The organism is Ferranicluibacter rubi, from assembly GCF_011603255.1.
Classification (GTDB): Bacteria; Pseudomonadota; Alphaproteobacteria; order Rhizobiales; family Rhizobiaceae; genus Ferranicluibacter; species Ferranicluibacter rubi.
Genome location: NZ_JAANCM010000001.1, coordinates 677,315 through 790,603, shown reverse-complemented (window position 1 = coordinate 790,603; position 113,289 = coordinate 677,315). Strand labels below are relative to the sequence as shown.

General features: G+C 64.3%; 100 protein-coding genes, 1 tRNA gene and 1 pseudogene (1 of these 102 running past the window's edge). 65 read left to right on the top strand and 37 right to left on the bottom strand.

Annotated features, from left to right (window positions below):
* A protein-coding gene (locus G8E10_RS03765) for a sulfate transporter family protein (RefSeq protein ID WP_110730892.1) crosses the window boundary here: on the bottom strand, positions 1-724 show its 5' portion. Its footprint begins 38 nt before the window's first position; the window shows 724 of its 762 coding nt (coding positions 1-724); its start codon is at positions 722-724; its stop codon lies beyond the left edge, outside the window.
* Between the two features lie 196 nt (positions 725-920).
* On the opposite strand from G8E10_RS03765, the gene G8E10_RS03760 reads away from it, so the two are divergent.
* Genes G8E10_RS03760 through G8E10_RS03750 form a run of 3 tightly spaced genes read left to right on the top strand, consistent with a single transcriptional unit; the run spans position 921 to position 3,894 of the window.
* Entirely contained in the window at positions 921-2,276 is a 1,356-nt protein-coding gene (locus tag G8E10_RS03760) for an amidase (protein ID WP_425530814.1), read from the top strand.
* The gene (locus G8E10_RS03755; RefSeq protein ID WP_167126990.1) at positions 2,273-3,184 is read left to right on the top strand and encodes an ROK family protein; all 912 of its coding nucleotides are present in this window, start codon (positions 2,273-2,275) and stop codon (positions 3,182-3,184) included. The genes G8E10_RS03760 and G8E10_RS03755 overlap by 4 nt, the downstream gene beginning before the upstream one ends.
* A complete protein-coding gene (locus G8E10_RS03750; RefSeq protein ID WP_167126987.1) occupies positions 3,181-3,894 on the top strand; it encodes a copper homeostasis protein CutC in 714 nt (237 codons plus the stop codon). The genes G8E10_RS03755 and G8E10_RS03750 overlap by 4 nt, the downstream gene beginning before the upstream one ends.
* Positions 3,895-3,919: 25 nt before the next feature.
* On the opposite strand, the gene nagA is transcribed toward G8E10_RS03750, so the two are convergent.
* The 4 genes from nagA to G8E10_RS03730 are packed head-to-tail and all read right to left on the bottom strand — an operon-like array spanning position 3,920 to position 7,829.
* Entirely contained in the window at positions 3,920-5,095 is a 1,176-nt protein-coding gene (nagA, locus tag G8E10_RS03745; protein ID WP_167126984.1) for an N-acetylglucosamine-6-phosphate deacetylase, read from the bottom strand.
* The gene (locus G8E10_RS03740; RefSeq protein ID WP_110800649.1) at positions 5,092-6,123 is read right to left on the bottom strand and encodes an SIS domain-containing protein; all 1,032 of its coding nucleotides are present in this window, start codon (positions 6,121-6,123) and stop codon (positions 5,092-5,094) included. Before G8E10_RS03740 ends, nagA begins: the two co-directional genes overlap by 4 nt.
* A gap of 45 nt (positions 6,124-6,168) precedes the next feature.
* Complete coding sequence (locus G8E10_RS03735) at positions 6,169-6,933, bottom strand: GntR family transcriptional regulator (RefSeq protein ID WP_110733262.1); 765 nt, start codon at positions 6,931-6,933, stop codon at positions 6,169-6,171.
* On the bottom strand, positions 6,930-7,829 hold the full coding sequence (locus G8E10_RS03730) for a glucosamine kinase nucleotide-binding domain-containing protein (RefSeq protein ID WP_167126981.1): 900 nt from the start codon (positions 7,827-7,829) through the stop codon (positions 6,930-6,932). The genes G8E10_RS03735 and G8E10_RS03730 overlap by 4 nt, the downstream gene beginning before the upstream one ends.
* A 210-nt stretch (positions 7,830-8,039) precedes the next feature.
* Here G8E10_RS03730 and G8E10_RS03725 point away from each other — a divergent pair, with 210 nt between their 5' ends.
* The 3 genes from G8E10_RS03725 to cysK all read left to right on the top strand — a co-directional run bounded on the left by G8E10_RS03725 (position 8,040) and on the right by cysK (position 10,733).
* Entirely contained in the window at positions 8,040-8,927 is an 888-nt protein-coding gene (locus G8E10_RS03725; protein ID WP_167127146.1) for an N-acetylmuramic acid 6-phosphate etherase, read from the top strand.
* A gap of 65 nt (positions 8,928-8,992) precedes the next feature.
* Complete coding sequence (locus G8E10_RS03720; protein ID WP_167126978.1) at positions 8,993-9,613, top strand: LysE family transporter; 621 nt, start codon at positions 8,993-8,995, stop codon at positions 9,611-9,613.
* Positions 9,614-9,767: 154 nt separating this feature from the next.
* Positions 9,768-10,733, top strand: coding sequence for a cysteine synthase A (gene cysK, locus G8E10_RS03715; RefSeq protein WP_167126975.1), 966 nt, complete (start codon positions 9,768-9,770; stop codon positions 10,731-10,733).
* Here the strand turns inward: cysK and G8E10_RS03710 are convergent.
* The 7 genes from G8E10_RS03710 to G8E10_RS03680 all read right to left on the bottom strand — a co-directional run bounded on the left by G8E10_RS03710 (position 10,730) and on the right by G8E10_RS03680 (position 17,971).
* Positions 10,730-12,133 carry an FGGY-family carbohydrate kinase gene (locus G8E10_RS03710; protein WP_167126972.1) on the bottom strand — a complete coding sequence of 468 codons (1,404 nt, stop codon included), beginning with the start codon at positions 12,131-12,133 and terminating at the stop codon, positions 10,730-10,732. The genes cysK and G8E10_RS03710 overlap by 4 nt on opposite strands.
* On the bottom strand, positions 12,130-12,471 hold the full coding sequence (gene rhaM, locus G8E10_RS03705) for an L-rhamnose mutarotase (protein WP_167126969.1): 342 nt from the start codon (positions 12,469-12,471) through the stop codon (positions 12,130-12,132). The genes G8E10_RS03710 and rhaM overlap by 4 nt, the downstream gene beginning before the upstream one ends.
* Positions 12,471-13,499 (bottom strand): ABC transporter permease, encoded by a 1,029-nt coding sequence (locus G8E10_RS03700; protein WP_167126966.1) that lies wholly within the window; start codon positions 13,497-13,499, stop codon positions 12,471-12,473. Before G8E10_RS03700 ends, rhaM begins: the two co-directional genes overlap by 1 nt.
* Positions 13,496-14,518 (bottom strand): ABC transporter permease, encoded by a 1,023-nt coding sequence (locus G8E10_RS03695; RefSeq protein WP_167126962.1) that lies wholly within the window; start codon positions 14,516-14,518, stop codon positions 13,496-13,498. Before G8E10_RS03695 ends, G8E10_RS03700 begins: the two co-directional genes overlap by 4 nt.
* Positions 14,519-14,528: 10 nt before the next feature.
* Entirely contained in the window at positions 14,529-16,058 is a 1,530-nt protein-coding gene (locus G8E10_RS03690; RefSeq protein ID WP_281517378.1) for a sugar ABC transporter ATP-binding protein, read from the bottom strand.
* 66 nt (positions 16,059-16,124) lie between these two features.
* On the bottom strand, positions 16,125-17,120 hold the full coding sequence (gene rhaS / locus G8E10_RS03685; RefSeq protein ID WP_167126956.1) for a rhamnose ABC transporter substrate-binding protein: 996 nt from the start codon (positions 17,118-17,120) through the stop codon (positions 16,125-16,127).
* A 38-nt stretch (positions 17,121-17,158) separates the two neighbouring features.
* On the bottom strand, positions 17,159-17,971 hold the full coding sequence (locus G8E10_RS03680) for a DeoR/GlpR family DNA-binding transcription regulator (RefSeq protein ID WP_110733254.1): 813 nt from the start codon (positions 17,969-17,971) through the stop codon (positions 17,159-17,161).
* Between the two features lie 200 nt (positions 17,972-18,171).
* Between G8E10_RS03680 and G8E10_RS03675 the strand changes: the two genes are divergently transcribed.
* Together G8E10_RS03675 and rhaI are read left to right on the top strand one after the other, a co-directional pair.
* Positions 18,172-20,271 carry a bifunctional rhamnulose-1-phosphate aldolase/short-chain dehydrogenase gene (locus G8E10_RS03675; protein WP_132664370.1) on the top strand — a complete coding sequence of 700 codons (2,100 nt, stop codon included), beginning with the start codon at positions 18,172-18,174 and terminating at the stop codon, positions 20,269-20,271.
* A gap of 25 nt (positions 20,272-20,296) precedes the next feature.
* Positions 20,297-21,589: an L-rhamnose catabolism isomerase gene (gene rhaI, locus G8E10_RS03670; protein ID WP_167126953.1), complete on the top strand. Its 1,293-nt coding sequence runs from the start codon at positions 20,297-20,299 to the stop codon at positions 21,587-21,589.
* Positions 21,590-21,602: 13 nt separating this feature from the next.
* Here rhaI and G8E10_RS03665 read toward each other — a convergent pair whose 3' ends face one another.
* Positions 21,603-21,773 carry a hypothetical protein gene (locus G8E10_RS03665; protein ID WP_165910795.1) on the bottom strand — a complete coding sequence of 57 codons (171 nt, stop codon included), beginning with the start codon at positions 21,771-21,773 and terminating at the stop codon, positions 21,603-21,605.
* Positions 21,774-21,970: 197 nt separating this feature from the next.
* Between G8E10_RS03665 and G8E10_RS03660 the strand changes: the two genes are divergently transcribed.
* Positions 21,971-22,732 carry an EAL domain-containing protein gene (locus G8E10_RS03660; protein ID WP_110800568.1) on the top strand — a complete coding sequence of 254 codons (762 nt, stop codon included), beginning with the start codon at positions 21,971-21,973 and terminating at the stop codon, positions 22,730-22,732.
* Positions 22,733-22,829: 97 nt separating this feature from the next.
* Here the strand turns inward: G8E10_RS03660 and G8E10_RS03655 are convergent, their stop codons facing one another.
* Entirely contained in the window at positions 22,830-23,072 is a 243-nt protein-coding gene (locus G8E10_RS03655) for a DUF6894 family protein (protein WP_167126948.1), read from the bottom strand.
* Between the two features lie 296 nt (positions 23,073-23,368).
* Between G8E10_RS03655 and G8E10_RS03650 the strand changes: the two genes are divergently transcribed.
* Entirely contained in the window at positions 23,369-24,295 is a 927-nt protein-coding gene (locus G8E10_RS03650) for a GGDEF domain-containing protein (RefSeq protein ID WP_167127143.1), read from the top strand.
* A 56-nt stretch (positions 24,296-24,351) separates the two neighbouring features.
* Here the strand turns inward: G8E10_RS03650 and G8E10_RS03645 are convergent, their stop codons facing one another.
* On the bottom strand, positions 24,352-25,182 hold the full coding sequence (locus G8E10_RS03645) for a class I SAM-dependent methyltransferase (RefSeq protein WP_167126945.1): 831 nt from the start codon (positions 25,180-25,182) through the stop codon (positions 24,352-24,354).
* Between the two features lie 104 nt (positions 25,183-25,286).
* On the opposite strand from G8E10_RS03645, the gene G8E10_RS03640 reads away from it, so the two are divergent.
* Genes G8E10_RS03640 through G8E10_RS03630 form a run of 3 tightly spaced genes read left to right on the top strand, consistent with a single transcriptional unit; the run spans position 25,287 to position 28,267 of the window.
* On the top strand, positions 25,287-26,411 hold the full coding sequence (locus G8E10_RS03640; RefSeq protein ID WP_167126942.1) for an ABC transporter substrate-binding protein: 1,125 nt from the start codon (positions 25,287-25,289) through the stop codon (positions 26,409-26,411).
* Positions 26,412-26,414: 3 nt separating this feature from the next.
* On the top strand, positions 26,415-27,521 hold the full coding sequence (locus G8E10_RS03635) for a FecCD family ABC transporter permease (RefSeq protein WP_281517377.1): 1,107 nt from the start codon (positions 26,415-26,417) through the stop codon (positions 27,519-27,521).
* On the top strand, positions 27,515-28,267 hold the full coding sequence (locus G8E10_RS03630; RefSeq protein WP_167126938.1) for an ABC transporter ATP-binding protein: 753 nt from the start codon (positions 27,515-27,517) through the stop codon (positions 28,265-28,267). Before G8E10_RS03635 ends, G8E10_RS03630 begins: the two co-directional genes overlap by 7 nt.
* A 56-nt stretch (positions 28,268-28,323) precedes the next feature.
* Here G8E10_RS03630 and G8E10_RS03625 read toward each other — a convergent pair whose 3' ends face one another.
* Positions 28,324-28,554, bottom strand: coding sequence for a hypothetical protein (locus G8E10_RS03625; RefSeq protein ID WP_092931249.1), 231 nt, complete (start codon positions 28,552-28,554; stop codon positions 28,324-28,326).
* A 194-nt stretch (positions 28,555-28,748) separates the two neighbouring features.
* On the opposite strand from G8E10_RS03625, the gene G8E10_RS03620 reads away from it, so the two are divergent.
* Positions 28,749-29,675, top strand: a complete 927-nt coding sequence (locus G8E10_RS03620; protein ID WP_110800563.1) for a manganese catalase family protein — start codon at positions 28,749-28,751, stop codon at positions 29,673-29,675.
* A gap of 123 nt (positions 29,676-29,798) precedes the next feature.
* Here G8E10_RS03620 and G8E10_RS03615 read toward each other — a convergent pair.
* A tRNA-Ser gene (locus G8E10_RS03615) sits at positions 29,799-29,888 on the bottom strand.
* 391 nt (positions 29,889-30,279) lie between these two features.
* Between G8E10_RS03615 and G8E10_RS03610 the strand changes: the two genes are divergently transcribed.
* From G8E10_RS03610 to G8E10_RS03590, 5 genes are all read left to right on the top strand, one after another.
* Entirely contained in the window at positions 30,280-30,591 is a 312-nt protein-coding gene (locus G8E10_RS03610; protein WP_167126935.1) for a hypothetical protein, read from the top strand.
* Between the two features lie 117 nt (positions 30,592-30,708).
* Positions 30,709-31,365 (top strand): peptide-methionine (S)-S-oxide reductase MsrA, encoded by a 657-nt coding sequence (msrA, locus tag G8E10_RS03605; RefSeq protein WP_167126932.1) that lies wholly within the window; start codon positions 30,709-30,711, stop codon positions 31,363-31,365.
* Positions 31,366-31,517: 152 nt separating this feature from the next.
* Entirely contained in the window at positions 31,518-32,417 is a 900-nt protein-coding gene (locus G8E10_RS03600; protein WP_167126929.1) for a helix-turn-helix domain-containing protein, read from the top strand.
* A 231-nt stretch (positions 32,418-32,648) separates the two neighbouring features.
* A complete protein-coding gene (locus tag G8E10_RS03595; protein WP_167126926.1) occupies positions 32,649-34,862 on the top strand; it encodes a TonB-dependent siderophore receptor in 2,214 nt (737 codons plus the stop codon).
* Between the two features lie 270 nt (positions 34,863-35,132).
* The gene (locus tag G8E10_RS03590; RefSeq protein WP_110800517.1) at positions 35,133-36,125 is read left to right on the top strand and encodes a BMP family lipoprotein; all 993 of its coding nucleotides are present in this window, start codon (positions 35,133-35,135) and stop codon (positions 36,123-36,125) included.
* 68 nt (positions 36,126-36,193) lie between these two features.
* Here the strand turns inward: G8E10_RS03590 and G8E10_RS03585 are convergent, their stop codons facing one another.
* A complete protein-coding gene (locus G8E10_RS03585; protein WP_110727851.1) occupies positions 36,194-36,403 on the bottom strand; it encodes a SlyX family protein in 210 nt (69 codons plus the stop codon).
* A gap of 233 nt (positions 36,404-36,636) precedes the next feature.
* Here G8E10_RS03585 and G8E10_RS03580 point away from each other — a divergent pair, with 233 nt between their 5' ends.
* The 6 genes from G8E10_RS03580 (at position 36,637) to deoA (ending at position 42,880) form a co-directional block, all read left to right on the top strand.
* On the top strand, positions 36,637-38,184 hold the full coding sequence (locus G8E10_RS03580) for an ABC transporter ATP-binding protein (RefSeq protein WP_167126923.1): 1,548 nt from the start codon (positions 36,637-36,639) through the stop codon (positions 38,182-38,184).
* Complete coding sequence (locus G8E10_RS03575; RefSeq protein WP_167126920.1) at positions 38,181-39,314, top strand: ABC transporter permease subunit; 1,134 nt, start codon at positions 38,181-38,183, stop codon at positions 39,312-39,314. The genes G8E10_RS03580 and G8E10_RS03575 overlap by 4 nt, the downstream gene beginning before the upstream one ends.
* 3 nt (positions 39,315-39,317) lie before the next feature.
* On the top strand, positions 39,318-40,289 hold the full coding sequence (locus G8E10_RS03570) for an ABC transporter permease (protein WP_167126917.1): 972 nt from the start codon (positions 39,318-39,320) through the stop codon (positions 40,287-40,289).
* A 4-nt stretch (positions 40,290-40,293) separates the two neighbouring features.
* On the top strand, positions 40,294-40,686 hold the full coding sequence (locus G8E10_RS03565; protein WP_167126914.1) for a cytidine deaminase: 393 nt from the start codon (positions 40,294-40,296) through the stop codon (positions 40,684-40,686).
* Positions 40,687-40,785: 99 nt separating this feature from the next.
* Positions 40,786-41,562, top strand: coding sequence for a deoxyribose-phosphate aldolase (gene deoC / locus G8E10_RS03560; RefSeq protein ID WP_167126911.1), 777 nt, complete (start codon positions 40,786-40,788; stop codon positions 41,560-41,562).
* A 4-nt stretch (positions 41,563-41,566) separates the two neighbouring features.
* The gene (deoA, locus tag G8E10_RS03555) at positions 41,567-42,880 is read left to right on the top strand and encodes a thymidine phosphorylase (protein ID WP_167126907.1); all 1,314 of its coding nucleotides are present in this window, start codon (positions 41,567-41,569) and stop codon (positions 42,878-42,880) included.
* A gap of 2 nt (positions 42,881-42,882) precedes the next feature.
* Here the strand turns inward: deoA and G8E10_RS03550 are convergent, their stop codons facing one another.
* From G8E10_RS03550 to G8E10_RS03520, 7 genes are all read right to left on the bottom strand, one after another.
* Entirely contained in the window at positions 42,883-43,413 is a 531-nt protein-coding gene (locus tag G8E10_RS03550; RefSeq protein WP_167126904.1) for a TIGR02281 family clan AA aspartic protease, read from the bottom strand.
* A gap of 212 nt (positions 43,414-43,625) precedes the next feature.
* On the bottom strand, positions 43,626-44,255 hold the full coding sequence (gene upp, locus G8E10_RS03545; protein WP_110727850.1) for a uracil phosphoribosyltransferase: 630 nt from the start codon (positions 44,253-44,255) through the stop codon (positions 43,626-43,628).
* 115 nt (positions 44,256-44,370) lie between these two features.
* Positions 44,371-45,339 (bottom strand): adenosine deaminase, encoded by a 969-nt coding sequence (locus G8E10_RS03540; protein ID WP_167126901.1) that lies wholly within the window; start codon positions 45,337-45,339, stop codon positions 44,371-44,373.
* Positions 45,336-46,553: a phosphopentomutase gene (locus G8E10_RS03535; RefSeq protein ID WP_343289686.1), complete on the bottom strand. Its 1,218-nt coding sequence runs from the start codon at positions 46,551-46,553 to the stop codon at positions 45,336-45,338. Before G8E10_RS03535 ends, G8E10_RS03540 begins: the two co-directional genes overlap by 4 nt.
* A 114-nt stretch (positions 46,554-46,667) precedes the next feature.
* Positions 46,668-47,264, bottom strand: coding sequence for a TadE/TadG family type IV pilus assembly protein (locus tag G8E10_RS03530; protein WP_167126895.1), 597 nt, complete (start codon positions 47,262-47,264; stop codon positions 46,668-46,670).
* 1 nt (position 47,265) lies between these two features.
* A complete protein-coding gene (locus tag G8E10_RS03525; protein WP_167126892.1) occupies positions 47,266-47,868 on the bottom strand; it encodes a TadE/TadG family type IV pilus assembly protein in 603 nt (200 codons plus the stop codon).
* 79 nt (positions 47,869-47,947) lie between these two features.
* The gene (locus G8E10_RS03520) at positions 47,948-48,319 is read right to left on the bottom strand and encodes a pilus assembly protein N-terminal domain-containing protein (RefSeq protein ID WP_167126889.1); all 372 of its coding nucleotides are present in this window, start codon (positions 48,317-48,319) and stop codon (positions 47,948-47,950) included.
* Between the two features lie 304 nt (positions 48,320-48,623).
* On the opposite strand from G8E10_RS03520, the gene G8E10_RS03515 reads away from it, so the two are divergent.
* From G8E10_RS03515 to G8E10_RS03475, 9 genes are all read left to right on the top strand, one after another.
* A complete protein-coding gene (locus G8E10_RS03515) occupies positions 48,624-48,803 on the top strand; it encodes a Flp family type IVb pilin (protein WP_167126886.1) in 180 nt (59 codons plus the stop codon).
* A gap of 178 nt (positions 48,804-48,981) precedes the next feature.
* Positions 48,982-49,494 carry an A24 family peptidase gene (locus tag G8E10_RS03510; RefSeq protein WP_167126882.1) on the top strand — a complete coding sequence of 171 codons (513 nt, stop codon included), beginning with the start codon at positions 48,982-48,984 and terminating at the stop codon, positions 49,492-49,494.
* A gap of 134 nt (positions 49,495-49,628) precedes the next feature.
* Positions 49,629-50,441 carry a Flp pilus assembly protein CpaB gene (gene cpaB / locus G8E10_RS03505; protein WP_132445384.1) on the top strand — a complete coding sequence of 271 codons (813 nt, stop codon included), beginning with the start codon at positions 49,629-49,631 and terminating at the stop codon, positions 50,439-50,441.
* Between the two features lie 23 nt (positions 50,442-50,464).
* The gene (locus G8E10_RS03500; RefSeq protein WP_167126879.1) at positions 50,465-52,012 is read left to right on the top strand and encodes a type II and III secretion system protein family protein; all 1,548 of its coding nucleotides are present in this window, start codon (positions 50,465-50,467) and stop codon (positions 52,010-52,012) included.
* A gap of 57 nt (positions 52,013-52,069) precedes the next feature.
* Positions 52,070-52,789: a CpaD family pilus assembly protein gene (locus G8E10_RS03495; RefSeq protein ID WP_167127140.1), complete on the top strand. Its 720-nt coding sequence runs from the start codon at positions 52,070-52,072 to the stop codon at positions 52,787-52,789.
* 27 nt (positions 52,790-52,816) lie between these two features.
* Positions 52,817-54,106, top strand: a complete 1,290-nt coding sequence (locus G8E10_RS03490) for a CpaE/TadZ family protein (RefSeq protein ID WP_167126876.1) — start codon at positions 52,817-52,819, stop codon at positions 54,104-54,106.
* Positions 54,107-54,151: 45 nt separating this feature from the next.
* The gene (locus G8E10_RS03485; RefSeq protein WP_167126873.1) at positions 54,152-55,612 is read left to right on the top strand and encodes a TadA family conjugal transfer-associated ATPase; all 1,461 of its coding nucleotides are present in this window, start codon (positions 54,152-54,154) and stop codon (positions 55,610-55,612) included.
* A gap of 4 nt (positions 55,613-55,616) precedes the next feature.
* Positions 55,617-56,627 carry a type II secretion system F family protein gene (locus G8E10_RS03480; protein WP_110800502.1) on the top strand — a complete coding sequence of 337 codons (1,011 nt, stop codon included), beginning with the start codon at positions 55,617-55,619 and terminating at the stop codon, positions 56,625-56,627.
* A 12-nt stretch (positions 56,628-56,639) separates the two neighbouring features.
* The gene (locus G8E10_RS03475) at positions 56,640-57,608 is read left to right on the top strand and encodes a type II secretion system F family protein (RefSeq protein WP_110800501.1); all 969 of its coding nucleotides are present in this window, start codon (positions 56,640-56,642) and stop codon (positions 57,606-57,608) included.
* A gap of 81 nt (positions 57,609-57,689) precedes the next feature.
* Here G8E10_RS03475 and G8E10_RS03470 read toward each other — a convergent pair whose 3' ends face one another.
* Positions 57,690-58,556 (bottom strand): tetratricopeptide repeat protein, encoded by an 867-nt coding sequence (locus G8E10_RS03470; protein ID WP_167126869.1) that lies wholly within the window; start codon positions 58,554-58,556, stop codon positions 57,690-57,692.
* Positions 58,557-58,737: 181 nt separating this feature from the next.
* Here G8E10_RS03470 and G8E10_RS03465 point away from each other — a divergent pair, with 181 nt between their 5' ends.
* Positions 58,738-60,156, top strand: a complete 1,419-nt coding sequence (locus G8E10_RS03465) for a leucyl aminopeptidase family protein (protein WP_167126866.1) — start codon at positions 58,738-58,740, stop codon at positions 60,154-60,156.
* Positions 60,157-60,228: 72 nt separating this feature from the next.
* Here G8E10_RS03465 and dnaA read toward each other — a convergent pair whose 3' ends face one another.
* The 3 genes from dnaA to mutM all read right to left on the bottom strand — a co-directional run bounded on the left by dnaA (position 60,229) and on the right by mutM (position 64,131).
* On the bottom strand, positions 60,229-61,680 hold the full coding sequence (gene dnaA / locus G8E10_RS03460; RefSeq protein WP_245507161.1) for a chromosomal replication initiator protein DnaA: 1,452 nt from the start codon (positions 61,678-61,680) through the stop codon (positions 60,229-60,231).
* Between the two features lie 1,086 nt (positions 61,681-62,766).
* Positions 62,767-63,033 (bottom strand): 30S ribosomal protein S20, encoded by a 267-nt coding sequence (gene rpsT / locus G8E10_RS03455; protein WP_092931296.1) that lies wholly within the window; start codon positions 63,031-63,033, stop codon positions 62,767-62,769.
* 201 nt (positions 63,034-63,234) lie between these two features.
* Positions 63,235-64,131 (bottom strand): bifunctional DNA-formamidopyrimidine glycosylase/DNA-(apurinic or apyrimidinic site) lyase, encoded by an 897-nt coding sequence (mutM, locus tag G8E10_RS03450; protein ID WP_167126863.1) that lies wholly within the window; start codon positions 64,129-64,131, stop codon positions 63,235-63,237.
* Positions 64,132-64,351: 220 nt separating this feature from the next.
* Between mutM and ubiE the strand changes: the two genes are divergently transcribed.
* From ubiE to coaBC, 7 genes are all read left to right on the top strand, one after another.
* Positions 64,352-65,128 (top strand): bifunctional demethylmenaquinone methyltransferase/2-methoxy-6-polyprenyl-1,4-benzoquinol methylase UbiE, encoded by a 777-nt coding sequence (gene ubiE / locus G8E10_RS03445; RefSeq protein WP_110727654.1) that lies wholly within the window; start codon positions 64,352-64,354, stop codon positions 65,126-65,128.
* A 55-nt stretch (positions 65,129-65,183) separates the two neighbouring features.
* Complete coding sequence (ubiB, locus tag G8E10_RS03440) at positions 65,184-66,758, top strand: 2-polyprenylphenol 6-hydroxylase (protein ID WP_167126860.1); 1,575 nt, start codon at positions 65,184-65,186, stop codon at positions 66,756-66,758.
* A gap of 152 nt (positions 66,759-66,910) precedes the next feature.
* Positions 66,911-68,191: an efflux RND transporter periplasmic adaptor subunit gene (locus G8E10_RS03435; RefSeq protein ID WP_167126857.1), complete on the top strand. Its 1,281-nt coding sequence runs from the start codon at positions 66,911-66,913 to the stop codon at positions 68,189-68,191.
* 11 nt (positions 68,192-68,202) lie between these two features.
* Positions 68,203-70,149: a MacB family efflux pump subunit gene (locus G8E10_RS03430; protein ID WP_167126853.1), complete on the top strand. Its 1,947-nt coding sequence runs from the start codon at positions 68,203-68,205 to the stop codon at positions 70,147-70,149.
* Between the two features lie 101 nt (positions 70,150-70,250).
* Positions 70,251-70,811: a biliverdin-producing heme oxygenase gene (locus G8E10_RS03425; RefSeq protein ID WP_167126850.1), complete on the top strand. Its 561-nt coding sequence runs from the start codon at positions 70,251-70,253 to the stop codon at positions 70,809-70,811.
* A 37-nt stretch (positions 70,812-70,848) separates the two neighbouring features.
* Positions 70,849-73,383 (top strand): HWE histidine kinase domain-containing protein, encoded by a 2,535-nt coding sequence (locus tag G8E10_RS03420; RefSeq protein WP_167127137.1) that lies wholly within the window; start codon positions 70,849-70,851, stop codon positions 73,381-73,383.
* Positions 73,384-73,483: 100 nt separating this feature from the next.
* A complete protein-coding gene (coaBC, locus tag G8E10_RS03415; protein ID WP_167126846.1) occupies positions 73,484-74,743 on the top strand; it encodes a bifunctional phosphopantothenoylcysteine decarboxylase/phosphopantothenate--cysteine ligase CoaBC in 1,260 nt (419 codons plus the stop codon).
* Here the strand turns inward: coaBC and G8E10_RS03410 are convergent.
* Entirely contained in the window at positions 74,740-75,546 is an 807-nt protein-coding gene (locus tag G8E10_RS03410; protein ID WP_110727648.1) for a class II glutamine amidotransferase, read from the bottom strand. The two genes, coaBC and G8E10_RS03410, sit on opposite strands and share 4 nt — an antisense overlap.
* Before the next feature lie 265 nt (positions 75,547-75,811).
* On the opposite strand from G8E10_RS03410, the gene G8E10_RS03405 reads away from it, so the two are divergent.
* The 9 genes from G8E10_RS03405 to otsA all read left to right on the top strand — a co-directional run bounded on the left by G8E10_RS03405 (position 75,812) and on the right by otsA (position 86,880).
* Positions 75,812-76,729, top strand: coding sequence for a MurR/RpiR family transcriptional regulator (locus tag G8E10_RS03405; RefSeq protein WP_132712156.1), 918 nt, complete (start codon positions 75,812-75,814; stop codon positions 76,727-76,729).
* Positions 76,730-76,834: 105 nt separating this feature from the next.
* Entirely contained in the window at positions 76,835-78,763 is a 1,929-nt protein-coding gene (locus G8E10_RS03400; RefSeq protein ID WP_343289692.1) for a bifunctional 5-dehydro-2-deoxygluconokinase/5-dehydro-2-deoxyphosphogluconate aldolase, read from the top strand.
* Between the two features lie 105 nt (positions 78,764-78,868).
* The gene (gene iolD / locus G8E10_RS03395; protein WP_167126840.1) at positions 78,869-80,755 is read left to right on the top strand and encodes a 3D-(3,5/4)-trihydroxycyclohexane-1,2-dione acylhydrolase (decyclizing); all 1,887 of its coding nucleotides are present in this window, start codon (positions 78,869-78,871) and stop codon (positions 80,753-80,755) included.
* A gap of 38 nt (positions 80,756-80,793) precedes the next feature.
* A complete protein-coding gene (gene iolE, locus G8E10_RS03390; RefSeq protein WP_167126837.1) occupies positions 80,794-81,696 on the top strand; it encodes a myo-inosose-2 dehydratase in 903 nt (300 codons plus the stop codon).
* Between the two features lie 133 nt (positions 81,697-81,829).
* Complete coding sequence (iolB, locus tag G8E10_RS03385; RefSeq protein ID WP_167126834.1) at positions 81,830-82,630, top strand: 5-deoxy-glucuronate isomerase; 801 nt, start codon at positions 81,830-81,832, stop codon at positions 82,628-82,630.
* A gap of 555 nt (positions 82,631-83,185) precedes the next feature.
* Positions 83,186-83,590: a GFA family protein gene (locus tag G8E10_RS03380; protein WP_167126831.1), complete on the top strand. Its 405-nt coding sequence runs from the start codon at positions 83,186-83,188 to the stop codon at positions 83,588-83,590.
* 306 nt (positions 83,591-83,896) lie between these two features.
* Positions 83,897-84,520, top strand: coding sequence for an HAD-IA family hydrolase (locus G8E10_RS03375; RefSeq protein ID WP_245507357.1), 624 nt, complete (start codon positions 83,897-83,899; stop codon positions 84,518-84,520).
* Positions 84,521-84,578: 58 nt separating this feature from the next.
* A complete protein-coding gene (gene otsB / locus G8E10_RS03370) occupies positions 84,579-85,412 on the top strand; it encodes a trehalose-phosphatase (RefSeq protein ID WP_132445438.1) in 834 nt (277 codons plus the stop codon).
* Positions 85,413-85,506: 94 nt separating this feature from the next.
* Positions 85,507-86,880: an alpha,alpha-trehalose-phosphate synthase (UDP-forming) gene (gene otsA, locus G8E10_RS03365; RefSeq protein ID WP_132445441.1), complete on the top strand. Its 1,374-nt coding sequence runs from the start codon at positions 85,507-85,509 to the stop codon at positions 86,878-86,880.
* 138 nt (positions 86,881-87,018) lie between these two features.
* Here the strand turns inward: otsA and G8E10_RS03360 are convergent, their stop codons facing one another.
* Positions 87,019-88,602 (bottom strand): peptide chain release factor 3, encoded by a 1,584-nt coding sequence (locus G8E10_RS03360; RefSeq protein ID WP_167126828.1) that lies wholly within the window; start codon positions 88,600-88,602, stop codon positions 87,019-87,021.
* A 92-nt stretch (positions 88,603-88,694) separates the two neighbouring features.
* Between G8E10_RS03360 and dut the strand changes: the two genes are divergently transcribed.
* The 4 genes from dut to G8E10_RS03340 all read left to right on the top strand — a co-directional run bounded on the left by dut (position 88,695) and on the right by G8E10_RS03340 (position 94,517).
* On the top strand, positions 88,695-89,171 hold the full coding sequence (gene dut, locus G8E10_RS03355) for a dUTP diphosphatase (protein WP_167126825.1): 477 nt from the start codon (positions 88,695-88,697) through the stop codon (positions 89,169-89,171).
* A 211-nt stretch (positions 89,172-89,382) separates the two neighbouring features.
* Positions 89,383-90,642 (top strand): efflux RND transporter periplasmic adaptor subunit, encoded by a 1,260-nt coding sequence (locus tag G8E10_RS03350; protein WP_132711908.1) that lies wholly within the window; start codon positions 89,383-89,385, stop codon positions 90,640-90,642.
* 9 nt (positions 90,643-90,651) lie between these two features.
* A complete protein-coding gene (locus G8E10_RS03345) occupies positions 90,652-93,834 on the top strand; it encodes an efflux RND transporter permease subunit (RefSeq protein WP_167126822.1) in 3,183 nt (1,060 codons plus the stop codon).
* A 56-nt stretch (positions 93,835-93,890) separates the two neighbouring features.
* Complete coding sequence (locus tag G8E10_RS03340) at positions 93,891-94,517, top strand: TetR family transcriptional regulator (RefSeq protein WP_167126819.1); 627 nt, start codon at positions 93,891-93,893, stop codon at positions 94,515-94,517.
* Positions 94,518-94,586: 69 nt separating this feature from the next.
* Here the strand turns inward: G8E10_RS03340 and G8E10_RS03335 are convergent, their stop codons facing one another.
* From G8E10_RS03335 to polA, 3 genes are all read right to left on the bottom strand, one after another.
* Positions 94,587-94,886, bottom strand: coding sequence for a type II toxin-antitoxin system RelE/ParE family toxin (locus G8E10_RS03335; protein WP_167126816.1), 300 nt, complete (start codon positions 94,884-94,886; stop codon positions 94,587-94,589).
* Entirely contained in the window at positions 94,883-95,173 is a 291-nt protein-coding gene (locus G8E10_RS03330; protein ID WP_167126813.1) for a type II toxin-antitoxin system ParD family antitoxin, read from the bottom strand. Before G8E10_RS03330 ends, G8E10_RS03335 begins: the two co-directional genes overlap by 4 nt.
* 317 nt (positions 95,174-95,490) lie before the next feature.
* On the bottom strand, positions 95,491-98,502 hold the full coding sequence (gene polA, locus G8E10_RS03325; protein ID WP_167126810.1) for a DNA polymerase I: 3,012 nt from the start codon (positions 98,500-98,502) through the stop codon (positions 95,491-95,493).
* A 202-nt stretch (positions 98,503-98,704) separates the two neighbouring features.
* Here polA and G8E10_RS03320 point away from each other — a divergent pair, with 202 nt between their 5' ends.
* From G8E10_RS03320 to G8E10_RS03305, 4 genes and pseudogenes are all read left to right on the top strand, one after another.
* On the top strand, positions 98,705-98,992 hold the full coding sequence (locus tag G8E10_RS03320) for a hypothetical protein (RefSeq protein WP_146236038.1): 288 nt from the start codon (positions 98,705-98,707) through the stop codon (positions 98,990-98,992).
* A 280-nt stretch (positions 98,993-99,272) separates the two neighbouring features.
* A pseudogene (locus tag G8E10_RS03315) lies at positions 99,273-99,695 on the top strand (MarR family winged helix-turn-helix transcriptional regulator); the annotation flags it as partial.
* Between the two features lie 167 nt (positions 99,696-99,862).
* Positions 99,863-101,257 carry a dipeptidase gene (locus G8E10_RS03310; protein WP_167126804.1) on the top strand — a complete coding sequence of 465 codons (1,395 nt, stop codon included), beginning with the start codon at positions 99,863-99,865 and terminating at the stop codon, positions 101,255-101,257.
* Positions 101,258-101,395: 138 nt separating this feature from the next.
* A complete protein-coding gene (locus G8E10_RS03305; protein WP_167126800.1) occupies positions 101,396-102,340 on the top strand; it encodes a lysylphosphatidylglycerol synthase domain-containing protein in 945 nt (314 codons plus the stop codon).
* A gap of 72 nt (positions 102,341-102,412) precedes the next feature.
* Here the strand turns inward: G8E10_RS03305 and G8E10_RS03300 are convergent, their stop codons facing one another.
* Complete coding sequence (locus tag G8E10_RS03300) at positions 102,413-102,919, bottom strand: hypothetical protein (protein ID WP_167126797.1); 507 nt, start codon at positions 102,917-102,919, stop codon at positions 102,413-102,415.
* A gap of 224 nt (positions 102,920-103,143) precedes the next feature.
* On the opposite strand from G8E10_RS03300, the gene G8E10_RS03295 reads away from it, so the two are divergent.
* The 4 genes from G8E10_RS03295 to queC all read left to right on the top strand — a co-directional run bounded on the left by G8E10_RS03295 (position 103,144) and on the right by queC (position 107,345).
* Positions 103,144-103,680, top strand: a complete 537-nt coding sequence (locus tag G8E10_RS03295; RefSeq protein ID WP_167126794.1) for a cupin domain-containing protein — start codon at positions 103,144-103,146, stop codon at positions 103,678-103,680.
* Positions 103,681-103,797: 117 nt separating this feature from the next.
* Complete coding sequence (gene gshB / locus G8E10_RS03290) at positions 103,798-104,757, top strand: glutathione synthase (RefSeq protein WP_132439705.1); 960 nt, start codon at positions 103,798-103,800, stop codon at positions 104,755-104,757.
* A 139-nt stretch (positions 104,758-104,896) separates the two neighbouring features.
* Positions 104,897-106,429, top strand: coding sequence for a YifB family Mg chelatase-like AAA ATPase (locus tag G8E10_RS03285; RefSeq protein ID WP_167126791.1), 1,533 nt, complete (start codon positions 104,897-104,899; stop codon positions 106,427-106,429).
* A gap of 199 nt (positions 106,430-106,628) precedes the next feature.
* Positions 106,629-107,345 (top strand): 7-cyano-7-deazaguanine synthase QueC, encoded by a 717-nt coding sequence (queC, locus tag G8E10_RS03280; RefSeq protein ID WP_167126788.1) that lies wholly within the window; start codon positions 106,629-106,631, stop codon positions 107,343-107,345.
* A gap of 167 nt (positions 107,346-107,512) precedes the next feature.
* On the opposite strand, the gene G8E10_RS03275 is transcribed toward queC, so the two are convergent.
* Together G8E10_RS03275 and G8E10_RS03270 are read right to left on the bottom strand one after the other, a co-directional pair.
* The gene (locus G8E10_RS03275) at positions 107,513-107,782 is read right to left on the bottom strand and encodes a hypothetical protein (protein ID WP_110727608.1); all 270 of its coding nucleotides are present in this window, start codon (positions 107,780-107,782) and stop codon (positions 107,513-107,515) included.
* Between the two features lie 92 nt (positions 107,783-107,874).
* Positions 107,875-108,138, bottom strand: a complete 264-nt coding sequence (locus G8E10_RS03270) for a hypothetical protein (protein WP_110800466.1) — start codon at positions 108,136-108,138, stop codon at positions 107,875-107,877.
* A 701-nt stretch (positions 108,139-108,839) separates the two neighbouring features.
* Between G8E10_RS03270 and G8E10_RS03265 the strand changes: the two genes are divergently transcribed.
* Both G8E10_RS03265 and dnaK read left to right on the top strand, forming a co-directional pair.
* Positions 108,840-111,113: a transglycosylase domain-containing protein gene (locus tag G8E10_RS03265; RefSeq protein ID WP_167126785.1), complete on the top strand. Its 2,274-nt coding sequence runs from the start codon at positions 108,840-108,842 to the stop codon at positions 111,111-111,113.
* Between the two features lie 232 nt (positions 111,114-111,345).
* Positions 111,346-113,265, top strand: a complete 1,920-nt coding sequence (gene dnaK, locus G8E10_RS03260; RefSeq protein ID WP_110727603.1) for a molecular chaperone DnaK — start codon at positions 111,346-111,348, stop codon at positions 113,263-113,265.
* The last annotated feature ends 24 nt before the right edge of the window (positions 113,266-113,289 follow it).

Sequence of the window (113,289 nt, the reverse complement as noted above, 5' to 3'; positions counted from 1 at the left end):
GGCGGATACGGGGGTAGCCGAACTCGGGGTCGCGCGCGGACAATGCCTTGTGCAGATGCACCATCAGCCCGGCCGCAAAGAGCGGGGTCAAAAGGTTGACGATCGGGACCGCCAGAAACGCGGCAAGCAGCAGGCCCGCCATGAAGATCGTTGCGCGATGCTTGGAGCGGAAAGCCCGGGCCTCTTCCGGCGACCGGAACCGCATGGCGGCGAATTCGAAGAATTCCCGGCCGAGCAGGTAACCGTTGACGAGGAAGAAGGCGATAAGATTGATGCCAGGCACCAGCAGCAGGAACAGTGCGATCAGGTTGCCGACAAGCACGATGCCGAGGAACTTCAGCGTGCCGCGGATCGCCTCGCCCAGGGGCAATGCGCGTCCGGCCGGCTCGTCCGGATAATCCCGCTTCTCGATGACCTCGGCGACGTCGTCGAGGAAAAGCCCGGCGATCAGCGCCGTGACGGGTGCCAGCAGCAGGGCAAGGCCGAGCGCAAGCCCGATACTGGCGAGGATGATGAGGATGAAGGTGAACCACCCCGCCCATTCCGGCGTGCCCGGCAGCATCTCGGTGACGAGAGGGGCGACGAAGTAGACGAAGCTTTCGCGCAAGGCCAGCCAGAGCAGCACGAGCGCAAGGATCGTCAGGCCGAGCGTCTTCCAGAACGCAGCGCGCGTCTCCGGCGCGAAGAGGTTGGCAAACGACAGGCGGGCGGCGTGAAAGATCATCCGGCGGCTCCAGGGCATGTGCGTGTTGCAGTGCGAAAGATCATGTAGAGCGCCTGCCCGATCCCCGCAAGAAGGCGTTGGCAAAGCGACGCGATCGCCCGTTTCCGCAGTGCAGAAATAGCCGGGGCCGATTTTGGTTTGTGCGAGAATGCAGTAGGAGAGAACGGCAACCTCGCCGGAGCGCATCATGAACGATATCAGGACGGACCTTTCCGTCGCCAGCCTCGCCGTCCTTCTCCAGAATGGTGCTCTCGACCCGGTCGATTTAGTGGAAACGGTGCTTGCCAAAATCAAGGCCGCCGACCCGGCGATCTTCACGGAGGTTCTGGAAAAGCGTGCCTTGCAGGAAGCGGCGGCTGCCGGTGCGCGCCTGAAGACCGGCCGGTCGCTCGGCCTTCTCGATGGCATTCCCGTTGCCTGGAAGGACCTATTCAACAGCCGAGGTGCGGTGACGCGGGCAGGCTCGGTCGTTCTCGATGAGGGCCCGGCGGAAAAAGACGCGACCGTCGTCGCAGCGCTCGCAGCCGCCGGCATGGTGGCGGTCGGCCGGACGAATATGAGTGAGTTCGCGTTTTCCGGCCTCGGTATCAATCCGCATTATGGCACGCCGGCCAATGCAGCCTCCACCGACGTGCAGCGCATTCCCGGCGGCTCCTCGTCCGGCTCGGCCGTTGCCGTGGCGGCGGGCCTCGTGCCGGTCGCGATCGGCACCGACACGGGCGGTTCCATTCGCATCCCCGCTGCCGTAAACGGCATCGTCGGCTACAAGGCGACGCGTGGTCGTTATGCCATGGATGGCGTCTTTCCCCTGGCCACGAGCCTCGATTCGCTCGGCCCCCTCTGCCGGACGGTGCAGGATGCCGTCTGGGTGGATGCCGCGATGCGGGGCGTCGGCATCCCCGAGGCTGGTCGCGGAGAGATCGACGGGCTGACGCTCGTCGTGCCGCAGACCGTGATGTTCGATGGGGCAGAACCTGCCGTCGTTGCGGCCTTCGAGGCGGCGCTCGCGCGCCTTGCCAATGCCGGTGCCCGTATCGAGCGCCGCGCGGTGCCGCTCTTTGCCGAGGTCTTCGACCTGTTCGCCCGCCATGGCGCGCTCGTGACCGCTGAGGCCTTCGCGCTCCATCGCGAGCGACTTGCGGGTCCCGATGCAGAAAGAATGGACCCGCGCGTCGTGGTCCGCACGCGGATGGGCGAGAAGATCGCCATGGCCGACTATATCGCGCTGGCCGCCGCCCGCAGCAGGATGATCGCCGCCTTTTCCGCCATGCTCGGCCCGCGCGAACTGCTGGCCCATCCGACGCTCCCCCATGTCGCGCCACCGATCGCACCGCTTCTGACCGATGACGCGTTGTTCGTGGACACCAACTTCCGCACGCTGCGCAACACGCTGGTCGGCAATTTCCTCGACGGCTGCGGCATCTCCATTCCCTGCGGAACGGGCGACGCCGGCATGCCGGTCGGTTTCCTTCTCTCGGCGCCGCAGGGCGAAGATCGCCGGCTGCTATCGGCCGCGCTGGCTGCCGAACATATCATCCGGGGTGAGGCATGATCGTCTGTTTCGATATCGGCGGCTCCGCCATCAAGGGTGCCGTCGCCACCTCGCCTGAGGATATTCGCCCGCTGACACGCCGGCCGACGCCGCTCAATGACTTCGATGCCTTCGTCGCGACGCTGGAGGCCGCCTTCGAGGAGGCCGGCATCCGGCCCGAGCGGATCGCCCTGTCGATTGCCGGCGTGGTCGATCCCGACACGCAAGCCATTACCGTCGCCAACATTCCTTGCCTGCACCAACGCCCGCTCGCCCGCGATCTCGGTGACCGCCTGCAGATGCCGGTGCTCATCGCCAATGATGCGGACTGCTTCGCGCTCGCCGAAGCGGGTCTCGGTGCCGGACGCGGACACCGCATCGTTTTCGGCGTCATCCTCGGCACGGGTGTGGGTGGTGGGCTGGTTGCCAACGGGCGACTGATCAACGGCGACGGCGGCTTTGCCGGCGAGTGGGGGCATGGTCCCGCCGTCGCCGCCACGGCCGGAAATCCGCCCGTCGCCATTCCCGCCTTTCCTTGCGGCTGCGGCCAGAGCGGCTGCGTCGATACGATCGGTGCCGCGCGGGGCATGGAGCGCCTTCACCAGCTGCTGCATACGGAGACGCTGACGAGCCAAGAGATTACCGCGCGCTGGCAGGCAGGCGATGCCGGTGCCGCCCGCACCATCGAGGTTCTGGTCGATCTCGTATCATCGCCTCTGGCGCTCGCGATCAACATCACCGGCGCCACTATCGTGCCCGTCGGTGGCGGCCTGTCGGGCGTCACGCCGCTGATTGCGGCCATCGATCAGGCGGTCCGCGCCCGCATTCTGCGCAAATTCGATCGGCCGCTGATCGTGCCCGGGGAATGCCGCATCGAGCCCGGCCTGATCGGTGCCGCCCTTCTCGCTCTCACGGGAGATGACCAATGAGCCCTGTCCTGCTTGAAGTCTGCGTCGATGATGCAGCCGGCCTTCTGGCCGCGGTCGAGGGAGGCGCCGATCGGATCGAGCTTTGCTCCGCTCTGTCGCTCGGCGGCCTGACGCCGACCGCGGGTCTCATGCAGCTTGCCGGCCGCATGTCCGTGCCGGTCTATGCGATGATCCGACCGCGCGCCGGCGATTTCGTCTTCGAGGAGACCGAGATCGCCATGATGGAGACGGAAATCGACGCGGCGCGTCAGGCGGGTCTCGCCGGCGTCGTGCTCGGCGCAAGCCTCGCCGATCGCAGTCTCGATGCGGCGTGTCTTGCCCGTCTCGTGCATCGCGCAAGTGACATGGGCCGGACGCTCCACCGCGCCTTCGACCTCGTGCCGGATCAGGCGGCAGCGCTCGAAACCGCCATTGATCTCGGCTTCGAGCGGATCCTGACTTCGGGCGGCGAGAGGAAGGCCGCTCAAGGTATCGCTGCCATCACGGATCTCGTGCGCAGGGCTGGCAGCCGCCTCACGATCATGCCGGGTTCCGGCGTGACACTCGAAACCGTGAGGCCGCTGCTCGCCATCGGCGTCTCGGAGGTTCACGCGTCCTGCTCGGCCTCGGTTCCCACCGCCGATAACCGTCTCGTCGAGCTGGGTTTTGCGCCGGAGACGGCACGACGCACCGACGCCGGTATCGTCAGGGCGCTGAAGGCAGCGCTCTGATCGAGATCGGCGGTCGCGCCTGCTTTTAGGCCGAAAACACGGCATGGCCGCCGATATAGGTCGCGACCATGTCGAGATCTTCCGTCAGGAGAACGAAATCCGCATCCAGCCCCGGCAGCAGCCGGCCCTTGGTGGCCGACAGGCCGATGGCGTCGGCCGGATAGGCCGATGCCATCCGGATCGCCTCGCCGAGCGGCAGATCGAGCGTCTGGTGGACGAAGCGCACGGACGACAGCATGTCGATATCGGCGCCGGCCAGCGTTCCGTCGGCGAGCGTCAGCCGGCCGTCGCGGCGGAAGATCTCGCGCCCGTTGAGGAGAAACCCCGTCTGGTCCGAGCCGATGGTCGACATGGCGTCGGTGACGAGAAAGATCCGGCCGGGTCCGACTTTTGCGCGCAGCGCAATGCTCATGGACACCGGATCCACGTGAAACCCGTCGGCGATGATGCCGGCGTGCAGCGTGCCGAGATCGAGGGCCGCGCCGACGCAGCCGGGCTCGCGATGCCCGAGCGGGCTCATGGCGTTGAAAAGATGGGTGACGGTGCGGGCGCCGGCCAGCGCATAGGTCGCCACCGTCTCGTAGTCGGCCGCGGTATGGCCGAGGCTGACGGTAATGCCGGCCTTGCTCATCGCCGCCACCTGCTCCAGCGTCGCATTCTCCGGCGCGACCGTGACCATGACCGCATCGAACAGCGAGGCGCAGGCGAGGATCACGTCGAGATCGTCGGCCTCCATCGGCCGGATCAGATCGGGATCATGGACGCCCTTGCGCGCCACCGACAGATGCGGGCCTTCCAGATGCAGGCCGATGAAGCCGGGAATGCCCTCTGCCCGCGCTTCCCGCGCCGCGGTGATCGCGAGGGTGCGGACATCCGGCGTGTCGGTGATGAGCGTCGGCAGGAGGGCGGTCGTGCCGAAGCGCGCATGTGCCGCGCAGATCGTGCGGATCGCCTCCGCGCTCGGCGCATCGTTCAGCAGCGCGCCGCCGCCGCCATTGACCTGCAGGTCGATGAAACCGGGCACGAGCAGGTGTCCGTCGGCAGACACCGTCTCGATCCCCTCAGGCAGAGCCTCCAGCGCGACGATGCCGGTGACGACGCCGCTGCCGACCAGAAGTGCCTGTCCGGCGTGCCAGTCCTGCCCGTCGAAGATCCGGGCACCGATGACGGCGAAAGCCGTGTCGTCGCGCTGTGCGTTCATCGCGTTTCCGTCACTTTCTTCAGCGCTGCCGGCTGATCCGGGTTGAAGCCCTTGGCGCGCGACCATGCCTCCACGAAGCCGTAGAAGGGCAGGATCAGGCAGAGCGCGTCGGTCAGCGGATGGCCGGTCGCGACAAAGGGCAGCGGTGCTGCGCGTCCATGGGCGTCTGCCGTCAGGAATGCACGGGCGCCCTTGCCTGCGAGGTCGTCGAGAATGCCGGTGACGGACGCTTCGGCCGCATCGCGCGCGGCAAGGCCGAGAACGGGAAAACGCTTTTCGACCAGCGCCACCGGCCCATGCAGCACCTCGGCTGCGGAATAGGCCTCGGCGTGCAGGCCGGATGTCTCCTTGAACTTCAGCGCCGCTTCGCTGGCAATGGCGAGCGCCGGGCCGCGACCGAGCACGTAGAGCGAGTCGGATGTTCCGATGCCGTCGAACAGCGCGCTCCAGTCGAGCGTCACAGCGCGGGCGAGATGCATGGGCAGGTCGCGCACCGCGCGCTCGAGCGCCGCGTCCTGCGTCCAGGCCGCGAGCACGGCGAGGCCGGCGATGATCGAGTTCACGTAGGATTTCGTCGCGGCAACGGCGATTTCCGGGCCAGCCATGATGTGCACCGGATGCGTGCTTGCCTCGGCGATCGGCGATGGCAGCGTGTTGGTCAGCGCGATGGTGACGGCGCCGGCCTTGGTCGCGGCCTCCGCCATGGCAACGATATCCGGGCTCTTGCCGGACTGCGAGATGGCGATGGAGCCAGCCCCCGCCAGCGCCATCTTCGCGCCGTAGATCGAGGCGAGCGACGGACCGAGCGAGGCGACAGGGCGACCGGTGGTCAGCTCGATTGCATATTTGAGGAACAAAGCCGCGTGGTCGGAGGAGCCACGGGCGATGGTCACGAGAAAGGCGGGGTCGTGTGCCGCAAGCGCGGCCCCTGCGGCATCGAGCGCTGTGCGAGAACCTTCGAGAAGCCGGGCGGCAGCTTCCGGGATCTCGTTGATCTCGCGGCGCATATGAGTCTGTTCGGTCGTCATGTCGTGCGTGTCCTTCAAGGCCGTCTCTTGCGTGTCGGGCCGTCTTCAGGTGTCGGAAAGGCTGAGTTCAGCCACGAAATCATAGGCATCGCCGCGATAGAGCGAGCGGGTGAACTCCACCACGCGACCGGATGCGAGATAGGAGATGCGCTCGATCGACAGGCTCGCCGCTCCACTGCGGACGCCCAGCATGGTGGCGTCCGTATCCTTCAGTTCGCAGGCCGAGATCCGCTGCACCGCGCGCACAGGGCGCGCGCGCGTCTTGTCGAGTTCTGCGTAAAGCGACGTCGTGACCCGCATCGGATCCGGCAGGAATTCGGCCGAGATGCTGGCCCGCTCGATGGCCAGCGGCATGTCGTCGGCGATCCGCAGGCGACCGAGGCGGGCAACGAGCGCGTCGGCCGGCAGGCCGAGCGTCATCATCTCGTCCGGCGAGGCGGCAAAGAGGCCCCGCTCGATCCACTGGGCCCGCGTGGTCAGCCCGCGGCGCGCCATGTCCTCGGTAAAGGAGGTGAGGCGGGAGAGGGATTGCTGCACGCGCGCCAGGGGCTTCACGACGAAGGTGCCCGAGCCGTGACGGCGCACGAGGAGCCCGTCGCGCACGAGATCGTCCACCGCCTTGCGCACGGTCACCCGGCTGATATTGGCATATTCGGCAAGGTCGCGCTCCGGCGGCAGCGCATCGCCATGGTTGAGCCGGCCCGACTGGATCGCCTCTTCCAGCGACTGGCGCAGCTTGAGGTACAAGGGCCCGGCCCCCGCACCCTGCAGGCCTTCGAGCGGCAGCAGATGCGCCAGATGATCGCTCATTGCGCTGCCTCCATTTGTGCCGGAGACGGATCGGATGCGAAGCGCTGGACCGCGAGCGCAACGGCTCCGGTGAGCGCATCGGCCGTCGGGTCGAGAATCTCGATGCCCGGCCGCTCAGTGAGCCACGGCCTGTAGAGTGGCGCGAGGCCGCCGACGAGGCAGAGGGTCCGCACATCGCGGGCGACGATGGCGTCGAGCGTCTGGTCGATGTGTCGTGCGGCCGTGCGGACGAGGTCGACCGCGACCGGATCGCCGACGGCTGCGGCCGAAAAGACGCTCGGTGCGTAGCGGCCATAATCGGCGGGATGCGCGGTATGGGCAAAGGCGATGATGGCCGCGGGCGCGTGGCCGAACTCTGCAAGCACCGTCTCTGTCAGCGGAGAGGCAGGCCGAATGCCGTCATGGGCAAGCAGCGCCTCCTGAAGAAGGCCTTGCCCAAGCCTCGCACCGCTGCCAAGATCACCCACCTTGAAGCCGTGACCACCGAGCATGGAGACCGTGCCCTGTTGCCGAATGCTGTAGACGGTGCCCGTCCCGAGGCTTGCCACCGCGCCATCGCGGTCGCCCAGCGCGCCCTGAAGCGCGATCAGCACGTCGGATACGATCTCGGCCTTGGCAAAGGGCAGGCGTGCGGCAATGAAGGAGACGGCATCCGCCACATTGTTGCCGGCGAGACCGAGAACGGCGGTGGCCGAGGAGAGCCCGGACACGGGAAGTCCCGCCTCTTGAAAGGCAGCCTCCGTCGCCAGCCGGATATGGACGAGCGCGGTTTCCGGATCGGTCAGGATGTTGGCAGCGCCGCTGATGCCACGGCCGAGAATACGGCCTTCCGCACCGGCCACCGCCGCCCGGCACCGCGTACCCCCACCATCGATTCCGACACGAAAATGATCCATGGATAACCTCCGGTGTGATAATACCAAAAAAGGACCATTTACCAAGGTGAAAATCAACAAAATTTAGAAAATTGATTTTACGATGAAATTACAGGACCGTAAGTCCAGGCCATCCCCGTATTTGTAACGGATCTCTCGGCGCCGTCTTGATTTTCTCCGTTCTATTGGTATTCATTTGGACTTGTTTTCAAGGAGGTTCGCGTGGCGGACATGACGGAAGAGCGCCATGCAGAGGCACAGGACATCGACGTCAGGGATGCGGTCTCGGTCTTGAAGCTTCTGGCGGAAAGCCAACAGGCGGCGGCGCGGGCGGTCGATGGCGCGCTGGAGCCACTCGCGGCTGCGGCCGGTCTCGCCACGCAGGCGCTGCAAAGCGGTGGCCGGCTGATCTATGCCGGCGCCGGCAGTTCGGGGCTGATGGCGATGGTCGATGCGCTCGAACTGCCCGGCACCTATGGTTTGGCGCCCCATGCGGTCGTCTTTCTTCTCGCCGGCGGCGCGGCGAGCCTTGCCGACCTCGCGGGCGGCTACGAGGACGATCACGATCTCGGTGTCCGCGATGTCGAGCAGGCAGGCGTCGGAGCCGGGGATTGTCTGGTCATCGTCTCCGCCAGCGGTTCCACGCCGTATGCGCTCGGCTGTGCGGCTGCAGCGCGGGCCACAGGCGCCAGCGTGGTGGCGATCGCCAACAATGCCGGCGCGCGGCTGTTTGAGGCGGCGGATGTCGCCGTTCTCCTGGAAACCCCGCCCGAGGTGATCTCCGGATCGACCCGCATGGGCGCGGGAACGGCGCAGAAGATCGCGCTCAACATGCTCTCCACCATGGTCGGCATCGGGCTCGGCCATGTCCATGACGGGCACATGGTCAATCTGCGGCCCGACAACAGGAAGCTGCGCCAGCGCGCCGCCGGCATGGTTGCCGATATCGCCGGAATCGACAGGGCCACGGCGGAGCGGCATCTCGAAGCGGCTGACGGCTCGGTCAAGATCGCCGTTCTCCTGGCATCGGGCGTCCGCCGCGATGTCGCGCAGCAGCGGCTGGATGCGGCAGGACAGAGCCTGCGGCGTGCCCTTGCCCTTGGCGACGGACGGGGCTAGCGTCCGAGCGTCCCGGAGTATCTTCGGGGCCTTTCTCGATCCGTCTTTTTTGAAGGTTTTCAACCGTGACCCTCGCCAGTCTCCTTGCCTATGCCGCCGCCCTTTTCGTCGCTGCCGCCATTCCCGGTCCGGGAATGACCGCCATCGTCGCGCGCGCCCTCGGCTCCGGTTTTCGCGATACGTTCCTGATGGGTCTCGGCCTCGTGCTGGGAGATCTCGTCTACCTCACGGGCGTCGTCCTTGGGCTCGCCTATGTCGCCCAAACCTTCACCACGGCCTTTCTCGTCATCAAGATCCTCGGCGCGCTCTATCTCGGCTTCATCGCCTGGAAGCTTTGGACATCGGGCCTGATGGCGCAGGACGTCGAGGAGAACAAGGTTCGCACCTCGCCCGGTCTTGCGTTTCTCTCAGGGCTTCTGGTCACGCTTGGCAATCCGAAGACGATGCTGTTCTACGTCGCGCTCGTGCCCACGCTGATCGATCTCGGTGCCATCGGCCCGCGCGATTACGTGTTTCTGGTGCTGACCACATTCACAGTCCTGCTCTCGGTGCTCATCCCCTACATCATGCTCGCATCGCGGGCGCGCCAGTTCCTGCGCCGGCCGAAGGCACTGAGAGTCCTCAACCGTGCGGCGGCGAGCATGCTGGGCGCAACGGCTGCCTATATCGCGCTCCGCACCGCATGATCCTTCTCCGAAAGGCGCGTTTCGCGCAGATCTTTGCTCTCGGAAACAGGAACGGCTGAAAGGCGGTTCTCGTGGAGATCGCCGCTGCATTGTAAAGTCCGCCGGCCTTCTGCAACAGCGAAGGACCGAGAAAACAGGATTTGCGGAGATACGCATGGCAGGTGAGCATAGGCCCGGGCGCGGGCGCATCTACGGTTCGATCACCGAGACCATCGGCGACACGCCCATCGTCCGCCTCGACAGGCTGGCGAAAGCTCACGGCATCGAGGTGCATCTCCTGGCCAAGCTCGAATTCTTCAACCCGATCAGCTCGGTGAAGGACCGCATCGGCGTCGCGATGGTCGAGGCGCTGGAGGCGGAGGGCCGGATCTCGCCCGAGCGCAGCACGCTGATCGAGCCGACATCCGGCAATACCGGTATTGCGCTCGCCTTCGTCGCCGCCGCCAAGGGTTATCGGCTGATCCTGACGATGCCGGAGACCATGTCCGTCGAGCGGCGCAAGATGCTGACGCTTCTGGGGGCGGAACTGGTGCTGACCGAGGGTGGCCAAGGCATGCGCGGGGCCATCGCCCGGGCGCGCGAGCTTCTGGAGACCATCCCCGGCGCCGTCATGCCGCAGCAGTTCGAGAACGCCGCCAACCCGGACATTCACCGCCGCACGACGGCCGAAGAGATCTGGAACGATACGGAAGGCGCCATCGACATTCTGGTTGCCGGCATCGGCACCGGTGGAACCATCACCGGTGCGGGGCAGGTGCTGAAGGAAAGAAAGCCGACACTGCGGATCGTGGCGGTCGAGCCGGAGGAGTCGCCGGTGCTCTCGGGCGGTGCGCCCGGCTCCCACAAGATCCAGGGCATCGGCGCGGGGTTCGCCCCCGCCATCCTCGATACCGGCATCTATGACGAGGTCATCACGGTCTCCTCAGGCAAGGCGGTCGAGCGCTCGCGGGAGGTCGCGCGGCTGGAGGGCGTGCCGGTCGGCATCTCCTCGGGTGCCGCCCTCGAAGCCGCCATTCAGGTCGGCCAGCGCGCCGAAAATGCCGGCAAGACCATCGTCGTCATCATCCCGTCCTTTGCCGAGCGATATCTCTCGACCGTGCTCTTCGAAGGCCTCGGCTAACAGCGGGCGGCGATCCGTTCTAGCCAGAGCCTCTGATAGGTCTCGATCTCGGCCGGCGTGCCGAGCGGCGTCACGACCGCGGGGTCTTCAGATGCCTTCGGAGCGGTACCGCCGGCCAGCAACGCGGCACCGAGGCTCGTTCCCGTCGAGCCCTCCAGCGCAAGCACGCTCCGGCCGGAAAAGGCGGACAGTGCCGAGAGATAAAGCCCGTTCTTCGCAAACGGTCCTTCGACCAATATGGGACCCCCGGCGTTCAGGAGCCGGAGGCTCTCCCGCGTCATCAACGCGAGATAGAGGCAGATCGCCGCATGACGCTCGGCGCCTGAAGCGCCGTCTGCCGAAACCCACGCGGCCGTCATGCCGGGGAAGGGCCCACAGCCGGGGACGACCGATGGCAGGAGCATCATGCCGCGCGCGATGACGGCCTGGATGAGCGCTGCATCGCTGGCCTTGGCCTGCACAGGCTCCATATCGGATGTCAGCATCTCATATTCCCGCCCGCCCATGAAGCGGGCAGAGGGAACCGCACGGCCATAGGCGTCGACATTGGCGAGGGTATCCCGCGCGGGATCGAGCCGTCCGAGATCACCGCCGACGCCGAAGGAAACGACCCAGGTGCCGGTGGAAACCACCGAAAACGGAGATTCGCGCCCGATCAGATGGGGCAGCAGCGATGCATTGCTGTCATGTATACCGCAATGGACCGGGATCTCTTGGTCCGCATCCAGCCCGATCTCTTTGGCGAGCGGCGCAAGCAGTGGCCCCAGCGCCTCGAACGCAGAGTGCACCGGCGCCATCAGCCCGGAAAGATCAAGCGCTTCGACCAGCGTGGAAAACCGCCCAAGCGCCGGATTCCAGAGATCCGTATGGCAGCCGAGCGACGTCACCTCCGTCGCAAAGCGCGCACTGAGCCGGCCCGACCAGTATTGCGCATAGGTAACGATGGTGCGCACCCGGGCGAATTCGTTGGGAAACGCCGTCTTCTGATAATGAAGCTGGGCCCCGAGATTGAGCCCCATCGACAGCCTCGGGGAAAAGGTCTCGGCGAAGTCCGGGCGGATGCGATCGTAGTCGGCCTGGATCTCCTGCGGATAGTCATGCTCATAGTCGAGCACCGGCAGCGCCAGCTCCCCCTGCTCATCGAGAAGGGCTGCCGCTGCCCCATGGGTGGTGACCGAGATCGCATCAAACCCCGGCGTTTCCGCCACGGCTTTGAGCGAGGCGATGAGGAAGGCCCAGAGCGCATCCGTGTCGTAATGCGGATAGGGACCATGGCTCACCACGCGGTTGGTCATCCTGTGGGAGACGAGTTCCCGGCCGCTGGCGGTATCGTAGACCACGAGCTTCGCATTGGTCTTGCCGACGTCGAAGACGGCGACTTTGCCAGCGCCTTGCGTCATGGCTGCGCCGGCAGATGGAACACGGGGATCAGATCGCGCGACACCGGTGCGTTGTCGGGATGGGTCTCCATGATATCGGCCATATGCGCCCACCAGCGTTTCATGACGGGATGCTCCGGTAGGGCTGCCATGCCGTGATCGCGCGGGCGCGACAGTACGCCGAACAGCGTCAGCGTCTCCGGATCGAGAAAGATCGAGTAGTCGTGGACGCCGGCCTTTACCAACAGCGCGCTCAGCTCCGGCCAGATCGCGTCGTGACGGCGGCGATACTCGTCTTCTTGCCCGGCATGCAGCTTCATGACGAAGGCGTGGCGTTCGAGCGTCCTGTCGGAGGTCATCAGGATCTCGCCTTGATGCGGCGCGCCAGGATCGGCAGCGCGATGGTGATGATGAGGAGCAGGCCGATGAAGATCGACATGACGATGCCGGGAACGTTCAGAAGTCCAAGCCCGAAGGTGACGAGGCCCATGACGAAGGCCGCGATGACGACGCCGCCGATCGTGCCGGAGCCGCCGAGAATGGAGACCCCGCCGAGCACCACCATGGTCACGACCTCCAGCTCCCAGCCTTGCGCGATCGAGGGCCGGGTGGAACCAAGACGCGAGGTGAGGCAGACGGCGGCGATGCCGCTCATCAGCCCCGTCAGCAGAAACAGGATGAATTTGATCCGCTCGACCGGAATGCCGGAAAAGCGTGCGGCAAACTCGTTATTGCCGATCACCTGAACCTGACGCCCGAAATTCGTCGCATGCAGCAGGAGTGCGAAAAGCCCGGCCAGCACGAGAAACAGCACGAATTCGAACGAGAACACCCAGACGACATAGCCCTGCCCGAAGAAGGCGAAGTCGGCGGGATAGCCGCCATAGGCCTTGTCGCCGAGCACGATATAGGAGAGGCCGCGAAACAGGCTCATCGTGCCGATGGTGACGACGATGGAGGGTAGCTTCATGCCCGAGACGAGCACGCCATTGACGGTGCCGCAGGCCAGACCGACGCAGAGGCCGATGCCCACCAGCCCGGCCGCACCCACGCCCGCCTGGGCTGCCGCACCCATGGCGGTGGAGGCCAGCGCGATGATGGCAGCAACCGACAGGTCGATCTCGCCGGCGATCACCAGCAGCGCCATGGCAAAGGCGATCATCGCCTTTTCGGTGAAGTTGAAGGTGGCGTCGGAGAGGTTCCAGGCATCGAGGAAATAGGGCGAGGCCAGCGAATTGAACACGAAGATGGCCACCGCGACACCGAGCAGCAGCACCTCCCAGCTGGCGAGCAGCCGGCGAAGCGGCGTGCCGAGCCGGTCGGGAATGGCGCGGCGCGTGGGCTGCGACGGTTCGGGCTTAGGAGATGTCGAGAGGATCGCGCTCATGCCAGGGCCTCCTTGCCGATCTTGTCCGTCTTATCAGCGCCGCCGTCTTCGGCCGCCCGGTTGCGCAGGATGATCCGCCCGCGATTGCGCTCGCGCCGCGCATTGAACACGACGGCGAGAATGATCACCGAGCCGGAGATCGCCATCTGCGTGAAGGGCGAGATGCCGATGACGGGCAGCGCGTTCTTGATGACGCCGAGGAACAGCGCGCCGAGCACGGTGCCGATGACGGTGCCGACACCGCCGGCAATCGAGATGCCGCCGATGACGCAGGCCGCGACGCTGTCGAGTTCGAAGCCGATGGCGATATCGACATAGGCCACCGCATAGCGCGACACCCAGAGATAGCCGCTGAGACCGGCAAGCGCGCCGGAGAGCGTGAAGGCGAGAAAGCGCGTATAGCCGACATCGATGCCGGCATAGACGGCGGCAACGGGATTGCCGCCCGCCGCATAGGCCGAGCGGCCAAAAGGCGTATAGCGTGCCATGAGAGCGACGAGCACGACGACGAGCACCGCGACCCAGGAGAGAACCGGGAGCCCGGCGATGCCAAGCCGGGGCACGTTAAGGAACTCCGGCGTCATCTGGTGCGCGTTGACCCAGGCGCCGCCCGAGAGAACGAAGGCCATGCCGCGATAGATGGTGAGCGTGCCCAGCGTCACCACGATCGGCGGCATTTCGAGCCGCCAGACGAGAAACCCGTTGATGGCGCCCAGCGCTGCCCCGATGCCGATGGCAAGCAGGATGAGGAGGACGAGCGGCAGGCCCGGAACGGCCGCGTTCAGCATCGCCACCGCCATGCCGCTGAAGGCGAGGTTGGCGGCGACCGAGAGATCGATCGACTTCGTCAGGATGACCGTCATCTGCGCCAGCGCCAGGATGATCAGAATCGCCGTATCGTTGAAGATGACGGCGAGGTTGCGCGGGTTCCCGAAGCCGGTCGCGCGTGTCGAGAACGCGACGACCATCAGGGCGATGATGAGGAAGAGCAGGGTTTCGCGCTTTTTCAGAAAGGTCATGGGCTACTCCTCACGCGTTGCCGGTGGCGGCGCGCACCAGCATTTCCGGCGTCAGCCCGGCGCGCGGGTGGATGCCCGCCGACAGGCCTTCCTTCATCACCATCACCCGGTCCGACATGCCGAGAATCTCCGGCAGTTCCGACGAGATCATCACGATCGACAGGCCCTCGGCGGCAAGCTCGCTGATGAAGGCGTGGACGGCGGCCTTGGAGCCGATGTCGATCCCCTTGGTCGGCTCGTCGAGAAGGATCACCTTCGGCTGCGTCGCGAGCCATTTGCCGATGACCACCTTCTGCTGGTTGCCGCCCGACAGCGTGCCGACGGGCACGGAAAGGGCGGCGGCGCGCAGGTCCAGCCGCTCGGCATATTTGCGGGCCAGCGCGAACTCGTCGGCAAGCCGCAGGAAACCCGCGCGCGACGTCCGCCGGAGCGATGGCAGCGTCATGTTCTGGAAGATCGGCATCGGCAGGGCCAGCCCATGGCGGCCGCGCTCCTCCGGCACATAGACGATACCGGCGCGGATCGCATCGCGCGGCGAGCGGATCGTCACCGGCCGGCCCTCGACCTGCACGGTGCCGCTGGCTGGCACCGTGATGCCGAACAGCGACTGGCAAAGCTCGGAGCGCCCGGCGCCGATCAGGCCGTAGATGCCGAGGATTTCGCCGCGCCGCAGCGTAAACGAGATATCGTGGAATTCGGTCGGGTGGCTGTAGCCGGAAACCTCGAGCACCGGCGCACCCGGCGTCACCGCGATCTTCGGGAAGGCGTCGGCCACCGTGCGCCCGACCATCAGGCGGACGATATCGTCCTGCGGGGTGGCCGCCAGCGCGCCGTGCCCGACGGCCTTGCCGTCGCGGAAGACCACGTAGTTCTCGGCGATCTCGTAGACCTCGTCGAACTTGTGGCTGATGAAGAGGATGGCTTTGCCCTGGCGCTTGAGGTCGCGCACGATGCGGAAGAGATCGTCGATCTCTTTCCGGGAGAGCGCCGCCGTCGGCTCGTCCATGATGACGATGCGTGCCTCGATGGAAAGCGCTCGCGAGATGGCGACCAGATGGCGCTGCGCGATCGACAGGTCCTTCAGGCGGATGGTCGGATCGATCGTGCTTTCGAGCGAGCGCAAGAGGTCGCCGGCGCGCCGGTTCATGGTCGCCCAGTCGATGGTGCGAAAGCGCGTACGCGGTGCATGACCGAGAAAGATGTTTTCGGCGACCGTCAGCTCGTCGAACAGCACGGTTTCCTGGTGGATGGCGGTCACGCCGGCATCGATGGCCGCCTGTGCATCGGCAAAGACGATCGGCGAGCCGTCGATCCGGATCTCGCCCTCGCTCGGGCGATAGATGCCGGTGAGGATCTTCACGAGCGTCGATTTGCCGGCACCGTTCTCGCCGATCAGCGCGGTCACCGTCCCTGGATAGAGCGCGATATCGACGCCGTCGAGCGCCTTGACGCCCGGAAAGATCTGCGAAATGCCGCGCATTTCCAGAATGGCGGGCGCGGGCGTACGATCCTCGGCGACGGGGTGTTGAAGGGCCATCATGTCCATGTCCGGTCGGAAAGAGAGGACCGGCGGCGCGGGTGGGCGCCGCCGGATCATCTTAAAAAATCAGAAGACCTTGGAGAACTGGTCGATGTTTTCGGCATTGTAGACGAAGGGATCGGCCATGGCGGCTTCGCCGTTGCCCCCGACCTTGATCTTGCCCATGCGGCCGGCTTCGATTTCCGAGCCCGGCGCACCGTCCGTGTCGCCCTTGACGAGGCGGTAGGCGATCTGGGCGGCGGAGTAGCCGAGATCGATCGGGTTCCAGATCGCGAATTCCTTCGTCGCGCCCGACTTGATCGCGCCGGCCATCTCGGAGGGAAGGCCGAGACCGGTCACGTAGACCTGGCCGATCTTGCCGGCATCCTTGACGGCCTGCGACGCCGCAAGCACGCCGACCGTGGTCGGGGCGACGATGACCTTGACGTTCGGGTTGGAGGTCATGAGGCCCTGGGCTTCGCGGTAGCTCTTGTCCGAAAGGTCGTCGCCATAGACGGTCGTGACGAGGTTGAGACCGGGGAAGTCCTTCAGCTGCTTCTTCATTTCCTCGATCCAGATGTTCTGGTTCGTTGAGGTCGTCGTGGCCGAGAGGATGGCAAAATCGCCTTTGCCGCCGTCGAGGTGATCCTTGACGAGCTGAAGGCACATCTTGCCGATAAGATCGTTCGAAGACGGGTTGAGCTGCAGGATGCGGCCTTCGGGTGCGACGCCCGAATCCCACGAGATAACCTTGATGCCGCGCTGTGCGGCCCTCTTCAGCGCAGGCACCACGGCGTCGGGATCGTTTGCCGAGATGGCGATGGCGTTGACGCCCTGGGCGATCAGCGCGTTGATCACCTCAATCTGGCCTTCGGCCGTCGTCGAGGTCGGGCCGGTATAGATGATCTCGACATCGCCGAGTTCCTTGGCCGCTTCCTGCGCGCCCTTGTTGGCGGCCTCGAAGAAGCCGTTGCCGAGCGATTTCACGACGAGGCCGATCTTGACCTCGGCGGCATGTGCGGCCGAGCCGAATGCGGCCATGGCGAACACCACCCCGATGGCAAGCTTTTGTGCGAGTTTCATGCTGTCTTCCTCCCAGTTGACGATAAGTGCCCGGCCGCTCATGCGACCGATGCGGTATGATCCTTCGTATCCGACGCCGACACGGGAACCGTGACCAGCTTGACCCCCGCGGCCTCCACCATGCGCACGGCCTCCTCAGACACGGCGCTGTCGGTAATGATGGTGGAAACGTTTTCGAGCGGGCAGAGAATGAGGCTCGATCGCCGGGCGAACTTGCCCGAATCGATCATGACGACGAGTTCGTCGGCCTGGCGCATCAGGCGCTGCTCGCTCTGGATCACCAGAGCGTCGGACTCCATGATGCCGAGCGCGCTGGCCCCTTGCGCGCCGACGAACATGCGGCGGGCGGAAAAATTGCGGATGGCGTCGTTTTCGAACGGCGACAGGATCAGGCTCTGGTCGCGATAGATCGTGCCGCCGGGCACCGTCACCGTGCATTTGGAATGCTTGACGAGATGCTCGGCGATCGCAAACGAATTGGTCATGACCTGCAGTCGTCGGGCCGCCATGAAGTGCACCATCTGGAAGGTCGTCGTTCCCCCATTGATGATGACGGCGTCGCCTTCCTCGCAGAGATCGACGGCCATGCGGGCGATTGCGCGCTTTTTATCGGAGTTGATCGATTCGGAAACCCGGAAGGGGCGTGCGGCCAGATTGCCGATTTGCGGCGGATGCACGGCTTCGGCCCCGCCTCGAACCCTGCGAAGCTTCCCCTGAACATGCAGAGAGGCGATGTCACGGCGGATCGTCGCCTCCGACGCATCCGTCAGTTCCGCGATATCCTGCACCGTCACCACAGGCTTTTCCTGGACGGCGCTCAAGATGATGCGGTGGCGTTCGCGTTCGTGCATGGGTGTCTCCTCGACAGCGAGTTATGCGAATTAAGCGGGGACTGTCAATCAATAACGATCATAAATTTCTATATTGCGCTGCAACATGAACATTTATGATCGAATATGATTGACATGAGCGGTTGGACTGCGCGATATCGTCGGCAATACGGGGCCGACCTGCGTTCGACGCAGGGGTTCCGATACCATGGGAGGATGACATGTCGGAACAGAGCCACCGTCTCGAAAGCCGTTGGGATGATGCGATCGCGAACGCTCTCGATGAGCCGGGCAAGCTTCTTTACCGCTCGAACCTTTTGGGCGCCGACAAGCGCATCACCAATTACGGCGGCGGCAACACGTCGGCCAAGGTGACAGAGACCGATCCGCTGACCGGCGCGCCCGTGCGCGTCCTCTGGGTCAAGGGCTCCGGCGGCGATGTCGGCACCATCAAGCTCGACGGTTTCGCCACGCTCTATCTCGACAAGCTGGAAGCGCTGAAGGGTCTCTACAAGGGTGTCGAGGACGAGGACCGCATGGTCGGCTTCCTGCCGCATTGCACCTTCGCGCTCAACCCGCGCGCCGCCTCCATCGACACGCCGCTGCACGGCTTCGTGCCGTTCACCCATGTCGATCATATGCATCCCGATGCGATCATCGCCATCGCCGCGTCGAAGAACTCGCGCGAACTGACCAAAGAGGTCTTCGGCGACGAGATCGGCTGGCTCCCCTGGCGCCGTCCCGGCTTCCAGCTCGGTCTCGATCTCGGGGCCTTCGTCGCGGCCAACCCGAATGCCAAGGGCGTCGTGCTCGAAAGCCACGGTCTCTTCACCTGGGCGGATGACGCCAAGGCCTGCTACGAGCTGACGCTCGACATCATCAACCGTGCGATCGACTGGTTTGCAACGAAGACAGAAGGCAAAACCGTCTTCGGCGGTGCCGTCGCGACCAGCCTGGAGGAGGCGCAACGCCGTGCGATCGCCGCAAGGCTGATGCCGGAAATCCGCGGCCGCATCGGCCGGGAGGAACGCAAGCTCGGTCATTTCGACGATCAGACCGCCGTGCTGGAATTCGTCAATTCCGCCGACCTCCAGCGCCTTGGCGCGCTCGGCACCTCCTGCCCGGATCATTTCCTGCGCACCAAGATCCGCCCGCTGATCCTCGATTTCGACCCTACGGCGGATGGCAGCATCGATTCGGTCGTCGCCGGTCTCGATGCGGCGCTCGACGCCTACCGTGCCGATTACGCCCGCTATTACGAGACCTGCCGCCACGACAATTCGCCCGCCATGCGCGATCCCAATCCGGTGATCTTCCTCATTCCCGGCGTCGGCATGCTCTCCTTTGCCCGCGACAAGGCGACGGCCCGCATTGCCGGTGAGTTCTACGTCAACGCCATCAACGTCATGCGCGGCGCCTCCACCGTGTCGGACTATCAGGGACTGCCCGAACAGGAGGCCTTCGATATCGAATACTGGCTGCTCGAGGAGGCCAAGCTCCAGCGCATGCCGAAGCCGAAGAGCCTTGCCGGTCGTGTCGCCCTCGTCACCGGCGGTGCCGGCGGCATCGGCCGCGCCACGGCAACCCGCCTGATCGCCGAAGGCGCCTGCGTCGTGCTCGCCGATATCGACCAGACCGCGCTCGACGGCGCGCAGGCCGATTTCGCCAAGCGCTACGGTGCGGACGCCGTGCGCAGCGTCAAGCTCGACGTCACCGATGAGAAGCAGGTGGCCGAGGCCTTCACGCAGGGTCTGGTCGAGTTCGGCGGCATCGATATCCTCGTCTCCAATGCCGGCATCGCATCCTCCGCACCGGTCGAGGAGACGGACCTCGCCATGTGGAACCGCAACATCGAGATCCTCGCAACCGGCTACTTCCTCGTCTCACGCGAGGCCTTCCGCCTGTTTCGTCGCCAGAAGCTCGGCGGCAACGTCGTCTTCGTCGCGTCAAAGAACGGTCTTGCCTCGTCCCCGAACGCATCCGCTTATTGCACCGCCAAGGCGGCCGAGATTCATCTCGCCCGATGCCTGGCGCTCGAGGGCGCGGAAGGCGGCATTCGCGTCAACACGGTCAATCCCGATGCGGTGCTGCGCGGATCGAAGATATGGGATGGCGAGTGGCGCGAGCAGCGCGCGGCCTCCTCCAAGATCGAGGTCAGCGATCTGGAAGAACACTACCGCAAGCGCTCCATGCTGAAGGTGAACATCCTGCCCGAGGACGTCGCCGAAGCCATCTACTTCCTCGCCTCCGACCTGTCGGCCAAGTCCACCGGCAACATCATCAATGTCGATGGCGGCAACGCGCAGAGCTTTCCGCGCTAGGCTGTGTAAGAGGGAGGAGACCATCATGACCGATCACCGCATCGCGCCCGATCTTATCGCCGCGCACAACCAAAGCCGGGCCGCGTCGCAGGCGGCGGATTATCACGCCCTCGGCGAGCACCTGTCACGCCGGGGCATCGACATCGAAACCGTGACGCGGAAGGTGTCTGCCTTCCACGTCGCCGTTCCCTCCTGGGGGGTCGGCACGGGCGGCACGCGCTTTGCCCGGTTTCCGGGCATCGGCGAGCCGCGCCGCATCTTCGACAAGCTGGCCGACTGCGCCGTCATCAATGAGCTGACGCGCGCCACGCCAGGTGTTTCCCTGCACATCCCCTGGGACAAGGCCGACCCGGCCGAACTGCTCGCGGCGGCGAAAGCTTACGGCCTGCATTTCGACGCCATGAACTCCAACACCTTCTCGGACGCGGAGGGGCAGTCGCTCTCCTACAAATTCGGCTCGCTCAGCCATGCGGATGCGGGAACGCGGGCGCAGGCGGTGGAGCATAATCTCGAATGCATCGAGATCGGTCGCGCCATCGGCTCGAAGGCGCTGACGGTCTGGGTCGGCGACGGCTCGAATTTCCCCGGCCAGAGCCACTTCACCCGCAGCTTCGAGCGCTACCTCGCCTCGATGGGCGATATCTACGCAGCCCTGCCGGATGACTGGCGCCTGTTCTCCGAACACAAGATGTACGAGCCGGCCTTCTATTCCACGGTGGTGCAGGATTGGGGGACGAGCTACCTGATCGCCTCGACGCTCGGCCCCAAGGCCCAGTGCCTCGTCGATCTCGGCCACCACGCGCCCAACGTCAACATCGAGATGATCGTTGCCCGGCTCACCCAGTTCGGCAAGCTCGGCGGCTTCCACTTCAACGATTCGAAATATGGCGACGACGATCTCGATGCGGGCTCGGTCGATCCCTACCGGCTCTTCCTCGTCTTCAACGAACTGGTGGATGCCGAGCATCACGGCATCACGGGCTTCGACCCGGCCCACATGATCGACCAGTCGCACAATGTGACCGATCCGATCGAAAGCCTGATCTCCAGCGCCAACGAGATCCGCCGCGCCTACGCGCAGGCGCTGCTCGTCGATCGCGATGCTCTGGACGGGTATCAGGATGAAAACGATGCGCTGATGGCGTCCGACACGCTGAAGCGCGCGTTCCGCACCGATGTCGAAGCGATCCTTGCCGAAGCCCGTCGTCGCGAGGGTGGCGCCATCGATCCGATCGCCGCCTATCGCAAGAGCGGCTATCGCACCAAGGTGGGCACTGAGCGCCCGGCAGCCCGCGCCGGTGGTGGCGGCATCGTCTGAGGGATCAGTCGCGTTACGGCGTCTGCTGCCCAGTCTCAGTCCCGGGCCCAGCCGGCGGCTGGTCGCGCACCTCGCCCGGGCTGGATACGAACAGATAGACGCCGGCGAGCACCGCGCCGGCGAGCAGAAGTGTGATGACGAAGGTGGCCATCCTCTTGAAGGCCGGTGCCTGCCGCTCTGCCATGGTCTCGTCTTCTCCTGTGTGTCGGAGGCCAAACCCGCGGAGGGCGGACGGAGTTCCCCGGGTACGGCATGTTTCCACGGCAAAGCTGGGTCTGTAAACGGACCGATCGACGAATATGCGCCCTTTGCGGGTACATCTTAAGGTCGCGTTCACCCGGGTAGCGTCTTATCCAACTTACATAGAGTTGGAGAAGATCAATGCCAGAAGCCTGCCAGGGATGTCGCGACGGTGCCGACTTCCACATCCCGTTTTCCATGGCGTTCCAGCCGATCGTCGATGTCGTCTCGAAGACCACATTTGCGCACGAGGCGCTGGTCCGCGGTATCGCGGGCGAGGGCGCCGGCTCGGTCCTCTCGGCCGTCGATGCGCAGAACCGCTATGCCTTCGATCAGCAATGCCGGGTCAAGGCCATCGAGCTTGCCTCGCGGCTGTATGGTGCGCAGAGCGATGTCGGCCTGTCGATCAACTTCCTGCCGAATGCCGTCTACGAGCCCCGCGCCTGCATCCGTCTGACGCTGGCGGCCGCCGCCCGCACCAAATTCTCGCCGAAGAACATCATCTTCGAATTCACCGAAGGCGAGATCCTCGACACGGCGCATCTTCTCAACATTCTCAAGACCTATCGCGAAATGGGCTTCCGCACGGCGATCGACGATTTCGGCGCCGGCCATGCGGGACTAGCACTGCTGGCGAAGTTCCAGCCCGATATCGCCAAGCTCGACATGGATCTCATTCGCAATATCGATACGGACAAGGTGCGCCAAACGATCGTCCGCCACACCGTCTCCATGCTGCACGATCTGGGCGTCATCCCGCTGTGCGAAGGCATCGAGACCGCAGGCGAGGCGCGGGCCTTGGAAGATCTCGGCGTTCGCCTGATGCAGGGCTATTTCTTCGCGCGCCCGAGCTTCGAGGCTCTGGCCCATCCGGCGCTCGGACAGATGGCCGCCACGCACTGAACGTCGAAAGGCCCGTCGTTACCCGATAATGCGCTTGTATTCGGCCGCGGCTGTTTCGGCTGGTTCAATCGTCTTTGCCGGATCAGGTTCCCGTGCGTTACGGCAGGATATCTTCCATCGCCTCGTCATATGTCACGGATGCGATGGTCTCCCCGGCCTCGTTCCGGATCTGGATCGAGGTCAGTTCGAGCCTGCTTTCGGTCTGCAGATGTTCGGCTGCGATCTCCCGGATCGCCCGCTCGGCTTCTCGCCTTGCATCCTGGAGCGACGCGAGTTCGGCGCCATCCAGATCGTCCAGGACCGCATTCCGCTCGACGATCTGAAAATAATACCTTGGCATGCCAACGCGGGCTCCCGACGTCTCATCGGCCTGTCGCCGATACGCCCGCAACCGGGGATGCCGCCGAAAGTTCCCGGCGAAAACCGTGTCGGCCCGCTGAAACGATCGATTCAGGCGAGACAGCTGCGCCCTGTCCGTTGTCGCCGCTTTCCCTCGACATCGCTGTCCGTTCTCGTCGGATCGCGGCGCGCGCTTGATCTTTTGTTCACGAGCGCCTTGTACTGACCATCATCTCCCTTTGGTGAGGATCGGAAGCCTTGGTCGATAAAGAAGCACTGCTGCATCTGGCGCAGCTCATGGAAGGCACCGATGTCATGGTTGCCGTCTACGATCAGGACGACCGGTTGCGCTTTGCCAATGGCGCCTTTCGTTCAGCCTGGCATATCGAGGACGGCGAGCGTCCCCTTTGGTCCGACCTGATGCGCCGGAATTTCGCAGCACGGCGCGGCACGGTCATCTCGGCCGACGATTTCGAAACATGGCTGCGCTCGGTGCTCGGGCGTCGGGGAAAGACCGGCTTTCGGGCCTTCGAAACGGATCTTCACGACGGCCGGTGGCTCTGGATGACGGAGACCATGCAGGCCGATGGCTGGATGCTGTGCGTGGCATCCGACATCACGTCGCTGCGGCCGGACGAACGCGAACTGCGCCAGGCCCGCGACATGGCGATCAAGGCGTCGGAGACCGACGACCTCACCGGCATCGCCAGCCGGCGCTTCGTCATGTCGAAGCTCGAGGCGCTCGTGAAGACGGTGCCGGCCGATCTTCCGATATCAGCCGGGCAAACCACGGCGGTCGGATGCGTCGCCGTTCTCGACATCGACAATTTCAAATATATCAACGACCGGTTCGGCCACAGCGTCGGCGATGCCGTGCTCATGGATTTCGCCGCGACGATCCAGCGTCTCGTGCGCAAGACGGACGTTCTCGGGCGCGTCGGCGGCGAAGAGTTCGTTCTCGTTCTGCCGAACACGACGACGTGGGAAGCGGAAGCGATCATCGGCCGCATGCTGGCGGAGGTACGTCAGTCCCGCCCGGTGCGCGAGCAGGTGAGCTTCCGCTATACGTTCTCGGCTGGTCTTGCCAGCGCTCGGGCGGGTGACGACCCGGCCGATCTCTATCGGCGCGCCGACCTCGCCCTCTATGCCGCCAAGATGCGCGGCCGCGACCAGATCGGCATCGATGTCGATGGCCCTCGGGCCAATGGATCGGCCGGCGGCTGACGCCCATTGACGGAAACAGTGCTGCGGTTTCCGATGAAAATGCCTCAGGACGAGGTTCAGTCCGACGGGTTCGCATTGACAGGTTTCTCCGCCACGATTGCATAGCGATGCTGGAGACCCCGTACGAGCGCCTTGAGCCGGCCGAGATGTGCTGCTTGCGCCCTGTGAATCCGGCGAAGATCGCGGTCGATCGAGATCACCGAAAATCCTGAATCCGCCAGAAGGTGCCCGACGGCATCGGCCCGGGCGCCGTTCGAAAAGTGCACCCGCGACAGGATGCTCCGGTGCGTGTCCGCAAGGCCTGCCGGCGCATGGGCCGGCTGCGGCGAAATCCAGCCGGCCTTCTGCGAGAGCGTATCGATGCGCTTGATCACCCGCTCCCAAAAGCCCGTATGGACGAAATCGCCGTCGATGACGAGCAGCCGGCCGCCGGGTTTCAGGACCCGGTGCCACTCCCTGAAGCAGGCTTGCGGATCGACCAGCGTCCAGACGAGATGCCGCGTCACGACGACATCGTAACTTTCGTCGGGTGCGAGCGTCCGTTCGGCGTCGCCGAGAAGAAAGCGGATGCTGCGTCCGCGCGCCGTCGCCTTGGCACGGGCGAGGGCCAGCATGTCGTCGGACCAGTCGATGCCGGTCACGCGGTAGCCGAGATCGTCCATCAGATGCGAGACCACGCCGGTTCCGCTGGCAAGGTCGAGGGCTGCGCGCCCGTACCCACGCCCGAGATGCTTCTCGATCAGCTCATGCCACGCCTGCCGCTCGTCCTCAGAGAAGATCTCGTGCCCCGGCGACTGGTCGAAGGTCGCAGCGCGGGCGGACCAGTAGTCCCGGATCTCGTCTCTCAACGTGTAATTCACGGCCTGCGCCGCCGGATCGTTCCGCATGCTCACATCCTGCTTCAAACGTAAAACGTTTCTAAAAGATAAAACTTGACGAAGAAAGTCCACAAATCATATGTGCCCGGCAGGTTCCACTGGAGTTTCCTCTCATGCGTCTTTCCGGCAGGTCGGCTATCGCAGCCCTCGGCCTCTTCATGGCGTCCGTTCTTCCCGCCCTTGCCGTCGAGGTGACGGACGTGACGGGCCGCAAGGTCGATGTCAACGTGCCCGCGCGTCACGTCATTCTCGGCGAAGGCCGCCAGATCTATTTCCTCGCCGCGCTCGACAAGGAAAACCCGTTCCAGCACGTCGTCGGCTGGCGCGATGACCTGCCGAAGGCCGATCCGGAATCCTATGCCGCCTATCTCGAAAAATATCCCGAGATCGCCAAGCTCGCCACCTTCGGCGGCATGAAGGACGGCACCTTTGATATCGAGCAGGCCGTGGCGCTCAAGCCCGACGTCATCGTCATGAACCTCGATGCGAAGACCGCGACGGAAGAGGCGGGCTATATCGAAAAGCTCGCCAAGCTCGGCATTCCCCTCGTCTATGTCGATTTCCGCGAGAAACCGATGGAGAACACCGAGCCGAGCATGCGCATCATGGGCACGCTGATGGGCAAGGAAAAGGTCGCGGAAGACTTCATCGCGTTTCGCGCCGAAGCGATCCGGAAGGTGACCGATACGCTCGAGAAGAACGCTCCGAAAAAGCCGCTGGTCTTCGTCGAGCGCGCCGGCGGATACTCGGACGATTGCTGCATGTCCTTCGGAAACGAGAATTTCGGCCGCATGGTTGAGATTGCTGGCGGTACCAATATGGCGAGGGACATTATCCCCGGAACGTTCGGCTCTGTTAACCCCGAGCAGATCATCGCCTCCAATCCGGATCAGGTGATCATCACCGGCGGCATGTGGGAAGCCTATGTGCCCGGCGGCAACTGGGTGGGCGTCGGATACGGTGCCGACCTCCAGGAAGCGCATCGCAAGCTCGAGAACCTGACGAAGCGCCCCGCCTTCACCGGTATCAAGGCGGTGAACGACGGCGAGATCCACGCGATCTGGCACCAGTTCTACAACAATCCCTACCAGTTCGTCGCCATCCAGCAGATTGCCAAATGGCTGCATCCGGATCTCTTCAAGGATCTCGATCCCGAGGCGACCTTCAAGCAACTGCACGAGCGCTTCCTGCCGCTCGCCTACAAGCCGGGATACTTCGTCTCGCTCAAGGACGAATAGGCGATGACCGCTGCGGCAACCACGGACACGGCAGCGCGGCGTGAGAGAGATCGTGCAGGCCCGGTTGCCGAGCGCTCGGGGCGTGATCAATATCGCGCCCTTGCCTTCCGGCGCATCCTCATCCTGGCGGCTCTCACGATTGCCCTTGCCGCCAGCGTGGCCATCGACATGGCGCTGGGGCCGGCGAACTATACTCTGTCGCAGGTTCTCTCGGCCCTGTTTTCCCCGGAAACGGCCAGCAACCAGCTGCGCGTCGTCATCTGGGACATCCGCATGCCAATCGCGCTGATGGCGGTGACGGTCGGGGCGTCGCTCTCCGTCGCGGGCGCGCAGATGCAGACGATCCTGTCGAACCCGCTCGCAAGCCCCTTCACGCTCGGCATTTCCGCGGCCGCCAGCTTTGGTGCGGCCCTCGGCCTCGTCGGCGGCGTCGCCCTCTTTCCGGGGGCGACCCAGTACATGGTGCCGATCAACGCCTTCGTCATGGCGGTCGTTGCGGCCCTGTTCATCCATTTCGCCTCGACGATGCGCGGCGTGACGGTCGAGACCATCGTGCTGCTCGGCATCGCGCTGGTCTTCACGTTTAATGCGGCCCTGTCGCTGCTCGAATATCTCGGCTCCGAACAGGCGCTGGCAGCCGTCGTGTTCTGGACGATGGGCAGCCTCACCAAGGCGACCTGGGACAAGGTGGGGGTGACGGCCGCCATCCTCGTCGTGACGCTGCCGCTCTTCATGCGCCAGGCCTGGGCGCTGACCGCCCTGCGGCTCGGCGACGACAAGGCGGCGAGCATGGGCATCAACGTGCGCCGCCTGCGGCTTCACACCATGCTGATCGTCAGCCTGCTGGCGGCCGTGCCCGTGTCCTTCGTCGGTACCATCGGCTTCGTCGGTCTCGTCGGCCCGCACATCGCCCGCATGGTGGTGGGCGAGGATCAGCGCTTCTTCCTGCCCGGCGCCGTCATCTGCGGCGCGCTGCTCCTGTCGGCCACCTCGGTGGTCAGCAAGGTGCTGATCCCCGGCGCGATCCTGCCCATCGGCGTGATCACTGCGCTCGTGGGCGTGCCCTTCTTCTTCGTCCTGATTTTCTCGAACAGGAGGCGGGCATGGTAAGCCTTTCCCTGAGGGATGTCGGTGCCAGCTATGGCCGCACCACGGTCCTCTCCAAGGTCGGCATCGATCCTCTCAGCCCCGGCTCCGTCACGGCCGTCATCGGCCCGAATGCCGCGGGAAAATCGACCCTGTTCAAGCGGATCGCCGGCCTGCTCGCCGGTCCGGGAACCGTGGAGTTATCGAATAAGACCCGTGGCGACCGCGCGATCTGCTACATGCCGCAGGACACCGGCTCGAATGTCGTTCTCACGGTCTACGAGTCGCTTCTGCTGTCCGCCAAGCAGGGTGGCGGCTGGCGGGTGCATGACGACGAACTGTTCGAGATCGATTCGATCCTCGCCTCCCTGCGCATCGAGAACCTCGCCTTCCGCGGCCTTGACGCCCTGTCGGGCGGGCAGCGGCAGCTCGTCTCGCTCGGCCAGGCTCTGGTGCGCAAGCCCGACGTCCTGCTGATGGACGAGCCGACCTCCGCCCTCGACCTTCACCGCCAGATCGACGTTCTCGACTTCGTTGGAAACCTTGCAACCCGCACCGGCATGATCGTCCTCATCGCGCTGCACGATCTCAACCACGCCCTGCGTTACTGCAGCAACACGATCGTCATCGCCAACGGCGAAATGGTCGCAAGCGGCACCACCGCCAGCGTCATCACCACCGCCATGCTGCGCGACATCTACCGTATCGACGCCCGCATAGAGCCCTGCTCCCGCGGCCGCCCCATGGTCATCGTCGACGGCGCACTCTGAGGGATAAGGCGCGGCAGAGGGCGCGATCGTGATCGCGCCGGAAGCTTCGCCTCCCGTCAGGCCGAGAAGCTGACCCGCACGCCGCGCTGCCGGAAGTAGGCCTGCATCATCTTGCGGCCCGAGCGGTTGTTCTGCGCGAGCTTGGCGGGATCGAACACGGCTTCTGCCGCACCCTCCCGGGCAAGCGCCGCCTTGAGGCTCGCAATATGGTCGTCGATGTCGGCATTGTCCGACTGGAGCGATGCGTAGATCTTCTCGGTTACCTCGGCCACGGTCTGTTCGCTCACTGTGTCTGTCCCTTCTTTTACGAAACCGGTCGGATATCACGATTTGGAGAATCGCCAAACTGCAGACTGCGGATGCAATCCGCAGGCCCCGGACGGCATAAAGGCCGACATTCGGAAGAAGATCCCCCGCAGGACGGAACGGAGAAGCACGCGCTCAGTTGCGGAGGTGTCATTCCCAATGAAAGGTGACCGAGATGTTCATGCGCGTCGATCAACTACAGGCGGAACTGCCTGCGCCCAAGCGGGCGGATCCGAATGCCGCGGCCGCCCTGCAGGAGTTGCTGGGTGGGAAATACGGCGAGATGTCGACGCTCGGGAACTATATGTTCCAGAGCTTCAACTTCCGTTCCAAGGAAAAGCTGCGCCCCTTCTACAGCCTCGTCGCCAGCATCACGGCCGAAGAGCTCGGCCATGTCGAGCTCGTCAGCAACGGCGTCGCCATGCTCGCCAACGGTCCGGACAAGAAGGATGGTGACACGGGCGATGGCGGCGATATTTCCGGCGCGCCATGGGAGGACATGAAGGATATCCGGCTCGCGGCCGCCTTCCTGTCGGGCGGCGGCGGAGCCATGCCGGTCAACAGCAATGGCGCTTCGTGGAACAACGACTTCATCACGACCACCGGCAACGTGGTGGTCGATCTCCTCCACAATTTCCATCTGGAATGCGGCGCGCGTCTCCACAAGCTGCGTGTTTATGAAACCCTGACCGATCCGACCGGCCGCGAAGTCTGCGGCTATCTTCTCGTGCGCGGTTCCGTCCACGCGCATGCCTATGCCCTGGCGCTGGAAAAGATCACCGGCGTGAAGATTAAGGACTTCCTGCCGACACCGAACATTCCGCTCAGCAAGATCCCGGAATGCCAGAAATACCTGGACGAAGGCTCCCACCGCCGCCTCTACACGTTCAGCCCGAAGGACTACAAGGAAATGGCGGGCATCTGGGGCAATGGCGAAATGGCCCTTCCGGCCGACCCGCCAGGCGAACTCGAAGTCGTCGACGGCATGCCGGAAGGCGGCAAGATCCACCAGCTCGTCGGCGTACCCTCGGCCTTCACCCCGGACTACGCCCCGGAAGAAATGTTCGAAATCGCCCAGAAACTCTACAAGAAGTCGCGCTAGGCCCTTATTGCCTTACGTTTGAAGCTGCAGGCTGCGGTCCTCTTGGGGGTCGCGGCCTGTTTGAGTTTGCTACGGCGTGCTGTTTGCGCGCGTTGGGGCAGAAACAGGATGAAATGAAGGGAATGGCGGACAGGGCGGGATTCGAACCCGCGGTACGCTCTCACGCACACACACTTTCCAGGCGTGCGCCTTAAACCACTCGGCCACCTGTCCTTGATATCGTCACCGCTGGTTTGGGCGGCGAGATTGTTGCGCGGACGGCGAAGGATCGCGACCGGGTGCAACGGTTCGCCAAAAATCCTATGATCGGAAAATCCTGCGAACGGCGCGATATATACCGATGATCTCAAAACGATCAACCGAAATCTGACAGATTTTTGAACGGGCGACAGGCATTTTCCCGCAGGCAGATGGTGCTTGGGTCAGGGTACCATTGCGGTTGGGCGGCGAGAACCTATCTTATGATGGAAGCAAGAGGCAAAGTGTGATGAGGAAACCGGTCCCGGCCGGTCAGGTCGGGCTGCCGGCAGCAACGGTTGCCGGCTTGCAGCGCTCTTGGCATTCGCAGAGCAATATGGGTAGCCGCAGGCAGGGGAGACGAATGATGGCAATTCTCTTCAGGCTCGCGAGCGTTCTCGCCCTCATTGCTGCGCTTCTTGCGGGAACCGTGGATGCCGTGCGCTCGGTGTCCGAAACGGCTGTGGTCATGACGCCGCTCGGGATTGCGGTGGCGTCGATCAGCACGTCCGGGCTTGAGATGATCGAGGCCCTGGAGCGGCCGGGCGGCAGCTTTGCCGCGATGCAGCCGATCGTTCGCTGGTTTCTGCAGCAACCGGCTTTCGCGGTCTTTCTGATCGTGGCGCTGTTGTTCTGGATGGCCGGGTATCGCCCAGCGCGCAGGCGTCAGCTGGCCTGATGCCGTTCTGAAGGCCGGCAGAGTAGAGCAAGACCCGCGTGGAGATTCGCCGCTTTTGCTCCAACGATATAAATTTCGACGATACGAACAACCCATTCTGAAATGGAGACGGATCTTATGTTTCTGACCGAGCTTTTCAGCAAGAAAACCACCATGCCCGAGCCGCAAAATGCGCTTCCCGGGCGCGACGCACCCCTGCCCACGTCGGCACATCACGCCGTCAACCGGCAGCCGCTGAAGGGGCCATATCCCGATGGCATGAAGACCGTGCTGCTCGGCATGGGCTGCTTCTGGGGCGCCGAGCGCCTGATGTGGCAGCTGCCGGGCGTCTATGTCACGGCGGTCGGCTATGCCGGCGGCTACACGAAAAACCCGACCTACCAGGAAACGACGACGGGACTGACCGGCCATACCGAGGTCGTTCTCGTGGTCTATGACCCGAAGGTCGTCGGGTTCGGCGAGATCCTCAAGGTTTTCTTCGAGGAGCATGATCCGACGCAGGGCATGCGCCAGGGCAACGATGTCGGCACGACCTACAGATCCGCCATCTATGTCGGAGACGAGGCGCAGCTTGCCGAAGCGAAGACCGCGCGCGATGCCTATCAGGCCCAGCTGAAGAAGGCGGGCCACCGTGAGCCGATCACCACCGAGATCGCGATGGCCGGCACGTTCTACTTCGCAGAAGCAGAGCATCAGCAGTATCTGGCCAAGAACCCCAATGGCTATTGCAGCCTGCGGGGAACGGGCGTGAGCTGCCCCGTGCCTGCCCTCTGATCCGGCAGTCCGAGGCTCGCGTCTCAAGACCCTGCTGCAAAGGGATGGCAGCACATGCCTGCCATCCCCCGGCATTGCTTCCGTGACCGTTTCGGATTAATACATGACACTCTCTTTCATGTTTTAACCGCCGGGACGCCGCGACAGCGCCGATGACCTTCCAGCCCAGGATGAACAACAGGATTTCCGGTTTCGACGTGATCGGAACCTGGAACCGACGTGTCTATAACGGCGTGGTCGCCGACCTCTGGGATGTGCAATGCGCCCGGTTGGCCGGCGGCGTCTATGTGGCCGACGCGCCCCGGCTTTTCGTGGTGCTCGAAACGCTCGGCGATCCCGCGCGGCGTCTCTCCATGGCGTCGATATCGACGGGCACGTCTTCCGCACGGGAACACGGCCTGCCCGGTTCGCCCTGCCGGCGCCTGTCCTACATTCCCGCCGGCATGGAGCTTCGCGCCGAGCTTCAGGGCATCAGCGCGATCCGCCATCTCGATCTGCATTTCGACGCGGCCGCGCTCGGCCAGCGCGTGGGCGGCGAGCTCGATCCCCTTGTTCTCGAACAGCCGCGGCTGATGTTTGCCGATCCGCGCCTCATCGCCGTGGCCGATCTTCTGGCGGCAGAATGCGCAGATCCCGATCCGCTGCACGATCTCTATGGCGACGGCCTTGCGCTCGGTCTCTTCATCGCCCTGATGCGCGTTCCCCCACCCAGTCGGCGTTTGCGCGGCGCGCTGGCGCCCTGGCAGCTGCGACGGGCCACCGAGTTCATCGAGGCTCATTGCCTGCGCGGTATCCGGCTGGAGGAGCTGGCCGGGCTCACCGGCCTTTCCCAGTCGCATTTCAGCCACGCCTTCAAGGCCTCGACCGGCATGCCGCCGCACCAGTGGCAGATGAAGACGCGCATCGAGCATGCGAAATCCCTGCTGGCAGCCGGCAAGGCGAGCCTCAGCGAGGTCGCAGCCGTCACAGGTTTTGCCGATCAGGCACATTTCACCCGGGCGTTCCGCAAGATGTCGGGCACCACGCCGGGCCGGTGGCTGCGCAGCCGCTGAAGGACTGGATATCCGAGCACGCGTGGCGAATTTGCCGCAGTCTCACTGTAGATGCTGCGCCTGAGAACATCGCCTCGGAATCGTTCAAAATCCGCAGGACGGATCAATCCGATCCCGCTTACTTGAGCTATGCGAAACATGAGAAATTGCCTCATCTTCATGGGGCGACAATGCCGGATAAGGAACAGGTGTCGGGGCCGTTCTGCCGGGTGGCCGAGATGGGGTGACGACATGACGGGGACAATCAACAAAAGCCGCAAGGCGGTCTGGCTCGCGGGAGCCGCAGCCATCGCCTGTGTGGCCGGCACATCCGCGGCACTGGCTCAGGAGCCGCAGGCTCAAACCCCGCAGGTACAGGGCCAGCAGCCGACGCAACTGGAAGCCATCGTCGTGCGCGGCGGGCAGGCGGCAGAGGGATCGGCAACCGGCCCGGTCGAGGGTTACGTCGCCCGCGACACGACGGCGGGGTCGAAATCGGCGCTGCCGGTGACAGCCGTTCCGCAGTCGGTCTCCGTCATCGGCCGCAAGGAGCTGGATGACCGCGGCGTCGTCACCAAGATCGACGAAGCGCTGCGCTACACCGCCGGCGTCACCACCGAGCCCTTCGGCTCCGATCCGGATACGGACTGGTTCTACATCCGCGGCTTCGACGCGACGCAGACCGGCGTCTTTCTCGATGGTCTCAATCTCTATTCCTTCGGCTTCGGCGGCTTCCAGACGGATGCTTACATGCTGGAGCGTGTCGATGTGCTGAAGGGCCCGGCATCGGTGCTCTATGGCGGCGCGACCCCCGGCGGCATCGTCGATCTCATCCGCAAGCGCCCGCAGGACGAAGCCGTTCGCGAGGTCGAGGTCGGCATCAACAATTTCGGCAATGCCTTCCTCGGCTTCGACGTCAATCAGAAGGTCAGCGATGCCGTGACCTACCGCGTCACCGGCAAGGTGGCCGGCGGCGAGCAGGAGAGCGACTACGCCAACGATCTGCGCGGCTTCCTCATGCCGCAGATCCGCTACCAGCCGGACGATGCGACCAGCCTGACCGTCTATGCGACGCTCTCCGGCCTCAACCAGCGCCACACCGGCAATGGCTTCCTGCCCTACGAAGGCACTGTGGTGAATGCGCCCTTCGGCAAGATCGACCGCGACGCGTTCTTCTCGGAGCCCGATCTCGACACCGGCCGCTACGACCAGCAGATGATCGGCTACGAGGCCGAGCACACGTTCGACAACGGGCTGAAGCTCTCGCAGAACCTGCGCTACAGCCACCTCGACAAGCACGAAGTGCTGTTCTACCCGTTCGGCTACGTCAACACGACGGACCCGGCGGCGCCGAACTATTACGATCTCTACCGCGTCGGCTTCGAGCACACGAGCAAGGTGGACAGCTTTGCCGTCGACAACCGCGCCGAGATCAAGCTCGACACCGGCCCGGTCGAGCACAACCTGCTCGCTGGCATCGATTACAAGCACTACCGTCTCGATCAGGTCCAGGCCGTTCCCGCATGGCCGGCGGCGGCCACGCCGATCGATCCCGTCGATCCGATCTACGGCCTGCCGCAGCCGGGCCTGAGCGGCGTCTATCTCGATCAGGTGCTGACCCTGCAGCAGGTCGGCCTCTATGCGCAGGACCAGATGCGCTTCGGCGACGGCTTCCTCGTCACGCTCAACGGCCGCTACGACTATGTGGATACGCAGTCCGACGCGCGGATCGGCACGAGCTACCGCAACAATGACAGCGCGCTCAGCGGTCGCGCCGGCCTCGCCTACGAATTCGACAACGGCATGACGCCCTATGCCAGTGCCGCCACCTTCTTCAACCCGCTGATCGGCACCTCCTATCTCGGCGGCGCTCTCAAGCCGGAGGAAGGTCACCAGTTCGAAGCCGGGCTGAAATACGTGCCCACCGCCATCGACGGCCTCTTCACGGTGTCGGTGTTCCAGATCGTCAAGGAAAACGTGGCGCTGACCCGGCCGGACTTCCTGCAGGAACAGCTGGGCGAGGTGACCTCCACCGGCATCGAGCTGGAGGCCAAGGTCAATCTCGACGCGCACTGGTCGCTGCTTGGCTCTTATTCCTATACGGATCTCGAGATCACCGAGGATCTCAATCCGGCCCTCGTCGGTAACCGTCCATACCTCGTGCCGAAGAGCCAGGCGGCCGTCTGGGTGGATTATGCGCTGACCGAAGGCGCGCTGGAAGGCATGAGCATCGGCGGAGGCCTGCGCTATCAGGGCACGTCGTTTGCGGACAACGAGAACACCCGCGAAGTGCCGGATGCGCTGCTCGCCGACGCCGCCATTCGCTATGAGAAGGAAGGCTGGGGTGCAGCCCTCAACGTCGCCAACCTCTTCGACAAGGACTACGTGAAGAGCTGCCAGGGCGTTTCCACCTGCGGCTATGGCGCCGGGCGCACGATCACGCTGAAGCTCAGCAAGTCGTTCTGATCCTCGCCTGCGAAGGCTCGCATCACCCGTGAACAAGGCGAACCGCGGCGGATCCAGACAGGGATCGCCGCGGTTCTTGTCGTTTGCGGATAGGAGGATGAAAGTTTTACCAGTTGAAAAATTTCGGGTGTATTTTCCTAATGCCCGTGCAAGGATACACCTCAATCAGGCCCGCCACAAAGCGCGGCCGGTTCCGCAGACATGCTTCCGACACAAGAAGAAGCGTGCGGGAGGACCCAGAAAACACATGGTAACAAACAGGGCTGCACAATGAAGAAAACCCTCCTCGGTCTCCTTGCCTTCTCGATGATGTCAGCCACGGCGCTGGCCGCCGACATCAAGCCCGCGGTCATTTACGACCTCGGCGGTAAGTTCGACAAATCCTTCAACGAATCCGCCTTCAACGGCGCCGAGAAGTTCAAGGCCGAAACCGGCATCGCCTATCGCGAGTTCGAAATCGCCAATGACGCGCAGCGCGAGCAGGCACTTCGCCGCTTTGCCGGCGACGGAAACAGCCCCATCGTCATGGCCGGCTTCTCCTGGGCCGCCGCGCTCGAAAAGGTCGCCGCCGAATATCCCGACACCAAGTTCTCCGTCATCGACATGGTCGTGGACAAGCCGAACGTGAAGTCCGTGGTCTTCAAGGAGCAGGAAGGGTCCTATCTCGTCGGCATTCTCGCCGGCCTCGCTTCCAAGTCGAAGACCGTCTCCTTCGTCGGCGGCATGGATATTCCGCTGATCCACAAGTTCGCCTGCGGCTACATCGGCGGTGCCAAGTCCACCGGCGCTGACGTCAAGGTTCTCGAAGCCTATACCGGGACGACGCCGGAAGCCTGGAACGATCCGGTCAAGGGCGGCGAAATCGCAAAGTCGCAGTTCGACCAGGGCTCTGACGTCGTCTACCACGCCGCTGGCGGCACCGGTGTCGGCGTTCTCCAGGCGGCAGCGGATGCCGGCAAGCTCGGCATCGGCGTCGACTCGAACCAGAACGCCATGCAGCCCGGCAAGATCCTGACCTCCATGATCAAGCGCGTCGATGTCGCCGTGTATGACAGCTTCATGAGCGTCAAGAACGACACGTTCAAGGCCGGCATCTCCAATCTCGGCCTGAAGGAAGACGGCGTCGGCTATGCCGTCGACGACAACAACAAGGCGCTGATCACGCCCGAGATGCAGGCCGCCGTCGACAAGGCGAAGGCCGACATCATCGCCGGCACGCTTCAGGTCCATGATTATATGACGGACGAAACCTGCGCCTACTGAGGCGATCCGCGATACGGGAAAGCGTTGTCGGCCCATGTGGCCGGCGACGCATGCCCCTCGACGGCGTGTCAGTAATGCGGCGGCCGCGTATTGGCCGGGGCCTCCAGCGAGGTCTCTTCCAGCGTCAGGAACCGTTCGGTCAGCCGGTCCAGTTTCGTGCGAACCTGGTCCACGATCTTCCACTGTTCGGCAAGCTGCTGCGACAGGTCCTCGATCACGCGGGCCTGATGCGCGATCGTTTCCTCGATGGCCGTCATCCGTGTCTCGTCGCTCGTCATGATCGTCATTCTCTCTTTGTCGCTGGCGGATCGTCTTCTCTCGTTATAGAGGGTTCGCCCGGCGGCAGGTCAAACGCGAAACAGCCGATCCGCTGATTTAGCGCTTCCGATCGCCGTGATCGATGTTAGCCTTAGGCTTCCCGCTTTCCTTAAAGCGGGCGGTCGGACAATCAAGCAAGCACCCGGCGGCACGGCCTGCCGACAACGGGTGCCGGGAACGGGATGCGGCTGCCATGAGCGATATCGCGATTGAGCTTCGGGGCATCGACAAGAGCTTCGGCCCTGTCCACGCCAACAAAAATATCAACCTCGTCGTCAAAAAGGGAACGATCCACGGGATCATCGGCGAAAACGGCGCCGGGAAATCGACCCTGATGTCGATCCTCTATGGCTTCTACCAGGCCGATCGCGGCGATATCCTCGTCGATGGCAAGGTGCTGACGATCAAGGACCCGAATGCGGCGATCGCAAGCGGCATCGGCATGGTGCACCAGCATTTCATGCTGGTCGAAAACTTCACCGTGCTCGAAAACGTCATGCTCGGTGCCGAGGACAGCCCGGTGCTGAATGCCTCGATCTCCAAGGCCCGTATCGAGCTGAAGCGGCTGGAGAAGGAATATGCGCTGGAGGTCAATCCCGATGCCATCATCGAGGAACTGCCGGTCGGCCTGCAGCAGCGCGTGGAAATCCTCAAAGCCCTCTACCGCAAGGCCGATATTCTCATTCTCGACGAGCCCACGGGCGTTCTGACGCCGCCGGAAGCCGATCACCTGTTTCGCATTCTCGAGCAGCTGAAGAACGAGGGCAAGACGATCATCCTGATCACCCACAAGCTGCGCGAGATCATGGCCGTCACAGACGAGGTCTCCGTCATGCGCCGCGGCGAGATGGTCGCCACGCGCGAGACGGACAGGACCTCGGTCGAGGAACTGGCCGAGCTCATGGTCGGACGGCGCGTTCTGCTGCGGGTGGAAAAGGGCGAGGCCCGCCCCGGCGACGTCAAGCTTTCGGTGCGCAACCTCACGGTTCGCGACGGCCGCGGCGTCACCATGGTCGATGACGTCTCCTTCGACATCCGGGCCGGCGAGATCGTCGGCATTGCCGGCGTCGCGGGCAATGGCCAGTCCGAGCTTCTCGAAGCCATCGCCGGCATCCGCCGCGCGACCGGCGGAACGGTCGAGCTTAACGGCTCCACGGTCGATGTCACCGGCCTTGCCGACCCGGCGGAGCTGCGCACGCGCGGCCTCGCCCACGTTCCGGAAGACCGCCATCATGTCGGCCTCGTGCTGAAGTTCGAGGAGAGCGAAAACGCCATCCTCGGCTATCACCGCGATCCCGCCTACAAGAAAGGTGCCCTGCTCGATATCGCCGCCATGCGGGCGGATGCGGAAGCGAATATCGCCAGATACGATATCCGACCGCCGAACCCGCGCCTGAAGACGGCGAATTTTTCCGGCGGCAACCAGCAGAAGATCGTGCTGGCGCGCGAGATGGAGCGCAATCCCGATGTGCTGATCATCGGCCAGCCCACCCGCGGCGTCGATGTCGGCGCCATCGAATTCATTCACAAGCGGATCATCGAGATGCGCGATCAGGGAAAGGCCGTCCTTCTGGTCTCGGTCGAGCTCGACGAGATCCGCGCTCTGTCGGACCGGATCCTCGTGATGTTCGCCGGGCGCGTCGTCGGCGAGCGGACCTCCGACGCTGACGAGGGCGACCTCGGTCTGTTGATGGCCGGTGTCGAAAACCGCGTCGAAAACCGCATGGAGGCCGCCCGGTGAGCAATCCTTACGCCAAACTGCCCGGCTGGGCCGAATACGGTCTCATCCCGCTCGTCAATCTCGTCGTCGCCTTCCTCGTGGCCGGCCTCGTGGTGCTGCTCGTCGGCGAGAGCCCGCTGGAGGCCGCCTACCACCTGATCAACGGCGCCTTCGGCCGCGGCGAATATATCGGCTTCACGCTCTATTACGCCACGACCTTCATCTTCACCGGCCTTGCGGTCGCGGTCGCCTCGCATGCCGGCCTCTTCAACATCGGCGGCGAGGGGCAGGCCTATGTCGGCGGCATCGGCGTCGCGCTCGTCTGCCTCTGGCTCGACCGCGTCATGCCCTGGTACGTCGTCTTCCCCTTGGCGATCCTCGGCTCGGCGGCCTTCGGCGCGCTGTGGGCGTTCCTGCCCGGCTGGCTGCAGGCCAAGCGCGGCAGCCACATCGTCATCACCACCATCATGTTCAACTTCATCGCCTCGAGCCTGATGGTCTACCTGCTGACGCGCGTCCTCAAGCCGCTCGGCTCCATGGCGCCGCAGACGCGGACCTTCGAGGCGGGCGGGCAGCTGCCGAAGCTCGACTGGCTGCTTGGCATCTTCGGGCTCGATATCGGCAATGCGCCGTTCAACATTTCCTTCCTGCTGGCGCTGCTCGCGGCCTTCGGCTGCTGGCTTCTGATCTGGCGCACGCGGCTCGGCTACGAGATGCGCGTCATGGGCCACAGCCCGTCGGCCGCCCGCTATGCCGGCATCAAGGATGCGCGCATCACCGTCATCGCCATGATGATCTCGGGCGGGCTCTGCGGCATGATGGCGCTGAACCCGATCATGGGCGAGCAGTTCCGCATGCAGCTCGATTTCGTCCAAGGCGCCGGCTTCGTCGGTATCGCGGTCGCCCTCATGGGCCGCTCGCACCCGGCCGGCATCATTCCCGCCGCCATCCTTTTCGGCATGCTCTACCAGGGCGGTGCCGAGATCGCCTTCGAGATGCCCACCATCTCGCGCGACATGATCGTCATCATCCAGGGCCTCGTCATCCTCTTTGCCGGCGCGCTCGAAAACATGTTCCGCCCGGCGATCGGGCGCATCTTCGCCTCTGTCGCAAGCAGCAGATCGGCATCGTCAGCCGCCAAGGGAGCCTGATCCATGGATGTCTTTCACATGCTGGTGACGGTGCTGGAATCGACCATCCGCGTCTCCGTGCCCCTCATCTTCGCAGCCCTCGGCGGTCTCTTCACCGAACGCGCCGGCGTCTTCGACATAGGGCTCGAGGGCAAGATGCTGGGTGCCGCCTTTGCCGCCGGTGCGGTCGCCGCGGTGACCGGCAATGTCTGGGCCGGTCTCCTCGCCGCCATCCTCATCTCGGTCCTCCTGTCGTTGGTTCACGGCTATGCCTCCATCACCCAGCGCGGCAGCCAGATCGTCTCGGGCGTGGCGATCAACTTCATCGTCTTCGGCTCCACCGTCATTCTGGGCGAAGCCTGGTTCCGCCAGGGCGGCCGTACGCCGGCGCTTGCCGGAGACGCCCGGTTCTCGACCATCACCTTCCCCTTCGCCGAGGAGATCCGCTCGGTTCCCGTCATCGGGCCGATCTATGCGGATCTCATCTCCGGCCACTTCTTCCTCACCTACCTCGCCTTCGCCATGGTGCCGATCACCTGGTGGATCCTTTACCGCACCCGCTTCGGCCTGCGCCTGCGGGCCGTCGGCGAGAATCCGGGCGCGGTGGATACGGCCGGCATTTCTGTCGTCTGGATGCGCTACCGCGCCGTCATCTGCTGCGGTATTCTCGCCGGTCTCGGCGGCGCCTACCTGTCGCTCGCCATGACCGCCGGCTTCGTCAAGGGTATGACGGCCGGCAAGGGCTATATCGCGCTCGCAGCGCTGATCTTTGCCAAATGGAAGCCACTCAACGTCATGCTGGCCTGCCTGCTGTTCGGCTTCCTCGATGCGCTGGCCATTCGCCTGCAGGGCAATCCGCTGCCGCTGATCGGACAGATCCCGGTGCAGCTCATGCAGGCGCTGCCCTATATTCTCACCGTCATCCTTCTCGCCGGCTTCATCGGCAAGGCCGTGCCGCCCAAGGCCGGTGGGGTGCCCTATGTCAAGGAGCGCTGATCCCATGGCGACCGATCTCTTCGAAGCCGCCCGCAAGGCTATGGCGCTTGCGCATGCACCCTATTCCAAGTTCCCCGTCGGCGCGGCCATCCGCGCCGAGGACGGCACGATCTATGCCGGCGCCAATATCGAGAACCTCTCCTTTCCCGAGGGCTGGTGTGCCGAAACCACGGCGATCAGCCACATGATCATGGGCGGCGCCCGGAAGATCCTGGAAGTCGCCGTCATCGCCGAAAAGCTGCCGCTCTGCCCGCCCTGCGGCGGCTGCCGCCAGCGACTGTCGGAGTTTGCCGAAGCCGGCACGCCGATCTATCTCTGCGACGAGACCGGGGTGCGGGAGACGGTGACCCTTTCGGACCTCCTGCCGCATTCCTTCGCCACAGACACGATCGGCTGATCGTGCTCTCCCAAGGCCACGAATGACCGCGATTGGCTTTGCCAAACGGCGCCAAAACCTCTACCGCATCAGGACCGAACCCGCCCAAGGGAGGCACCTATGACACTGGAAGCCAGCAACCGGCAGCTCGCCTCTCTCGCGCTGTCCCTGCTCGACCTGACCGATCTGAGCGACGACTGCACGCCTGAGGCCATCGAGGCGCTTTGCGCACGGGCGCGCACGCCGCATGGGCCCGTTGCCGCCATCTGCATCTGGCCGCGCTTCGTGCGCCAAGCCCGCGGCATTCTCGGGGCGTCGAGCCCGGTGCGCATCGCAACCGTCGTCAATTTTCCCTCGGGCGAGCTGACAGTGGATGACGTCGTCGCCGAAACCACCACCGCGATTGCCGATGGCGCCGACGAGATCGACCTCGTCATTCCCTATCGCGCTTTGATGGCAGGCGACGAGCAGGCGGTGCGCGAGATGATCCGCGCCGTGCGCACGGCCTGCGGGGAAACCGTGGTTCTCAAGACCATTCTGGAAACCGGCGAGCTGAAGGAGCGCGGGCTGATCCGTAACGCCTCCCACCTCGCCATCCAGGAAGGCGCTGACTTCATCAAGACCTCCACCGGCAAGGTCGCCGTCAATGCGACGCTGGAAGCGGCCGACATCATGCTGACCGCCATCCGCGAAAGCGGTCGCCGCGTTGGCTTCAAGCCGGCCGGCGGCGTCAAGACCGTGGCCGACGCGCGGCTCTACCTGACGCTCGCCGCCACCATTCACGGTCCCGACTGGCTGATGCCCTCGACCTTCCGCTTCGGTGCTTCGGGCCTGCTCGGCGATATCCTCTCGATCATCGAGGGGCGCGAGTCCCTTGCCGCACCAGCGGCGTATTAAGGCGATGATCCCGCAGGAAATCATCCGCCGCAAGCGTGATCGCGTCGCTCTTGAGCCGAGCGAGATCGCGGACTTCGTCGCCGGCATGGCCGACGGCTCCATTGGCGACGCCCAGGTGGCGGCCTTCGCCATGGCGACATGGTTTTCCGGTATGACCAGCGCCGAGACGGTGGCGCTGACCGTCGCCATGCGCGACAGCGGCACGGTGCTCGACTATCACGCGCTCGGGCGGCCGGTGGCCGACAAGCACTCGACCGGCGGTGTGGGGGACAATGTCTCGCTCATGCTCGCGCCGATCCTGGCCGCCTGCGGCCTCGTCGTTCCCATGATTTCCGGCCGCGGCCTTGGGCATACCGGCGGCACGCTCGACAAGCTCGAATCCATTCCCGGCTATCATATCGCGCCATCCGCGGAGACCCTGGGTCGTGTCGTGGAAAGCGTCGGTTGCGCCATCATCGGGCAAACGGCGGATCTCGCACCTGCCGACCGCCGGCTTTATGCAATCCGCGACATCACCGCGACCGTGGATTCTGTGCCGCTGATCACGGCCTCCATCCTGTCGAAGAAGCTCGCGGCCGGCCTCGGCTCCCTCGTGCTCGACGTCAAGGTCGGCAGCGGCGCCTTCATGGCCTCCCTGTCGGAAGCCGAGATCCTCGCCCGCTCGCTGGTGGACGTCGCCAACGGGGCAGGGCTGCGCACCACGGCTCTCATCACCGACATGAGCGAACCGCTGGCCGATGCCGTGGGCAACGCGCTGGAAATCCTCAATTGCCTCGCCTTCCTGCGCGGCGAAAAGCAGGGCACGCGGCTGGAGCAGGTCGTCATGGCGCTGGCGTCCGAAATGCTGCTCGTTGCCGGCGTCACCTCGGGCCCGGTCGAAAGCCAGGATGCGGCGCGACGGGCATTGGAAAGCGGGACGGCCCTCGACATCTTCGGCCGTATGGTCTCGGCACTGGGCGGACCTGTAGATTTCGTGGAGCGCCCGGAAGCCTATCTGACAGCGGCGCCGGTTATCCGGCCGATCACCGCCGATCGCGCGGGCGTTCTGAGCACCTGCGATGCCCGTGCCATAGGGCTGGCGGTCATCGCGCTCGGCGGTGGACGCACCCGCGCCGACCAGTCGATCGATCACAGCGCCGGCTTCTCCGACATCCTGCCGCTCGGCACCCGTGTGGAGGCCGGACAGGCCCTTGCCCGCGTTCACGCTGCCGATGATGCGGCCGCCGAAGACGCCGCGTCGGCGTTCATGGCAGCCTATTCCATCGAGGACGGCGCTCCCGCATCCCGTCCGATCATCCTGTCGCGTCTGACGGCCTGAGCTTAGCGCTTCAGCCTCAAGGCCCCGTCCTCCACGGCAAACGACGAGAGCCGATTGAGGAAGCTCATGCCGACCAGCGTGTCGGACAGGGCTGCATCCGGCAGCACCATGGCCTGCACATTGTCGACGGCGATGCTGCCGACCTTGATCCGCTTCAAGGTCACCGATGCCGCCTTCGCCAGGCCGTTCGCTGTGGAAACGGAAATGGAATAGTCGAGCGTCGAAAGCGAAAGGCCGATCCGCCGCGCGGTGCTTTCGTTGAGCGCGACCACGGTCGCGCCCGTATCGATCAAGCCGCGAACGCTGCGGCCGTTCACTTCGAGGTTCGCGCTGAAATGTCCACCCGGTCCGGCCGGCAGCACCACCTCGCGCGCGCCGACGGCAGCCGGCACCGCCGGGGCGGCGGCGGCGGGCTTGGCCGGCAAGGTTGCCACGGGCGTGGGCGTCCGGTCGAGATACCGGCCGGTCAGGTTCGGAAGGGTGTAGGCGCAGAGACCGGCAAGGCCTGCAATCATCAGCACGCGGCTCATCATGCCCGCAACTCCGCAGCGAAAGGACGTTCGTCCTACTGCATAATTCGTTAAACCGAAATCGGTTTAACGATAAATTATGCAGCAACTTAAAAGTGTTAGAACACCGCGTGTCATGAATGACGCGCGGTGTTCTAACTATCGTGCAGGGTCTTTAAGAAGACGCAAAGACGGCGCGGCCTGCCCCGTCCCTTGCGCTTAAGGGTTAACGAACCTTACTTCGTCCCGTACATCCGGTCGCCGGCATCCCCAAGACCGGGCATGATATAGCCCTTCTCGTTGAGGTGGCTGTCGATCGATGCGGTGAAGATCGGCACGTCCGGGTGTACGGCGTGGAAATTGGCGATGCCTTCGGGGGCTGCGAGAAGGCAGAGGAACCGCAGGTTGACGGCGCCGCGCTCCTTCAGCTTGTCGATGGCGGCGATCGAGGAATTGCCGGTCGCGAGCATCGGATCGACGACGATCACCAGTCGCTCCGCCATATTCTCGGGCGCCTTGAAATAATACTCGACCGCTTCCAGCGTTTCATGGTCGCGGTAGACGCCGACATGCGAGACGCGCGCGGAGGGCACCAGTTCCAGCATGCCTTCGAGAAGGCCGTTGCCGGCCCGCAGGATCGAGGCGAACACCAGCTTCTTGCCTTCGAGCACCGGCGCCTGGATCTGCTGCATCGGCGTCTCGATGGTTTCCATCGTCAGCTCCAGATCGCGCGTCACTTCGTAACAGAGCAGCGTCGAAATCTCGCGCAGCAGCCGGCGGAAGCCCGCGGTAGAGGTTTCCTTCTTGCGCATGATCGTCAGCTTGTGCTGGACGAGCGGGTGGTCGATGACGGTAACGCTGGTCATGCTGTAAGCCTCTTGCCGCGACGGATGGAACCCATCCCTTTTCCACGGAAAGACCCGCCGCCGCAAGTCCGCCGCCGCGCCGTCCCCAACCCATCACACGATGTCGCGCAGCAGGTCAGAGGCGCGAGAGCAGCGTCGCGCGCGTGTCCTCGTCCACGAAGGCCGCCTCGATGGCGGTGCGGGTCATGGCATTGATCTCGGCATCGGCGAACCCCATGACCTCGGAGGCCATATCGTATTCCTGGGAAAGCGATGTGTGGAAGAACGGCGGATCGTCCGCATTCAGCGTGACGCGGCATCCGGCATCGCGCAGCGCCCGGAGGGGATGGGCATGAAAGCCGGTGAAGACGCCGAGCGCGATGTTGGATCCGGGGCAGGTCTCCAGCACGACGCCTTCCGCCGCGATCCGACGGACGAGATCGGCATCCTCGATAGCGCGCACGCCATGGCTGATGCGCGACGGCCTGACGATATCGAGCGCATCCCGCACGCTGTCGGCGCCCGCCATCTCCCCGGCATGGATGGTGAGGCCGAGCCCGGCATCCCGGGCGATGTCGTAGGCGCGTGCAAAGTCGGCAACCCGGTACATCCGCTCCTCGCCGGCTAGATTGAAGCCGGTGACGAGCGGATGGTCCCGCCGGGCAGCGTAGAGCGCGGTGCGCTCGGCGGCCTCACGCCCAAGATGGCGGATGATGGTAATGATCATCCGGCCCTCGATGCCGGTTTTCGCACGGGCCGCCGCAATACCGGCGGCGAGCCCGCGCAGATAGGCATCGGCGCCGATGCCGATCGTGTTGCCGTGGTCCGGCGATACGATGATCTCGCTGTAGATCGTGCCGGCGGCGCTCAGCTCCGTCAGATAGGTTTCCGCGAGCACGGCATAATCTTCCTCCGTGCGAAACAGCGATGCGACGCGGTCGTAGCAGACGATGAATTCGCTGAAGTCGGTCCAGACATAGGACCCGTCCTCGATGAGGCCGGAGACATCGACGCCATACTTTTCCGCTTGCGTAAGCGCAAGCGACGGCGGCGCTGCCCCTTCGATATGGCAGTGCAGTTCCGCTTTCTTGAGGTGCAGCGTCACAGAAAACTCCTTCCATGGGGGCCGGGCTCGATACCGAGATGCTGTGCCACCGTCTCGCCGATCCCGGCAAACCCGGGGATGATCCCGATCGGCCGGCTGGCAATGCCGGGGCCGAAGAGCAGCACGGGCACCCGCTCGCGCGTATGGTCGGTGCCCCGCCAGGTCGGGTCGCAGCCATGATCGCCCGTCAGGATGACGATATCGCCCGGCTGGAGCATAGCGTCGAGTTCGGGCAGCCTGCGGTCGAAGGCTTCCAGCGCCGCCGCGTAGCCCGCGACATCCCGGCGATGGCCGTAGAGCATGTCGAAATCGACGAAATTGGTGAAGACGAGGTCGCCATCCCCGGCCTCCTGGATCGCCTTCAGGCTGGCATCGAACAGCGCTTCGTTACCATTGGCCTTGATGGTGCGGCCGATGCCCTGATGGGCGAAGATATCGGCGATCTTGCCGATGGCGTGCACCGTGCGGCCCGCCTCGGTCAACCGGTCGAGCAGCGTCGGCTCTGGCGGTAGCACCGAATAGTCGCGCCGGTTTCCGGTCCGCACGAAGTCCTGCGCCGTCCGCCCGATGAAGGGACGGGCGATGACCCGCCCGATATTATAATCGTCGAGCAGGCGGCGAACGGTCTGACAGAGGTCCAGCAGGCGCTCGAGGCCAAAACGCTCCTCATGTGCGGCGATCTGGAAGACGGAATCCGAGGAGGTGTAACAGATTGGCTTTCCCGTCCGCAGATGCTCCTCGCCGAGCCGCGCGATGATGTCGGTGCCGGAGGCGTGGCAATTGCCGAGGATACCGGGAACACCGCCCTCTTCGCAGATCCGGGCGACCAGCGCCTCCGGAAAGGCGTCGCCGGTATCGGGAAAGTACCCCCAGTCGAACCGCACCGGCGTTCCCGCGATCTCCCAGTGCCCGGACGGCGTATCCTTGCCGCGCGACACCTCTTCGGCCGCGCCATAGACGCCGTCGATGGTCTCGGGAAGGGTGACGCCGGCAGGCAGGCTGCCGCTCGAAAGCCGGGCAGCTTGGAAGAGCCCCCGCGCGGCCATGTTCGGAAGCGCCAGCGGCCCGGCGCGAAGACCCTGCCGGTCGGCCGCACCGGCTGCACAGAACTCGGCGATGTGGCCGAGCGTGTCGGCACCCTCGTCGCCGAAGGCGGCGGCATCCGGCGCACCGCCGATGCCGAGGGAGTCCAGAACGAAGAGAAAAGCCCGCACGTTCCGCAATCTCCTGAAAGATATCCCCAAACCGGGTCCGATCGTTTGCGGCAAGAGATACGCTTCGCCTCCCGTTTTTGCAAACCGGGCGCGCAGCATACGGGGCGGCGGCGCTTACCTGCAGAGCGAGCAGCTGATCCCGAGGCCGACGCGCTGGCGATAATAGTAGTTTTCCGAAAGGTTCATGATCGACAGCGAATTGTCCTTGATGCCCGGCGGCGTGAACAGCATGAGTTCATAGGGAACGGTGAATTCCGAGCGGACGACGAAGGTATTGAGGACGGTGAGGTCCGAGGGAACGGAAACGGTTGCGTTGACGGCATAGGGCGTACCGCCCTTTTCGTCGCGCGACCACGCGACGACCCCGACTCCCGGCGCGGTGACGCGAATGCCAGAGACCTTCAGCGTGTATTTGCTGATGGAGAACGGCGCCATGATGCTCAGCGCCACGTTCTTCATGCCGTCGAGTTCCGTGGGCGTGACCTCCGTCTTCTGACTGAGGATGTCGGCCACGGTGCCGGTTGCCTGAGAGACTTTCTGCGACATGTTGAAGCCGACGGACAGCTCGAACGCGCCGAGATAGATCATCAGGAGGATCGGTGCGATGAGAGCGAACTCGATGCCGCTCGTTCCCTGCCGATCGCGCGCCAGGTGGCGAAACAGCAAAACGAGAGGTGAACGCGGGCTGGTGTTGCGATCGGCACCGGTCATCTCAGAATTTCTCGTTCATGAAGGCGGCCGTCGTCGCCATCAGGTAATCGTTCGGCATTGAACTGCCGGCCGGGCGCAGATTGGTGATGTAGGGGCGCACGAGATCCGTGACGACGGTCCAGCGGTAATAGGCGCGGATCAGGTTGATCGATCCGGGACCTCCGGGCGCATATTTGAAGCCCGTGACGTCAAGATCGGTGCCCTTGCGCGGAATGGCGATCGGAATATCGCTGAAGCTCGTATAGCTGCGAACGTCGATCAGCAGCTTGGCAGGCGTTCCCACTTCGCTGGCAGAGCAGCTCAGCATGGCCGTCAGCTCATTGCAGAAGGCTGTCCGGAACTCGCTCTGGTTCATCGTCGCCGGCAGCAGGCCGGTGCGGATCTTGCGGGCCATGGTCTGGGTGGCATTGGCGAGGATCTGTTCGCCGGTAAACGCGACGAAGGTTTCGATCGAAGCGAAGATGACCATGAGAAAGGGAATGACGAGAATGGCGAATTCGATCGCGGCAGCGCCCTTGCGATCGCGCGCAAAGCGGCCGGCAAGCGTCTGGCGTGCCGGTGCCTTCACGCCATCCTGTCCGTCGTCTCGTCTCGTGAGCGCCATCGTACCTGCCATGTTCCCGGGAATGGCAGCTTATCGAGAAAGCGTTTCGACTTCGTAACGTCGCGATGGCGACGAGCGACTACTTCTTCGTATGCTCTTCGCAGCTTGGCGTGCAGGTGAGGACCGCGCGGGCCGTCGAGCGATAGACCCGCAGGGTGTTGCCTTCGTCCGTCGAGACGAGGATGCGCTGATCGACGATCGGATTGTCGTTCTCATCGAGAATGACGATGTTGGTCGTGCCCACGGCCTTGCCGGTGAGAACGATGGTCTGCGCGTCGGCAACGGTGGCATCGGCGATCTCGGCGCTGCCGATGATCACCCGGCTGACGCTGCGGTCGAGTTTGAGAACCCGGGCATGGTTGAGATAGACGTTCATCAGCGCGGCATCCTGCGCGATCGCAAAACTCGGCATCATGGCACCCGCAGCGAGGCACAGGGTCGCACCGAGCATCGTTCCGATGTGCCTATGTGCAAAGGAAGAGACGTGGGAAAGCGAGGGAAAGGCCATGACGTTGCAGGATCCGGTGATGCCGATGAGGCAGCATCCGTGGTTTTGGTAAATGAAGGATTAAGGCCAAAGACGGAAGGTCCCTGGATGGGCGGCATCCCCGTCATTTGTCCAAATTCGTTCATTTTTTGGTAACGCTCTTCCTTAAGTCGATCGAAATGCGTGCTGGGTAAGTTCATTGCAACCGGCCGGCAGAGACATGTCGGAGGCAGTGCTGAACACGAAACATTGAAGCAGGAGAAATGACATGACCGCAGTTTTCGCGCGTTTTCTCAAGGACGAGTCCGGCGCTACCGCCATCGAATACGGCCTGATCGCATCGCTGATCGCTCTGGCGATCGTTGCCGGTGCAACGACCCTCGGTACGCAGATCGGCAACACGTTTACCAACATTGCAGGCCGTCTGAAGACGAGCGGTGGCGGCTGATTTATCTCGCGATCTGCATCAGCTTCCTTCAAAAGACCGCTCTTCTACAGAAGAGCGGTCTTCGGTCTCAAGTACACTGACATCCTTGCATTAAATAGAAATTCGCGCCTCTGAACGGGCTATTACGCCTTTCGTTAACGCCCGTCCGCTACTAATCGCCATCTTGAGGAGTCTTTTGATGGTTCAGGCTGCGATTTTCGTTGTTTTCCCCTTGTGCCTGGCTTTTGCCGCCTGTTCCGACTTTCTCTCGATGACGATTCCCAATCGGGTCTCCGCAATCCTCCTCGGTGCCTTCGTCGTGATCGCGCCGCTAGCCGATCTCGACATGACGCAGATCGGTCTCCATCTTGCTGCTGGCCTTGCCGTCTTCACGGTCTGCTTCACGCTCTTTGCCCTCAACGTCATGGGCGGTGGGGATGCGAAGCTGCTGACCGCCAGCGCCGTCTGGTTCGGCTGGAACATGAGCCTTCTCACCTTCCTCGTGGCTGTTTCCTTCCTCGGTGGCGTGCTTGTTCTCGCAATCCTCGTGTTGCGGACCCAGGAGAACTTTATCCTCGCCCACCGCATTCCGGTCCCCGCACAACTCTTTCATGGCTCAAAGGTGCCCTACGGCGTCGCCATCGGCTGCGGTGCCTTCCTGACCTTTCAGGAATCCCCCCTGATGCAGCTCGCTCTGGCGCACATGCGCTGAAGCGCACTCGAGATCGCAGCTTAACCTCCTGTTAAGCATAGTCGGTTCGTTTTCGTTAACCTTAATTATACCTTTACGCCGTAGCCTTTTCCCAAGTGATCCCAGCGTGATCAAGGAAGGGTTCGGTCCATCAGATGAAGCCGGCGCGCGTTTTTATTTTGGCGGTTGCGGTCGTCTCGGCCGGCCTTGCCGGCCTGTTGGCGATGAGCATCACCGGTCCGACCGTCGTCGAGACGGCAGAGCCGGTCATCGAGCGCGAGCCGACCGTCAACGTCCTCGTCATGGCCAAGAGCCTGCCGGTCGGCGCGCGCCTCAGTGCCGATGCCATCCGGTGGATGGCCTGGCCGAAGGCCGGGATCGTCGATGGCTTCATCACGGATGAGGCCCGCCCGGATGCGGCCACGCAGCTGCAGGGCTCCGTCGTCCGCCTGCCGCTTCTCAATGGCGAGCCGGTTCGTGCCGAAAAGATTGCCGACGCTTCCGGCCAGATCCTTTCCTCCATTCTTCCGGCCGGCAAACGCGCGGTGTCGACCGAAATCACCGTCGCCACCGGTGCCGGCGGTTTCATCCTGCCGAACGACCGCGTCGATGTGATCATGGTCCGCAAGGGCGAGGGCAAGACGTTCAACACGGAAACCGTGCTCAGCAATGTCCGTATCCTCGCGGTCGATCAGCAGATCGAGGAGAAGGACGATGGCTCCAAGACCGTTCTCGCGACCACCGCGACGCTCGAACTGACGCCCGACCAGGCCAAGGTCCTCGCCGTCGCCCAGCAGATGGCCGATCGCCTGTCTCTCGCTCTCCGCTCGATTGCCGACGCGCAGGAACCCGACACGATCGCTGCCGATTACCTCCTCTCCGGCGGCAGCCGTCCGGCCGTCCAGCTGATCAAATCCGGCTCCATCGTCTCCTCCGACGGCGAGACCAAGACGGGAGCGATGCAATGATCGCGAGCCGAGGAAAGATCCCCATGACGTTGGGCAAAACGCTGCGCGCGCCGCTGGCCGGCGCTCTTGCCGTGGCGCTGGCTGTCACGGCCGTCCCGGTCCTACCGGGCTTTACGGGTGTCGCACAGGCCGCCGACAGCGCGCTCGTGCGCATCGTCGACAGCGGTCCCGGCGTCAAGAAGACCATCAAGCTCGGCCTCAACAAGGCCGTCGTCATCGACCTGCCGACCGATGCCCATGACATCCTCGTCGCCGATCCTTCGCTTGCCGATGCCGTCACGCGCACATCCCGCCGCATCTATCTCTTCGGTAAGTCCGTCGGTCAGACCAACATCTTCATCTTCGGCGCCGGTGGCGAGGAAATCGTCAGCCTCGATCTCGAAATCGAGCGCGACGTCTCGACCCTCCAGTCCAATCTTCGCCGCTACCTGCCGGACTCCGATATCAACGTCGAGATCGTCTCGGACAACATCGTGCTCACCGGCTCGGTCCGCACGCCGCTTGACTCCACGCGCGTCGTGGAACTGGCGCAGGCCTTCCTTCAGGGCGGCGAGGCGACGACCCGCAACATCACCGCGCAGGGCACGAACGGCGATGCCGACATCTACGCCGAAGACCGTCAGAAGTCGAAGATCGTCAATCTCCTGACCATCGACGGCGAAGACCAGGTGATGTTGAAGGTCACGGTTGCCGAGGTGTCGCGCCAGATCCTCAAGCAGCTTGGCTTCTCGGGATCGGTCAGCGGCAGAAACGCTGCGATCACGTTCCAGAACCCGGCCAATCTGGGCAATGCGCTCAATCCCGGATCCTCCCTGATCACCGGCAGCATTGCCAACGGCGCCATCGGGCTTGCCAGTTACATCAACGCGATGGAGCAGGCCGGCGTCATGCGAACGCTGGCTGAACCGAGCCTGACGGCCATCTCCGGAAAGAGCGCCAAGTTCTTCGTCGGTGGAGATTACCGTCTTCCGGCAGGTCAGGAAGTGACTGAGGAAGAGGACAAGACGACGGGAGAGAAGAAACCCGTGCTAGAACGAAAGGTCGAAACCGTTGAATACGGCGTCGAGCTGAATTTCAAGCCCGTCGTACTCGGTCCCGGGCGAATTGCGCTCGACATCGAAACCAATGTATCGGAGCCGACCTTCGAAGGCAGTGTCGTCAGTGGCACCTATCAGGGAATTCCCGGCCAGAACTACATGTCGATCCGCAAGCGCAAGGCTTCGACCAGTGTCGAACTCCCCTCCGGCGGCTCGATCGTGATCGGCGGCCTTGTTCAGGACAACATTCGCCAGGCCATTTCCGGTGTCCCCGGCTTTGCCAAGATCCCCGTTTTCGGAACGCTGTTCCGGTCCCGCGATTTCCAGCGCAGTGAAACCGAACTGGTCATCATCGCGACGCCCTACCTCGTGCGTCCCGTCGCCCGCAACCAAATCTCCCGGCCGGACGACAACTTCAACCCGTCCGCCGATCTTCCCGGCTTCTTCCTCGGCGAAGTCAATCGCATCTACGGCAACCGTGGCGCCCAGCCGGTCGGGCAGTATCACGGCAATGTCGGCTTCATTTACAAATAGGCGGGGACGGACATGACATCAGTGAGTGCTCTCCCCCAGCTCGAAAGGCGTTCGGCCATGCCGTTTCCATCCCGCATCGGCCCATCCCGCATCGGCCCATCCCGCATTGCCCGCATCGCTCTCCTCAGCCTCGGCATTGCGGCGAGCCTTGCGGCCTGCGCCAAGCGCGACGACCTGTCGACGGGGGGCATTCCCGACGATTATCGCACCCGGCATCCGATCATCGTCGGCGAAAGCGAGCGGGCGATCGACATCCCCATCGCCTCCAGCGACCGCCGGCTTCCCGTCGGCACACGCGAGGTCATCAAGGGCTTTGCCCAGACCTATCGTGGCTCGGCCAACGGCGTCGTCCAGATCATGCTGCCGAGTGGCTCCCGCAATGGCGCGGCGGTCGAGGCGGTGCGCCGCGATATTCGCGCGATCCTGGTCCAGACCGGCGTGCCGGCAAACCGGCTTCTCGAAACGCGCTATGATGCGGCCGGCAGCGGCGATGCGGCGCCTGTGCGCCTGAGCTTCACCGCGATCACGGCCTCGACCGGCCCTTGCGGCTCCTGGCCGGAGGATCTCGTCAGCAACACGACGGAGAACCGCAACTGGAGCAATTTCGGCTGCGCCAGCCAGTCGAACCTTGCAGCCCAGATCGCCAATCCCACGGATCTGCTGGGGCCCCAGGCCCAATCGCCGATCGATGCGGCGCGACGCGGCCAGGTCATCGACGACTACAGGGGGCTCAGTTCGGCTCCGCCGGACACCACGATTTCCATCACGAACAACTGACGCAGCTGACGCGTCGCGGGGCACCACATGAGCGCCATTGATTACAAGATCGAGAGCCTGAGCGGCGAGGCGCCGGTACAGGCCGACGTCGTCCTGCCGCAGGACATCGAGCACCTGCGTCCGCTGCCCCGCATCTCCATCCACGCCTTCTGCGAGACCGAGGCCGTGCAGCGCAGTCTGGAGCGCTGCGGGCAGGACCGGCGCATGGCGAAGGTCGGCTTCCGCATCAACAGCGGCAATGTGGCGACGGCCGCAAACATGTTTGCCACCATGCCGACACCGAACCTTATCATTCTCGAAACGTCCTCCGAGCCCGGCGTCCTCATGCAGGAACTCGCCCCGCTCGCGCAGGTCTGTGATCCCACCACCAAGGTCATCCTCATCGGCCGCTACAACGATATCGGCCTTTATCGCGAGCTGATCCGCAACGGCATCTCCGAATATATGGTGGCGCCCGTCGCCATGTCCGACCTGATGGGCGCGATCTCCTCGATCTTCGTCGATCCCGAGGCCGAGCCGCTCGGTCGCAACATCGCCTTCATCGGTGCCAAGGGCGGCGTGGGCTCCTCCACGCTGGCGCACAATTGCGCCTGGGGCATTTCCCATCTCTTTGCGACCGAGACGGTGCTTGCCGATCTCGATCTGCCCTATGGCACCGCCAACATCAATTTCGACCAGGACCCGCCCCAGGGCGTGGCCGAGGCCGTCTTCTCGCCGGAACGCCTCGACGAGGTCTTCCTCGACCGGCTTCTGACGAAGTGCTCCGAGCATCTCTCGCTGCTGGCCGCCCCCTCCATGCTCGACCGCGCTTATGATTTCGACGGAAACGCCTTTCAGGCGCTGGCCGAAATCCTCCAGCGCAATGCGCCCGTCTCCGTGCTCGACGTGCCGCATACGTGGAACGAGTGGACGCGCAACATCGTCGGCGAGGCGGACGAGCTCGTCATCACCGCCGTTCCCGACCTTGCCAATCTTCGCAACGCCAAAAACCTGTTCGACAGCATCCGCAAGCTGCGCCCGAACGACAAGGCGCCGCATCTCGTTCTCAACCAGGTCGGCATGCCGAAGCGGCCCGAGATTTCCGTCGCCGATTTCTGCGAGTCGCTGGAAATCGAGGCGGCGGCGATCATTCCCTTCGATGCGGCACTGTTCGGCACGGCGGCAAACAGCGGGCGCATGATCGGCGAGACCGACAAGAAGGCCCCGACAGCCGAAATCTTTTCCCAGCTGGCGCATCTGCTGACGGGCCGGGTCACGGCCAAGAAGCCTAAGAAAGCAGGTCTCGGCATGGTGCTCGGCCTTCTCGGCCGCAGTTGAGCCGGGGAGGGAACGCGACGATGAGACGGGATCAGGTGAACAGCCATGTTTGGTAAACGCGGAAACGACAGCACCGGCCGGATAGCCAGTCCGCCGCCTGTCATGGCCTCGCCGGCCGTGGCCGTGATGGAGCGGCCCACGGCTCCTCTGATTGCGGAAAGCGCCCGTGATGCAGCCGCCCTCGTTCGCCAGCCGGCACCACCGGCAGCGCGCAAGCGCGCGCCCCGTACGGAAGACTATTACGACACCAAGGCACAGGTCTTCTCGGCGCTGATCGATACGATCGACCTGTCGCAGCTCGCCAAGCTCGATGGGGAAAGCGCGCGCGAAGAGATCCGCGATATCGTCAACGATATCATCACGATCAAGAACTTCGCCATGTCGATCTCCGAGCAGGAGGAACTGCTCGAGGATATCTGCAACGACGTTCTCGGCTACGGGCCGCTGGAGCCGCTCTTGGCCCGCGACGATATCGCCGACATCATGGTCAACGGCGCCGGGCAGACCTTCATCGAAGTCGATGGCAAGACGATCGAGAGCGACGTCCGCTTCCGCGACAATGCCCAGCTCCTGTCGATCTGCCAGCGCATCGTGTCCCAGGTCGGCCGGCGCGTCGATGAAAGCTCGCCCATCTGCGACGCGCGCCTGCCGGACGGCTCGCGCGTCAACGTCATCGCGCCGCCGCTCGCCATCGATGGCGCGGCGCTGACGATCCGCAAGTTCAAGAAGGACAAGCTGAAGCTCGACCAGCTCGTGCGCTTCGGGGCGATCACGCCGGAAGGCGCCGTCCTGCTCCAGATCATCGGCCGGGTCCGCTGCAACGTCGTCATCTCCGGCGGCACGGGCTCGGGCAAGACGACGCTCCTCAATTGCCTGACCGCCTATATCGATGCCAACGAACGCGTCATCACCTGCGAAGACACCGCCGAACTCCAGCTGCAGCAGCCCCACGTCGTGCGTCTCGAAACCCGTCCGCCCAATATCGAGGGCGAGGGCGAGATCACCATGCGCGATCTCATCAAGAACTGCCTGCGCATGCGGCCCGAACGCATCATCGTCGGCGAAGTCCGCGGCGCGGAAGTGTTCGACCTCCTGCAGGCCATGAACACCGGCCATGACGGTTCCATGGGCACGATCCACGCCAACACGCCGCGCGAATGCCTCGCCCGCATGGAATCGATGATCGCCATGGGCGGCTACACGCTGCCTGCCAAGACCGTGCGCGAGATCATCTCAGGCTCGATCGACATCATCATTCAGGCCGCCCGCCTGCGCGACGGCTCGCGCCGCATCACCCACATCACCGAAGTGGTCGGCATGGAAGGCGACGTCATCATCACGCAGGACCTGATGCGCTACGACATCGAGGGCGAGGACGCCGTCGGCAAGATCGTCGGCCGTCACAAGGGTTCGGGCATCGGCCGCCCGCATTTCTGGGATCGCGCCCGCTATTTCAACGAGGACAAGCGTCTCGCTGCCACGCTCGACACCATGAACAAGGAGTAGGGCGATGTTCGGTCTCGATCCCTTGATCATCGCCATCGCCGTTCTCGCCGCCATCTCGACGGCGGGCCTCGGCTACGGCTTCCTGTTCTCGCGCATTCAGGACGAAAAGAATGCGAATGCCCGCTTTCGCAAGATCAAGGCCGCCGAGACGGACCGGGTCAACATCAAGGCCGCCCGCGACCGCATGAACGAGCTTTCCAAGCGCCGGAAATCGGTTCAGGACTCGCTGAAAGACCTGCAGAAGAAGCAGAAGGAAAAATCGGCGCGCGCCAAGCCACCCATCAAGGTGCGCCTGACCCAGGCAGGCCTGTCGATCTCGATCACGCAGTTCTACGTCTTCAGCGGCATTCTCGGCTTCGTCGCGTTTCTCGTGGCGCTGATCGTCGGTGGGTCGTTCCTGATCGCCTTGGGCATCATGATCTTCGCCTCGCTCGGTCTGCCCCGTTGGATCGTCGGCTTCCTGGTCAACCGGCGCTGCAAGAAATTCATCGAGGAGTTTCCCAATTCGCTCGAGGTTATGGTGCGCTCCATCAAGTCGGGCCTGCCGCTCAGCGACGCGATTCGCCTTATCGCCAGCGACGGGCAGGAGCCGGTAAAAACCGAGTTCCGCCGGGTCATCGATGCGCAGGGCGTTGGCATGACCGTGCCGGAGGCCTGCACGCGGATGATCCAGACGGTGCCGCTGCAGGAGGTCAACTTCTTCTCGGTCGTCATCACCATCCAGGGGCAGGCGGGCGGCAATCTGTCGGAAGCCTTGAGCAACCTTGCCAAGGTGCTGCGCGAGCGCCGCAAGATGAAGGCGAAGGTCCAGGCCCTGTCGATGGAAGCCAAGGCATCGGCCTGCATCATCGGGGCGCTGCCCTTCATCGTCACGCTGCTCGTCTACCTCAGTTCGCCCGACTACATCATGGTGCTGTTCACCGATCCGCGCGGTCACCTGATCATGGGGATTTCCGCCATCTGGATGAGCATGGGCATCTTCGTCATGCGGCAGATGATCAACTTCGATATGTAGGGATTTGGCGTCATGCTGGACTTGTTAACCCCGGCGACCATCGTGGCGGTCCTCGTCTCCATCGCCGTCATGGCCACGATCTACACGCTGGCAGCCCCCTTCCTCGAAGGCGACAATCTGCAGAAGCGCATGAAGTCCGTCGCGTCCGAGCGCGAGCAGATCCGCGCGCGCGAACGGGCGCGGCTGAACAACGAGATCATCGGACGCGCGTCGCTGCGGGCGAAGAACAACACCTCCGTGCTGCAGGTCGTCGAGCGGTTGAACCTGCGCAAGGCGCTGGTGGACGACAAGACCGTCAACCGGCTGAAGATGGCCGGCTACCGGTCGCAGAACGCGCTCAACATCTTCCTCTTCGCGCGCTTCGTCCTGCCGTTCATCTTCCTCGGTCTGGCTGCCATCTATGTCTTCGGCATCGGCGCCTTTGCCGACAGGCCGTTTACGATGCGCCTTTTCGGCGTCATCGTGGCGGCTTATGTCGGCTTCTACCTGCCCAACATCATCATCAGCAATGCGATCGGCAAGCGGCAGTCCTCCATCCGCCGCGCCTGGCCCGATGCGCTGGACCTTCTGCTCATCTGCGTGGAATCCGGTATCTCCATGGAACTCGGCATGCGCCGCGTCGCCGACGAGATCGCCGGGCAGTCGCCGGCCCTTGCCGAGGAGATGGTGCTGACGACGGCCGAACTGTCCTTCCTGCCCGATCGCCGCATCGCGCTCGAAAATCTCGGCCTGCGAACCGGCATCGAAGATGTGAAGGCGGTGACGCAGGCGCTGATCCAGGCGGATCGCTACGGAACGCCGATCGCCCAGGCGCTGCGTGTTCTGGCGCAGGAAAGCCGCGACCAGCGCATGAACCAGGCGGAGAAGAAGGCTGCCGCCCTGCCGCCGAAGCTGACCGTTCCGATGATCCTGTTCTTCCTGCCGGTCCTGATCGCCGTCATCCTCGGCCCCGCCGGTATTCAGGTGGCCGATCGCATGTAGACGGGGGTTTCCCCGGCCGATGCTCCAAACGAGAAATGCCCCGCATCCAGCCAGGATGCGGGGCATTTGCGTTGAAAAGGCTCAGTTCGTTCCGGTATCCGTCGCCTTGGCCGGCTTGCCGTCTTTCGCAAGCTTCTGCCAGGCGTTCTGCTGCGACAGGATCGAGCGGAGATAGGCGACGTTCGCCTCGGCCTGCTGGGGCGACAGCTCCTGGCGGGCGATGGCCTCGGCTTCGGCAAAGCGGCCCTGCAGGCCGATAGCGAGCGCCAGGTTCTGGCGGACGCCGCTGTCGGCGCCCGGCTGTTCGCTCGCCTTGCGCAGATAGGTCTCCGCTGTCTTCAGGTCCTTCGACAGGAGATAGGACATGCCGAGATTGGACAGGACGGACGGCTCGTTCGGCTGGATGTCCAGAGCCTCGCGGTAGCGCTGGCGGGCTTCCGGCGAGCGGCCGAGCTGGTCGAGAATGGCACCTTCCGCCGATTTCAGTTTCCAGTCCGGTCGGTCCGGTGTCTGCGCGCGGCCGACGGTCACGAGCGCCTGGTCGAGCTGGCCCGCCGCCGCCTGCGACTTGCCGTAGGCGGCCAGCACCTCCCGGTCTGCAGGATACTGGATCGCTACCTGCTGCATGACGGCAAGGGCCTGATCGTTGCGCCCGGTCATGCGCAGCACATTGGCGTAGTTCAGGCCGACCGTGCGATCCTTAGGGTTCTTCTCATAGGCTTTCCCGAGGCTCTGCGCGGCGGCGTTCAGCTGCCCGGCATTCATGGAGGCTGCATTCAGGGAAGCCGAACCGGCCGAGGCGGTCGTCGGGATCGAGCCGGTGGTGAGTTCCTTGCGCGGGGAGGCGCAGCCGGCGAGAAGGCCTGAAATGATGATAGCGGACAGGGACAGATGGACGGATGCGCGGAACGCGCGCCGCGGATGAGGCTGGTAACGTGGTGCCACCATGGCAAAGCTCCCGGACAGAAGGGGGAAGCACCGGCACGCATCAACTTTCACGGCGCAAATCGTGCGATCATCAATAATCTGTTAACCCTAACAGAGTGTTAATCACGTCATCCGGCCGACCCGCCCCCATCGGCGCAAGATGGCCGGAAGCCGCTGCCGTTCCTTGCCTTCAGGAGATCCCATGCCGCCCTTTTCCCTTGATCACCGTCCGTCACCCTTCACGCCGGGGGAGGGGCCGACGTCCTCGGGATCGTCCTTGCCGGTCTATGCTCTGACGCCCGGCGATCTCCTGAACGAGACGCTCGATCCCTTCCTGCGGAACTGGGCGCGGCAGGCCGGCTTTACCACCGAAAGCGGCGCGCTCCTTCTCGTGCCGTCCAGCCCCGGCGGCGCCGGTGCGGCAGATGGGCTCGGCGGCGCCCTCTTCGGTCTCGGCACCCAGCCGCTCGATGCACCGTTTGCCACCGGCAAGCTCGCCCGCTCCCTGCCGCCTGGTCGCTGGCGGATCGTCTCCGAGAGCCTGCCCGCCGAACAGGCGGCCCTAGGCTTTGCGCTCGGCGCCTATCGGTTCGACCGCTACAAGCCGAAAACGGGCGAACGTCCGCTGCTCCATCTCGACGATGGCATCGACCGCGCCGCGCTCGAGCGCACCGTGGCAGGCATCACGCTCGTCCGCGACCTCATCAACACACCCACCAACGATCTCGGGCCGGACGCGCTGGAAGCGGCCTTCCAGGCGCTCGGCAGGCATTACGGCGCGACGGTGACGACGATCCTCGGCGAGGACCTGCTCAAGCAGAATTTCCCGCTGATCCACACGGTCGGCCGGGCGGCCGAGCAGGCGCCGCGCCTTCTGGAGATGCGCTGGGGCTCGGGCGCCAAACGGATCACCCTCGTCGGCAAGGGCGTCTGCTTCGACACCGGCGGCCTCGATATCAAGCCGGCCGCCTCCATGCTGCTGATGAAGAAGGATATGGGCGGTGCCGCCAACGTCATGGGTCTCGCCTTGATGATCATGGATGCCGGTCTCGACGTCTCGCTGCGCGTGCTGGTTCCGGTCGTCGAGAACTCCATAGCCGGCAATGCTTTCCGCCCGGGTGATATCTACCGGTCCCGCAAGGGTCTGACCGTGCAGATCGACAATACGGATGCGGAAGGGCGGCTGATCCTCGCCGATGCGCTCGCCTATGCCAGCGAAAGCAAGAGCGATTTGCTGATCGACATGGCGACGCTCACCGGCGCTGCACGTGTCGCGCTCGGTCCCGATCTGCCGCCGTTCTTCACCGATGACGAGGCGCTCGCCGCAGACCTGTCTCGCGCCAGCGTCTCCACCCATGATCCGCTCTGGCGGCTGCCGCTGTTCAAGGGATACGAAAAAGATGTGACGACCCGCATCGCCGACCTCACCAACGCCCCCTCCGGCGGCATGGCCGGCGCGATCACCGCCGCTTTGTTTCTCAAGCGTTTCGTGGCCGACACGAGCGGCTGGGTCCATCTCGACGTCTATGGCTGGAACCCGACTGAGCGTCCGCATGCCCCGGTCGGCGGCGAGGCGCAGGGCATCCGCGCGCTCTACGACATCATCGCGCGGGATCTCTGAAAAGCCTCTCCGGACAACGAGAAAAGGCGCCGGATCGCTCCGGCGCCTTGAAGTGCTGCCGCGAAAGGCGGCCTATTCGTTGATCAGGCGCTTCAGAAGCTCGATCTCGTGGCTGAGCTTGGTATCGCCCGAAATCAGGTCCTCGATCTTGCGCACCGCATGCAGCACCGTCGTGTGATCGCGTCCGCCAAAACGGCGGCCGATTTCCGGGAAGGAGCGGGGCGTCAGCGTCTTGGCCAGATACATGGCGATCTGGCGCGGCTTGACGATGACGCGGGTGCGCCGGTTGGAGACCAGTTCCTGGCGCGAGACGTTGTAATGCTTGGCGACGACGCGCTGGATGTCCTCGATCCGCACGCGGCGCGGCTCGCCGGCATTGACGAGGTGGCCGAGCAGTTCGTCGACGCGCTCGATCGAGAGCTGCGGCTCGAAGGACATGCGGAACAGGAGCTGGTTGAACGCGCCTTCCAGCTCACGGCCGCTGGCGGTGATGCTGCGGGCGACGTGGCTCAGAATATCGGCGGGAATGTTGAGCGACGGGTCTTCCTCGCGCGCCACATCCAGGCGGCGCTTCAGGATTTCCAGACGCATCTCGTAATCCGGGCCGTCCATCTCGATGGCGACGCCGCCCTGCAGGCGCGAGCGGACGCGCGGATCGAGCGATTCCAGCTCCCACGGCGCACGGTCGGCCGCGACGACGACCTGCTTGGCGCTGTCGAGCAGCATGTTGAGCAGATGGCAGAACTCGTGCTGGATCGACTTGCCCTGCAGGAACTGCATGTCGTCGATGACGAGCAGGTCGATATTGCGCAGCGTCTCCTTCAGCGACAGGGCGTCGTTGTCGCGGATGGCGGTGGCAAAGCGCCACATGAAATATTCGGCCGTGAGATAGACGACGCGCGAGGCGCGCGGGCTCTGGATCGCAGCGATGGCGATGGCCTGCAGAAGGTGCGTCTTGCCGAGGCCGACGGACGAGTGGATGAAGAGCGGATTGAACCGCACGGCACCCGCACCGGCTTCCGCGATCGTCTTGGCGGCCGCGAGTGCGACGCGGTTGGAAGAGCCCTCGACGAAGCTTGCAAAGCTGTAGCGCGGATCGAGCGGCGAACCGAAGAGCGGCGTGGCGACGGGAAGCTTTGCGGCAGCCGGCAGGGCTGCCGTCGCATGGTGTCCAAGGCTCTGTGCAGCGTTTCTGCGAGCGGTGGCGGCGGCCGGCGCGGATGTCGCGGCATCGCCGACGGTGATGTCGGCTTCGATCGGCGCACGGGTGCCGCGCATGGCGCTGCGCACCACGATCTCGACCTTGAGGATCTCGGCGTCTTCCTGCTGAAAGAGCGTGGTGATCTGGTCGAGGTAACGGTTGTTGATCCAGGATTTGAGAAAGGTGGTGGGCACGGAGAGGCGCACGACGCTCTTGGACATCGAGTGCAGCTTCAGCCGGCCGAACCAGCTTGCAAAGACGTCAGGCCCGACCTGGGCCTTGAGAAGAGCGCTGACCCGATCGAAAAGTGCGCTCTGGGTCATAATGGCCTGCTCTCCTGTCGTCTGTTCGATCTGCCCGCTCTTGATCGGCCGAGCATGTTCGCCGCCAGCGAATGTGCGCCCCGAGGTCACCGAATTTCCAAGCATGTGCCGCCTTCCAATGTCTGTCCCGATGCCGGCTATCGTCGCCGGCAGTCTGTTGTCGGATGTGCCGCGGAAACGCGGCATCACCATGGTCTCGTTCGAACGGCCGGGACCCTCGTTTCCCGCTCGCTCAGGTCCCCCGTCAAACCCGTCCGGCATCGGCCTGTTCGACCTTCCGCCATCCAGGTCCCCGCTTGCCGTGGGACCGTTCCAGCGCGCCGCATGTCGTTTCCGCCATGCCAGACATCGCTGCCGTCTCGACTGCTGCAATCTTTTCTCGAAACCTGTGAAGGTTCGAGGCGTCCTGCATCAGCACTTTCCTCCGGCGCATCCGCCGGGCGTGATCTCCCACCACGGCTGTCGCAGCCGGCCAACGGCCTGGAAGGGCCGTCCGAGGTTCAATATCGCCCTCAACCTTAAGATGCAGTTTCTCGTTCCCGTACGGCGAACCGGACAGGGTGAGGCAAGCTTTAAGCTGATGGAAAATTGTGATGTCCACCCCAGTTCAAGAGTTGCGGAGGCTTAACGGGCCCTTGTCAGGGTCTGCTGCCGACATCGAAAACTCGCTGTCCCACGTCTCTTGCTGAAAGCATTTAGGCAGGATCATGACCCAAGATCAATCGCCATTTTTACGGGTCGCGAGGCCTTGCCCGTTGACTCTCAGGCAGCGTTTTGCAACTGCCCGAAGCCGCCTTTTGAGAATCGCAGTCGAATCAAAGGCTTTGTTTTTGAAGGCTCCAAGGCCGCCCCAAAAAGCAAGAAAAATAAAAAATCGCTTGACTCAGATTCCCTGCAAAGGCGGCGGCCAATATGAGGCCGGCCTGTCACAAACCTTCGCAAGCTGTTGTTAATGTGGGGAATATTTGTTCATACGCATGACATGAAGTCGTCATGGGGCACGATCGGCCGAAAAAGCCGGCGTACGAATCGAAAGGGCCCGGTCGATGACCGGGCCGCTCTCTCAATAGATGAAATGATGAAGCTTCAAGCCGACAGTGCGTTGACGCGGCTGGCCAGGCGCGAAACCTTGCGCGATGCCGTGTTGGCATGCACGACGCCCTTGCTGGCAGCGCGCATCAGCTCGGGCTGTGCAACGCGCAGGGCTTCCTGGGCAACGGTCTGGTCGCCCGAAGCGATGGCTTCTTCGACCTTGCGGAGGAAGTTGCGAACGCGCGAGCGGCGCGACTTGTTGATCTCGGTGCGACGGGCGATCTTGCGGGTCGCTTTTTTCGCCGAAGTTGTATTGGCCATGGGTTTCTCTCTTCAGATTCTGACAAGCACCTCCGCCTCGCCGTGTCGGGTCACTGCGACCTGTCATCCAAGCTCTTCGGAGGCAATAGCGAGAAACCTGCAACGTGGCTTCCCAAACTGTGGGCGCCGTATAGACGCAAACGCCCATTTCGTCAACGCGCTATTTCAAGCGGCATCGACAGCGGATATGCGAGGTTGCCGCTACACCTGACACGAAGCGCAGTGGAATGTCGAGCGTCCCGCCTGCGTGATCCGGGCAATGGTGCCGTCGCAGCCCGGTCGTGCACAGGGTTTGCCCTCCCGGTCGTAGACGGCGAAGGTGTGCTGGAAGTAGCCGAGCGAGCCGTCGGTCTGGATATGGTCGCGCAACGACGACCCGCCGGCTGCGATCGCGTCGGCAATGACGGCGCGGATCGCCTCCGTCAGCACGACCAGCGGCGCGCGGGGCCGCCCTTTGGCGTCCACCAGCTTTCCCGAGGCCTTCAGCGGCGACAGTCGCGCCCGCCAGAGCGCCTCGCAGACATAGATATTGCCGAGCCCGGCAATGACCCGCTGGTCGAGCAGCGTCGATTTCAACGGCTGCGCCTTGTCGGCAAAGCGGCCGGCGAGATAGGCGGCATCGAGCCGGTTGCCTGTCGGCTCCTCGCCGAGCTGCCGGAAGAAGGCATGGGACGCCAGCGTCTCGCGCGGTCCGATGTCCATGAAGCCGAACCGGCGCGGATCGTTGTAGATCACCTGCACGGGCCCGCGGTCCGAGAGAAGATGAAGGACGACATGGTCGTGCCGCTCGTCCTTGCCCCGGGGATGATGAAAGTCACCCGGCGTCTCGGCATCCGTGGACGCCGCCTCGACCACGCGGAACGAACCGGACATGCCGAGATGCGCGATGACGACGTCGTCATTGTCGAGTTCGATGAGCAGATATTTCGCCCGGCGCGACAGAGCGAGAATCCGCCGGTTCTCGATGCGGTGGGCGAAATCGGGCGGAAACGGAAAACGCAGGTCCGCCCGGCGCACCTCCGCACGGGTGATCAGCGCGCCCTCCATCACGGGCGCAAGGCCGCGACGGACCGTTTCGACCTCGGGCAGTTCGGGCATGGACAGTCCTTTTCTCAAGGCAGGCGCGTCGGCGGGCGTCCCGCAAGAGATAGCGTCGCCGGATCGGATTCGCTATGGTCTTGCTATGTCGGTGGCTGGCAGGACGGACGCAAACGTCCTATGTGCCGGTTGACGGAAAAATACGACGGCCCAGCATGACGGCGTTTGGTCGTTGCCGAGGTCCGGCTCTCGGCTTTGGAATGGACAAGGGATTGACGGTATGACGGACGAACGGGTTTCCGCCGAGGGCGGCATGGAGACGTCCTACGGCTTCCGCCGCGTGAACGAAGGCGAGAAGCAGGGCCTCGTCAACGATGTGTTTCATAAGGTCGCCAAGCGCTACGACATCATGAACGACGTGATGTCGATGGGCCTGCACCGTGCCTGGAAGGATGCGATGGTGGCAGCACTCCATCCCCGTCGCAGCGCGGATTACAAGGTCCTCGACGTCGCCGGCGGCACGGGCGACATCGCCTTCCGCATCGTCGAGGCGTCGGACCGGCTGGCACAGGCGACCGTGCTCGACATCAACGGCTCCATGCTCGGCGTCGGTGCCGAGCGCGCTCGCAAGAAGGGCCTGTCCGGCAATCTCGAATTCGTCGAGGCCAATGCCGAAAGCCTGCCTTTCGAGGATGGTCGTTTCGATGCCTATACGATCGCCTTCGGCATCCGCAACGTGCCGCGCATCGATGTCGCGCTGTCGGAAGCCTATCGCGTCCTGAAGCGCGGCGGCCGGCTGCTGGTGCTCGAATTCTCCGACGTCGAGATGCCGCTTCTCGACAAGGTCTATGACGCCTGGTCGTTCAACGCCATTCCGCGCTTCGGCAAGATGATCACCGGCGAGGCCGAACCCTACCAGTATCTGGTCGAATCCATTCGGAAGTTTCCGGACCAGAAGGATTTCGCCCGCATGATCGAGAAGGCCGGCTTCTCGCGCGTCACCTACACCAATTATACCGGCGGCATCGCGGCGCTGCATTCCGGATGGAAGATCTGAAACGCATGATCAGCCTCCTGTTCCCGCCGTGCCTCCAGGGGAGCGCCCGGCACCGATGAGCACGCCCGCCACCTATCTCCGCATCGTCAGGATCGGCTGGGTCCTCGTCCGCGAGGGCGTCGTCACGGCCATACCGCCGGAGAACCTGCCGCCCTTCGCCCGGTTCGCCCAGAAACTCGCAGGCCTTCTGGAGCGGCGCCGCGCCCAGTTCGAGGAGCGCAGCGACCGCCTGGCGCGGGCCATCGGCCGGCTCGGGCCGTCCTATGTCAAGATCGGGCAGTTCCTCGCCACCCGTCCGGATGTGGTGGGCGCGGAATTTGCCGCCGACCTCGCCTTCCTGCAGGATCGCATGTCGACCTTCCCGGTCAGCGAGGCCTATGCCGCCGTCGAGGGGTCTCTCGGCCGGTCGGTCGCCGATCTCTATAGCCGTATCGACGATCCGATCGCCGCCGCCTCCATCGCGCAGGTCCATCCGGGCTGGGTGATGCGCGACGGGCGGGAGGAGAAGGTGGCGATCAAGGTGATCCGGCCGGGCATCCGTCAGCGCTTCGCCCATGATCTCGAGGCCATGTATCTCGTCGCCCGCCTGCAGGAGCGCTTCCTGCCCCACACGCGCCGCCTGCGCCCGGTGGAGGTGACGAAGACGCTGGAGCAGACGACCAAGGTCGAGATGGACCTGCGGCTCGAAGCCGCAGCCCTCTCCGAAATCGCCGAGAACACCGCCAACGACGAGGGTTTCCGCGTGCCCCGCGTCGATTGGGAGCGGACGGGACGCGACGTCGTCACCATGGAGTGGATCGATGGCACCCGCATGGCCGATGTGGACGCGCTGCGCGCCGCCGGCCACGACCTCAACAAGCTGGCGGAAACGCTGATCCAGTCCTTCCTCCGCCACACGCTGCGCGATGGCTTCTTCCATGCCGACATGCACCAGGGCAATCTTCTGGTGGATCCCGCGGGCATGATCGTCGCCGTCGATTTCGGCATCGTCGGGCGCCTCGGCAAGAAGGAGCGCCGGTTTCTGGCCGAAATCCTCTTCGGCTTCATCACCCGCGATTATCGCCGCGTGGCGGACGTCCATTTCGAGGCAGGCTATGTGCCCTCGCATCACGATGTCGCGAGTTTCGCCCAGGCCATCCGCGCCATCGGCGAGCCGATCCACGGCCAGCCGGCCGAGACCATCTCCATGGCAAAGCTCCTGACCCTCCTGTTCGAGGTCACCGAGCTCTTCGACATGGAAACGCGCCCCGAGCTGGTGATGCTACAAAAGACGATGGTCGTGGTCGAAGGCGTGTCCCGCTCGCTCAACCCGCGCTTCAACATGTGGAAGGCCTCCGAACCCGTGGTCGGCGCTTGGATTCGCGACAATCTGGGCCCGAAACGCGTGGTGACCGACCTCAAGGACGGCCTGCACGCCGCTTTGCGCCTTGCGGAAGCCGCCCCGGAGATCGTCGCCAAGACCGAACGCTTCTCGCGCGACCTGACCGAAATGGCCGAGCACGGCCTGAAATTCGATGCGCAGACGGCGGAAGCCATCGGTCGTGCCGAAGCCCGCCACACCCGCTCCGGCCGCGTGGCGCTTTGGGTGATCGCCGCGCTGCTCGCAATCATCGTCATCAAGATCCTCTGACGAGACCCTGTTTCCGGATATCCCCGCGATGCAGGGGTATGTCCGGAAACGCGGAATTCGCCGACATGACAGAGATGTAATCCGGCACGACTTCAATTCACCGCAGTCACGGCTTAACTGGGAGTGAAGACATGTTCCGGAGACCGGCCTGAATGGCGGAAGCCTATCCCAAGATCGTCGAGCCCCGCTCGCCCGAAAGCCTGCCACAGGGCCAGCCGGAGAAGACACCGCCGCACGCTCCGACAGCGAAGGCAAAGCCGCGTCGTCGCAAGGGCCGCGTGTTCCTGCTCGCAGGGCTTCTGGCGATCCTCGGCATCGGTGGCTGGTACGGGTGGAAGACCTATAACGCGGCCGGCGTCACGCAGGCCGTGGTGACCGAAGCCGTCGCGCGCGGCGATATCGAAAACAGCGTCACCGCCTCCGGGCTCCTCAGCCCCATCCGCGACGTGGATGTCGGCGCGCAGGTGTCGGGCCAGCTGAAGAGCCTCAAGGTCGATGTCGGCGACATGGTGACGCAGGGCCAGCTGATCGCCGAGATCGACAGCGCCTCTATCGAGACGCAGATCGAGATCGCCGACGCAGAGCTTGCAAATCTCGATGCCCAGATGACCGACAAGAAGGCGCAGGTGGTGCTGGCCGCGGCCAATCTCACCCGCCAGCGCAGCCTCGTTGCCGGCAACAGCGCCGCCCAGTCCGCCCTCGACGAGGCGGTCGCAGCCCTTGCCACGGCCGAGGCCAATGTCGCCGCCCTCGAAGCGCAGGTCCGCAAGCAGCAGGCGACGCTCAAGGATGCCCGCATCAGCCTCGGCTATACCAAGATCTACGCGCCGCTCGCCGGCACCATCGTCGAGGTCGTCGCCAAGGAAGGCCAGACGCTGAATGCCAACCAGTCGGCCCCTACCATCGTCACGGTGGCGGACCTCGACACGATGACGGTCGAGGCCGAGGTCTCCGAGGCCGATATCGGCAAGCTCTCCATCGGCATGGAGGCCTATTTCACGCTTCTCGGCCAGCCGGGCGAGCGCTATGCCGGCACGCTCCGGCAGATCAAGCCGACCCCCTCGACCGAAAACAACGTCGTCCTCTATTACGCCCTCTTCGACGTGCCCAATCCCGATCGCCACCTGATGATGAACATGACGGCGCAGGTCTTCTTCGTGCAGTCCCGGGCAACCGAGGTGCTGACCATCCCGGTCGCAGCGCTGCGCCTGCGCGAGGGCGGCAAGCGGTCGGAAGTTGCCGTCGTGTCGGGCGATGGCGGCCAAGAGGTGCGCACGGTCGAGTCCGGCATCCGCAACCGGGTCCGCGTGGAGATCCGCAGCGGCCTGTCCGAAGGCGACAAGGTCGTGGTCGGCTCCGGCACGGACGGCCGCGCCTCAAATGCCCAGCGCGCCACAACCCGGACACGCGGCGGACCGCCGCCGATGTTCTGAGGGGGATCGCGATGACCCCCCTGATCTCGCTGAAGGATATCCGCAAGACCTTCATGACCGGCGATGTGCCGGTGGATGCCCTGCGCGGCGTCTCGCTTGACATCGAGCCGGGCGAATTCGTCGCGATCGTCGGCCAGTCCGGGTCCGGCAAGTCGACGCTGATGAACATTCTCGGCTGCCTCGACCAGCCGACGGGCGGCGCCTACCATCTGGATGGGGAGGACGTCGCGGGTTTTGATGCCGACCAGCTGGCCGAGCGCCGCCGCCAGATGTTCGGCTTCGTGTTCCAGAGCTACAATCTCGTGGCGACGTCGACGGCGCGCGAAAACGTCGAGATCCCCGCGATCTATGCCGGCGTCTCCGCAAAATTGCGCGAGGCGCGCTCGCGCGAGCTTCTGGAGACGCTACGGCTCGGCGACCGCATGGACCACCTGCCGAGCCAGCTTTCCGGCGGCCAGCAGCAGCGCGTCTCCATCGCCCGCGCCCTCATGAACGGCGGCCAGATCATTCTCGCCGACGAGCCGACCGGTGCGCTCGACAGCCAGAGCGGCAAGGACGTGATGGCAACGCTGCGGCGCATGAACGAGGACGGCCATACCGTCATCATCATCACCCATGCGCCGGATCTCGCCGAATCGGCCGACCGCGTCATCGAGATCCGCGATGGCCTGATCGTCGCCGATCGCCTGCCGCGCCGCATCACGCGGCCTGTTCGCCCCGCGTCCCGCGTCTTTGCGACCCAGGCCGGCAACGCCGCCCTGTTTTCCGACGTGGCGGAAGCCGTGCGCATGTCGTTCCGGGCGCTCCGGGCAAACTTCTTCCGCACGGTGCTGACGCTTCTCGGCATTGTTATCGGCGTCAGCTCCGTCGTCGCCATGCTGGCCATCGGCACCGGCGCGCAGGATCAGGTGCTGAGCCGCATCGCCGCCATGGGCTCGGACCTGCTCGTCGTCAGGCCCAATATGGCGAACTTCCGCGGCGGGGAGGGCGGCAGCATCGTCTCGCTCGTGCCGGCCGATGCGGATGCGATCCTCGAGCTGCCGAACATCTCGTTTGCCGTGCCGGAAATGTCGAGTTCGCTGACCGTGCGCGCCGGAAACCTCGACACGCAGACGACGGTCAACGGCACGGTGCCGCAGTTTCCCGAGGCAAAGACCTGGGCGCTTGCCGAAGGTGCCTTCATTGCGCCGGCCGATATGCAGAGCTATGCCGCCGTCGCCGTGCTGGGCAAGACCGTGGCCGATACGCTGTTTGCCGATGGCGCAGATCCGCTCGGGCAGTACATCCTCATCAAGAACATCCCTTTTCAGGTCATCGGCATCATGGCGGCCAAGGGTGCGACCGCCGGCGGCAACGATCAGGACGATACGGTGCTGGTGCCGCTCTCGACCGGCAATCTCCGCCTCTTCGGCGCCCGCAACGTCCGCTCCATCACGGTGCAGGTGAAGGACGACAGCGCCATCAACATCACGCAGGACCAGATCCAGGCGCTGCTCGACGAACGCCACCAGCGCCAGGATACCCAGATCGCCAACCTCGCCGCCATCCGCGAGACCTTCACCGAGACCTCCAATATCCTGAAAGTGTTCCTGGGCTCGATCGCTGCGATCTCGCTGCTGGTCGGCGGCATCGGCGTCATGAACATCATGCTGGTCAGCGTGACCGAGCGCACGCGCGAGATCGGCATCCGCATGGCGACCGGCGCGCGCGGCCGCGATATCCTGACCCAGTTCATCGTCGAGGCGCTGGTGGTCTCGGCGTTGGGCGGCCTCATCGGCGTCGGTCTCGGCCTGTCGATCGGGGCGATCGCGCAGGCCTTCGGCGTGCCCGTCAGTTTCTCCGCCGGGCCGGTTCTTCTGGCCTTTGCCAGTGCCTTCGTCACCGGTCTTGTGTTTGGCTATCTCCCGGCGCATAACGCGTCGCGCCTTCAGCCGGCCGTTGCCCTCTCGGCGCCTTAAGGCAGGGCTTCTGCAAGAAAATCTCGTTCGGGATGGAACCGAACGCCCTTCCGATACTTTCACCCTGTCTGATCTTTTTATTGAACTTCCGGAATTCCTCTATGCCCGACCGGTCGCGCCGAGTCTTTCTCCGCGAGAGCACTGCTGATGCCCACGCGGCGCTCGATGACATGATCGGCGCTTTCGACAGTCTGTCCTCCTACAAGACCTATCTGCGCGGCATGAGCGCCTTCCGCATTCCCGTCGAGGCGATGCTCGCCGGCCGGACTTGGCCGGACGATCTCTCCCTCTGGTCGGAGCAGGCCTTCGGCGCTCTCATCCAAGCCGATCTTGCCGATCTCGACGTCCACCCCGACGAGGCGGTGCCTGTGCCGCCGATCGGTGGCGCGCGGGAGGACATGCTCGGCATGCTCTATGTGCTCGAGGGTTCGGCGCTGGGCGCCCGGCTCCTCTACCGCCGCGCCCAGGCACTGGGGCTGCGGGCAGACTTCGGTGCTCGCCATCTTGCGGCACAGGCGGAAAAGAGCGACCGTTGGTCGCGCTTCCTGCATCTCCTGGAATCGGACGACGCCATCGAGATCGATCGCGTCGCAAGCGCCTCCAGAGCCACGTTCACGGTCGCGGAAACGGCCTTCCGGAGAGCTTTCCATGCTGCCGAATGATCTGACGACTGTCCAGAACACGCCGGCGGTCGGCCGCATGGTGAAGCCGGGCGAGCCGATCGACCTGACCAATTGCGACCGCGAGCCGATCCATATCCCCGGCAGCATCCAGTCGCATGGCTGCCTGCTCGCCTGCGACGCGCGTGCCGGCATGGTGCTGCGCCATTCCGCCAATGCGCCGGATGTTCTGGGTCTGGAGGGCGAGGTCAACGGCCAGCCGCTGGAAGCGCTGATCGGCTACGAGGCGACGCATACCCTGCGCAATGCCGTGGCGGCCCTGCGCGACGGTAGCCGACCGGCGCTGCTGTCGGCCCTGACGCTTGCGAACGGCGCTTACGACGTTTCCATCCATCTCAACAAGGCCACCGTCATCATCGAGTTCGAGCCGGGGACGGACGGGCAGCCGTTGCAGCTGGCGCGCACGCTGATCGGCCGCATCACCGATATCGACGACGTCGATCAGCTCCTGCGCCAGTCGGCCCGCCTCATCCGCGGCATGCTCGGCTACGACCGTGTGATGATCTACGCGTTCGAGCAGGACGGTGCCGGCAAGGTGGTGACCGAAGCCAAGCGCGGCGATCTTGAAAGCTTCCTTGGGCAGTATTTCCCGGCAAGCGATATTCCGCAGCAGGCGCGCACGCTTTACCTGCAGAACACCATCCGCATCATCGGCGACGCCAGCGGCACCCGTATTCCGCTGGTTCCGGAAATCGACGTCTCCGGCGAAGCGCTCGACATGTCGCTCGCCCATCTGCGCAGCGTCTCGCCCATCCATTGCGAATATCTGCGCAACATGGGCGTCGCCGCCTCTATGTCGATCTCCATCATCGTCGATGGCAAGCTCTGGGGCCTCGTCGCCTGCCATCACTACCAGCCGCGAATCCTGCCCATGGCGCAGCGCGTGGCGGCCGAAATGTTCGGCGAGTTCTTCTCCCTCCATCTGCATGCGCTGAAGCAGAAGCAGAAGCTCGTCACCGCCAACCGCGCCCGCGCCTCGCTCGATCGCTTCCTGCGCATGGCCTCGCATCACGCCGACATGGGCGAGCTGCTGCGCGATCATCTCTCGCACTTCACCTCGCTCATGGCCTGTGACGGCATCGGGCTCTGGATGAACGGGACATGGACGACCTTCGGGTCGGCGCCGCCGGCCAGCGCCGTGCCGGCGATCCTTCGGCTCATGGGGTCCGTCGTTGCGGGCCAGGTCTGGGCGACGCATGCCATGGCGCAGCGCCTGCCGGAGGCCGAGACCTTCCGCGAGCAGGCCGCGGGCGTGCTGGCCGTGCCGCTGACCCAGCTGCATCGCGACTATCTGTTCTTCTTCCGCAAGGAATTCGTGCAGACGCTGAACTGGGGCGGCGACCCCAACAAGTCCTATGAGAGCGGCCCCTTGGGCGAGCGCCTGACCCCGCGCAAGAGCTTTGCGATCTGGAAGGAAACCGTGCAGCTCCAGGCCCAGCCCTGGACGGAAGGCGATCGCGAGATCGCCGAGGTGACACGCGCAGCCCTCGTGGAGATCGGCCTGCGGCACAGCGAGTTGATGGCCGAGGAGCGCAGCCGCGCCGACGTGCGCCAGCGCATGCTGAACGAGGAGTTGAACCACCGGGTCAAGAACATCCTCGCCTTGATCAAGTCGCTTGTCAGCCAGCCGGTCGGCGACGGTCGCAGCCTCACCGAATACGTGACCTCCCTGAAGGGCCGCATTCAGGCGCTTTCCTTCGCCCATGATCAGGTCGTGCGCGGCGATGGCGGCGGCATGCTGTCGGATCTGCTCGATGCGGAGCTGAGCCCCTATCGCAATACGGCCAATGCCATCGACCTCACGGGACCGCCCGTGCTGCTCAATTCGCGCGCCTTCTCCGTCATGGCGCTGGTGCTGCACGAGCTGTCGACCAATGCGGCCAAGTACGGCGCCCTGTCCCGGCCGGGTGGTGCGCTGTCGGTCAGCTGGCGCCTGACGCAGGCCGGCGATTGCGAGATCGCCTGGCGAGAAAGCGGCGGCCCGGCCGTCCTTCCACCCACACGCACCGGCTTCGGCAGCGCGCTGATCGACCGCAGCGTTCCCTTCGATCTCGACGGCCGCAGCACCGTGACCTACGCTCCCGGCGGGGTGGAGGCGGATTTCATGCTGCCGGCCAAGCACGTTTCCCTGTCGGATCAGGGCGAGGACCGCAGCATTGCGGCCGGACCCGAAACGTCGGCTGCGGGTGCCGATCTCGATCCGGAGCTCCGCGTGCTGCTCGTGGAAGACCAGATGCTGATCGCCATGGATGTCGAAGGCATGCTGTCTGATCACGGCATCCAGAAGGTTCTCACAGCGGCCTCGGCCGACGAGGCGCTGGCCAAGCTTGCCACCTTCAAGCCGGATGTGGCGATCCTCGACGTCAACCTCGGCACCGGCACCTCCATCGAAGTCGCAGCCGAGCTGACGCGCCGGGATATCCCCTTCCTGTTTGCCACCGGCTACGGCAACATGTCGCCCATCCCCAGCGGCTTTGCCGATGTGCCGGTGGTGCGTAAGCCCTATGAGCGCGAGGCGCTGGTGCACACGATGAGCACCTTGCTGAAGTCGTAAACCGCCGTGCCGCGTCGATCGGGAATTCGCCACCGCCGCATTCCGGTTCCGCGTTGCATAGGCTAGGGTCGTGCATCGATCATGCCGCAGCGGTGGTTTCATGCCTGTATCCCAGTCCCAGCCCGAGAAATTGCCCGACAGCCTGTCCGGCAAGCGCATTCTCCTCATCATCTCCGGCGGCATCGCGGCTTATAAGAGCCTCGACCTGATCCGCCGGCTCAGGGAACGTGGCGCAAGCGTCCGCCCGGTCATGACGGCAGGTGCGCAGGCCTTCATCACCCCGCTTGCCGTTGGTGCGCTGGCGGCCGACAAGGTCTTTACCGAGCTTTTCTCCCGCGAGGACGAGCAGGATGTCGGGCATATCCGCTTGGCGCGGGAATGCGATCTCGTTCTGGTCGCGCCGGCGACCGCCAACATCATGGCGAAGATGGCGCAGGGCCTGACCGACGATCTCGCCTCCACCATTCTGCTTGCCACCGACAGGCCGGTGCTTCTGGCACCCGCCATGAACCCGAAGATGTGGTCGCATCCCGCCACCCGCCGCAATCGCCAAACCCTTGCCGGCGACGGCATCGGCTTCATTGGTCCCGGCCTCGGCGAGATGGCGGAAAGCGGCGAGCGGGGCGAGGGGCGCATGGCCGAGCCGCTCGAGATCGTTGCCGCCGTGGAAGCACGGCTTTTCGCGTTCAAGCCCACCGGCCCGCTCTCCGGACGCCGCGCCATCGTCACCTCGGGCCCGACCCACGAGCCGATCGACCCGGTTCGCTACATCGCCAACCGCTCCTCCGGCCGGCAGGGCCATGCCATCGCGGCGGCGCTTTCGCGTCTCGGGGCGGAGGTCACGCTCGTCTCCGGGCCGGTGACGCTGGCCGATCCCAAGGGCGTCACGGTCGTTCGCGTGCAGACGGCGGTGGAAATGCGGGATGCGGTACTGGCAGCCTTGCCCGCCGATATCGCCGTCATGGTCGCCGCGGTGGCCGACTGGCGGGTCGCCGATGTCTCCGGGGCCAAGATCAAGAAGGCGCCGGGCGAGGGCCCGCCGCCGCTGCAGCTGACGGAGAATCCCGATATCCTCAAGACCGTCGGCCATCACGCGCAGCGCCCGCGCCTCGTCGTCGGCTTTGCGGCGGAGACGGATGACACGGTTGATAACGGTCGCTTGAAGCTCGCCCGCAAGGGCGCCGATTTCATCGTTGCGAACGATGTTTCCGCCGGTAGCGGCGTCGAGGGCGGCGTCATGGGGGGCACGCGCAACCGCGTGACCGTCATCGGACGCGACAGCGAGGAAAGCTGGCCGGAACTCGACAAGGACATGGTCGCTGAAAAGCTCGCGGGCCTGATCGCCTCGAGATTGGACTAGCGGAGCGCCCGCTTCGCCTCGATCTCCGGATCGAGGTGGAAGATCCGCATGTCGATGCCGTTCTCGCCAAGCACGACGGCCGTTCCCTCGGGGATCTCCACCCAGGCATCGTCGTCGTCGTTGAGCGGTTCGGAGACGAGGCAGTATCCGCCTTGCGGCCCCATAGGCGCGGCATAGAGCGTGGGCGCGAACCGGTCGGACGCATAGCGCACGGCATAGAGATCGATTCCGTCGGAAAAGGCAGCGGTGAACCGCACCAGAACCTCGTGCTTCATATGTGCTGCCAACCGCTCGACGAAGGACAGTGTCTCCGCCATCGCGCCCAAGGGATCGCGGTCGAGGCCGAACTGCAAGGCCATGAGGAACAGCAACTCGCTGTCGGTCGTGCCGGTGCGCGCCGTATAGAGCGCATCGTCCAGCATGGCCTCCATCGGCCGGCGCAGATGCTCGAAGCCGCCGATCTGGCCGTTGTGCATGAACGACCAGCGGCCATGGACGAAGGGGTGGCAATTGTCGCGGCGCGTGCCGCCGCCGGTCGCGGCCCGGACATGGGCGAGAAACAGGGGCGAGCGGATCTGGCGGGCGATGCTCTTCAGGTTGCAGTCCGACCAGGCCGGCAGGATGTCGCGGTAGCGGCCGGGCTCGGGATGGTCGCCGTACCAGGCGATGCCGAAGCCGTCGCCATTCGTGGCGGTCTTTGCCCGCGTGGCGCAGTGCGACTGCTCGATCAGCGAATGCGCCGGCGAGGACACGAGGTCCTCCAGATAGATCGGCTCTCCGCGATAGGCTGCCCATCGGCACATGCTGCTGAAACTCCTTGCCAGATGTATGTGCCGGGCCAGATGTCTGTGCCGGATCGATCGGCGGTCGCGAATCGGATGCTTGGACGTCGTTAACCATAAGCCTTGGCGATCTTCCGGCGGAAGATGGTAAAAATGCGTTAACATTCGTCTGTGCTCTTTGGGCGACAGTCGGCATTTGGAACGGGTGTTCTATCATTCTCGTCTCCGAGGCGTTACGATCCCGATGCGTTACGATGGGAGCGCGGGACACGAGGATGACTGCATGATGCCGGATGCCGAGAGCGCGCGGGATGTCGAAGGTGAGGAGGATGCAGCCGCGACGCTCGTCGCCGTGCCGCAGGATTTCGATGCGCTGAAGGCGGTCATTCTGGAGCGCAAGGCGCAACTGCCCAAGCGCCTGCGCCAGGTGGCGGCCTATGCGCTCGATCAGCCCGACGAGATCGCCTTCGGTACGGCCGCAAGCATCGCAGCCGCTGCCGACGTGCAGCCTTCGACGCTCGTTCGCTTCGCCCAGCATTTCGGCTTCGAGGGTTTTTCGAGCCTGCAGCAGATCTTTCGGGCCCGCCTGCGCGAGCGCAATCCGGGCTATGAGGAGCGCCTGCGCGCGCTGGGCGACAATGGTCACAGCCGGCTGGAAAGCGGCGCGATCTTCAACGGTTTCGTCGCCGCCGCCCACCGGTCGCTCGACAATATCGCCGGCTCGGTCGATCCCGTAGCCTTCGAGCAGGCGGTTGATATCCTGGCCAAGGCCGACACCATCTTCCTCATCGCCAAGCGCCGCTCCTATCCGATCTCCGGCTACATGGCCTATGCCTTCGGCAAGCTGAAGATCCGCTACCAGATGGTCGGCACGGCCGCCGGCATCGATGACGATATTCTGGCGCTTGCCGGGCGGCGGGATGCAGCCTTCGCCGTCAGCTTCTCGCCCTACACGTCCGAAAGCATCCATCAGGCCCGCCTTCTGGCAAACCGCAAGGTGCCGGTGGTGTCGCTGACCGACAGCGCGTTTTCGCCGCTGGTCGAATCCTCCAAGGTCTGGTTCGAGATCGTCGAGGCCGATCATGCGGGCTTTCGCTCGCTGTCGGCCAGCATGGCCTTCGCCATGGCGCTGACGGTCGCCGTCGCCGAAAAGCGACGTCGTGGCCCCCTTGCTTCGAATATGGCTGTTACAGATATGGAATGAAAATTCTATATTGACGGAGCGGCGGAATTTATGTTTCATGGGGCTCCATTCGAAAACGAAAAAGACCACACGCCGCACGTCGGGAGGATAGGAACGTTGACCGGGATCAGCCAGAGGGATGCGGCACGGCCGCTCGACATCATCACCATCGGTCGCGCCTCGGTCGATCTCTACGGCCAGCAGATCGGAACCCGGCTGGAGGACGTGGCAAGCTTTGCCAAGTCCGTCGGCGGCTGCCCGACCAATATCGCGGTCGGCACCGCCCGCCTCGGGCTGAAATCGGCGCTGCTCACCCGCGTCGGCAAGGAGCAGATGGGCCGCTTCATCGTGGAGCAGCTGACGCGCGAAGGCGTGGAAACGAAGGGCATTGTGACGGACCCCGAGCGTCTGACCGCCCTTGCGATCCTCGCCGTCGAAAACGATCACTCGTTTCCGCTGCTGTTCTACCGCGACAACTGTGCCGACAACGCGCTCTGCGAAGACGATATCGACGAGGCGTTCATCCGGTCTTCCCGCGCGATCCTCGTCTCGGGTACGCATTTCTCCCGTCCGAATACCGATGCCGCGCAGCGCAAGGCGATCCGCATCGCAAAGGCTGCCGGCGTCAAGATCGCCTTCGACATCGACTACCGCCCGAACCTCTGGGGCTTGGCCGGCCATGACGCCGGCGACAACCGCTACATTGCCTCCGCCCATGTCTCGGCGCATCTGAAGACGGTTCTTGCCGATTGCGACCTGATCGTCGGCACGGAAGAGGAAGTGCTGATCGCGTCGGGCGAAAGCGACCTTCTCGCCGCCCTGAAGACCATTCGCGCGCAGTCCACCGCCACGATCGTGCTCAAGCGCGGCCCGATGGGCTGCATCGTTTATGACGGCGAGATTTCGGACGATCTGGAGGACGGCATCATCGGGAAGGGCTTCCCGATCGAGGTCTACAATGTTCTCGGTGCCGGCGACGCCTTCATGTCCGGCTTTCTGCGCGGCTGGCTGGCCGCCGAGCCGCATGCGACGTCTGCGACCTGGGCCAATGCCTGCGGCGCTTTCGCCGTCTCGCGGCTGCTCTGTGCGCCGGAAATTCCAACCTGGACGGAGCTCCAGTTCTTTCTGGAGAACGGCAGCAAGGAACATGCGCTGCGCAAGGACGAGGCGATCAACCATGTGCACTGGGCGACCACCCGCCGGCGCGAGATCCCGAGCCTGATGGCGCTTGCCATCGATCACCGCAGCCAGCTGGAGGATATGGCCGGCGACGACACGGAGAAGCTCGCCCGCATCCCCGCCTTCAAGGTTCTCGCCGTCAAGGCCGCCGCCAAGATCGCCGATGGCCGGCCGGGCTTCGGCATGCTGATCGACGATAAATACGGTCGCGACGCGCTGTACGCGGCCGGCGCGCTCAAGGATTTCTGGGTGGCAAAGCCGATCGAGCTGCCGGGTTCGCGCCCGCTGCAGTTCGAGTTCAGCCAGGATCTCGGCAGCCGTCTCATCGACTGGCCGGTTGACCATTGCATCAAGGTGCTGAGCTTCTACCACCCGGACGATCCGGCCGAGATGAAGGCGACGCAGATCGCCAAGCTGCGCAGCGCCTTCGAGGCGGCCCGCAAGGTCGGCCGCGAAATCCTGATCGAGATCATCGCCGGCAAGCACGGCACGCTGGACGACCAGACCATTCCGCGGGCGCTGAACGAACTCTACGATGCCGGCCTGAAGCCCGACTGGTGGAAGCTGGAGCCGCAGGCGAGCCGCAGCGCTTGGAGCGCCATCGACGATGTCATCGAGACGCGCGATCCGCTTTGCCGCGGTGTGGTTCTGCTCGGTCTCGAAGCATCCTACGAGGCGCTGAAGGACGGCTTTGCCGCCGCCCGCACCTCGCGCCAGGTCCGTGGTTTTGCCGTGGGACGAACGATCTTCGTGGATGCCGCGCGCCGCTGGTTGGCGGGCGAGATCGACGATACCACGGCGATCGACGACATGGCGCGGCGCTTCAAGCAGCTGGTCGATCTCTGGGTCGGCCTCGCCGATACCAAGGCGGCCTGAGCGGTTGCGGCCGCTCTGGCCGATGACGATAAAGACAAGCACCGCCCGGACGGGCGGCAAGGACAGGCAGGCGCAAAACCTGCGGCGTGAGGAGACCTTGAGATCATGAACCAGCAAGCCCCCATCGCATCGGACAACGCCGGGAAAGCCGGAACCGTGCGGCTGACCATGGCGCAGGCCGTGGCGCGCTTTCTGACGCGGCAGATGACGGTGATCGACGGCGAGACCGTGCCGATCTTCGGCGGCGTTTTCGCGATCTTCGGCCACGGCAATGTCGCCGGCATGGGCGAGGCGCTGCACGGCATCAAGGACACGCTGCCGACCTACCGCGCCCAGAACGAGCAGGGCATGGCCAATGCGGCGATTGCCTTTGCCAAGGCGAGCTTCCGCCGCCGCTTCATGGCCTGCACCACCTCCATCGGCCCCGGCGCGCTGAACATGGTGACGTCGGCAGCACTCGCCCATGTCAACCGGCTGCCGGTGCTGCTCCTGCCCGGCGACGTCTTCGCCAATCGCCGGCCGGACCCGGTGCTGCAGCAGATCGAAGATTTCGGCGACGGCAGCATGACCGTCAACGACTGCTTCCGCCCGGTCTCGCGTTATTTCGACCGCATCACGCGGCCCGAACAGATCATCCCGGCGCTGCGCCGCGCCATGCAGGTGCTGACCGACCCGGCCGATTGCGGCCCGGTGACGCTGGCGCTCTGCCAGGACGTGCAGGCCGAGGCCTATGATTATCCCGAGAGCTTCTTTGCCGAGAAGATCTGGCTGCCGCGGAAAGCCCGACCCGATACGCAGGAGCGCCTGGCCGCCTCCACGGCAATAGCCGCGGCGAAGAAGCCGATCATCATCGCCGGCGGCGGCGTGCTCTATAGCGAGGCGAGTGCGGCGCTGGCCGCCTTTGCCGAGAAGCACGGCATCCCCGTGGTCGAGACGCAGGCCGGCAAGTCCTCGCTGCCCGACAGCCACCCGCTCAACATGGGCTCGGTCGGCGTCACCGGCACATCGGCGGCCAATACGCTGGCCGAAGAGGCGGATCTCGTGCTCGCCGTGGGAACGCGCCTGCAGGATTTCACCACCGGCTCCTGGGCGCTGTTCAAGAACGACGGCCTGAAGATCGTCGGCCTCAACGTGCAGTCCTTCGACGCTGCCAAGCATGAATCCCTGCCTCTCGTCTGCGATGCCGCAACCGGGCTTGCCGAACTGTCGGCAGACCTCGGAGCCTATCACGCGGGCAGCGCCTGGGGAGACAAGGCCGCGACCCTCAAGACCGAATGGCAGGCGGCAGCCGGCACAGCGCTGGCCGCCACCAACGTAACGCTTCCCTCCGATGCGCAGGTCATCGGCGCGGTCATGCGGGTTCGCAAGGGCGATACCACGCTGGTCTGCGCGGCGGGCGGTCTTCCCGGCGAACTGCACAAGCTCTGGCGGGCGGAAAAGCCCGGCAGCTACCACATGGAATACGGCTTCTCGACCATGGGCTACGAGATTGCCGGTGGCCTTGGCGTGAAGCTGGCAAAGCCTGACAGCGACGTCATCGTGATGGTCGGCGACGGCAGCTACATGATGCTGAACGCCGAGATCGCCTCCTCCATCATGCTCGGCGCCAAGATCACCATCGTCCTTCTCGACAATGCCGGCTATGGCTGCATCAACCGGCTGCAGATGGCGACCGGCGGGGCGAACTTCAACAATCTCCTGCGCGACACACACCATGTCGAGCTGCCCACGATCGATTTCGCGGCCCACGCCGCCGCCATGGGTGCGGTGACGCGCAAGGTCGCTTCGCTCGCCGAGCTGGAGACGGCACTCGTCGAAACGGCCGGGGAAATCCGCACGACCGTCATCGTCATCGACACCGATCCGCTGATCACCACCGACGCCGGTGGCCACTGGTGGGATGTCGCGGTGCCCGAGGTCTCCGAGCGCGATGCCGTCGGAGAGGCGCGCCGGGCCTATGAGCGGGCGCTCGCCGCCCAGCGCGTCGGCTGATCCATTCTCATCGTTCCACCCCTCACAGAGACAAGACCATGATCCGCTACGGAACCAACCCGATCGCCTGGAGCAATGACGACGATCAGACGATCGGCGCCCATCTCTCGCTCGAAGACTGCCTGTCCGATTGCCAGAAGATCGGCTTCGACGGCATCGAGAAGGGGCACAAGATGCCGACAGACCCGGAGGCGCTGAAGGCGAAGCTTGCCGAATACGACCTCGTCTTCGTCTCCGGCTGGCACTCGACCAATCTTCTGACCCATGACGTCGAGGCCGAGAAACGCGCGATCCAGCCGCATCTCGATCTTCTGAAAGCCAATGGCTGCAAGGTCTGCATCGTCTGCGAGACGTCGAACGCCATCCACGGCAATGATGCGACCTCGCTGGTGGCCGACAAGCCGGTGCTGCCCGACGACCAGTGGGAAACATTCGGCGCCGACATCGAGGCGATCGCGCAATATTGCGCCGATCAGGGCATTGATCTCGTCTACCACCACCACATGGGCACGATCGTCCAGACCGGGCCCGAGATCGACCGGCTGATGGAGACGACGGGGCCGGCGACCAAGCTGCTGCTCGACACCGGCCACGCCTGGTTCGGTGGCTCGGACCCGGCGGAGCTGGCCAAAAAATACATGCACCGCGTCCGCCACATCCACGCCAAGAACGTCCGCCGCGAAGTCCGGAAGGATGTGGAGGAGAACGGCCTCTCCTTCCTCGAAGGCGTGCGCCGCGGCGTCTTCACCGTGCCGGGCGACGAGGAGGGCGGCGTCGATTTCGTGCCCGTCCTGAAGATTGCCGCCGAGCATGGCTATGATGGCTGGCTGGTGATCGAGGCGGAGCAGGACAGCGCCATCCGCATTCCCTTCGAATACCAGTCGCTCGGGTTCACATCGCTCAAGGCCTTTGCGAAAGAGGCGGGGCTGGATCGGCGCTGATCTGACGTTGGCGATGGCCCCTCATCCGCCTGCCGGCACCTTCTCCCCGCTTGGGCGGGGCGAAGGTTAGGGTGAGGGGCTGAGCCGGTCTCCACACGCATCACGATCCTCCTGCAATTATTAGGACATCACCATGCCGAACCTTCTCGTCAAGCCGCAGGGCAATAACGGTTTCGTCCATGACATCACGCCGGAGAGCGCCGGCTGGACCTATGTCGGCTTTGCGCTGCACCGGCTGGCTGCCGGGGAAGCGACGTCCGGTGACACGGGCGAGCGGGAGGTCTGCCTCGTCCTCGTCGCCGGCAAGGCGCGGGTGACGGTGCGTGGTGAGGATTTCGGCGAGCTGGGCGAGCGGATGACGCCGTTCGAAGGTGGGCCTTTCTCGGTCTACGTGCCGAGGGGCGCCACTTATAAGGTGACGGCGACGACGGATCTCGAACTCGGCGTCTGCTCGGCGCCGGGGGGCAAGGGGTTCGAGGCGCAGGTCATCCGGCCGGACCGGCACAAGCAGATGACGCGTGGCAAGGGCACCAACACCCGCTACGTCACCAATATCATGCCGGAGGATGACGGGGCGGCGCAGTCGCTGCTGGTGGTCGAGGTCATCACGCCGGGCGGCCACACCTCGTCCTATCCGCCGCACAAGCATGACGAGGACAACCTGCCGGCCGAAAGCTTCCTCGAGGAAACCTATTATCACCGCCTCAACCCCTCGCAGGGCTTCGCCATGCAGCGCGTCTATACCGACGACCGCTCGCTGGACGAAACCATGGCGGTCGAGAATGGCGATGTCGTGCTGGTGCCGAAAGGCTACCACCCGGTCGCTGCCATTCACGGCTACGATCTCTACTATCTCAACGTCATGGCCGGGCCATCGCGGGCATGGAAGTTCAACAATGCCAAGGAGCATGCCTGGCTTTTCACCGGCGTGTGAAGACGACCCCGTGCGTGAAAACGCCGGAGGCTTGACGATGAGGTATCGGACGGGGCACCGAAAGTTGCCGCGTAAGTTAGTTTTAGTATGACACCTTCCGGTGCCCCGTTCGGCGGTTTATGCCCGCAACTCCGGTCTCTCTGACCCCGGTTTGCCCTCGCGCGGTCGAAACCGTGAAAGACGGAACCGAAGCTGTGTGCCGCACAGGCACGTCCGGGCCCATCCGATCCGGCGCAAAGATGCGCCGGAACCGCCGTCCCGGAGGGAGACCATTTTCTGCGGACCCCGAGCGGCAGGGCGTGCGTCGATCCCTTGCCTCCCGGAGCCGGCCCCGCCTCGCCGGAACGCCTTCCGGTGTATCCGCGACGGAACGGCATGATGATGGCATGGACGCAGACAGGCGGGGATGGATGAGGCCGAAAATTCTGGCAAGGCATTGATACTACAGCTGTGCCATTGTGTCGGTATCCCCGCTCGCGGCAACGTACATTTTTATGCTGAAACCGGTTCCGATTTGGGGAATGATGCTCTAACCCCAAAGGACAAGAGGCCGACATGAAGATCGATGGTGCATGCCACTGCGGACAGATCGCCTTCGAGGCGGAGATCGATCCCGATGCCGTCTCGGTCTGCCATTGCACCGATTGCCAGACATTGACGGGGACGGCCTACCGGGTCACCGTCTCCGTCCCGCGCGACCGCTTCGCGCTGACGAAGGGCGCGCCGAAGACCTATGTGAAAACGGCCGATAACGGGCACCGCCGTTTCCAGATGTTCTGTCCCGATTGCGGCTCCCCGATCTTCACGACGGGGGAAGGAGACGAGGCCGGGGAGATCGGCATCCGCTGGGGCAACATCCGTCAGCGCGGCGATCTCGCCCCGAAACGCCAGATCTGGTGCGCTTCCGCTATGCCATGGCTGGACACGGTCACGGAGCTGCCGGGAAAGCCGGGAGATTGAGACGGTTCAGCGCGGTAATAGGGCTGCGCCTTGCTGTCGAAAGCCGGTGAGAGGGTGCTCGCGTACGGCGATTCGAACCCTTCGGGCGTTCGCCGTTTGCATTCTGTCCGCGATATCCTTAAGCCGAGGAGACCTTGCAAAGCGGCCCGCCACGCCCGGCATCATCGGGCCGCGTCCTATCCGAGACCGAAAGGAATGCCTGCCTTGTCTTCTCCCACGTCCGCTTCGCCTGTTCCCGCTTCGTCGACCGAGACCACCTCTTCGCATCCCACGCTCGGCAAGCCCTTCTCCGCCTTCCTGTTCGACATGGACGGCACGCTTCTCAATTCCATCGCGGCGGCCGAGCGCGTCTGGGGTAAATGGGCCCTGGCGCACGGGCTGGACCTTGCGACCTTCCTGCCCTTCATGCATGGCAAGCGCGGCATCGACACGATCACGCAGCTGAACCTGCCTGGCGTCGATCCGGCGAAGGAAGCAGCCTATATCACGCAGGCCGAGATCGACGATGTCGAAGGCGTCAAGCCGATCCCCGGTGCGCTCGAATTCCTGAAGACGCTGCCGAGCGATCGCTGGGCGATCGTCACCTCTTCGCCGCTGCCGCTGGCAAGAGCCCGCCTTGCCAAGGCCGGCATCACCGCGCCGAAATTTCTGGTGACGGCGGAAGACGTGACGCAGGGCAAGCCGGCACCGGATTGCTACCGGCTCGGTGCCGAGCGCGTCGGCTTCGATGCTGCCGACTGCCTCGTGTTCGAGGACGTTCCCGCCGGCGTCAAGGCCGGGGAAGCTGCGGGCGCCGATGTCGCAGTGGTCACCACGACGCATGAACACCCGATGGAAACGACGCATCTCAAGATCTCGGACTATGAGGGACTTGCGGTTGAGATCGCGGCCGACGGACGTCTCATGCTGGTTGAAAAGTCCGGCGCTTAAGCGGACACGACCGTCTCCAAGGGTTGTCGCGGGCACGCGGCGACCTAACTAGACCCCCATGCCAAACGACAGCCACACCCTTCTCATACCCGATCCGGACGTCACGATCAGCGCGCAAGAGCCGCTGCCAGACGTGTACCCCGACGTGTTCAGGCACATTGCCGCAGCGCCCGACGACTGGGCGCTGTTCCTCGATATCGACGGCACGCTGGTCGATCTCGCGGAGACGCCGGACGCGATCGTCGTCCCCCCGGACCTGCCCGCCACGCTCATGTCGCTCTCCCACCGTCTCGGCGGTGCACTCGCGCTCGTCACGGGCCGAGCGCTGCATTATGCCGATGTGCTGTTCGATCCCGCGACCTTCCCGATCGCCGGTCTGCACGGAGCCGAACTGCGCGACCAGACGGGCGCGATCACACGGCCGGAGATCACGCCCGGCTTCGTGACGCTGAAGAACGACCTCGCAAAGACGGTGAAGGACTGGGACGGCGTGCTGTTCGAGGACAAGGGGGCGGCCGTGGCGCTGCACTATCGGCAGGCGCCGGAACGCTGCGCCGATGTCGAGCACATCATGCGGCGCGCTTCGGTCGCCATCGGCGGCGACTGGGGCCTGCAATTCGGCAAGATGGTCGTGGAACTCCGCCCTTCCACGGCGAGCAAGGGGGGGGCGGTCATGACCTTCCTGTCGCAACCGCCCTTCGAAGGGCGCAAGCCGCTGGCCATCGGCGACGACGTGACCGACGAGGCCATGTTCAAGGTGGCGAACGCCGCCGGCGGCATGTCGCTGCGGGTCGGGCAGCCCGGTTCCGAGACGCAGGCGCAGGCCACGATCGGCTCGGCGGAAGCGGTGCGCAGCGCCCTGACGGCGCTGGCCCGCGCGGGCAAGGCGTGATCGGCGACATGCCCGCGGGCATGCCGACCGACTTGCCCACGGACTGGGCGGTTTGCCCGCTGGTCTGCTGCCAGACATTCGAAAGGAAGAAATCTTGAGTCGTCTCATCGTCGTGTCCAACCGGGTGCCGGTGCCGGAAAAATCGGGCGATGCCCCGGCCGGCGGTCTTGCCGTCGCTTTGCAGGCCGCGCTCGAGGAGCATGGCGGCATCTGGATGGGCTGGTCCGGTAAATCCAGCGGGACGCGGGAGCCGGAGGCGCTCGACCTCAAGGACCGGGGCAAGATCACCTATGCCCTGACCGACCTGACCGACAAGGATGTCGAGGAATACTACTTCGGTTTTGCCAATCGCGTGCTCTGGCCGATCTGCCATTACCGGCTGGATCTCGCCGAATATGGCCGCAAGGAAATGGCCGGCTATTTCCGCGTGAACCGTTTCTTCGCGCATCGCCTGGCGCCGATGCTGCAGCCGGACGACGTCATCTGGATACACGACTATCATCTCATTCCGCTGGCCGCCGAACTGCGCCAGATGGGCGTGAAGAACCGCATCGGCTTCTTCCTGCACATCCCCTGGCCGCCGGCCGACGTGCTCTTCGCCATGCCGGTGCATGAGGAGATCATGCGCGGTCTGTCGCATTACGACCTCATCGGCTTTCAAACGGATCATGACCTCGAGAACTTTGCAGGCGGGCTCCGCCGCGAGGGCATCGGCAACGAGATCAAGCCGGGCCGCTACAGCGCCCACGGCCGCATCTTCAAGGGCGGCACCTATGGCATCGGCATCGAGACCGCGGCGTTTGCGAATTTTGCCCGAAAGAGCGCGTCGCATGTGATGGTGCGCAAGGCCGCCGCCAGCATCGAGGGGCGCGATCTGATCATCGGTGTGGACCGGCTGGACTATTCCAAAGGCATCACCCAGCGCATCGACGCCTTCGAGCGCTTCATCGAGGGCAATCCCGGCCAGCAGGGCAAGGTGACCTACTTGCAGGTCACGCCCAAATCCCGCTCAGAGGTGCCGGAATACGAGGCGATGCAGCGGACGGTCGCCGAACAGGCGGGGCGCGTCAATGGCGCGCTCGGCACGGTCGACTGGGTGCCGATCCGCTATATCAACCGCTCGATTTCACGGCCGATCCTTGCCGGTCTCTACCGGATGGCGAAGGTGGGTCTGGTGACGCCGCTGCGTGACGGCATGAACCTCGTCGCCAAGGAATATGTCGCCGCGCAGGACCCGGAAAATCCGGGCGTGCTGGTGCTGTCGCGCTTTGCGGGGGCGGCCCGCGAGCTGGATAGCGCGCTGCTGGTCAACCCCTACGACATCGAGGGTACGGCGAACGCCATTGCCCGGGCGCTTTCCATGCCGCTGCCCGAGCGGCAGGAGCGGTGGGGCAAGATGATGGATTATCTGAACGAGCACGACGTGGTGCGCTGGTGCGACGATTTCCTCAAGGACTTGGTGGCGTGAGGGAAGGCTCGACGTCGTCATGCTCGGGCTTGTGCCAAGGACCTGCTGTCGTCTCCGCAAACACCATGGTCCTTCAGATCGCGGGCAGGGCCGCAGATCCTCGGCACAAGGCCGAGGAGGACGTTGCGGGGAGAGGGATCACGCCGCCTTGGCGACGTGATATTCCTTGATCGCGACCATCTTGATCGCCTTCCAGCGATCGGCCTCGTAGTTGAGCGAAAAGCCGTCCTGCGCCAGGAACACCGGGTCGCCGTCGAGGTCGCGGGCGATGTCGCCGCGGCGGGCTGTGATGAAACGGTCGAGTTCGGCGGGGTCGTCGGCGGAGACCCAGCGGCAGATCGAGAAGCGGGCCATTTCGAACGAGACGGGCAGGCCGTATTCGCCTTGGAGCCGCTCCTTCAACACGTCGAGCTGTAGCGCGCCGACGACGCCGACGATGGCCGGTGAGCCGTCTTCGGGCGAAAACAGCTGCACGACGCCTTCCTCGGCCATCTGTTGCAGCGCTTCCTTCAGCTTCTTCGCCTTCATGGCATCCTCCAGCCGCACGCGGCGCAGGATTTCCGGCGAGAAGTTCGGGACCCCCTGGAAGACGAGCTGTTCGCCTTCGGTCAGCGTATCGCCGATGCGCAGCGTCCCGTGGTTGGGAATGCCGACCACATCGCCGGCATAGGCCGTATCGGCCAGCTGGCGCTGCGAGGCAAAGAAGAACTGCGGTGCGGTAAGGCCGAGCTGCTTGCCGGTGCGGGCGAGCCGCGCCTTCATGCCGCGTTCCAGCTTGCCCGAGCAGATGCGGGCAAAGGCGATGCGGTCGCGGTGGTTCGGGTCCATATTGGCCTGGATCTTGAAGACGAAGGCCGTCATCTTGTCCTCGCTCGCATGGACCGTGCGGATGTCGGCCACCTGGTCGCGCGGCGGCGGTGCGACGGCGCCCAGCGCATCGATCAGGTCGCGCACGCCGTAATTGCGCAGCGCCGAGCCGAAGAAGACGGGCGTCATGTGGCCTTCGAGAAAGGCCTGCCTGTCGAACGGCCGGCAGGCCTCGATGGCAAGCTCCGTTTCCTCGATGAAGGCGGCACGCTCGTTTTCCGGCAGCCGGTCGGCGACCGCCTGCGGGCCGTTGACCTTCAACGCCTCGACCTGCGTATCGGCGCCGCGCACCGTGTTTTCAGCGAGATAATAGGAGCCGCAGAAGGTCTTCGACCGGCCGATGGGCCAGGTGATCGGCGCCGTGTCGAGCGCCAGCTTCTCCTCGACCTCGTCGAGAATCTCGAACGGATCGCGGCTTTCCCGGTCCATCTTGTTGATGAAGGTGATGATCGGGATGTCGCGCATGCGGCAGACCTCGAACAGCTTCAGCGTCCGCGGCTCGATGCCCTTGGCGGCGTCGATCACCATCACGGCGGCGTCCACCGCCGTCAGCGTGCGATAGGTATCGTCGGCGAAATCTTCGTGGCCGGGCGTATCGAGAATGTTGAAGACGTTGCCGCCATATTCGAACGTCATCACCGAGGTGACGACCGAGATGCCGCGCTCCCGCTCGATCTTCATCCAGTCGGACCGCGTCTGGATGCGGTCCTTCTTCGCCTTGACCTCGCCGGCCAGCTGGATCGCGCCGCCGAACAGCAGCAGCTTTTCGGTCAACGTGGTCTTGCCCGCGTCGGGGTGCGCGATGATCGCAAAGGTTCGGCGGCGGGAGACCGCATCGGCAAGCGTTTCAGCCATCGGGAATGTCCTGTTTTCTGGGGCTTATCTAGCGATATGACGGCCGATATGCAATTGACGCCGTTTAAACCTCTCTCGTGAAGGCGCCGCGCATGACGGACACCCCCGGTTCCATCGAAATTCCCGTCCTCGCCCTCGTCCGCCTTCCCCACGGGGAGGGCCTGGCGCTGCCGGCCTATGAGACGCGTGGCGCCGCGGGCATGGACCTGCGGGCCGCCGTGGCCGCGGACGAACCGCTGGTCCTGGCGCCGGGCGCGCGTGCGCTGGTGCCGACCGGCTTCGTCTTCGAGATCCCTGACGGGTTCGAGGGGCAGGTTCGCCCACGCTCGGGGCTCGCCTTCAAGAACGGCGTCACCTGCCTCAACACGCCGGGGACGATCGACAGCGATTATCGCGGCGAGGTGAAGGTGCTGCTGATCAACCACGGTGCCGAGCCCTTCACCATCACCCGCGACATGCGCATCGCCCAGATGGTCATCGCGCCGGTGACGCAGGTCCGCGTGACCGAGGCAACCGCTTTTTCGGAAACGGTGCGTGGCGCCGGCGGCTTCGGTTCGACCGGGGTCTAACGTCAGGGCAAGGCGTCGATTTGGTAAGTCATCACAAAATTGTGCGCTGCATCATTGGCAGGATCTGCTTGACTCGAAAACATACACTCGTGTTTGTATAGCGCACGACCTGCCCTTGAATCCGTCTTCGGGCAACTGTCTGATTTTCGTTTCCTCCGGCCGACGCCATGAGATCTCATGCGCGCGCCGGTCTTTTTCGTGGGACCTATCTATGCGGACCAATCGTCTGACGCTCGCCGCTGTCGTCATCAGTGCGGCTTTTCTGAGTGCCTGCCAGCAGGAGGAGAGCCAGGCGCAAGGTCAGCCTGCGCCCCCGCCGTCCGAAGTCGCCGTCGTCACGACGAAGACCGAGGAGCTGCCGATCACCAACGAGCTTCCGGGCCGAATCGCTGCGACCCGCACCGCGGAAGTCCGCCCGCGCGTGTCCGGCATCGTGGTCGAGCGCGTGTTCGAGCAGGGAACCACGGTGCAGCAGGGCGACGTACTCTACCGCATCGATCCGAAGCCCTTCCAGGTGCAGGTCGATAGCGCCGAGGCGACGCTCGCCCGGGCGCGTGCCGCCCAGACGCAGGCCCGCAACACGTCGGATCGGCAGGAGCAGCTGCGCCGCTCGAACGTCGCGACCCAGCAGAACTTCGACGATGCCGTCGCGCTGCTGGCGCAGGCCGATGCGGATGTGGCGATCGCCGAAGCCGGCGTCGCTTCCGCCCGTCTGAACCTCGAATATACCAACGTGACCGCGCCGATCAGCGGCCGGATCGGCCGCGCGCTGATCACCGAAGGCGCCCTGGTCAGCCAGAGCGGCACGGAAAACCTCGCCACCATCCAGCAGCTCGACCCTGTCTATGCCGACTTCACCCAGACGGCGACCGACGTCATCCGCCTGCGCAAGGCGCTGCAGGATGGACAGCTTATGACCGATGCCAACGAGGCGGCCGCCCAGCTGGTGCTGGACGACGGCACGCCCTATCCGGAAAAGGGCCGTCTGCTCTTCTCGGAAGCGGCCGTCGATGAAACCACCGGCCAGATCACGCTGCGCGGCGAGTTCGCCAATCCGAACGGCGATCTCCTGCCCGGCATGTATGTCCGCGGCCAGATCCAGCAGGGCATCGAGCGCAATGCGATCGCCGTGCCGCAGCAGGCCATCCAGCGCGACACCGCCGGCAAGGCGCTGGTCTACGTCGTCAACGGCGAGAGCAAGGTCGAGATCCGCCCCGTCATGACGAGCCGCGTCGTCGGCGATCGCTGGGTCATCTCGAGCGGCCTCAAGGCGGATGAGAAGATCATCGTCGAGGGCTTCCAGAAGGTCGGCCCCGGCGCGCCGGTAAAGGCCGTCGACTGGAACCCCGAGCCGCCCAAGCCCGAAGGCGAAGCGGCGCCTGCTGCGACGACGAAACCGGAAGGCGAGCCCGCCGGCAATGATCCGGCCGGCCAGCCCGCTGGCGACGCCAAGCCTGCACAAGCGAATTAAGGACGGTCCATGCCCAGTTTCTTTATCGACCGGCCCATTTTCGCCTGGGTCGTCGCCCTCTTCATCATGATCGCCGGGATCATCGCGATCCCCTTCCTGCCGATCGCGCAATACCCAAGCGTCGCGCCGCCGCAGATCAGCATCTCCGCCAATTATCCCGGTGCGTCTTCCACCGAGACGTATCAGGGCGTGACGCAGCTGATCGAGAACGAGCTGAACGGCATCGACGGTCTCCAGTATTTCGAGTCCACGTCGAACGCCGCCGGCTCCGTCTCCATCAACGTCACCTTCGCACCGGGCACCGATCCGGGCGATGCGGCCGTGGACGTGCAGAACCGCGTTCGCCGCGTCGAGCCGCGGCTTCCGGATGCGGTTACCCAGCAGGGCATCCAGGTCGATGAAGCCGGCTCGGGCTTCCTCCTGATCATCTCGCTGACCTCGACCGACGGTTCGATGGACGCCATCGGTCTGGGCGACTATCTCAGCCGCAACGTGCTGAACGAAGTCCAGCGCATCGAGGGCGTCGGACAGGCGCAGCTGTTCTCCTCCGAGCGCTCCATGCGCGTCTGGATCGATCCCGACAAGATGGTCGGCCTGAACCTGACGGCCGGCGACGTGACCAGCGCCATCCAGGCGCAGAACGCCCAGATCGCCGCCGGCTCCATCGGCGCCCAGCCGAACCCGATCACCCAGCAGGTCTCGGCCCCCGTTCTCGTCAAGGGCCAGCTGTCCTCGCCGGAAGAGTTCGGCGCGATCGTGCTGCGCGCCAATCCCGACGGGTCGGCCGTGCGCCTGCGCGACGTCGCGCGGCTCGAGGTCGGTGGCCAGAGCTACGACACCTCGACCCGCCTCAACGGCAAGCCTTCGGCCGCCATCGCCGTGCAGCTGACCCCGACCGGCAACGCGCTCAACACCGCGACGCTGATCGAGGCGCGGATGGAAGAGCTGAAAGGGTACTTCCCCGCAGGCGTCGAATATTCCATTCCCTACAACACCGCGCCCTTCGTCGAGGTCTCGATCGAAAAGGTGCTGCACACGCTGCTCGAAGCCGTCGCGCTCGTCTTCCTCGTGATGTTCCTGTTCCTGCAGAACATCCGCTACACGCTCATCCCGACCATCGTCGTGCCGGTCGCACTGCTCGGCACCTGCGCCATCATCTATGCCGCGGGCTTCTCCATCAACGTGCTGACCATGTTCGCCATGGTGCTGGCGATCGGCATTCTCGTCGACGACGCCATCATCGTGGTCGAGAACGTCGAGCGCATCATGACGGAAGAGGGGCTGACGCCGAAGGAGGCGACGCGCAAGGCGATGGGCCAGATCACCGGTGCCGTCATCGGCATCACGCTGGTTCTCTCCGCCGTGTTCATTCCCATGGCCTTCTTCCCGGGCTCGGTCGGCGTCATCTACCAGCAGTTCTCGCTGACCATGGTGACCTCGATCCTGTTCTCCGCCTTCCTGGCGCTGTCGCTCACCCCCGCGCTCGCCGGCAGCTTCCTGAAGCAGATCCCGAAGGGCCAGCACCAGAAGAAGCGCGGCTTCTTCGGCATGTTCAACCGCGGCTTCGACAAGACCTCGCACGGCTATAGCGGCTGGGTCGCGTGGATGATCAAGCGGTCGGGCCGCTTCATGCTCGTCTACCTCGTGATCGTCGCCGCCATGGGCTACCTGTTCATGCGTCTTCCCTCGGCCTTCCTGCCGAACGAAGACCAGGGCTACATCATCGTCTCCATGCAGCTTCCCTCGGAAGCCACCGCCAACCGGACGACCGAGGTCATCCAGCAGGTGGAAGGCTTCTTCGGCAAGGAAGGCGCCGTCGATCGCATCATCGCCGTCAACGGCTTCTCCTTCTCGGGCTCCGGCCAGAACGCGGCCCTCGCCTTCATCACGCTCAAGGACTGGGCGGATCGCGGTGCCGACGATTCGGCAGCCTCGATCGCCATGCGCGCCTCCATCGCCTTCAGCCAGATCCGCGACGCGATCGCCTTTGCGCTGTCGCCGCCGCCCATCCAGGGGCTCGGCACCAGCAACGGCTTCGAGTTCCGCCTTCAGGACCGTGCGGGTCAGGGGGATACGGCGCTCGCCGCCGCCCGCGACCAGCTGCTCGGCCTTGCCGGGCAGAGCCCGATCCTTGCCGGCGTCCGCGTGGACGGCCTGCCGGACGTCGCCCAGCTGAACCTGATCGTGGACCGCGAGAAGGCCAACACCTTCGGCGTTGCCTTTGCCGATATCAACGCCACGATCTCGACCAATCTCGGCTCCACCTACGTCAACGACTTCCCGAATTCGGGCCGTCTGCAGCGCGTGACCGTGCAGGCCGACGTGACCAAGCGCACCAAGCCGTCCGACCTGCTCACGCTCAACGTGCGCAACACCAATGGCGGCATGGTGCCTCTGTCTGCCTTCTCCTCCATCGAGTGGCAGATGGGCCCGGCCCAGACCGTCGGCTATAACGGCTACCCCTCCATCCGCATTTCGGGCCAGGCGACGCCGGGCCATTCCTCGGGCGAGGCGATTGCGGAAATGGAACGGCTGATGGGCGAACTGCCCGCGGGCTTTGCCTATGAGTGGTCCGGCCAGTCGCGCGAGGAAATCCAGTCGGGATCCCAGGCTCCGCTTCTCATCGGACTCTCCTGCCTGCTGATCTTCCTGTGCCTCGCCGCGCTTTACGAAAGCTGGTCGATCCCGATCTCGGTCATGCTTGTCGTTCCCCTTGGCATCATCGGCGCGGTCATCGCCATCACGCTGCGCGACCTCTCCAACGACGTCTACTTCAAGGTGGGCCTGATCACGATCATGGGCCTGTCGGCCAAGAACGCGATCCTGATCATCGAGTTCGCCAAGGAGCAGATGGAGGCAGGCAAGTCGCTGATGGATGCGACGATCGAGGCGGCACACCTGCGTTTCCGGCCGATCCTCATGACCTCGCTCGCCTTCACGCTCGGCGTCGTGCCGCTCGCCATTGCCAGTGGTGCTTCGGCCGCCAGCCAGAACGCGATCGGCACGGGGGTTCTCGGCGGCATGATCTCGGCGACCATCCTCGCGGTCTTCTTCGTGCCGGTCTTCTTCGTCTTCGTCATGAAGATCTTCCAGCGCGGCAAGAAGAACGAGCAGACTACCACCGCACCGGCCGCTGGCCACGGTACTGGCCACGACGCCGGCCACACCGCTGGCACCACACCGGCCGAGTGATCGCGGTTCCGGCCCGCCGTCAGGTGGGCCGACCCCTGTGGGAGGTTCACGAGACCATGCGGCGGACGAAGGCGAAAGCGGAGGAAACGCGCAACCGCATCCTGAATGCGGCGGAGCACGTGTTCTTCGAGAAGGGCGTTTCCAACGCGACGCTCGAGGATGTCGCCTCGGCAGCGGGTGTGACCCGCGGCGCCATCTACTGGCACTTCCAGAACAAGGCCGATATCTTTCTGGAACTCTACAAGGCGGTCCCGCTGCCCGACGAGGACCTGCTGCGGGACGAAATCGAAAATGTCGGGATCGATATCCTCGCCCATATCGAAGCGGTCGCCGGCGACTGGCTGGACGTCATGGCGTCCGACGAGCAGCGCCAGCGCATCCTCACCATCCTCCTGCGCTGCGACTACACAAGCGACCTCGCCCCGGTGCTCGGACGCCAGCAGGAAATCGACGACGAGCACACCCGGTTTCTCGAAGACGCTTTCGGCAAGGCCGCATCGCGCGGCGCCCTCAGCGGCGCCTGGACGCCCTCCAGCGCTGCCCGGGCGATGCGCTGGATGATCAAGGGCCTCTGCAGCGAATGGCTCCTCTTCGGCCGCCGCTTCGACCTCGCCAACGAAGGCCGCCAAGGCCTATCCCGCCTCTTCGGCTGCTTCCGCTGTGAGGACGCGCTGGTGGGGTGAGCAATTGCAGGGACGTACGGGGGCGGGCTCGGGTCGGTCGAAAAAACTCGGGTGTCGATGGTCATGGCTTCATTCGTCGGGGAACAGAATGGCCTCGTAGTCCATCGCCCCGTTCAGGACATGCAGGACCTCCACGGTGTTCTTTTTCACCCAGTAGAAGATGAGGTAATTGCCGTGGACGCGGCGGCGGATGCCCTCTTTTTCGCGACCGACGATCAGCGGGAACGCGTTCGGCATCGTGCCGATGCGCTGGCACTTGTTTTCCAGCTCGGCAACGAACGTCGCGGCCCGTAACGGATTATCCGCGTTGATGTAACGGCCAATCGCAATCAGGTCTGCGATGGCCTCATCGGTAAGAACGACCTTCACGCATGACGGCTTTCATCTTCAGGGATACCGACCGCGGCGCGAATTTTTTCGAAAGCCTCGCTCAGCGATGTGACACGACCGGCGGCGGAATCCGCCATGCCGCGCTCCAAGGCCGCATTCAGCGTTTTCATCTTCTCGTCCCTGTCCTGCTTCTTGCGGTAACGCTCTCGGACAAGGTCGCGGATATATTCGCTGTTGGAAGCAAAAGTACCTTCGTTCACCTCGCGACGCACGAACTGTTCCAGCTCGTCCGTCAAGGTGATTGTCATTTGGCCAGCTGGCTTCATGATTTTCTACTCCTTTCGTTTCCTTAAAGATCATAGTGCAAAATAGTGTCAAACACTAGAAAGCTCTTTCGAGGAACCAAAAAGCGTCGGCGCTTCATCAATCAGGATTTATGACCGTTGTCCTTCCCCTCCAAAAGCAATGGGTTGCGATTCTCATAAATGATGTCCCCAAACGCCTTGCCGGACGCGCCCGCGTCAGAAGCGTGGGCCGAAATCTTGAGGCCTAGCCGGGCCAGCTGAGCGCGGCAAGGTGCGAGGTGATGTCTCGGGAGAAGGCCACCCTGTCTACGGCAACCGGACCGAGTGAGAGCGAAGCGCTAATGCGCCTCATCCCAATTGTGGGCGGCGCGGGCATCGACTTTTAGCGGCACGCGCATGTTAAGGGCGGGCAGGGTGGCGTTTTCCATGACGGAGACGATCAGGGGGATGGCCTTGTCGATCTCGGCGTCTTCCACCTCGAAGATCAGTTCGTCATGCACCTGCAGGAGCATGCGGCAGCGGTCGGAAAGCTTTGCGGCTTCGAGCGCGGGCTCCATCTGCACCATGGCGCGGCGGATGACGTCGGCTGCCGAGCCCTGGATCGGGGCGTTGATCGCGGCGCGCTCGTTGAAGGCGCGCACGGATGGGTTGGAGGAGCGGATGTCGGGGTAATGCGCCCGCCGGCCGAAGATGGTTTCGACGTAACCGTTCTCGCGGGCAAACGCCTTTGTCGCGTCCATATAGTCGCGGATGCCGGGGAAGCGTTCGAAATAGCGCTTGATGTAGTCGCCGGCCTCGGAGCGCTCGATGGAAAGCTGGTTGGCGAGGCCGAAGGCGGAGATGCCGTAGATGATGCCGAAATTGATGGCTTTCGCCCGCCGGCGGATCTCGCTCGGCATGCCCTCGACCGGCACGCCGAACATTTCGGACGCCGTCATCGCGTGAATGTCGATCCCGTCGGCAAAGGCCTGCCGGAGCTGGGGGATGTCGGCGACATGGGCGAGCACCCGCAGCTCGATCTGGCTGTAGTCGGCCGAGATCAGCTTGTGGCCCGGCGTCGAGATGAAGGCCGTGCGGATCTTGCGGCCTTCGGTCGTGCGGATCGGGATGTTCTGCAGGTTGGGTTCCGACGAGGAGAGGCGTCCCGTGGTGGTGGCGGCCAGCGCATAGGAGGTGTGGACGCGCCGCGTCTCCGGATGCACGAAGCCGGGCAGGGCGTCGGTGTAGGTGGACTTCAGCTTGGTCAGCTGGCGCCAGTCGACGATGCGCCGCGGCAGGTCGTGGCCGGAGAGCGCGAGGTCTTCGAGCACCTGCGCCGAGGTGGACCATTGCCCGGTCTTTGTCTTCGACGCGCCGGGCAGGCCCATCTTGCCGAACAGGATGTCGCCCAACTGCTTCGGCGAGCCGATGTTGAAGCTTTCGCCCGCCAGCTCGTGGATCTCGGCCTCTAGCCGCGCCGCACCCTGTGCAAGCTCGCCGGAGAGCCGCGACAGGATCTGCCGGTCGATGGAGATGCCGCGTTCCTCCATGCGCGCGAGCACCGGCACCAGCGGCCGCTCCAGCCGCTCGTAGACGCGCACGAGCTTCTTGGCGGCAAGCCGGGGTTTGAGCACATGCCAGAGCCGCAGTGTCACGTCGGCATCCTCGGCCGCATAGGTGGTGGCCCTGTTGATATCGACGTAATCGAACGTCACCATCGACTTGCCGCTGCCAGCCACGTCCTTGAACGGGATCGGCTGGTGACCCAGCCAGCGCTCCGACAGCGCGTCCATGCCATGGGTGTTGGCGCCGGCATCCGACACGTAGGACATCAGCATCGTATCGTCGAAGCGGGCGATTTCCACGCCCTGCCGCTTCATGACGAGATAATCGTATTTCATGTTCTGGGCGACGACGAGAACGGCGGGGTCTTCCAGCAGCGTCTTCAGAAGAGCGATCGCCTGTCCGTCCGGGATCTGGTTTTCCACCAGCCCGCCGCCGAGGAGATCGCCGACGCCGCTTTTGTGAAGCAGCGGGACATAGGCCGCCCGGATGGAGGTGCCGGAGGCGTCGCGGCTGTTGTCGGCGATGGCGAGCGAGAAGCCGACGAGATCGGCCTGCATCGCATCGAGCGAATTGGTTTCCGTGTCGAAGGCGACGAGGCCGGCCTCGCGGGCGGCCGCGATCCAGCTTTCGAGCGTCGCGATGTCACGGATCGTGACATAGGTCGAGCGGTCGATGGGTGCGGTGGCAAACGCCTCGGCGCGGGACTGTGCGAGGCCCTGCGGCGTCGCACCGGTCTCCACGGCGAGCACCGGCGCCTGGCTCAGGACCTTTGCCGCCTCTTCCGCGGTTTCGAGAGAGCCTTGTGCGGCCGGTTTTGCGGCCTCGCTAGAAGCGTCGCCCTTGTCGAGATCCGGCCCATGCGCCTGCGCGCCGCCTTCGACCGGGATATGCGCGGCGTCCACCGCATCGGCATCCGTATCGGTGGCGGCGGCCACGCGGCGGGTGAGGGAGGTGAATTCCATCGCCTTGAGGAAGGCCACGAGCTTCGGCCCGTCCTGCGGATGCAGGTCGAGCGCGTCGAGCGGGGTCTCCACCGGCACGTCGATCTTCAGCGTCACGAGTTCGCGCGACAGGCGGGCGAGATCGGCATGGGCGAGGATGTTCTCGCGGCGCTTGACCTGTTTGATCTCGCCGGCCCGCGCGAGCAGCGTGTCGAGATCGCCGAACTCTTCCAGAAGCTGGGCGGCCGTCTTCGGGCCGATGCCGGGAATGCCCGGCACGTTGTCGGTCGAATCGCCGGTCAGCGCTTGCAGGTCGATCATCTTTGCCGGCGGCACGCCCCATTTCTCGATGACCTCGGGAATGCCGATCTGCTTGTCCTTCATGCTGTCATACATGGAGACACAAGGGGTGAGCAGCTGCATCAGGTCCTTGTCGGACGACACGATGGTCACGTCGGCGCCGGCTTCCTCCGCCATGCGGGCATAGGTGGCGATCAGGTCGTCGGCCTCGAAACCCTCCATCTCGATGCAGGGCAGGTTGAAGGCGCGCGTCGCATGGCGGATCAGGCCGAATTGCGGGATCAGGTCTTCCGGCGGGGCCGTGCGGTTGGCCTTGTACTTGTCGTAGAGATCGTTGCGGAACGTCTTCGAGGAATAGTCGAAGATGACGGCGAAATGCGTCGGCGTGACGCCCAGCGACGTATCGCGCGCGTCGGTCAGAAGCTTCCACAGCATGTTGCAGAAGCCCGAGACCGCATTGACGGGCAGGCCGTCGGATTTGCGGTTCAGCGGGGGAATGGCGTGGAAGGCCCGGAAGATGAAGCCGGAGCCGTCCACGAGGAAGAGATGATCGCCTTTTTTCATGGAGACACGGATAGCGCGACAGGCGCGAAAGGTCCATTCTACGAGGGTAAGGTCTACAATCTTTCCATGGTGATCTATGAGCAGGATAGCGATCGTTCAAGCCTATGTACTTCCCGGGGCCCTTATGGTTCTCACGGGTCCCCTTGCCTGGTCGATGGGAGACGGGCCCGTCGATATCGCCCGAAAGATGTGTCTCGCGCCGATGTTCCTGTTGGCCATGCGGGGGCTGCGGACATTTTTTCCGGAGGCCAAGGATAGAACCAGGAGCCTGCCGACGCATCTCGAGTTCCAGTTCCTTGTCTCCGGTCTCACGGCGATTAACATCGTGCTGCTGGCAACGCCTGCGAACGACGAAGTGTTCTGGCAGATGGTCCGGATCGTGGTATTGACGACGGTCGTCATGACGGCCGTCAACATGGCGCTCTTCTGGCATGAACGCCGCACGCATCCCAAACAGGATGACGCGGGTCCAAACCTTACCAATTTGTAATCAGGCTTCTCCCGCACTTCCCTTGAAAAGCCACATTCGGACCCACAAATCTTAAACAACGGCAGCGACAAGCGCCGTCATCTGGTCAAGGCCTGTCCCCCGCCGAACCCAGATGCAAGGACAAAGGCCTAACCCCCCTCTCCGGGCCTTTGTCCATTATCAAAAACCGTCATGGCCCGCCTCCGCCATGGCGGTTTTTTCGTTTCGGCAATGGCGGTTTTTCTATTTCCGGTGTTCGCCATCATCTTGTCACCGCCCTGTCCCGGGCGTACCCATTGCTATGGCCTACGACCGCATGGAGTCCGCCACCTATCTCGCCAGCCTGCTGGCTCGAGGCTTCTCCCGCCAGCTGCAGGAGAGGGGCCGGAAGCTCGGCTTTGCGCCGGGGCAGTTTCCGGTGCTGGCCGAATTGTGGAACGAGGACGGGCTGACGCAGCGCCAGCTGCTCGACCGGCTGGATGCCGAGCAGGCGACGATTGCCAACACATTGGCGCGCATGGAGCGGGATGCGCTGATCACGCGCCGCCCCCACCCGACGGATCGAAGGGCCCAGCAGGTCTTCCTCACCGATCGCGGCCGTGCCCTGAAGGGTGACGCCATGCTCGCTGCCCGGGCGGCTGACGATGCGCTGTTTGCCGGCTTCCGCCGCTTCGAGCGCGAGCTGATGCTCGAATATATGCGCATGGCCATCGCCAATGCCGCGCCCCTGGCTTCGCAGCCTCCAGCCGACGCCTCGGTGCGACCGGGGCCGTATGCGGAGACTGCGCCGGAATGCCCGCCAGAAAGCCCACGTGAGACCTGAGATGATGTCCGGGTCTTCCCAAGCTGAAATTTTTGAGTAGGGTCGCGCCGACATCAAGGAGCATTGCAATGACCGATATCACCGGCGTTCTCGCCAAGGCGGACACCAATCTCGATGCAAGCCTCGAACGGCTCTTCGACCTCGTGCGCATCCCCTCCATTTCCACGGATCCGGCCTATAAGGATGCCTGCCGCAAGGCTGCGGAATGGCTGGTCGCGGACCTTCTGGGCCTGGGCTTCACGGCCTCCGTGCGCGATACGCCCGGTCATCCCATGGTCGTCGCGCATCATGAGGGGGCCACCACCGAAGCGCCGCACGTGCTGTTCTACGGCCATTACGACGTCCAGCCGGTCGATCCGCTGTCGCTCTGGGAGACGGACCCCTTCACGCCATCCGTGCGCGAGCTGTCGCCTGGCCGCAAGGTCATCACCGGCCGCGGCACGTCCGACGACAAGGGCCAGCTGATGACCTTCGTTGAAGCCTGCCGCGCCCATAAGGAAACTCATGGCAGCCTGCCGTGCCGCGTCACGGTGCTGTTCGAGGGCGAGGAAGAATCCGGCTCGCCGTCGCTGAAACCCTTCCTGACCGCCAATGCCAAGGAGCTCAAGGCCGACTACGCGCTGGTCTGCGACACCGGCATGTGGGACAGCGAGACGCCGGCCATCTCGGCCGGCCTGCGCGGCCTCGTAGGCGAGGAGGTCGTGGTGACCGCCGCCGACCGCGACCTGCATTCCGGCATGTTCGGCGGGGCTGCCGCCAATCCGATCCACATCCTGTCGCGCATTCTCGCCGGCCTTCATGACGAGACCGGCCGCGTGACGCTCGACGGCTTCTATGATGGCGTCGAGGAGACGCCGACGCAGATCAAGGCCGCATGGGAAACGCTCGGCCAGACGGCGGAGAAGATGCTGGGCGAGATCGGCCTTGCCATCCCCTCGGGCGAAGAGGGCCGCTCGGTCCTCGAACTTATCTGGGCGCGCCCGACGGCGGAGGTCAACGGCATCACCGGCGGCTATACGGGCGAGGGCTTCAAGACCGTGATCGCCTCCAAGGCGTCGGCAAAGATCTCCTTCCGCCTCGTCGGCCAGCAGGACCCCGATGCCATCCGCACGGCCTTCCGCGATTACGTCCGCGCGCACATCCCGGCCGATTGCTCGGTGGAGTTCCACGAGCATGGCGGCTCGCCGGCCATCCAGCTGCCGTATGATTCGTCGCTGCTCAACACGGCGAAATCGGCGCTGTCGGACGAATGGCCGAAGGCGGCCGTCATCATCGGCATGGGCGGCTCCATTCCGATCGTCGGCGATTTCCAGAAGATGCTCGGCATGGAATCGCTGTTGGTCGGCTTCGGCCTGTCCGACGACCGCATCCACTCGCCCAACGAGAAATATGACCTCCAGTCCTTCCACAAGGGCATCCGCTCCTGGGTGCGCATCCTCGACGCTCTGGCCGGCGCCCGCTAAACGCGGTGCTGACACGTTGAAATCTCAAGATATTGTGAAGGCGCCGCCGGCCGGGACGCCCTTGACCCGGCCGGGTGGCGATGGTCTCATGACCCGTATGACGTCGAGACTGCCTCCGCCGGACCGAAAAAGACCTGCATGAAGACGATCCGCGCCCTGATCTGGCCGGCCGTCGGGCTGGCGGCCATCCTGTTTTCGCTTTACGGGCTTTATCATGAGCTGCGCGGGCTTTCGCTCGACGAGTTCCTGGCGAGCTTCGAGGCCGTGCCGCTGAAGAGCTGGCTGCTGGCGGCCGGCGCCACATTGGTGGCCTATGCGGCGCTTGCAGCCTACGACCATCTGGCGCTCGAACATCTCGGCCGGCGGCTGTCGCTGACCTTCATCACCGTCTGCTCGTTCACCGCCTATGCGCTGTCGCACACCATCGGGGCCTCCGTGTTCTCGGGCGCCGTCGTGCGCTACCGGGCCTACGGGTCGAGGGGGTTGAGCGTCAGCGAAACCGGCGTTCTCGTCGCCTTCTGCTCGCTGACCTTCGTGCTGGGCACGCTGACGCTGTCGGCGATCGTGCTTCTGATCGAGCCGGAGATCGTCGATCGCTTCTCCGCCGTCATTCCGCTCGGAGCCTCGATTTCCACGGCGATCGCCATTCTCGTGCTGATCGGCCTTTATCTTCTGGGAAGTCTCATCCGCTTCAGGCCCATCCACACGCGGTGGTTCCATCTGGAATATCCGCGGCCGACGCTGGCGGTACGGCAATTGCTGATCGCCCCGGTGGAGCTGATCGGGGCTGCCGCCATCATCTATTTCGCGCTGCCGGAGGCCGGAAATCCCGGCTACATGGTCGTGCTCGGGGTGTTCCTCGCCTCGTTCTCGGCCGCCCTCCTGTCACACGCGCCGGGCGGCATCGGCGTGCTTGAGCTGATCTTCATCGCGGCTTTGCCGGAAATCGATGCGGCCTCGGTGCTGGCCGCCCTCGTCATCTTCCGGCTGTTCTACCTCGTCATCCCGTTCCTGATGGCGCTCGTCGTCGTCGTGCTGTTCGAGCGCCGTCAGTTTCTGGAACGCCGCCGCGCGGGGCCCTGATCCGGTAAGGTCTGGTCTCTTTTCACGCAACTCCGGACGCAAAACCGCTTCGCACTTTTGCTGGATTTGCTCTTACGACGGTGAATGGCAGACCTTCGGGACCGCTTCGGCAAAGGGTGTCTTCACCTCGCCGAGTTCCGCGCTCTCGATATGCAGCGGCGTGAACGGCGGCTCCTGAATGGCGGCGTTGACGATGCGCGTCACGTAGCATCCGGCAAAGACGCGCTCCTTCCCATCCTTGTCCACCGAGCGGACGGCAACGGGCACCGGTGCGTAGAGGCTGCCGGCCGCACCCTCCTGCGTCACGACGCCGGTCTTTACCTCGACATCGACCGTGTTCTTGTAGCCGAGGACGAAGCTCGCATAGTCGCCGGCCGGCGGCTTGTCGCCGAAATAGGCATAGGCGCGCGCATATTCCTTGCGCGCGATCGCATTGTAGAGCGACTGGACGAGCTTTGCCCCGTCCGAACGATCGTCGACATAGGGCGCGTCCTGCGCGCGTGCTGCGTTTGGAACGGCGAAGCTTCCGGCGAGCAGGGCGGCGGAGACGGCGAGGGAGGCGAAGGCGCGGTGATGCATGGAGGGTCCTCGTGATGATGCCGCATCTTCTCTTGATGATGCCGAATCTTCAAATAATGATGCCGCATCTTTAGGCCATCGACATGCGGCAAATTGACGACGGTTGGTCGTCGGATGGTGGCAATGTCTGCAATCGCTCAAATGCGAGCAATCCCTTCAATGCTGTCTTTGTGCCTCCTGGCTAATGTCCCTTTCAGGACAGGATCGATGCCCGAGGGGATGACATGGCGCTGAAGATGCTTTTTGCGGAATTGATGGCGGTTGCGGTGCGGGTGACACCGCTTTCGCCGAGGCTCGGCATATCGAAACAGCAGGGGAAACAGGCGGCCCGCAGGCACGCGATGATCGCGTCGCCCGCGATGGACCTGCCCATGCTGCCGGCCCCGATCAATCCGGACTGGATCGTCGCAGGTACGCCGGTCGCCCGTCTGGCCGAGCATTCGCGCAGCCACGACGATGCCGCCGTCACCGCCATGTGGGATTGCACGGCCGGCGAGTTCAACTGGTATTTCGGCTGGGACGAGACGGTCGTGATCCTCGAAGGCGAGGTGCATGTGACGGCCGAGGACGGCACCGAGACGACGCTGCGCGCCGGCGATATCGGCTTCTTCAACGGCGGCACCTGGGCCAACTGGCGCATCGAGACCTATGTCCGCAAGATCGCCTTCTGCCGCAAGAAATTCCCCGAACCCGTCGTCATGGCCTATCGCCTGCGCGACCTTCTGCGCGGCGAAGCCCCCAAGGCGGCGCTTGCCGCCTGAGGGACCCGGCGACTTTCGCCCGTTTGCGCGGCGTTCCGCCGTTGCGTTCGGGCTCTTCCCGTCCTACGTCATGAGGCCCGCCTGCGATGAAGGCGGGTCGTTGACCGAGGGAAGACAATGGCAGCCACCAGGACGGCACTCCGGAATGTCGCGGTTCAGATGGACCACGTCTCCACCATCAATATCGCGGGCGATTCGACCTTTGCGATGAGTCTCGAGGCGCAGAACCGCGGCTACAGGCTGTTTCACTACACGCCGGACCGGCTGTCGCTGCGCGACGGGCAGGTCTACGCCACGGCGCAGCAGATGACCCTGCGCGACGTGAAGGGCGATCATTTCACGCTCGGTGAACCCGAGCGGCTGGATCTCTCCACCATGGACGTGGTGCTCCTGCGCCAGGATCCGCCCTTCGACATGGCCTATATCACCTCGACCCATTTGCTGGAGCGCATTCACCCGAAGACGCTGGTGGTGAACGACCCCGCCTGGGTGCGCAATTCGCCGGAAAAGATTTTCGTCACCGAATTTCCCGACCTGATGCCGAAGACGCTGATCACCCGCGATCCGGCCGAAATCGCCAAATTCCGCGAGGAAATGGGCGATATCATCCTGAAGCCGCTCTACGGCAATGGCGGCGCCGGCGTGTTCCACTCCACCCGCGACGACCGCAACATGTCCTCGCTGCTCGAAATGTTCGGACAAATGTTCCGCGAGCCCTTCATCGCGCAGGAATACCTGCCGGCCGTGCGCAAGGGCGACAAGCGCATCATCCTCGTCGATGGCGAGCCTGTCGGTGCCATCAACCGCGTGCCGGCCGAGCACGATGCCCGTTCCAACATGCATGCAGGCGGCAAGCCCGAGCCGACCGAACTGACGGCACGCGAGAGGGAGATCTGCGCCCGCATCGGCCCGGCTCTGCGCGAACGCGGCTTCCTGCTGGTCGGCATCGACGTCATCGGCGACGTCATGACCGAGATCAACGTGACGTCTCCGACCGGCATCCGCGAGGTCAAGAACTTCGGCGGCGCCGATATCGCCAGCCTGCTTTGGGATGCGATCGAGCGCAAGCGCGCCTGATAAAACCGGCCGGGTTGTGATGTTTGCAACCCTGCCGACATGGTCGATTGTAATCGTTCCGCCAATGTTCTTGTTTTATTCCAGTTGACGTGTAATGTGAGGAAAGTCTCATAAGCGCATCGGTTGGAGTAGCGGGAATATGGTGGCACGGGTCAGCACGGTGGCGTTCCAGGGCATCGAGGGCGTTCCGGTCGATGTGCAGGTCATGGTCGCGCCCGGCAAGGTCGGTGTGCAGATCGTCGGCCTGCCGGACAAGGCAGTGGCCGAAAGCCGGGAACGGGTGCACGCCGCCCTCCACGCCTCCGGCCTGTCCCTGCCGCCCAAACGCGTGACCATCAATCTCGCCCCCGCCGACCTGCCGAAGGAAGGCAGCCATTTCGACCTTGCAATCGCGCTCGGGCTGATGGCGGCGCTCGGCGCCATTCCGTCGGATGCGCTCGCAGACTACGTCGTTATCGGCGAACTGAACCTCGACGGCACGATCGCCGCCGTTGCCGGCGCGCTGCCCGCCGCCATCGGTGCGAACGCCATCGGCAAGGGCCTCATCTGCCCGGCCGACAGCGGGCCGGAGGCCGCCTGGGCCGGTGCCGAGATCGACATTCTCGCACCCCGCAGCCTCATCGCGCTTGCCAACCATTTTCGCGGCACGCAGGTGCTCACCCGGCCGGAGCCGGCCATCCGCGCGACGGCCGCCAACTTGGCCGATCTCGCCGATATCAAGGGGCAGGAAAGCGCCAAGCGCGAGCTGGAAGTGGCGGCGGCCGGAAACCACAATCTGTTGATGGTCGGCCCGCCCGGCTCTGGCAAATCGATGCTCGCCGCGCGCCTTCCCTCCATTCTGCCGCCGCTGTCGCCGGGCGAACTGCTGGAGGTCTCGATGATCCACTCGATCGCGGGGCAGCTGCCGGGCGGCAAGCTCTCGGATCGCCGGCCCTTCCGCACGCCGCATCACTCCGCCACCATGGCGGCCCTCGTCGGCGGCGGTCTTCGCGCCCGGCCGGGCGAGGCCTCGCTCGCCCATAACGGCGTGCTGTTCCTCGACGAATTCCCGGAGTTCACGCCGCAGGCGCTGGACGCGCTGCGTCAGCCGCTCGAAACCGGCGAATGCATCATCGCGCGGGCCAATCATCGCGTCAGCTATCCCGCCGCCATCCAGCTGGTCGCCGCCATGAACCCGTGCCGCTGCGGCATGGCGGGCGAACCGGGGCACAGCTGCGCACGGGGCCCGCGCTGCGCCGGCGACTATCAGGCGCGCATCTCCGGCCCGCTGATGGACCGGATCGACATCCGCATCCACGTTCCCGCGGTGTCTGCGGCCGACCTCATCCGCCCGGCGACCGCCGAAACCAGTGCTGTCGTCGCGGCCCGCGTGGCCCATGCACGGGCGCTCCAGATCGACCGCTTCATCGCCTTCGGCATGCCGAAGATCACCTCCAACGCGCGCTGCACCACATCGATGATCGAGACGCTTGCCGAACCCGATGCCGGCGGCCTCCAGCTTCTGCGCGAGGCGGCCGAACGGATGACGTTTTCCGCGCGCGCCTACCACCGCGTCCTCAAGGTCGCCCGGACGCTGGCCGACCTCGACGCCCGCCCGACGGTCGGCCGCATCCACATCGCCGAAGCCATATCCTACCGTATCGCCGGAGACCGCATGACCAGTGCCGCGTGAGGAGAACGGCGGTCGCAGCGGGATCGTCTGGCGACCGGAATGCCATTCTGAAAAAAGCGCAAGCCTTTAAAAACATCGGCCGTGCGAACTTTATCCCCGCGGAAAAATGCGGCAGTGTACGCTTGTCGAGGACGGCGCAGTTGCGCCACGTCCAATGCCGGTCGCAGCCCCACCCGGTCAAAACAAGGGAACGCTCTCCATGAAAACGCTCGTCGTCTGCTCCGGCGGACTGGACTCCGTCACGCTCGCCCATCACGTGGCGCGCGACCATCATCTCGCCGGCCTCCTGTCCTTCGACTACGGGCAGCGCCATCGCCGGGAGCTGGACTTTGCGGCCGAGGCGGCGCGGAGGCTTGATGTGCCCCATCATCTCATCGACATCGGGCCGATCGGCGCGCATCTGACCGGCTCGGCGCTGACGGACGATATCGCGGTGCCGGACGGGCATTATGCGCAGGAGACGATGAAGGCGACGGTGGTGCCGAACCGCAATGCCATCATGCTCACGATCGCCTTCGGGCTTGCGGCCGCGCAGACGCTGGATGCCGTCGCCGTCGCCGTTCATGGCGGCGATCACTTCATCTACCCCGATTGCCGGCCCGATTTCATCCGGTCGTTCCAGACCATGCAGAACCACGCGCTGGACGGCTATGCCGCGGTGACGCTCTACGCACCCTATGTCGAACGCTCGAAAGCCGACATCGTCACGGACGGTGCCGGCAACGGCACGCCTTTCGCGCGGACATGGTCCTGCTACAAGGGTGGGGAGGTGCATTGCGGACGGTGCGGCACCTGCGTGGAGCGACGCGAAGCCTTCCATCTGGCCGGCGTCGCGGACCCAACGCTCTACGAGGATGCCGATTTCTGGCGGGAGGCCTGCGGGGTCGGGCGGTTCGTGGCGGAAGAGGTTCGTTGAGATCTGGAGCATTTCCAGCCGAAGCGGGATCGCTTCGGCGTCGGACAATGCGGCAAAAATAACTGACCAGTGCATTTCCGGTGAACCGGTCTTCACCGGAAATGCACTGGTCAAAACGGGAACCGCAGCGACGCCGTTCCCGTTCCGTCAGTGTCCCATGTGCAGGCCTACTGAAGCGTCGGCGGCTCTTCGTCTCCGAAGAAGGAGCGGATGCCTTCGCGGGCAACGGTTGCGAGAAACTCGTCGAAGGCTTCGCGGTCGGTCGGGAACGGGTCTTCCCACTCGGTCACGTCTTCTTCCTGCGTCAGCACCAGCATCTGCCAGTCGAGATTCGTGCCGGCCGGTCGCGAGATATCGACCAGAACGGTCACGCCGTCTTCGGTGAACTCGCCGGACAGCTCCGAATACTCCATTTCCGGTTCATTATCGTTCGACATCGGTCCTCGCCATTCTCAATTTCTGCCCAGTCTACACCGCAACGCCGGGAAAAGCATATCCTGCAACGCACGTCCTTCAAGACAGGCGCATGTCACATTCCGCTCGGTATCCGGGCGACCGAGGCATCCGCAACGGCTGCCAGCATCTCGAGATCGCGCGCGCGGATCTCCGGCGTGACGTCGCTCTGCCGGATCGTGAACCAGGCTTTCAAGGCGTCGATGGCCATGCCGTGGGGCTGCGGATAGGAGGGAAGGCCGAGCACCCAGCCCCGCAGGATGTCGCGATCCATGCGGCCCCTCTCATATTGCTGCTGCATGCGCTGGACGGCGATCGCCAGATCTTCCTGCGTTTTCATGGGTGTCGGCTGCACGAAGGGCCGATGAGGGGAAATGTCGTCGCTGTCACTCTGGTCTACCGCGGTCCATGCCGCATCAGGCGGCTCTGGTGCGAAACCCTACTGCATAATTCCTGAAATCGGAATCGATTTAAGGAATTATGCATCAGATATAAAGCTCTACAGCGAACCCGAGTGCGTCATGTATGACGCACGGCGCTGTAGGGCAAAACCCCTGTCACGGAAACCGGACTTCGGAAGAAATCGTTTGCGATGCGCCGGCTTCGACCGGATGCGCATGAACGTCAAAAAGCCCCGACGAGCGGGGCTTTCAGGCTTTCAGGCGGGTCGATACCGGCTCAGCGCAGTCCGAAGAACGATAGGACGGCGAGAACGACGACGACCAGTCCGACGATATAGATGATATTGTTCATGACGGGTTCCCTTGTTTGACATGTAACGAACGCGTGATTCCGGGTTTCGTTCCATTTTGCACGCTCCGGCGGCAGGATGCGGGCCGCATCCCCGCTCGTTGCCGCAACGAACGCATTCGTTGCTGCAACGAACGCTTTCGTGGCGGCAACGATGCATCCGGGTGCCGGAGCATGTCGTTAACGCCCCCTTAAATCGCCGCATTTACAGTTCACCGCACCCTGCGACGGCTTGGGCGGCTTGCCGGCCGCCTTTCCTTCAGCGCACACACGGAGCGGTCACATCCCGGTATGGCAGGCAAATCGCGTTCACGTCCCCGCATCGATCCGTCCTTTTCGAGCGGTGACGACGAGGGATTCCGTGTCGATGCGAGTGACCGCGTGAGCGGACGACCAACGGCTTCCAAATCCTCCGGCTCCAAACCCGCCAAGGCAAAGAGCAGCGGCAAGCCCGCGCGCCGGTCCCTGAAAGGGCGTGGCGGCAGGCGGGGCGGCAGCAGTGGCGGCCTGTTCGGCTTCATCAGGGCCTTCGTGTACTGGTGCATCGTTGCCGGCATCTGGGGCGGCATGGGGGTCGGCGGTCTCGTGCTCTATTACGGCTCGCGCATGCCGAACGCGACCAGCTGGACCATTCCGGAGCGTCCGCCGAACGTGAAGATCCTGGCGGTCAACGGCGACACGCTGGCCAATCGCGGGGCGACCGGCGGCGAGGCGATCGCGCTCGAGGATATGTCGCCCTTCATTCCCCAGGCGGTCCTCGCCATCGAGGATCGGCGCTTCTATTCGCATTTCGGCGTCGATCCGCTGGGTCTGGCGCGCGCCATGATCACCAACGTCACCACGGGCCGCATGGTGCAGGGCGGCTCCACACTGACGCAGCAGCTGGCCAAGAACCTGTTTTTGTCGCCGGAGCGCACGCTGGAGCGCAAGGTGCAGGAAGTGCTGCTCGCCTTCTGGCTGGAGCAGAAATATTCCAAGGACCAGATCCTTGCGATGTATCTCAACCGCGTCTTCTTCGGCTCGAATGCCTATGGCGTCGAGGCCGCCTCGCAGCGCTATTTCAACAAGTCGGCGCGTGACGTGAACCTCGGTGAGGCCGCCCTTCTCGCAGGCCTCCTCAAGGCGCCCTCGCGCCTGTCGCCGGCGCGCGATCCGAAGGCGGCCGAGGAGCGGGCGCAGGTGGTGCTGGGCGCCATGCGCGAAGAGGGGCTGATCACCGACGACGAGGTGAAGACCGCGATGTTGCAGCCGCCGACCAAGGCGAAGAGCTTCTGGTCCGGCGCGCAATATTATGCGGCCGATCTGGTCATGGACCAGCTTCCCGGTCTCGTCGGTGCCGTCAAGCAGGATCTGGTCGTGGAAACCACGCTCGATCTCGATCTCGAAGCCAAGGCCGAAAAGACCCTCTCCGACATGCTGAAGGAGAGCGGCGCGAAATCCCGCGCCTCGCAGGCGGCACTCGTGTCCGTGGATGCGACGGGCGCCATCCGGGCGCTGGTCGGCGGGCGCGACTATGCCGAAAGCCAGTTCGACCGTGCGGTGAAGGCCAAGCGCCAGCCGGGTTCGGCCTTCAAGCCCTTTGTCTATGCCGCCGCCATGGAGATCGGCCGAACGCCCATGTCGATCCGCAACGATGCGCCGGTGCGCATCGGCAAGTGGACGCCGGAGAACTACGACCAGAAATATCGCGGCGAGGTGTCGCTCGCCGATGCACTTGCCAATTCGCTCAATACCATCGCGGCCCAGCTCGTCATGGAGGTCGGTCCGGCGCAGGTGGCAAAGCTCGCCCATCGCCTCGGCATCGAATCGGAGCTACAGGCGAATGCCTCCATCGCGCTCGGGACCTCAGAGGTCAGCCTGCTGGAGCTCACGTCCGCCTATGCTCCTTTCATGAACGGCGGCTTCAAGGCGACGCCGCACATCGTCAAGCGGGTGATGACGGCGGAGGGCAAGGTTCTTTACGAGAACACCTACGACAACCCGCCGCGCGTGCTCGATCCCGAGATCGTCTCGGAGATGAACCAGATGATGGTGGGCGTGGTGGAGCGCGGCACGGGCAAGAACGCCAAGCTCAAGGGCTGGCAGGCCGCCGGCAAGTCCGGCACCACTCAGTCCTTCCGCGACGCACTGTTCGTCGGCTTCACCAACAACCTGACGACCGGCGTCTGGTTCGGCAACGACGACGGCACCTCGATGAAGAAGGTGACGGGCGGAGGTTTGCCGGCGAAGGCCTGGCATACCTATATGACCGAAGCGCACGAAGGCCTGACGCCCTCGCCGATCTTCGGCACCAAGGGCATACAGCCATCCTTCGACGATCCCGGCATCCAGCGCACCATCGGCGACGTCATTTCCGGTGCTTTCGGCGAGAAGCCGACGGACGTCTACCCGGATGCGCCGGTGGCGGATGCCGAAATGCCGCCGTCCGACATACCCCGGGGGCAGGGCGGCTCGGTGGATGCCGCGGAGGGTGGCCTGGTGCCGCCGGCCGATGTCGGGCAGACCACCAGCGGGACGCCGCAGACGCGCCGCACGACCCTGTTCGATATCCTGACCGGGGGTTGACGGCGTCGCGGATGCATGCGGTTCGGAAAAGCGGTCTAAACTCTTTCGTCTCCGCATTTCTTTTCACCGTCTTCAGGGCTTGCGACGCCTTGCACAGCAAAAAACCCGTCCTTATATACGCCGCACGTCCAAGGCTTCCGGGCCTCGGCACCAAACGATGAAGAGCATCCCTAGGGGCTGTCGCACGAATGCCTGACCGGGTTCAGACAGTCCGCTGCAAGGAGAGAACGACATGGCAAAAGTAATCGGTATCGATCTGGGAACGACCAACTCCTGCGTCGCCGTCATGGACGGCAAGGACGCGAAGGTCATCGAAAATGCGGAAGGCGCGCGCACGACGCCGTCCATGGTCGCCTTCTCGGATGATGGCGAACGCCTCGTCGGCCAGCCGGCCAAGCGTCAGGCCGTCACCAATCCGGAAAACACCCTCTTCGCCGTGAAGCGCCTCATCGGCCGCCGCTACGAAGACCCGACCGTGACCAAGGACAAGGCTCTCGTGCCGTTCGAGATCGTCAAGGGCGACAACGGCGATGCCTGGGTCAAGGCCGGTGGCAAGAACCAGTCCCCGTCGCAGGTCTCGGCCATGATCCTTCAGAAGATGAAGGAAACCGCTGAATCCTACCTCGGCGAGAAGGTCACGCAGGCCGTCATCACCGTTCCCGCCTACTTCAACGACGCTCAGCGTCAGGCCACCAAGGATGCAGGCCGCATCGCCGGTCTCGACGTGCTGCGCATCATCAACGAGCCGACGGCAGCAGCGCTCGCCTACGGCCTCGACAAGACCGAAGGCAAGACGATCGCCGTCTACGACCTTGGCGGCGGCACGTTCGACGTCTCGGTTCTGGAAATCGGCGACGGCGTCTTCGAAGTGAAGTCGACCAATGGCGACACCTTCCTCGGCGGTGAAGACTTCGACATGCGTCTCGTCGAATATCTCGCCGGCGAATTCAAGAAGGACCAGGGCATCGACCTGAAGAACGACAAGCTCGCTCTGCAGCGCCTGAAGGAAGCGGCCGAAAAGGCCAAGATCGAACTGTCCTCGTCGCAGCAGACGGAAATCAACCTGCCGTTCATCACGGCAGATGCCTCCGGCCCGAAGCACCTGACGCTGAAGCTGACCCGTGCGAAGTTCGAAGCGCTGGTGGACGATCTCGTCCAGCGCACGATCGCGCCCTGCAAGGCAGCGCTCAAGGATGCCGGCGTATCGGCGTCCGAGATCGACGAAGTCGTGCTCGTCGGCGGCATGAGCCGCATGCCGAAGGTGCAGGAAGTCGTCAAGCAGCTGTTCGGCAAGGAGCCGCACAAGGGCGTAAACCCGGATGAAGTCGTCGCTCTCGGCGCCGCCATCCAGGCCGGCGTTCTCCAGGGCGACGTTAAGGATGTCCTGCTTCTCGACGTGACCCCGCTGTCGCTCGGCATCGAAACGCTCGGTGGCGTCTTCACCCGTCTGATCGAACGCAACACGACGATCCCGACGAAGAAGTCGCAGACCTTCTCGACGGCGGAAGACAGCCAGTCGGCCGTGACCATCCGCGTCAGCCAGGGCGAGCGCGAAATGGCCCAGGACAACAAGCTGCTCGGCCAGTTCGACCTCGTCGGCATTCCCCCGGCACCGCGCGGCATCCCGCAGATCGAAGTCACCTTCGACATCGATGCCAACGGGATCGTCAACGTCTCGGCCAAGGACAAGGGCACCGGCAAGGAGCACCAGATCCGCATCCAGGCATCGGGTGGTCTGTCCGACGCCGACATCGAGAAGATGGTCAAGGATGCCGAGGCCAATGCCGAGAACGACAAGAAGCGTCGTGACGGCGTCGAGGCGAAGAACCAGGCCGAAAGCCTGATCCACTCGTCCGAGAAGTCGCTGAAGGAATATGGCGACAAGGTCACCGAAGCCGACCGCACCGCCATCTCCGACGCGATTGCCGCGCTGAAGACGTCGGTCGAGGCCTCCGAGCCGGACGCCGAGGACATCAAGGCGAAGACGCAGACGCTTCTGGAAGCCTCCATGAAGCTCGGTCAGGCGATGTATGAGTCGCAGCAGACGGATGCGGCCCATTCGGATGCCGCAGCGGACGCTGCTCGCGACAACGTCGTCGATGCCGACTACGAAGACGTCAGCGACGAAGACGACCGCAAGAAGTCCGCGTAAGGCATCAAGGCCTCATGCCACGAG

What these genes read in the sequence shown, in the direction of transcription:
- dnaA (WP_245507161.1), bottom strand. Translation starts at nt 61,680, where the DNA reads ATGACCCAGAGCGCACTTTTCGATCGGGTCAGCGCTCTTCTCAAGGCC.
- msrA (WP_167126932.1), top strand. Translation starts at nt 30,709, where the DNA reads ATGTTTCTGACCGAGCTTTTCAGCAAGAAAACCACCATGCCCGAGCCG.
- G8E10_RS03755 (WP_167126990.1), top strand. Translation starts at nt 2,273, where the DNA reads ATGATCGTCTGTTTCGATATCGGCGGCTCCGCCATCAAGGGTGCCGTC.
- G8E10_RS03345 (WP_167126822.1), top strand. Translation starts at nt 90,652, where the DNA reads ATGCCCAGTTTCTTTATCGACCGGCCCATTTTCGCCTGGGTCGTCGCC.
- otsB (WP_132445438.1), top strand. Translation starts at nt 84,579, where the DNA reads ATGCCAAACGACAGCCACACCCTTCTCATACCCGATCCGGACGTCACG.
- G8E10_RS03565 (WP_167126914.1), top strand. Translation starts at nt 40,294, where the DNA reads ATGGCGACCGATCTCTTCGAAGCCGCCCGCAAGGCTATGGCGCTTGCG.
- G8E10_RS03725 (WP_167127146.1), top strand. Translation starts at nt 8,040, where the DNA reads ATGACGGAAGAGCGCCATGCAGAGGCACAGGACATCGACGTCAGGGAT.
- G8E10_RS03495 (WP_167127140.1), top strand. Translation starts at nt 52,070, where the DNA reads ATGCCGTTTCCATCCCGCATCGGCCCATCCCGCATCGGCCCATCCCGC.
- G8E10_RS03265 (WP_167126785.1), top strand. Translation starts at nt 108,840, where the DNA reads ATGGCAGGCAAATCGCGTTCACGTCCCCGCATCGATCCGTCCTTTTCG.
- iolE (WP_167126837.1), top strand. Translation starts at nt 80,794, where the DNA reads ATGATCCGCTACGGAACCAACCCGATCGCCTGGAGCAATGACGACGAT.
- G8E10_RS03430 (WP_167126853.1), top strand. Translation starts at nt 68,203, where the DNA reads ATGACCCCCCTGATCTCGCTGAAGGATATCCGCAAGACCTTCATGACC.
- cysK (WP_167126975.1), top strand. Translation starts at nt 9,768, where the DNA reads ATGGCAGGTGAGCATAGGCCCGGGCGCGGGCGCATCTACGGTTCGATC.
- G8E10_RS03480 (WP_110800502.1), top strand. Translation starts at nt 55,617, where the DNA reads ATGTTCGGTCTCGATCCCTTGATCATCGCCATCGCCGTTCTCGCCGCC.
- G8E10_RS03515 (WP_167126886.1), top strand. Translation starts at nt 48,624, where the DNA reads ATGACCGCAGTTTTCGCGCGTTTTCTCAAGGACGAGTCCGGCGCTACC.
- G8E10_RS03305 (WP_167126800.1), top strand. Translation starts at nt 101,396, where the DNA reads ATGAAGACGATCCGCGCCCTGATCTGGCCGGCCGTCGGGCTGGCGGCC.
- coaBC (WP_167126846.1), top strand. Translation starts at nt 73,484, where the DNA reads ATGCCTGTATCCCAGTCCCAGCCCGAGAAATTGCCCGACAGCCTGTCC.
- G8E10_RS03360 (WP_167126828.1), bottom strand. Translation starts at nt 88,602, where the DNA reads ATGGCTGAAACGCTTGCCGATGCGGTCTCCCGCCGCCGAACCTTTGCG.
- rhaM (WP_167126969.1), bottom strand. Translation starts at nt 12,471, where the DNA reads ATGACCTCCGACAGGACGCTCGAACGCCACGCCTTCGTCATGAAGCTG.
- G8E10_RS03730 (WP_167126981.1), bottom strand. Translation starts at nt 7,829, where the DNA reads ATGGATCATTTTCGTGTCGGAATCGATGGTGGGGGTACGCGGTGCCGG.
- deoA (WP_167126907.1), top strand. Translation starts at nt 41,567, where the DNA reads ATGATCCCGCAGGAAATCATCCGCCGCAAGCGTGATCGCGTCGCTCTT.
- G8E10_RS03485 (WP_167126873.1), top strand. Translation starts at nt 54,152, where the DNA reads ATGTTTGGTAAACGCGGAAACGACAGCACCGGCCGGATAGCCAGTCCG.
- G8E10_RS03620 (WP_110800563.1), top strand. Translation starts at nt 28,749, where the DNA reads ATGTTCATGCGCGTCGATCAACTACAGGCGGAACTGCCTGCGCCCAAG.
- G8E10_RS03375 (WP_245507357.1), top strand. Translation starts at nt 83,897, where the DNA reads ATGGACGGCACGCTTCTCAATTCCATCGCGGCGGCCGAGCGCGTCTGG.
- deoC (WP_167126911.1), top strand. Translation starts at nt 40,786, where the DNA reads ATGACACTGGAAGCCAGCAACCGGCAGCTCGCCTCTCTCGCGCTGTCC.
- G8E10_RS03270 (WP_110800466.1), bottom strand. Translation starts at nt 108,138, where the DNA reads ATGAAAACGCAGGAAGATCTGGCGATCGCCGTCCAGCGCATGCAGCAG.
- G8E10_RS03640 (WP_167126942.1), top strand. Translation starts at nt 25,287, where the DNA reads ATGCGTCTTTCCGGCAGGTCGGCTATCGCAGCCCTCGGCCTCTTCATG.
- G8E10_RS03610 (WP_167126935.1), top strand. Translation starts at nt 30,280, where the DNA reads ATGGCAATTCTCTTCAGGCTCGCGAGCGTTCTCGCCCTCATTGCTGCG.
- G8E10_RS03510 (WP_167126882.1), top strand. Translation starts at nt 48,982, where the DNA reads ATGGTTCAGGCTGCGATTTTCGTTGTTTTCCCCTTGTGCCTGGCTTTT.
- G8E10_RS03380 (WP_167126831.1), top strand. Translation starts at nt 83,186, where the DNA reads ATGAAGATCGATGGTGCATGCCACTGCGGACAGATCGCCTTCGAGGCG.
- ubiB (WP_167126860.1), top strand. Translation starts at nt 65,184, where the DNA reads ATGAGCACGCCCGCCACCTATCTCCGCATCGTCAGGATCGGCTGGGTC.
- G8E10_RS03630 (WP_167126938.1), top strand. Translation starts at nt 27,515, where the DNA reads ATGGTAAGCCTTTCCCTGAGGGATGTCGGTGCCAGCTATGGCCGCACC.
- G8E10_RS03340 (WP_167126819.1), top strand. Translation starts at nt 93,891, where the DNA reads ATGCGGCGGACGAAGGCGAAAGCGGAGGAAACGCGCAACCGCATCCTG.
- G8E10_RS03520 (WP_167126889.1), bottom strand. Translation starts at nt 48,319, where the DNA reads ATGCTCGGTGCGACCCTGTGCCTCGCTGCGGGTGCCATGATGCCGAGT.
- G8E10_RS03710 (WP_167126972.1), bottom strand. Translation starts at nt 12,133, where the DNA reads ATGACGCAAGGCGCTGGCAAAGTCGCCGTCTTCGACGTCGGCAAGACC.
- G8E10_RS03350 (WP_132711908.1), top strand. Translation starts at nt 89,383, where the DNA reads ATGCGGACCAATCGTCTGACGCTCGCCGCTGTCGTCATCAGTGCGGCT.
- G8E10_RS03645 (WP_167126945.1), bottom strand. Translation starts at nt 25,182, where the DNA reads ATGCGGAACGATCCGGCGGCGCAGGCCGTGAATTACACGTTGAGAGAC.
- G8E10_RS03435 (WP_167126857.1), top strand. Translation starts at nt 66,911, where the DNA reads ATGGCGGAAGCCTATCCCAAGATCGTCGAGCCCCGCTCGCCCGAAAGC.
- G8E10_RS03650 (WP_167127143.1), top strand. Translation starts at nt 23,369, where the DNA reads ATGGAAGGCACCGATGTCATGGTTGCCGTCTACGATCAGGACGACCGG.
- G8E10_RS03300 (WP_167126797.1), bottom strand. Translation starts at nt 102,919, where the DNA reads ATGCATCACCGCGCCTTCGCCTCCCTCGCCGTCTCCGCCGCCCTGCTC.
- G8E10_RS03425 (WP_167126850.1), top strand. Translation starts at nt 70,251, where the DNA reads ATGCCCGACCGGTCGCGCCGAGTCTTTCTCCGCGAGAGCACTGCTGAT.
- G8E10_RS03680 (WP_110733254.1), bottom strand. Translation starts at nt 17,971, where the DNA reads ATGCACGAACGCGAACGCCACCGCATCATCTTGAGCGCCGTCCAGGAA.
- G8E10_RS03330 (WP_167126813.1), bottom strand. Translation starts at nt 95,173, where the DNA reads ATGAAGCCAGCTGGCCAAATGACAATCACCTTGACGGACGAGCTGGAA.
- G8E10_RS03465 (WP_167126866.1), top strand. Translation starts at nt 58,738, where the DNA reads ATGCCGCCCTTTTCCCTTGATCACCGTCCGTCACCCTTCACGCCGGGG.
- G8E10_RS03580 (WP_167126923.1), top strand. Translation starts at nt 36,637, where the DNA reads ATGAGCGATATCGCGATTGAGCTTCGGGGCATCGACAAGAGCTTCGGC.
- G8E10_RS03595 (WP_167126926.1), top strand. Translation starts at nt 32,649, where the DNA reads ATGACGGGGACAATCAACAAAAGCCGCAAGGCGGTCTGGCTCGCGGGA.
- rpsT (WP_092931296.1), bottom strand. Translation starts at nt 63,033, where the DNA reads ATGGCCAATACAACTTCGGCGAAAAAAGCGACCCGCAAGATCGCCCGT.
- G8E10_RS03530 (WP_167126895.1), bottom strand. Translation starts at nt 47,264, where the DNA reads ATGACCGGTGCCGATCGCAACACCAGCCCGCGTTCACCTCTCGTTTTG.
- G8E10_RS03500 (WP_167126879.1), top strand. Translation starts at nt 50,465, where the DNA reads ATGACGTTGGGCAAAACGCTGCGCGCGCCGCTGGCCGGCGCTCTTGCC.
- nagA (WP_167126984.1), bottom strand. Translation starts at nt 5,095, where the DNA reads ATGAACGCACAGCGCGACGACACGGCTTTCGCCGTCATCGGTGCCCGG.
- cpaB (WP_132445384.1), top strand. Translation starts at nt 49,629, where the DNA reads ATGAAGCCGGCGCGCGTTTTTATTTTGGCGGTTGCGGTCGTCTCGGCC.
- G8E10_RS03700 (WP_167126966.1), bottom strand. Translation starts at nt 13,499, where the DNA reads ATGAGCGCGATCCTCTCGACATCTCCTAAGCCCGAACCGTCGCAGCCC.
- polA (WP_167126810.1), bottom strand. Translation starts at nt 98,502, where the DNA reads ATGAAAAAAGGCGATCATCTCTTCCTCGTGGACGGCTCCGGCTTCATC.
- G8E10_RS03660 (WP_110800568.1), top strand. Translation starts at nt 21,971, where the DNA reads ATGCCAGAAGCCTGCCAGGGATGTCGCGACGGTGCCGACTTCCACATC.
- dnaK (WP_110727603.1), top strand. Translation starts at nt 111,346, where the DNA reads ATGGCAAAAGTAATCGGTATCGATCTGGGAACGACCAACTCCTGCGTC.
- rhaS (WP_167126956.1), bottom strand. Translation starts at nt 17,120, where the DNA reads ATGAAACTCGCACAAAAGCTTGCCATCGGGGTGGTGTTCGCCATGGCC.
- G8E10_RS03525 (WP_167126892.1), bottom strand. Translation starts at nt 47,868, where the DNA reads ATGGCGCTCACGAGACGAGACGACGGACAGGATGGCGTGAAGGCACCG.
- G8E10_RS03275 (WP_110727608.1), bottom strand. Translation starts at nt 107,782, where the DNA reads ATGTCGAACGATAATGAACCGGAAATGGAGTATTCGGAGCTGTCCGGC.
- G8E10_RS03285 (WP_167126791.1), top strand. Translation starts at nt 104,897, where the DNA reads ATGGTGGCACGGGTCAGCACGGTGGCGTTCCAGGGCATCGAGGGCGTT.
- G8E10_RS03600 (WP_167126929.1), top strand. Translation starts at nt 31,518, where the DNA reads ATGACCTTCCAGCCCAGGATGAACAACAGGATTTCCGGTTTCGACGTG.
- G8E10_RS03675 (WP_132664370.1), top strand. Translation starts at nt 18,172, where the DNA reads ATGTCGGAACAGAGCCACCGTCTCGAAAGCCGTTGGGATGATGCGATC.
- G8E10_RS03585 (WP_110727851.1), bottom strand. Translation starts at nt 36,403, where the DNA reads ATGACGAGCGACGAGACACGGATGACGGCCATCGAGGAAACGATCGCG.
- G8E10_RS03590 (WP_110800517.1), top strand. Translation starts at nt 35,133, where the DNA reads ATGAAGAAAACCCTCCTCGGTCTCCTTGCCTTCTCGATGATGTCAGCC.
- G8E10_RS03570 (WP_167126917.1), top strand. Translation starts at nt 39,318, where the DNA reads ATGGATGTCTTTCACATGCTGGTGACGGTGCTGGAATCGACCATCCGC.
- G8E10_RS03310 (WP_167126804.1), top strand. Translation starts at nt 99,863, where the DNA reads ATGACCGATATCACCGGCGTTCTCGCCAAGGCGGACACCAATCTCGAT.
- G8E10_RS03655 (WP_167126948.1), bottom strand. Translation starts at nt 23,072, where the DNA reads ATGCCAAGGTATTATTTTCAGATCGTCGAGCGGAATGCGGTCCTGGAC.
- ubiE (WP_110727654.1), top strand. Translation starts at nt 64,352, where the DNA reads ATGACGGACGAACGGGTTTCCGCCGAGGGCGGCATGGAGACGTCCTAC.
- G8E10_RS03665 (WP_165910795.1), bottom strand. Translation starts at nt 21,773, where the DNA reads ATGGCAGAGCGGCAGGCACCGGCCTTCAAGAGGATGGCCACCTTCGTC.
- G8E10_RS03735 (WP_110733262.1), bottom strand. Translation starts at nt 6,933, where the DNA reads ATGAGCGATCATCTGGCGCATCTGCTGCCGCTCGAAGGCCTGCAGGGT.
- G8E10_RS03320 (WP_146236038.1), top strand. Translation starts at nt 98,705, where the DNA reads ATGTTCCTGTTGGCCATGCGGGGGCTGCGGACATTTTTTCCGGAGGCC.
- dut (WP_167126825.1), top strand. Translation starts at nt 88,695, where the DNA reads ATGACGGACACCCCCGGTTCCATCGAAATTCCCGTCCTCGCCCTCGTC.
- G8E10_RS03475 (WP_110800501.1), top strand. Translation starts at nt 56,640, where the DNA reads ATGCTGGACTTGTTAACCCCGGCGACCATCGTGGCGGTCCTCGTCTCC.
- G8E10_RS03635 (WP_281517377.1), top strand. Translation starts at nt 26,415, where the DNA reads ATGACCGCTGCGGCAACCACGGACACGGCAGCGCGGCGTGAGAGAGAT.
- rhaI (WP_167126953.1), top strand. Translation starts at nt 20,297, where the DNA reads ATGACCGATCACCGCATCGCGCCCGATCTTATCGCCGCGCACAACCAA.
- G8E10_RS03410 (WP_110727648.1), bottom strand. Translation starts at nt 75,546, where the DNA reads ATGTGCCGATGGGCAGCCTATCGCGGAGAGCCGATCTATCTGGAGGAC.
- G8E10_RS03740 (WP_110800649.1), bottom strand. Translation starts at nt 6,123, where the DNA reads ATGACGACCGAACAGACTCATATGCGCCGCGAGATCAACGAGATCCCG.
- G8E10_RS03295 (WP_167126794.1), top strand. Translation starts at nt 103,144, where the DNA reads ATGGCGCTGAAGATGCTTTTTGCGGAATTGATGGCGGTTGCGGTGCGG.
- queC (WP_167126788.1), top strand. Translation starts at nt 106,629, where the DNA reads ATGAAAACGCTCGTCGTCTGCTCCGGCGGACTGGACTCCGTCACGCTC.
- G8E10_RS03470 (WP_167126869.1), bottom strand. Translation starts at nt 58,556, where the DNA reads ATGGTGGCACCACGTTACCAGCCTCATCCGCGGCGCGCGTTCCGCGCA.
- upp (WP_110727850.1), bottom strand. Translation starts at nt 44,255, where the DNA reads ATGACCAGCGTTACCGTCATCGACCACCCGCTCGTCCAGCACAAGCTG.
- iolD (WP_167126840.1), top strand. Translation starts at nt 78,869, where the DNA reads ATGAACCAGCAAGCCCCCATCGCATCGGACAACGCCGGGAAAGCCGGA.
- iolB (WP_167126834.1), top strand. Translation starts at nt 81,830, where the DNA reads ATGCCGAACCTTCTCGTCAAGCCGCAGGGCAATAACGGTTTCGTCCAT.
- G8E10_RS03750 (WP_167126987.1), top strand. Translation starts at nt 3,181, where the DNA reads ATGAGCCCTGTCCTGCTTGAAGTCTGCGTCGATGATGCAGCCGGCCTT.
- G8E10_RS03550 (WP_167126904.1), bottom strand. Translation starts at nt 43,413, where the DNA reads ATGATGAGCCGCGTGCTGATGATTGCAGGCCTTGCCGGTCTCTGCGCC.
- G8E10_RS03695 (WP_167126962.1), bottom strand. Translation starts at nt 14,518, where the DNA reads ATGACCTTTCTGAAAAAGCGCGAAACCCTGCTCTTCCTCATCATCGCC.
- mutM (WP_167126863.1), bottom strand. Translation starts at nt 64,131, where the DNA reads ATGCCCGAACTGCCCGAGGTCGAAACGGTCCGTCGCGGCCTTGCGCCC.
- gshB (WP_132439705.1), top strand. Translation starts at nt 103,798, where the DNA reads ATGGCAGCCACCAGGACGGCACTCCGGAATGTCGCGGTTCAGATGGAC.
- G8E10_RS03420 (WP_167127137.1), top strand. Translation starts at nt 70,849, where the DNA reads ATGGTGAAGCCGGGCGAGCCGATCGACCTGACCAATTGCGACCGCGAG.
- G8E10_RS03690 (WP_281517378.1), bottom strand. Translation starts at nt 16,058, where the DNA reads ATGATGGCCCTTCAACACCCCGTCGCCGAGGATCGTACGCCCGCGCCC.
- G8E10_RS03490 (WP_167126876.1), top strand. Translation starts at nt 52,817, where the DNA reads ATGAGCGCCATTGATTACAAGATCGAGAGCCTGAGCGGCGAGGCGCCG.
- G8E10_RS03405 (WP_132712156.1), top strand. Translation starts at nt 75,812, where the DNA reads ATGCCGGATGCCGAGAGCGCGCGGGATGTCGAAGGTGAGGAGGATGCA.